The sequence below is a fragment of the Parendozoicomonas sp. 209JJ7-1 genome (assembly GCF_058147085.1).
In genome coordinates, this window is record NZ_JBYVJU010000007.1 from 113,379 (window position 1) to 225,107 (window position 111,729).

Annotated in this window: 94 protein-coding genes (1 of these 94 cut by a window edge); 48 read left to right on the top strand and 46 right to left on the bottom strand. The window is 50.1% G+C overall.

The window, feature by feature from the left end; all coding sequences use genetic code 11:
• Positions 1-527, bottom strand: partial view of a tRNA (guanosine(18)-2'-O)-methyltransferase TrmH gene (trmH, locus tag ACY2RQ_RS08915; protein WP_490112614.1) — the 5' portion only. 151 nt of this gene lie to the left of the window's left edge; 527 of the gene's 678 nt are visible here — the first part of the coding sequence; the start codon lies at positions 525-527; the stop codon falls past the left edge of the window.
• 136 nt (positions 528-663) lie between these two features.
• Between trmH and ACY2RQ_RS08920 the strand changes: the two genes are divergently transcribed.
• On the top strand, positions 664-990 hold the full coding sequence (locus tag ACY2RQ_RS08920; protein ID WP_490112615.1) for a DUF4870 family protein: 327 nt from the start codon (positions 664-666) through the stop codon (positions 988-990).
• 262 nt (positions 991-1,252) lie between these two features.
• Positions 1,253-2,536 (top strand): alpha/beta fold hydrolase, encoded by a 1,284-nt coding sequence (locus ACY2RQ_RS08925; RefSeq protein ID WP_490112616.1) that lies wholly within the window; start codon positions 1,253-1,255, stop codon positions 2,534-2,536.
• Positions 2,537-2,563: 27 nt separating this feature from the next.
• On the opposite strand, the gene ACY2RQ_RS08930 is transcribed toward ACY2RQ_RS08925, so the two are convergent.
• A complete protein-coding gene (locus ACY2RQ_RS08930; protein ID WP_490112617.1) occupies positions 2,564-3,433 on the bottom strand; it encodes a class I SAM-dependent methyltransferase in 870 nt (289 codons plus the stop codon).
• A gap of 93 nt (positions 3,434-3,526) precedes the next feature.
• On the opposite strand from ACY2RQ_RS08930, the gene ACY2RQ_RS08935 reads away from it, so the two are divergent.
• Entirely contained in the window at positions 3,527-4,744 is a 1,218-nt protein-coding gene (locus ACY2RQ_RS08935; protein WP_490112618.1) for a VTT domain-containing protein, read from the top strand.
• 63 nt (positions 4,745-4,807) lie between these two features.
• On the opposite strand, the gene ACY2RQ_RS08940 is transcribed toward ACY2RQ_RS08935, so the two are convergent.
• On the bottom strand, positions 4,808-5,647 hold the full coding sequence (locus ACY2RQ_RS08940) for an SDR family oxidoreductase (protein WP_490112619.1): 840 nt from the start codon (positions 5,645-5,647) through the stop codon (positions 4,808-4,810).
• 68 nt (positions 5,648-5,715) lie between these two features.
• Positions 5,716-6,450, bottom strand: a complete 735-nt coding sequence (locus ACY2RQ_RS08945) for an FAD-binding oxidoreductase (protein WP_490112620.1) — start codon at positions 6,448-6,450, stop codon at positions 5,716-5,718.
• 48 nt (positions 6,451-6,498) lie between these two features.
• Here ACY2RQ_RS08945 and ACY2RQ_RS08950 point away from each other — a divergent pair, with 48 nt between their 5' ends.
• Both ACY2RQ_RS08950 and ACY2RQ_RS08955 read left to right on the top strand, forming a co-directional pair.
• A complete protein-coding gene (locus ACY2RQ_RS08950; protein ID WP_490112621.1) occupies positions 6,499-7,218 on the top strand; it encodes a TVP38/TMEM64 family protein in 720 nt (239 codons plus the stop codon).
• A 126-nt stretch (positions 7,219-7,344) separates the two neighbouring features.
• Positions 7,345-7,782: an acyl-CoA thioesterase gene (locus ACY2RQ_RS08955; RefSeq protein WP_490112622.1), complete on the top strand. Its 438-nt coding sequence runs from the start codon at positions 7,345-7,347 to the stop codon at positions 7,780-7,782.
• Between the two features lie 55 nt (positions 7,783-7,837).
• Here the strand turns inward: ACY2RQ_RS08955 and ACY2RQ_RS08960 are convergent, their stop codons facing one another.
• From ACY2RQ_RS08960 to ACY2RQ_RS08970, 3 genes are all read right to left on the bottom strand, one after another.
• The gene (locus tag ACY2RQ_RS08960; RefSeq protein WP_490112623.1) at positions 7,838-8,188 is read right to left on the bottom strand and encodes a hypothetical protein; all 351 of its coding nucleotides are present in this window, start codon (positions 8,186-8,188) and stop codon (positions 7,838-7,840) included.
• 132 nt (positions 8,189-8,320) lie between these two features.
• The gene (gene hrpB / locus ACY2RQ_RS08965; RefSeq protein ID WP_490112624.1) at positions 8,321-10,843 is read right to left on the bottom strand and encodes an ATP-dependent helicase HrpB; all 2,523 of its coding nucleotides are present in this window, start codon (positions 10,841-10,843) and stop codon (positions 8,321-8,323) included.
• A gap of 195 nt (positions 10,844-11,038) precedes the next feature.
• Positions 11,039-11,623 (bottom strand): hypothetical protein, encoded by a 585-nt coding sequence (locus ACY2RQ_RS08970; protein WP_490112625.1) that lies wholly within the window; start codon positions 11,621-11,623, stop codon positions 11,039-11,041.
• A gap of 117 nt (positions 11,624-11,740) precedes the next feature.
• Here ACY2RQ_RS08970 and ACY2RQ_RS08975 point away from each other — a divergent pair, with 117 nt between their 5' ends.
• Complete coding sequence (locus ACY2RQ_RS08975) at positions 11,741-12,079, top strand: hypothetical protein (protein ID WP_490112626.1); 339 nt, start codon at positions 11,741-11,743, stop codon at positions 12,077-12,079.
• A gap of 268 nt (positions 12,080-12,347) precedes the next feature.
• Here ACY2RQ_RS08975 and ACY2RQ_RS08980 read toward each other — a convergent pair whose 3' ends face one another.
• Positions 12,348-13,694, bottom strand: coding sequence for a hypothetical protein (locus ACY2RQ_RS08980; RefSeq protein WP_490112627.1), 1,347 nt, complete (start codon positions 13,692-13,694; stop codon positions 12,348-12,350).
• 200 nt (positions 13,695-13,894) lie between these two features.
• Between ACY2RQ_RS08980 and ACY2RQ_RS08985 the strand changes: the two genes are divergently transcribed.
• The 3 genes from ACY2RQ_RS08985 (at position 13,895) to ACY2RQ_RS08995 (ending at position 16,238) form a co-directional block, all read left to right on the top strand.
• Positions 13,895-14,872, top strand: a complete 978-nt coding sequence (locus ACY2RQ_RS08985) for a transposase (RefSeq protein WP_490112628.1) — start codon at positions 13,895-13,897, stop codon at positions 14,870-14,872.
• A gap of 352 nt (positions 14,873-15,224) precedes the next feature.
• On the top strand, positions 15,225-15,350 hold the full coding sequence (gene ccoM, locus ACY2RQ_RS08990) for a cytochrome c oxidase subunit CcoM (RefSeq protein ID WP_490112629.1): 126 nt from the start codon (positions 15,225-15,227) through the stop codon (positions 15,348-15,350).
• Between the two features lie 177 nt (positions 15,351-15,527).
• The gene (locus ACY2RQ_RS08995) at positions 15,528-16,238 is read left to right on the top strand and encodes an OmpW/AlkL family protein (RefSeq protein WP_490112630.1); all 711 of its coding nucleotides are present in this window, start codon (positions 15,528-15,530) and stop codon (positions 16,236-16,238) included.
• A 29-nt stretch (positions 16,239-16,267) separates the two neighbouring features.
• On the opposite strand, the gene ACY2RQ_RS09000 is transcribed toward ACY2RQ_RS08995, so the two are convergent.
• Both ACY2RQ_RS09000 and ACY2RQ_RS09005 read right to left on the bottom strand, forming a co-directional pair.
• Positions 16,268-17,167, bottom strand: a complete 900-nt coding sequence (locus ACY2RQ_RS09000; protein WP_490112631.1) for an SDR family oxidoreductase — start codon at positions 17,165-17,167, stop codon at positions 16,268-16,270.
• 249 nt (positions 17,168-17,416) lie between these two features.
• Positions 17,417-17,815, bottom strand: coding sequence for a hypothetical protein (locus ACY2RQ_RS09005; protein ID WP_490112632.1), 399 nt, complete (start codon positions 17,813-17,815; stop codon positions 17,417-17,419).
• Between the two features lie 130 nt (positions 17,816-17,945).
• On the opposite strand from ACY2RQ_RS09005, the gene ACY2RQ_RS09010 reads away from it, so the two are divergent.
• Complete coding sequence (locus tag ACY2RQ_RS09010) at positions 17,946-18,350, top strand: PAS domain-containing protein (protein ID WP_490112633.1); 405 nt, start codon at positions 17,946-17,948, stop codon at positions 18,348-18,350.
• Between the two features lie 51 nt (positions 18,351-18,401).
• Positions 18,402-20,006: an ATP-binding response regulator gene (locus ACY2RQ_RS09015; protein WP_490112634.1), complete on the top strand. Its 1,605-nt coding sequence runs from the start codon at positions 18,402-18,404 to the stop codon at positions 20,004-20,006.
• Between the two features lie 112 nt (positions 20,007-20,118).
• Here the strand turns inward: ACY2RQ_RS09015 and ACY2RQ_RS09020 are convergent, their stop codons facing one another.
• Positions 20,119-22,812 (bottom strand): inositol phosphate phosphatase SopB, encoded by a 2,694-nt coding sequence (locus ACY2RQ_RS09020; protein WP_490112635.1) that lies wholly within the window; start codon positions 22,810-22,812, stop codon positions 20,119-20,121.
• A 309-nt stretch (positions 22,813-23,121) separates the two neighbouring features.
• Here ACY2RQ_RS09020 and ACY2RQ_RS09025 point away from each other — a divergent pair, with 309 nt between their 5' ends.
• From ACY2RQ_RS09025 to ACY2RQ_RS09085, 13 genes are all read left to right on the top strand, one after another.
• Positions 23,122-24,360: a glutamate-5-semialdehyde dehydrogenase gene (locus ACY2RQ_RS09025; protein WP_490112706.1), complete on the top strand. Its 1,239-nt coding sequence runs from the start codon at positions 23,122-23,124 to the stop codon at positions 24,358-24,360.
• 66 nt (positions 24,361-24,426) lie between these two features.
• Positions 24,427-24,786 carry a ribosome silencing factor gene (gene rsfS / locus ACY2RQ_RS09030; RefSeq protein WP_490112636.1) on the top strand — a complete coding sequence of 120 codons (360 nt, stop codon included), beginning with the start codon at positions 24,427-24,429 and terminating at the stop codon, positions 24,784-24,786.
• Positions 24,787-25,254, top strand: a complete 468-nt coding sequence (gene rlmH, locus ACY2RQ_RS09035; protein WP_490112637.1) for a 23S rRNA (pseudouridine(1915)-N(3))-methyltransferase RlmH — start codon at positions 24,787-24,789, stop codon at positions 25,252-25,254.
• 75 nt (positions 25,255-25,329) lie between these two features.
• Positions 25,330-27,165: a penicillin-binding protein 2 gene (gene mrdA / locus ACY2RQ_RS09040; RefSeq protein WP_490112638.1), complete on the top strand. Its 1,836-nt coding sequence runs from the start codon at positions 25,330-25,332 to the stop codon at positions 27,163-27,165.
• Complete coding sequence (rodA, locus tag ACY2RQ_RS09045; protein ID WP_490112639.1) at positions 27,166-28,305, top strand: rod shape-determining protein RodA; 1,140 nt, start codon at positions 27,166-27,168, stop codon at positions 28,303-28,305.
• Between the two features lie 129 nt (positions 28,306-28,434).
• Positions 28,435-29,469 carry a lytic murein transglycosylase B gene (mltB, locus tag ACY2RQ_RS09050; RefSeq protein ID WP_490112640.1) on the top strand — a complete coding sequence of 345 codons (1,035 nt, stop codon included), beginning with the start codon at positions 28,435-28,437 and terminating at the stop codon, positions 29,467-29,469.
• Positions 29,466-30,302, top strand: coding sequence for a septal ring lytic transglycosylase RlpA family protein (locus ACY2RQ_RS09055; protein WP_490112641.1), 837 nt, complete (start codon positions 29,466-29,468; stop codon positions 30,300-30,302). The genes mltB and ACY2RQ_RS09055 overlap by 4 nt, the downstream gene beginning before the upstream one ends.
• Before the next feature lie 214 nt (positions 30,303-30,516).
• Positions 30,517-31,719, top strand: a complete 1,203-nt coding sequence (locus ACY2RQ_RS09060) for a D-alanyl-D-alanine carboxypeptidase family protein (protein ID WP_490112642.1) — start codon at positions 30,517-30,519, stop codon at positions 31,717-31,719.
• 127 nt (positions 31,720-31,846) lie between these two features.
• Positions 31,847-32,794 carry a D-amino acid aminotransferase gene (locus ACY2RQ_RS09065; protein WP_490112643.1) on the top strand — a complete coding sequence of 316 codons (948 nt, stop codon included), beginning with the start codon at positions 31,847-31,849 and terminating at the stop codon, positions 32,792-32,794.
• Entirely contained in the window at positions 32,730-33,020 is a 291-nt protein-coding gene (locus ACY2RQ_RS09070; RefSeq protein ID WP_490112644.1) for an HP0495 family protein, read from the top strand. Before ACY2RQ_RS09065 ends, ACY2RQ_RS09070 begins: the two co-directional genes overlap by 65 nt.
• Before the next feature lie 10 nt (positions 33,021-33,030).
• A complete protein-coding gene (lipB, locus tag ACY2RQ_RS09075) occupies positions 33,031-33,732 on the top strand; it encodes a lipoyl(octanoyl) transferase LipB (RefSeq protein ID WP_490112645.1) in 702 nt (233 codons plus the stop codon).
• The gene (gene lipA, locus ACY2RQ_RS09080) at positions 33,732-34,733 is read left to right on the top strand and encodes a lipoyl synthase (RefSeq protein WP_490112646.1); all 1,002 of its coding nucleotides are present in this window, start codon (positions 33,732-33,734) and stop codon (positions 34,731-34,733) included. Before lipB ends, lipA begins: the two co-directional genes overlap by 1 nt.
• 212 nt (positions 34,734-34,945) lie before the next feature.
• Complete coding sequence (locus ACY2RQ_RS09085; protein ID WP_490112647.1) at positions 34,946-36,196, top strand: aromatic ring-hydroxylating oxygenase subunit alpha; 1,251 nt, start codon at positions 34,946-34,948, stop codon at positions 36,194-36,196.
• Between the two features lie 87 nt (positions 36,197-36,283).
• Here the strand turns inward: ACY2RQ_RS09085 and ACY2RQ_RS09090 are convergent, their stop codons facing one another.
• Positions 36,284-37,297 carry a 2-hydroxyacid dehydrogenase gene (locus ACY2RQ_RS09090; RefSeq protein ID WP_490112648.1) on the bottom strand — a complete coding sequence of 338 codons (1,014 nt, stop codon included), beginning with the start codon at positions 37,295-37,297 and terminating at the stop codon, positions 36,284-36,286.
• Positions 37,298-37,439: 142 nt separating this feature from the next.
• Between ACY2RQ_RS09090 and ACY2RQ_RS09095 the strand changes: the two genes are divergently transcribed.
• From ACY2RQ_RS09095 to ACY2RQ_RS09110, 4 genes are read left to right on the top strand one after another with little or no spacing between them, the layout of a single operon-like run.
• A complete protein-coding gene (locus ACY2RQ_RS09095) occupies positions 37,440-38,540 on the top strand; it encodes an MlaE family ABC transporter permease (RefSeq protein ID WP_490112649.1) in 1,101 nt (366 codons plus the stop codon).
• Between the two features lie 3 nt (positions 38,541-38,543).
• Complete coding sequence (locus ACY2RQ_RS09100; protein ID WP_490112650.1) at positions 38,544-39,323, top strand: ABC transporter ATP-binding protein; 780 nt, start codon at positions 38,544-38,546, stop codon at positions 39,321-39,323.
• A complete protein-coding gene (locus tag ACY2RQ_RS09105) occupies positions 39,320-40,207 on the top strand; it encodes an MlaD family protein (protein WP_490112651.1) in 888 nt (295 codons plus the stop codon). The genes ACY2RQ_RS09100 and ACY2RQ_RS09105 overlap by 4 nt, the downstream gene beginning before the upstream one ends.
• On the top strand, positions 40,204-40,809 hold the full coding sequence (locus tag ACY2RQ_RS09110) for a PqiC family protein (RefSeq protein ID WP_490112652.1): 606 nt from the start codon (positions 40,204-40,206) through the stop codon (positions 40,807-40,809). Before ACY2RQ_RS09105 ends, ACY2RQ_RS09110 begins: the two co-directional genes overlap by 4 nt.
• 19 nt (positions 40,810-40,828) lie before the next feature.
• Here ACY2RQ_RS09110 and ACY2RQ_RS09115 read toward each other — a convergent pair whose 3' ends face one another.
• Complete coding sequence (locus ACY2RQ_RS09115) at positions 40,829-42,199, bottom strand: sodium-dependent transporter (RefSeq protein WP_490112653.1); 1,371 nt, start codon at positions 42,197-42,199, stop codon at positions 40,829-40,831.
• Positions 42,200-42,325: 126 nt separating this feature from the next.
• Positions 42,326-44,725: a TonB-dependent receptor gene (locus ACY2RQ_RS09120; RefSeq protein ID WP_490112654.1), complete on the bottom strand. Its 2,400-nt coding sequence runs from the start codon at positions 44,723-44,725 to the stop codon at positions 42,326-42,328.
• Positions 44,726-45,026: 301 nt separating this feature from the next.
• Here ACY2RQ_RS09120 and ACY2RQ_RS09125 point away from each other — a divergent pair, with 301 nt between their 5' ends.
• The 4 genes from ACY2RQ_RS09125 to ilvD all read left to right on the top strand — a co-directional run bounded on the left by ACY2RQ_RS09125 (position 45,027) and on the right by ilvD (position 50,078).
• Complete coding sequence (locus ACY2RQ_RS09125; protein WP_490112655.1) at positions 45,027-45,683, top strand: hypothetical protein; 657 nt, start codon at positions 45,027-45,029, stop codon at positions 45,681-45,683.
• A 189-nt stretch (positions 45,684-45,872) separates the two neighbouring features.
• On the top strand, positions 45,873-46,274 hold the full coding sequence (locus ACY2RQ_RS09130) for an acyl-CoA thioesterase (protein WP_490112656.1): 402 nt from the start codon (positions 45,873-45,875) through the stop codon (positions 46,272-46,274).
• A gap of 104 nt (positions 46,275-46,378) precedes the next feature.
• A complete protein-coding gene (locus ACY2RQ_RS09135) occupies positions 46,379-48,133 on the top strand; it encodes an NEL-type E3 ubiquitin ligase domain-containing protein (RefSeq protein WP_490112657.1) in 1,755 nt (584 codons plus the stop codon).
• Between the two features lie 103 nt (positions 48,134-48,236).
• On the top strand, positions 48,237-50,078 hold the full coding sequence (ilvD, locus tag ACY2RQ_RS09140) for a dihydroxy-acid dehydratase (RefSeq protein WP_490112658.1): 1,842 nt from the start codon (positions 48,237-48,239) through the stop codon (positions 50,076-50,078).
• Between the two features lie 47 nt (positions 50,079-50,125).
• Here the strand turns inward: ilvD and ACY2RQ_RS09145 are convergent, their stop codons facing one another.
• Entirely contained in the window at positions 50,126-51,454 is a 1,329-nt protein-coding gene (locus ACY2RQ_RS09145; RefSeq protein ID WP_490112659.1) for a protein kinase domain-containing protein, read from the bottom strand.
• 421 nt (positions 51,455-51,875) lie between these two features.
• Between ACY2RQ_RS09145 and ACY2RQ_RS09150 the strand changes: the two genes are divergently transcribed.
• On the top strand, positions 51,876-52,733 hold the full coding sequence (locus ACY2RQ_RS09150; protein WP_490112660.1) for a hypothetical protein: 858 nt from the start codon (positions 51,876-51,878) through the stop codon (positions 52,731-52,733).
• Positions 52,734-52,742: 9 nt separating this feature from the next.
• Here ACY2RQ_RS09150 and arsJ read toward each other — a convergent pair whose 3' ends face one another.
• Genes arsJ through ACY2RQ_RS09165 form a run of 3 tightly spaced genes read right to left on the bottom strand, consistent with a single transcriptional unit; the run spans position 52,743 to position 55,383 of the window.
• Positions 52,743-53,954, bottom strand: coding sequence for an organoarsenical effux MFS transporter ArsJ (gene arsJ, locus ACY2RQ_RS09155; protein ID WP_490112661.1), 1,212 nt, complete (start codon positions 53,952-53,954; stop codon positions 52,743-52,745).
• Positions 53,955-53,956: 2 nt separating this feature from the next.
• Positions 53,957-54,958, bottom strand: a complete 1,002-nt coding sequence (locus tag ACY2RQ_RS09160; protein WP_490112662.1) for an ArsJ-associated glyceraldehyde-3-phosphate dehydrogenase — start codon at positions 54,956-54,958, stop codon at positions 53,957-53,959.
• A 29-nt stretch (positions 54,959-54,987) separates the two neighbouring features.
• Positions 54,988-55,383, bottom strand: coding sequence for a metalloregulator ArsR/SmtB family transcription factor (locus tag ACY2RQ_RS09165; protein ID WP_490112663.1), 396 nt, complete (start codon positions 55,381-55,383; stop codon positions 54,988-54,990).
• Positions 55,384-55,562: 179 nt separating this feature from the next.
• Between ACY2RQ_RS09165 and ACY2RQ_RS09170 the strand changes: the two genes are divergently transcribed.
• Together ACY2RQ_RS09170 and ACY2RQ_RS09175 are read left to right on the top strand one after the other, a co-directional pair.
• The gene (locus tag ACY2RQ_RS09170; RefSeq protein WP_490112664.1) at positions 55,563-56,672 is read left to right on the top strand and encodes a hypothetical protein; all 1,110 of its coding nucleotides are present in this window, start codon (positions 55,563-55,565) and stop codon (positions 56,670-56,672) included.
• A gap of 99 nt (positions 56,673-56,771) precedes the next feature.
• A complete protein-coding gene (locus tag ACY2RQ_RS09175) occupies positions 56,772-57,392 on the top strand; it encodes a LysE family translocator (RefSeq protein WP_490112665.1) in 621 nt (206 codons plus the stop codon).
• Positions 57,393-57,397: 5 nt separating this feature from the next.
• Here ACY2RQ_RS09175 and ACY2RQ_RS09180 read toward each other — a convergent pair whose 3' ends face one another.
• Both ACY2RQ_RS09180 and ACY2RQ_RS09185 read right to left on the bottom strand, forming a co-directional pair.
• Positions 57,398-57,775 carry a hypothetical protein gene (locus ACY2RQ_RS09180; RefSeq protein WP_490112666.1) on the bottom strand — a complete coding sequence of 126 codons (378 nt, stop codon included), beginning with the start codon at positions 57,773-57,775 and terminating at the stop codon, positions 57,398-57,400.
• 43 nt (positions 57,776-57,818) lie between these two features.
• Positions 57,819-57,962, bottom strand: coding sequence for a hypothetical protein (locus ACY2RQ_RS09185; RefSeq protein ID WP_490112667.1), 144 nt, complete (start codon positions 57,960-57,962; stop codon positions 57,819-57,821).
• A 35-nt stretch (positions 57,963-57,997) separates the two neighbouring features.
• Between ACY2RQ_RS09185 and ACY2RQ_RS09190 the strand changes: the two genes are divergently transcribed.
• Complete coding sequence (locus tag ACY2RQ_RS09190) at positions 57,998-58,444, top strand: nucleotide triphosphate diphosphatase NUDT15 (protein WP_490112668.1); 447 nt, start codon at positions 57,998-58,000, stop codon at positions 58,442-58,444.
• Positions 58,445-58,512: 68 nt separating this feature from the next.
• Here ACY2RQ_RS09190 and ACY2RQ_RS09195 read toward each other — a convergent pair whose 3' ends face one another.
• From ACY2RQ_RS09195 to ACY2RQ_RS09210, 4 genes are read right to left on the bottom strand one after another with little or no spacing between them, the layout of a single operon-like run.
• Entirely contained in the window at positions 58,513-59,382 is an 870-nt protein-coding gene (locus ACY2RQ_RS09195; RefSeq protein WP_490112669.1) for a lysophospholipid acyltransferase family protein, read from the bottom strand.
• Positions 59,383-59,419: 37 nt separating this feature from the next.
• Complete coding sequence (locus ACY2RQ_RS09200) at positions 59,420-60,862, bottom strand: AMP-binding protein (RefSeq protein ID WP_490112670.1); 1,443 nt, start codon at positions 60,860-60,862, stop codon at positions 59,420-59,422.
• Position 60,863: 1 nt separating this feature from the next.
• Entirely contained in the window at positions 60,864-61,091 is a 228-nt protein-coding gene (locus ACY2RQ_RS09205; protein ID WP_490112671.1) for an acyl carrier protein, read from the bottom strand.
• A gap of 3 nt (positions 61,092-61,094) precedes the next feature.
• Positions 61,095-61,988 carry a lysophospholipid acyltransferase family protein gene (locus tag ACY2RQ_RS09210; protein WP_490112672.1) on the bottom strand — a complete coding sequence of 298 codons (894 nt, stop codon included), beginning with the start codon at positions 61,986-61,988 and terminating at the stop codon, positions 61,095-61,097.
• Positions 61,989-62,588: 600 nt separating this feature from the next.
• Here ACY2RQ_RS09210 and ACY2RQ_RS09215 point away from each other — a divergent pair.
• Positions 62,589-63,194, top strand: a complete 606-nt coding sequence (locus tag ACY2RQ_RS09215; protein WP_490112673.1) for a putative adhesin — start codon at positions 62,589-62,591, stop codon at positions 63,192-63,194.
• Between the two features lie 77 nt (positions 63,195-63,271).
• Here ACY2RQ_RS09215 and ACY2RQ_RS09220 read toward each other — a convergent pair whose 3' ends face one another.
• From ACY2RQ_RS09220 to ACY2RQ_RS09230, 3 genes are all read right to left on the bottom strand, one after another.
• The gene (locus tag ACY2RQ_RS09220) at positions 63,272-64,375 is read right to left on the bottom strand and encodes a hypothetical protein (RefSeq protein WP_490112674.1); all 1,104 of its coding nucleotides are present in this window, start codon (positions 64,373-64,375) and stop codon (positions 63,272-63,274) included.
• Positions 64,376-64,636: 261 nt separating this feature from the next.
• A complete protein-coding gene (ylqF, locus tag ACY2RQ_RS09225; RefSeq protein ID WP_490112675.1) occupies positions 64,637-65,563 on the bottom strand; it encodes a ribosome biogenesis GTPase YlqF in 927 nt (308 codons plus the stop codon).
• 180 nt (positions 65,564-65,743) lie between these two features.
• A complete protein-coding gene (locus ACY2RQ_RS09230) occupies positions 65,744-66,121 on the bottom strand; it encodes a hypothetical protein (protein WP_490112676.1) in 378 nt (125 codons plus the stop codon).
• Positions 66,122-66,558: 437 nt separating this feature from the next.
• On the opposite strand from ACY2RQ_RS09230, the gene ACY2RQ_RS09235 reads away from it, so the two are divergent.
• Positions 66,559-67,506: an integron integrase gene (locus tag ACY2RQ_RS09235; protein WP_490112677.1), complete on the top strand. Its 948-nt coding sequence runs from the start codon at positions 66,559-66,561 to the stop codon at positions 67,504-67,506.
• 70 nt (positions 67,507-67,576) lie between these two features.
• On the opposite strand, the gene ACY2RQ_RS09240 is transcribed toward ACY2RQ_RS09235, so the two are convergent.
• The 3 genes from ACY2RQ_RS09240 to ACY2RQ_RS09250 form a co-directional block, all read right to left on the bottom strand.
• The gene (locus tag ACY2RQ_RS09240; RefSeq protein WP_490112678.1) at positions 67,577-67,954 is read right to left on the bottom strand and encodes a hypothetical protein; all 378 of its coding nucleotides are present in this window, start codon (positions 67,952-67,954) and stop codon (positions 67,577-67,579) included.
• A 109-nt stretch (positions 67,955-68,063) separates the two neighbouring features.
• Positions 68,064-70,667 (bottom strand): leucine--tRNA ligase, encoded by a 2,604-nt coding sequence (gene leuS, locus ACY2RQ_RS09245; RefSeq protein ID WP_490112707.1) that lies wholly within the window; start codon positions 70,665-70,667, stop codon positions 68,064-68,066.
• Between the two features lie 235 nt (positions 70,668-70,902).
• Positions 70,903-73,449 carry a hypothetical protein gene (locus ACY2RQ_RS09250; RefSeq protein ID WP_490112679.1) on the bottom strand — a complete coding sequence of 849 codons (2,547 nt, stop codon included), beginning with the start codon at positions 73,447-73,449 and terminating at the stop codon, positions 70,903-70,905.
• Between the two features lie 1,043 nt (positions 73,450-74,492).
• Between ACY2RQ_RS09250 and ACY2RQ_RS09255 the strand changes: the two genes are divergently transcribed.
• The 5 genes from ACY2RQ_RS09255 to gcvP all read left to right on the top strand — a co-directional run bounded on the left by ACY2RQ_RS09255 (position 74,493) and on the right by gcvP (position 82,020).
• Positions 74,493-75,527, top strand: a complete 1,035-nt coding sequence (locus tag ACY2RQ_RS09255; protein ID WP_490112680.1) for an extracellular solute-binding protein — start codon at positions 74,493-74,495, stop codon at positions 75,525-75,527.
• Positions 75,527-77,212, top strand: a complete 1,686-nt coding sequence (locus tag ACY2RQ_RS09260) for an ABC transporter permease (protein WP_490112681.1) — start codon at positions 75,527-75,529, stop codon at positions 77,210-77,212. Before ACY2RQ_RS09255 ends, ACY2RQ_RS09260 begins: the two co-directional genes overlap by 1 nt.
• A gap of 237 nt (positions 77,213-77,449) precedes the next feature.
• Positions 77,450-78,535 carry a glycine cleavage system aminomethyltransferase GcvT gene (gcvT, locus tag ACY2RQ_RS09265; protein ID WP_490112682.1) on the top strand — a complete coding sequence of 362 codons (1,086 nt, stop codon included), beginning with the start codon at positions 77,450-77,452 and terminating at the stop codon, positions 78,533-78,535.
• Between the two features lie 125 nt (positions 78,536-78,660).
• The gene (gene gcvH / locus ACY2RQ_RS09270) at positions 78,661-79,053 is read left to right on the top strand and encodes a glycine cleavage system protein GcvH (RefSeq protein WP_490112683.1); all 393 of its coding nucleotides are present in this window, start codon (positions 78,661-78,663) and stop codon (positions 79,051-79,053) included.
• 78 nt (positions 79,054-79,131) lie between these two features.
• A complete protein-coding gene (gene gcvP, locus ACY2RQ_RS09275; protein WP_490112684.1) occupies positions 79,132-82,020 on the top strand; it encodes an aminomethyl-transferring glycine dehydrogenase in 2,889 nt (962 codons plus the stop codon).
• A 139-nt stretch (positions 82,021-82,159) separates the two neighbouring features.
• Here gcvP and ACY2RQ_RS09280 read toward each other — a convergent pair whose 3' ends face one another.
• From ACY2RQ_RS09280 to asnS, 3 genes are all read right to left on the bottom strand, one after another.
• Complete coding sequence (locus tag ACY2RQ_RS09280; protein WP_490112685.1) at positions 82,160-82,774, bottom strand: hypothetical protein; 615 nt, start codon at positions 82,772-82,774, stop codon at positions 82,160-82,162.
• Positions 82,775-82,915: 141 nt separating this feature from the next.
• The gene (locus tag ACY2RQ_RS09285; RefSeq protein WP_490112686.1) at positions 82,916-84,256 is read right to left on the bottom strand and encodes a DUF1329 domain-containing protein; all 1,341 of its coding nucleotides are present in this window, start codon (positions 84,254-84,256) and stop codon (positions 82,916-82,918) included.
• Between the two features lie 861 nt (positions 84,257-85,117).
• A complete protein-coding gene (gene asnS, locus ACY2RQ_RS09290) occupies positions 85,118-86,518 on the bottom strand; it encodes an asparagine--tRNA ligase (protein WP_490112687.1) in 1,401 nt (466 codons plus the stop codon).
• A 293-nt stretch (positions 86,519-86,811) separates the two neighbouring features.
• On the opposite strand from asnS, the gene ACY2RQ_RS09295 reads away from it, so the two are divergent.
• Positions 86,812-87,279 (top strand): hypothetical protein, encoded by a 468-nt coding sequence (locus tag ACY2RQ_RS09295; protein WP_490112688.1) that lies wholly within the window; start codon positions 86,812-86,814, stop codon positions 87,277-87,279.
• Between the two features lie 117 nt (positions 87,280-87,396).
• On the opposite strand, the gene ACY2RQ_RS09300 is transcribed toward ACY2RQ_RS09295, so the two are convergent.
• The 8 genes from ACY2RQ_RS09300 to ACY2RQ_RS09335 all read right to left on the bottom strand — a co-directional run bounded on the left by ACY2RQ_RS09300 (position 87,397) and on the right by ACY2RQ_RS09335 (position 98,507).
• Positions 87,397-89,493, bottom strand: a complete 2,097-nt coding sequence (locus ACY2RQ_RS09300; RefSeq protein WP_490112689.1) for a peptidase domain-containing ABC transporter — start codon at positions 89,491-89,493, stop codon at positions 87,397-87,399.
• A complete protein-coding gene (locus tag ACY2RQ_RS09305; RefSeq protein ID WP_490112690.1) occupies positions 89,493-90,551 on the bottom strand; it encodes an HlyD family secretion protein in 1,059 nt (352 codons plus the stop codon). The genes ACY2RQ_RS09300 and ACY2RQ_RS09305 overlap by 1 nt, the downstream gene beginning before the upstream one ends.
• A 159-nt stretch (positions 90,552-90,710) precedes the next feature.
• The gene (locus tag ACY2RQ_RS09310) at positions 90,711-90,962 is read right to left on the bottom strand and encodes a hypothetical protein (RefSeq protein WP_490112691.1); all 252 of its coding nucleotides are present in this window, start codon (positions 90,960-90,962) and stop codon (positions 90,711-90,713) included.
• A 36-nt stretch (positions 90,963-90,998) separates the two neighbouring features.
• The gene (locus tag ACY2RQ_RS09315; protein ID WP_490112692.1) at positions 90,999-91,238 is read right to left on the bottom strand and encodes a hypothetical protein; all 240 of its coding nucleotides are present in this window, start codon (positions 91,236-91,238) and stop codon (positions 90,999-91,001) included.
• 430 nt (positions 91,239-91,668) lie between these two features.
• Entirely contained in the window at positions 91,669-92,142 is a 474-nt protein-coding gene (locus ACY2RQ_RS09320; RefSeq protein WP_490112693.1) for a hypothetical protein, read from the bottom strand.
• 258 nt (positions 92,143-92,400) lie between these two features.
• Positions 92,401-93,798 carry an L-cystine transporter gene (locus ACY2RQ_RS09325; protein WP_490112694.1) on the bottom strand — a complete coding sequence of 466 codons (1,398 nt, stop codon included), beginning with the start codon at positions 93,796-93,798 and terminating at the stop codon, positions 92,401-92,403.
• Positions 93,799-93,984: 186 nt separating this feature from the next.
• Entirely contained in the window at positions 93,985-95,331 is a 1,347-nt protein-coding gene (locus ACY2RQ_RS09330; RefSeq protein ID WP_490112695.1) for an OprD family outer membrane porin, read from the bottom strand.
• 386 nt (positions 95,332-95,717) lie between these two features.
• The gene (locus ACY2RQ_RS09335) at positions 95,718-98,507 is read right to left on the bottom strand and encodes a M16 family metallopeptidase (protein ID WP_490112696.1); all 2,790 of its coding nucleotides are present in this window, start codon (positions 98,505-98,507) and stop codon (positions 95,718-95,720) included.
• Between the two features lie 822 nt (positions 98,508-99,329).
• Here ACY2RQ_RS09335 and ACY2RQ_RS09340 point away from each other — a divergent pair.
• Both ACY2RQ_RS09340 and ACY2RQ_RS09345 read left to right on the top strand, forming a co-directional pair.
• A complete protein-coding gene (locus ACY2RQ_RS09340) occupies positions 99,330-102,689 on the top strand; it encodes a hypothetical protein (RefSeq protein ID WP_490112697.1) in 3,360 nt (1,119 codons plus the stop codon).
• Positions 102,690-103,336: 647 nt separating this feature from the next.
• On the top strand, positions 103,337-104,371 hold the full coding sequence (locus ACY2RQ_RS09345) for a hypothetical protein (protein ID WP_490112698.1): 1,035 nt from the start codon (positions 103,337-103,339) through the stop codon (positions 104,369-104,371).
• Here the strand turns inward: ACY2RQ_RS09345 and thiH are convergent.
• The 3 genes from thiH to thiS are packed head-to-tail and all read right to left on the bottom strand — an operon-like array spanning position 104,337 to position 106,523.
• Positions 104,337-105,515: a 2-iminoacetate synthase ThiH gene (gene thiH, locus ACY2RQ_RS09350; RefSeq protein WP_490112699.1), complete on the bottom strand. Its 1,179-nt coding sequence runs from the start codon at positions 105,513-105,515 to the stop codon at positions 104,337-104,339. The genes ACY2RQ_RS09345 and thiH overlap by 35 nt on opposite strands.
• The gene (locus tag ACY2RQ_RS09355) at positions 105,512-106,279 is read right to left on the bottom strand and encodes a thiazole synthase (RefSeq protein ID WP_490112700.1); all 768 of its coding nucleotides are present in this window, start codon (positions 106,277-106,279) and stop codon (positions 105,512-105,514) included. The genes thiH and ACY2RQ_RS09355 overlap by 4 nt, the downstream gene beginning before the upstream one ends.
• A gap of 43 nt (positions 106,280-106,322) precedes the next feature.
• Positions 106,323-106,523 carry a sulfur carrier protein ThiS gene (gene thiS / locus ACY2RQ_RS09360; RefSeq protein WP_490112701.1) on the bottom strand — a complete coding sequence of 67 codons (201 nt, stop codon included), beginning with the start codon at positions 106,521-106,523 and terminating at the stop codon, positions 106,323-106,325.
• A 147-nt stretch (positions 106,524-106,670) separates the two neighbouring features.
• Between thiS and ACY2RQ_RS09365 the strand changes: the two genes are divergently transcribed.
• Together ACY2RQ_RS09365 and ACY2RQ_RS09370 are read left to right on the top strand one after the other, a co-directional pair.
• Positions 106,671-106,883 (top strand): hypothetical protein, encoded by a 213-nt coding sequence (locus ACY2RQ_RS09365; protein WP_490112702.1) that lies wholly within the window; start codon positions 106,671-106,673, stop codon positions 106,881-106,883.
• A gap of 187 nt (positions 106,884-107,070) precedes the next feature.
• The gene (locus ACY2RQ_RS09370) at positions 107,071-108,504 is read left to right on the top strand and encodes an L-serine ammonia-lyase (RefSeq protein ID WP_490112703.1); all 1,434 of its coding nucleotides are present in this window, start codon (positions 107,071-107,073) and stop codon (positions 108,502-108,504) included.
• A gap of 99 nt (positions 108,505-108,603) precedes the next feature.
• On the opposite strand, the gene ACY2RQ_RS09375 is transcribed toward ACY2RQ_RS09370, so the two are convergent.
• The gene (locus tag ACY2RQ_RS09375; RefSeq protein ID WP_490112704.1) at positions 108,604-109,170 is read right to left on the bottom strand and encodes a hypothetical protein; all 567 of its coding nucleotides are present in this window, start codon (positions 109,168-109,170) and stop codon (positions 108,604-108,606) included.
• A 139-nt stretch (positions 109,171-109,309) separates the two neighbouring features.
• Positions 109,310-111,729: autotransporter family protein (locus ACY2RQ_RS09380; protein WP_490112705.1), on the bottom strand; the 2,420-nt coding region annotated here is incomplete at its 5' end.

Below are 111,729 nucleotides of genomic sequence, written 5' to 3' on the forward strand. Positions count from 1 at the left end.
ATTTTGTTAGTGTCGTAAAGTCCTGCGGCCTGACGCTGGCGCTGGGCTTCCATCAGGATAATGGCCGCCGCTACAGAAACATTGAACGACTGCACCATACCCTGCATCGGGATGATAACATGTTCATCCGCCAGTTCTGAGCCGGCGGCGCTGACGCCCCGTTTTTCCGAACCTACAAGCAGGGCGCAGGGGCCGGTGTAATCCAGTTCGTGGTAAGGTTTCGCCTGTTCGGAAAAGTGGGCGGCGATAATTTTAAAGCCCCGGACTTTCAGCTCTTCCCCGGCCACAGTTGTGCTGGCATGCTGTTCTACATCCACCCAGCGGTTACTGCCCATGGAACGCCCGCGCAGCTGCCGGTCACGGATATCCAGGTTGCACAGGTGCACTTTGGGAATGCCTACCGCGTCGCATGTCCGCACAATGGCCGCAATGTTATGGGGTTTGTGGACGTCATCGGCCAGAAGGGTCAGGTCGGGTTGCCGGCGGCTCAGGGTTTCACGCAGGTTCTGGAAACGTTCCGGTGTCATTGCTTATATGTTCTGTCAGTCAGTGGCTGATTTTAGAGCCGGGCAGGGTGCGATGACAATGCATGTGCTGACAGTGCAAGTGATGAGAAGCAGGTAGTGGGGGAATGGTTTAAGAAGTGTTATATAAGGATGGTAAATGAATATGAACGGTAATCCGGGTGGGGACAAAACTCCGGCCCATATCAGTTATGCATTAATGGCCATCAGTGTAGTAACAGCGTTTCCCATGCTGATTGCCATCATCATCTCCTGGCTGAACCGGAACAGAACCCCTGATCCGGTCCTTGTGGCCCATTACACCTGGCAGATCCGGACCTTCTGGATCAACCTTGTGTTCGTTATTATCGGCGCGATTCTGACTCTGGTTGTTATTGGCTGGTTTATTCTGGCGCTCAATCAGATATGGCTGATTTACCGGGTGGCCGCAGGCTGGTATTACCTGACCAATGATCAGGCTCCCTGACAGAGTTCTATTCACCGAGGTGCCGGCAGAGGCTGTTTTCTGGCCAATGATAAGATTTCCCGAAGGACGATGATGGGGTAATTGGACTGGTCATGAACGGTGTGTATACATTTCGGAAGGAAGCATTTACCATCCGGGAAGGGTTAACGGATGACCAGATAAAAGAAGAGCCACGTTATATATCACCGAAGGGGTCGGACATTAGGGGCTGGCAGTAAATGGTGATAAATGGCTGAAAGTGGCCGGAACCGGGAACCTGATAATGGAATACGATACCGATTTTTCAGTGCGTAAGCTGGATGATAAACCCGATGTTGTTATGTCTGGGAAATGGCGTATTGAATACCAGTCTTATTCTTACCCTCAAAATATTTCTCAAACCCCTGTCGTTTTTCTGTCCGGAGCTTTCCAGAATTTCCGCAGCTTTCGTTATGAAGTCACCGAAGTTCTGAAGTATTTCCCGGTTATCCTTGTTGACCTCCCTTCCCAGGGAAATAACCTGCAGCTGGCTCCGGAGCTGGAGCTGGCTGATCTTGCCGATCTGTTAAAAGAGTTTCTGGATGCCCAGACCCTGGAAACCATTCATTTGGTGGGGGTTTCCTACGGTTCACTGGTTGCCAGTCTGTTTGCGACCCGGCACCCAGCCCATATGTCCCGTCTGCTTTTGGGGGGAACAACGGGTAAGGGCAGGCCCGCTTTAAGACTGATGCTGGAAGAGTCCTTCCACCTTTGCCGGGAAGGCCGAATAGAAGAGTTTACTCATGGAGCCGTGTCTACCATGATTAACGGTTACCATCTGGACAGAACCAATATGGACGGTGTGCACCGCAGGCTGCTGTTGCGGCAGGTGTCCAGACTAAGCGAAGAAGAGCGTGAGCGCTTTCTGTTAAATACCCGCAGATTGCTGCGTATGGAAGGTGTTGATGAATACCCTTCCTGCCCGACGCTGGTGGCCACAGGCGAGCTGGATCATTTTACCATGCCCCACGAGAATGCCGAGTTCGCCCTGAACTGTGAGCGGGGGCAATTTGCCCTGGTGCGAGACGCGGATCACATGAGTATTTTTGCCCGCCGGGAAGGGAACTGTGCTTTGTACATCACCTTCCTTCGCGAATTGCCATTGGTGACCTGTAGTGATTACCGGGTGTTCTCCCGACAGGAGGCGCAGACTCTTGAACGGCGGATCAGTCCGAGGCTGGTACCGGTAAACAACAGTGCCTGTGTACTTCAAATAGACAACGGCGAGAGTCTGCACTGCTCCATTGAAGATATTAATTATTTTGGTGGCAGGCTGACTCTCAATAAGAATGTTTCAAGTCAACTTCCTGTGCGTAACCTGCAACTGTTTATTGAATCGGTGAGCTTGTTATTACCTATTCATGTGCTGGAGCAGGATGGTTGTTCTATCCGTTGCCAGTTTATCCATATGGATCTGAATAAAGCGGGAATCTTCCGGAATTATCTTCTGGATGAAAGCTATTTTCTCAGTGAAACCTATTCCCCAGCCTGCTTTCCTACCCAGCCAGAACAGCTTGAGGCTGTCTGACCAGCAGGGTGTTCAAGCTTTTAAATTTTAAGCTTCACATTCCACCACCCGAACAGCACTGTCGATGTTCGGGTTTCGTAGTTTTAGGCGTTCATAGTAATTAGCGGGGTTGTGGATAAGTGCTTCGCTGAACCCACAGCCCTCAATCCCTTGTTTCATATCACTATCATTGCGGTAATGCAGAGGGTAATCCCCCCGGGTTAGTGCCGCAACCAGCTTTCTGGCCCTCTGCATCCACGGATAGTGGGGGTGTTCGTGGAGGTCTGGATACACTTCCGTCAGATAGTATCCTGTCGGGAACTGTTTCAGGGCCTGGGCCATGCGACTCCACACTGCACTGATAACCGGCAGTTCAAAGTAATTGACCAGCCCTTCGGTAATAACCAGAACAGGACGACTTTTATCCAGTTCTTCCAGAAGCGTTTCCAGAGAGTGCACCCCTTCAGTTTCCAGAATATTGCAGGTTTTTACCGTGTGATTATCTGAGAGCCGACCAAGATCTTGCAGCAACTTATGCTTCTGGCGGGCCATATCCGGGAGGTCGGCTTCTGTGTAATTCAGGGTTCCGGTTCTGTTTGAGGATATAAACCGGGTACCCCTGGGAGAAAGCCCGCAGGCAATTTCCACTATCTGAATATTTGGGTGACATTTGATTTTTTCTGCGGTCAGATAATCAATGATTTTATGGCGCTCCAGCAGAAAGGTTTCAATATCGGCACCGGCCAGAAGTTTAATGAACCGATTGACTGGCCATAACAGCCAGTAACTGAGACGACCCAGTGGTGAATAAAACTCCGGCAGGGAAAGGCCGTTCCGATACCAGATATGACCGGTATACAGGGCGCTTATACTGATGCGGGATGTGTCCGTACTTGCTCTTTTTCTGGCAATGGGCATAACAGCTCTTTACTTCAGGACTATTGTCATTATTTTTACCGATAATAAGTGTCTAATAAAGAACCGGGGAATGGCCGAGTGGAATTAAGCCCAATGACAGAATGGCTACAAAATCACCAGGACTGGCTGGCGGTGATAATTGGCCTGATAGCCTTTCTGGAATCTGTTGCGGTTATTGGCCTGCTGTTACCGGGGGTGGTGATGCTGTTTACCGCAGCTTCCCTGGCGGGTGGTGGAGCCCTTGATATCTGGACCATGCTGTTTGCCGGGTTTGTGGGGGCTGTGCTGGGTGATGGCATCAGTTTTATTCTTGGGCAGGTGTTCCACCACCGCATTCGGGGATGGTGGCTCTTCCGTTCCCACCCCCAGTGGCTGGACAGTGGTGAAAAATTCTTTCATCAACATGGTGGTATCAGTATTGCCCTTGGGCGCTTTATCGGCCCGATACGGCCTGTGATTCCTGTTGTTGCCGGAATGCTCGGTATGCCGGCCCGGTATTTTTACTTTATTAATATTGTTTCCGCCCTGGCATGGTCCCCGGCCTATCTGTTGCCGGGGTATTTTGTAGGAGCTTCCCTGCACTGGCAGAACCATGTGTCGATGATATTGTTGATTCTCATCGCTTCGGTTTTCGTTGTCTCTCTGTTACTGGCTTTTGGTGGACATTATATTCATCAGAAACTACTAGAGTTTCGGTCCCGGAAGGCTCTTCTGTGGAGTTACCTTGGCATTGTTGTCGTGGTCTTTATGGCTGTGACGCTTCTGGTTAAAACACCTTTTGTACTCCAGCTGAATATGGATTTACATGCCTGGTTACAGCCGTTCCATACACCTTTCATGGACGGGCTGTTCTCTGCAGTCAGCACCCTGGGAAACAGGCCAGTCAGTATTTTGCTTCTGGTGGTTATGGGGTACTGGATATTCAGAGATTGGGGAGTAAAACGCTTTATTCAGTTTGTTTTCCTGTCTGTGCTGCTGGAAGTGTTCTTTATTTCTCTCAGTAATGGTATGGCGGTTCCCCGTCCGGAAGGGGCAGGTTCCAGCAGTTTCTCCTATCCCAGTGGTCATACGACATTTGTTTTTTACACGCTGCTGTTGTTCTGCTGGTATTTCAGTCGCTTTCTGCCTGTGGGTAAACAGCCGTGGTTGTGGACACTGGGGTTAAGCCTTGGTGGACTGGTTGGATTGTCACGGCTGTATCTTGGAAAACACTGGGGAGCGGATGTGGCTGGAGGAACGCTGCTGGGTATCAGTGGTATTTTGATCTGGCTTCTCATTGCTGGCCGGGACAAGCCCAGGAATTCGGGGTGATTTTATTAGCTGGTAAATGGGTCAGCCTGGCTTTGGTGTGCTGGCGGTTGTTTTGTATAACACCTATTTTTGCACTGCGTCCTGCACTGCGTCCTGCACTGCGGTTCGCACGCCGCTGATACGGTGGGCCATATGGCGTTCAAAGAAACCTGGCAGCAGGCGGGCAAAGATCCTGGCCCGCCAGTCTACGTTAGACATAATCAGTAACCTTTTACGTTTCCTCGCGGCCATATAGATTTCATCAGCCACCTCTGCCGGCGTGGTGGCTTTTCCGGTCATTTCCAAAGGGTGACTGGAGACAGAGCCATCGGCCTGTAAAGCGTTGTGGTAAATATCTGTCGCGGTAAAGCCCGGGCAGACCATCATCACATGCACGCCTTTTTCCCGAAGCTCAACCCGTAAACAGTCAAACAGTCCATGTAAGGCATGCTTGCTGGCACAGTAAGCGCTGCGAAACCATAACGGAGCGAATCCTGACATGCTGCTCATGGTAATTATCTGGCCACGGGAGTCTATCAGGGCGGGCAGGGCCGCCCGAGTGCAGTGGAGGGCACCGAAATAGTTGACATTCATAAGGGTTTGGAAAACTGCGGGATCAGTCTCTTCAAAGCGGGAGTGATGGGTGACACCGGCGTTGTTTATCAGCACATCAATGCTGCCGAAGTCTTCGGCAATGCGCAGAAAGCTTTTCTGGACCTGTTCAGCATCGCTGATGTCGCAGAGATAACCATGGACCTGGATATTCCTGCTTTCAAGATGTTCGCTAAAGGCGGCTAATTGTTCCTGATTAATATCTATCAGAGCAATGCGTGCGCCACATTCACCAAAACGCAGGGCAAGGGCGCGTCCGATTCCTCCACAGGCACCGGTTATAACAACGGTCTTATGATGAAATTTGGGCATGCATGGATCCCAGAAAGAGGCGTTTTCTATTTTCTAACACACAGGGTACGGTTTTGACTAACGGGTTTTTACCTTGAGAAAGTGTACTTTTCCCGGCGTATCTGTCGCGGGCCAAACCCTGCCTCACTGAGTATGGTTATACTGTCGTCTATCATGGAGGGGTTGCCGCAGAGGTAGATAAGGTCTTTTCCCGGCATAAGGTCAAGGTGGGGAAAGCGGTTCTGAACATAACCGGGGAATTCACAGGCATTTTGGTCGAGATTTTGCTCCCTGCTCAGGCAGATTTCAAAAGAAGCGTTGTAAGTTTCTTTCGTCAGTTGCAGGAATTCATCCTGGTAAAACAGGTCTGTACGACGGCGGGTGCCCATAATGATATGAACTTTCACGCCCTGCTTTATGGCTGATTCCAGCTGAGGAAGCATGGCCCGGTAGGGCGCTACCCCCGTTCCTGTTCCCACAAGTACCAGCCGCTCCGGCATATCGGAGGGCAGGGTCAGCACGCCGAAGGGACCTGTCATGGTGAACTGGTCACCGGGTTGGGCTTTGGCAAAACATTCACTGGCACAGCCGTTTGGAACAAGGCCGATAGCTATATCCAGAGAACCCATTTCCTGTAAATGTTCAGGGGAGCTGGCAATGCTGTAGCTGCGTTTGTGGCTTTCACCCTTGTACTCAAACCGGATGGATACAAACTGCCCGGCCTCAAAGTTTGGAAAACTGTCAGCCTTAAAGGTCAATCCGATGGTGTTGTCAGCCATGGAGGTGTTGCTGATCAGCTCAATATCATAAGCGGGTCCGGGCATGCGCGCATTCCTCTCCCTGTATTACTTACAGAATGGCATAATTGTTCGATGAACGTTATTCCTTCTTATATTGTCGCTCTGTTCTCAGAGAACCGTCGTCTGGCTTCTGGTCTGGCCTTTTTTTCCGTTATGCCGTTATTATTCAGTTCTGCGCTCGGGGGATGGCTGCTGGGCAATCTTGATGTCGTGGACAGGCTGGCCGTTGAATACGGGCAATGGATGGTGGTTTCCACAGCTATAACAATGGCTCTGGGGCTGACACCCACCACCTTTATCGCTCTTGTGAGCGGCTTTTTTATGGGCATGGAGAGCATTGTCTTTCTGGTTCTTGCTTATAGCCTGGCTTCAGTGTTCGGCTACGGTTTGGGGCGAAAGCTGGATGGGGGCCGTTTTCTTGAAAGTCTGGTGCAGTTTGGAGCGGTAGCTAAGGTCGCTCGAGATCTGGGAATACGGCCCTGTACCATGATGGTTCTGGTCCGGTTATCACCGGCTCTGCCCTTTAGTCTGATGAATCTGGTGCTGGCTGCGTTGCGGGTTAGAATCTCAGTGTTCTTGCTGGCGGGAACAGTGGGCATGCTGCCCCGCACATTGCTGTCACTGTGGATTGGCAGTGAGTCACGGGACTTGCTGGAATTGTTGCAGAACGGTGGCGGGCGTACAGAGGTACTGCTGGTAACAGTGGGAAGCGTTTTAACTGTCGGGCTGATAGTGTGGTTTGTAACCAGGCGGGCAAAAATCTGCCGGTCAGTTAGTCCGGTGAACGAATAATGATCAAATGACTCGATAAGTAAATCCGGCATGTATCCATTTATCCGTTTTTTTATAACGATTATAAAAGCCATGAAGGCTCCGAAGCTCTCTCCAGATGCTACTGGGAAGATTACTTTCCGCTGTATGCCGTGGGATCTTGATCTGTTTATGGAAATGAACAACGGCAGGATTCTGACATTGTACGATCTGGGACGTTTTGATCTGTCCATCCGTTCAGGGTTTGGAGCCGTATTAAAGGCTAAGAAATGGGGGCTGGCGGTTGCGGGCAGTACGGTTCGTTACAGAAAGCGGGTCAGAATCTTCGATGAAGTCACTATGTACACACGATTGGCGGCTGTGGAGGAGCGCTGGGCTTATATGGAACAGTCCATGTGGGTGAATGATCAGCCAGTGTCTTCGGTGCTGCTGCGTACAGCCATAACAGACAAGAGTGGTGTTGTTCCAGTGGATGAAGTTCTCGAAGCTATGGAGCTGCGTGACTGGAATCCGGAGCCGGAAGGGTGGGTGAAATCCTGGATAGAGAGTGAAGAGTTAAGACCCTGGCCACCCCTTGGTGATTAGGTAGAAGCCTTAGGAAGGAATCCGGCAAAGTACATACACTCTGCCGGAAACAGACTTACTTACAGGCAACGGCAGTCAGGTTGCCCCGACCGTCGTTATCAAATACCTGAACAACGCCGGCACCCGCACCGGCACCCGCGCCGCTATCGGTTAAACGGTCCCACACACCGGCCATGCCCATGGCAACCACGAAACTGCGACCATTTACACATACAGACAGAACCTTAATGGTTTCCTGATAAGTGTTGTTGCCGGGAATACTGTTCAGGCTGGACCAGTTTGGTACCAGGGCAGAGGCTTTGCCATAGCGGTTTGAATGGCTTTCCTGGATTTTAATTTCGGCCAGAACCGGAGTGGCAGCCAGAGAAAGAGCCAGTCCCAGTGTTTTCAGTGTCTTTTTCATCATGCCAACAACTCCCTGTTGTGCTGTGTGAGGGTTTCAATCGCAAGTACAGGGAATCATAGCAGTGGAATTGTGCCCGTCCGGGGGCCTCCGGGCTGGATGACAAGTATCCGGCACTGAAGGCATAAATGGTGTTTATCTGGGGCGCACATGGCGGGTGGCAACCGCCGTCATAGGGTCTTCCGGCCAATAATGCTTTGGATAGCGGCCTTTTAAATCCTTTTTGATTTCCAGATAGGTATTGTTCCAGAAGCTGCGAAGGTCGCGGGTTTTCTGCACAGGCCGGCGAGCCGGTGACAGCAGCTCAATAGTCAGAGGGATTTTGCCATAGACCAGTTTTGGAGTTTCAAGCAGGCCGAACAATTCCTGGAGCTTGACCGCCAGGATAGGCTCATCGGGATTGCTGTAGTCAATGGTGATATGGGAACCGCTGGGTACTTTCAACCGTTCCGGTGCTTCTTTGTTCAGCTCCTGAAGCAGTGACCAGTCAAGGGTAGATTGCAGGCACTCCACCAGGTTGAGTTTTTTCAGGTGATTCAGGCGGCTCATACCGGTAATAAACGGCTCCAGCCACTCTTCCAGAGTGTTCAGCAATATCTGATCGGAAAAATCTGGCCAGCTGTTATCCACGTTGTGCAAACACTGGATTCTCTGGCGCAGGCTATTGCTGGCCTTGTTCCAGGGCAGAGCATTCAGCCCGGTTTCTCGAATACCCTCCAGCAGTCCTTTGGCAATAACTTCCGGGCTCAGGTTCTGGATAGGTTTGCTGGTCAGGGTCAGTGCGCCCAAACGTTCTTCCCGGGCCGCCAGTACGGCTTTATCCTGTTTGCTCCACTGAACCTTTTCAATAGTTTGAATCTGGTCAGCAAACAGTTCCTCAATGGTGGGCAGGCTGATTTCACCGGCCAGGAATACGCTGGCTTCCCGCTGGCTGCTATGGCCGCCAACAGCTGGGATCACCAGAAAATCTGCCGCTGACAGAGGCTCCTGATTCCGAAAGGCTACACCCTGGCCGCTGCTCATCAGGTAGCGGCCATTCTGCCCTCGACGACTGGCAATGCGGTCGGGATAAGCGCTGGCCAGGAGAAAGGCAATATCTTCGGTGCTGTAATCATGACGCTGTGGGTTGCCTAAACGTTGCTGCCAGCGACTGGCCAGCTGTCGTATGCGGCCAGATTCCTGTCGGGGTGTTTTCAACCCTGGAATATTCTGGCCTTCCATAAAAGCAAGGCGCAGATTGATATCCACACCGACATCACGGTGGCTGGCCAGAGGGTCCCGCTCACTCATTAAAACGCACAGTTGTCCGGCCAGCCATTCCAGGTCGTGCTCCTTGGCGGTTAACATCATATGGGAAAGGCGGGGATGCAGGCTAAGTCTGGCCATAGACTGGCCATGACGGGTGATCTGACGACGACCGTCGCTATGTCTCTGGACAGCTCCCAGGGTTTCCAGCAGATCAAAAGCCTGATTTATGGTTGATACAGGTGGTGGTGTCAGCCAGTCCAGCTCATTGATATCACTGACACCCCAGGACAAAAGCTCCAGGGCCAGTGGCGTCAGATCAGACTCCAGAATTTCCGGCCTGGAATAGGCGACGAGCTGTTTCTGTTCGCTTTCTGTCCATAGTCGATAGCAGTGTCCGGGAGCGAGGCGTCCTGCACGCCCTGCTCTCTGGGTAGCGCTGGCATCTGACACCCGCAGTGTATCCAGACGGGACATACCCGTGCGAGGATTGAATCCGGGAACACGCATCAGCCCAGCGTCTACAACAATATGCACGCCTTCAATGGTTAAACTGGACTCCGCGATGGCCGTGGCCAGAACCACTTTACGTTCTCCATTGGGTGCCGGTTGGATGGCTCTGTCCTGGGCGTTTTTATCCAAATCTCCGTAGAGGCTGTGGAGTGAGGTGTTATCTGGCAGGGTGCCCTGCAGTGTTTCTGCAAGCTGGCGTATTTCTCCGCTGCCGGGAAGAAACGCTAGCAGGCTGCCGGAATGATTACTGAGTGCCTGGCGGATGGTTGCCGCGCACTGGTTAATCAATTCCCGGCGGTCATCCCGGGGAACTGTTCGCTCCCGGTAGTAACAGCTGACCGGGTAGCTGCGGCCTTCACTGGTAATGACCGGACATTCAAGAAAGTCTTCCAGTTCATCGGTGGCCAGGGTCGCGGACATCACCAGAAGCCTGAGGGGATTATCATCATCCCGATAACCCATCTGGCTTTGCAGGGCGAGGGTCAGACCCAGATCCCCCTGGAGGGATCGTTCGTGGAACTCGTCGAAGATAATAAGTCCGACATCTTCCAGCGCCGGGTCAGACTGCAGTATACGGGTAAGAACACCTTCGGTGACAACTTCGAGGCGTGTCTGTTTGCTGACTTTTGTATCCAGCTGCATCCGCCAGCCGATAGTCTGGCCAACCTTTTCTCCCAGAAGTTCTGCCATGCGTCTAGCCGCAGAACGGGCTGCCAGACGACGGGGTTCCAGCAGAAGGATCTTACCTTTCCCAAGCCATTCTGTTTTCAGCAGCGCCAGGGGGGCAAGTGTAGTCTTGCCCGCTCCGGGTGGGGCCTGCAGTAAAACCCGGCAGTGGTTTGAAAGGGTCTGGCAGAGTTCAGGCAGTATAGAGATAATGGGAAGATCTGATGGAGACATGGAGCGTTCCTGGGTAATCAGGTAAATTTTACCGGCTCTGTCTGTTTTAGAGAAATAGGTGATTTCTGTTTTTTTCGTTATGGGGTCAGGTTCATTTAAAGGGAAAGGTGGCAGAGGAAAATAAACCCGACCGCTTTCCCCCCTTTTCCGCTTTTCCGGGCTTGGCCGAGGGCGGCCGGAGGTTGTTACTGTTGATTAGTCGTGTCCGGACAAGTGTGATGCCTCAACCCGGTACACTATGCTCCGCAGTATGCGGGTATATTCAGGATGAGTGTATTTGAGTATCTCTAGACTGATTTTGGCGTTGTTTCTGAGAGTGGAGATATGCTCCCGGGTTATCCGGGGGCGGTTAATGATCCAGAGGGTGAGCAGCATAATCCTCCGGCCATGTATCAGTGCATTGTATGTGGTCCGTGTATCGCTGGGAATGGAATCAGCCTTGATCAGGCGGTGGTCTATCTCGGTGATGGTCTGCCAGAGGGTGCTGTCAGAGTCCAGAGTGGCCCGGGTAAGAGCCGTCAGAAAATCTGTGGCATTAAAACGGGTCTGCAGATTGCGGATAAACCCTAACACCTTTTCGGGTGAGGCTCGCAGTTGATCGAGAATCCTGGCACGTTTTGTACTGCTCAGGGTACTGAAAAATACCCTTATATCCCTGTCGCCGGATGTTGCGCCCAAATTTTGATTGAGCCGGTACTGATGAGGCAATATTTCATGAAAGGGCAGGCGTCCGGACTCAAGCACCTCATTCAGGCTATGATCCCCAGTGCTGCCGGCCACCGGGTAGGGACCAGAATGGTGCAACAGGCTCAGCAGGGTCTGTTGAGGCAGGGGAAATGGATTCAGTATCAGTAGATGTCGTGGTTCTGCTGTTTTCTCAAACCCCAGATAGTCCTTATGGTTTTTTACCCGCTGCCAGCCGGTTCTCGGGGACCAGTAAGAGACGCCATCGACTTTCAGATTTTGCAGGGTGGCAAGATAAAAAGGACATCCATAAACTGGTGTCCAGTTAATGGATGTCCTTTTTATTTTCCTTTTTATTTTTTATTTTATTTGCCACCGGTTTTGCATCGGCTGGGTATCAACCCGGATGAATGGCTGAAAACCATGCAGCCCCATGGCAACCGGTTTGTGCGAGGAGTGGGTGGGAAAGAAGTGTTACAGGCTTATGCCGAAAAAATAGGCAGACAGTGGCTACATGGGATGAAGGCGAGTCAATGCTTGTTTGCTCAATGAGTAGGGATTTGGGGGGGGGCACAATCAATGGGTGTCCTTTATTTTCTATTTTTTATTTTATTTCCTTTATTCCTCTTTAAGCTGAGTCTCGCACTCGTGAAGGCATTCCTGATCACCCGTAACAAGCACCGATGAGCCAAAAAAAGCACAGTCCAGCGAGCTGGTATGTGGTTTTCATGACTCACCTGCTATTCAGTCGTATCAGGTCAGGCCGCTCTGTGTTTTAACGACTTCCGGTGACAAAAGACAAAAGACGCCCGGACAGAGACTAATGGCAATGTTGCAGCACGTTTTCCTCAGAAGAACACTGTCCGATATTACCAATTATCTTTGTTGGCCCGTGGTTGCCATGTGCTTTTAGAAGAGAACACAACGCCGTACAGTCAGACAGTTTGTCATTGTTGAGAATGTTTAACTTGTTCCTGACTGTTCTTAATGATTCCAACCCCTTGAGAGAAGGCAGTTCATCCATAACATCGATAATAAACGGGCCGTTGACTGTTTCCAGACTGGACAGGCCCTCTATAGATGTGAGGTTGTCGAGAAGCTGCAGAAAAATACCATTGACCTCTTTGAGGTTGTTGAGTCCGTCCAGAGACTGCAGCCCCGTGCTCTCATGCAGAATAAGTTGCCCGCCAATGCGTTGCAGACTGTTCAACCCCTCCAGGTTCTTCAGAGCCAGTGCGCCCACCACCTCTATATTGCCTCCTGTTTTAGCCAGATTATTCAGTCCCTTGAATGACTGAAGCTCGGTGTTATCGTCCTCCACCAGCAACGAACCGCCGATTTCTGTCAGGCACTCAAGACCCGACAGGTCGTGTACGGTGTCCGCCTCTGGTACGTGCTTGCTTTTTATCACCAGATTGCCAGGGAGGTAATGACAGTCGGGGCGGATGGCTGAGAAAACCTGAGCGTCTTCCGCTGTTGCAACTATATAATTCTTATCATCCTGAGTGGTGACATGAGAGAGATCAGGTATAACCACCCCGTAGTAGAGATACATAATCTTGCCATGAGACGGTGTCTTGCCATAAAGCACCTGAGGGTGGGCGTCTACTTCCTTGCCTGCGACCACAGGGTAAAGTTGCCAGGTATAAACACCGTGGGAAAAATCAACTTTGTCGTCGTGTAATGTAACTTTGAAAGAGGGGTTGTGATTATGCGTCAGGTCCACAGGCAGGTTTTTGACTAATGCTGATTTCCCCAGGCGATGCAGGGGCTTGTCTTTGACCACTATATCCAGACTCTGGTTCTGGTGGTTCTGGACTGAGTCGTAACACGCCACCCACTCATCATAACAGTGTGGGCCGCCTACTCCGCATATCGTTTCAATACAACATCCCCCCTCCTTGTATTTCTGACAGAGCGCGGTGAGTTGATTCTCATAGTCAGCAGAAAAGTTCATTGTGAGGGAGTGGTTGTTTTTTTCGGAAATGGTGACAGTATCGTATGTGACTTTACTGAGAACCGTGGCCTTGGGAACATTTTTCTTACCTTGGGGCGGGGGTGGGTAGCCAGTATTCCCTGCCTGAGCCTGGAAAAGCATCAGGACGCACAGGAAAAATAGAAGGGTATTGGTTGATCGTGCTGTTTTTCGTGGTTGGGTAGAAAGCATGTTCATGACCCGTTCATGGAATACTACACGAAGTACAGTAGTCGCTTTTCCTGAAAAGAGCCGTGCGGTGAAAAAATAAAAAGGACATCCATTAACTGGACAGCTCTCGCCGCAGAAACATAAAAAGGACATCCATTAACTGGACAGCTCTCGCCGCTGGTCTACTTTTTCTCTCACTCACATTGAGCAGGAGTAAAACCATGACCAGCCCGCGCCGCGCCTTGATTGATCTGGACAGCACACCTTACTATCACTGCATGGCGCGATGTGTCCGACGGGCTTTTCTGTGCGGGGAAGACTCCCTGACGGGCAACAGTTACGAGCACCGTAAGCCCTGGGTGGTCGATCGTCTGAAAGAGCTGGCGGGTATTTTTTCCATTGAGGTCTGTGCTTATGCGGTCATGTCTAACCATTACCATGTGGTTTTGCATGTAGATACCGAAACGGGCAACAACTGGAATGACCAGGAGGTTCTAAAACGCTGGACGCAACTCTTTGATGGCCCGCTACTGGTACAACGGTTTCTGGCCGGAAGCCTGCAGGATGAAGCCCAGCAAAAACGGGTGGCCGAGTTTGCTGATATCTATCGCCAGCGGCTACTGGATATCAGTTGGTTTATGCGTTGTTTAAACGAACACCTGGCCCGCAGGGCCAACGAAGAAGACCAATGCAAAGGACGATTTTGGGAAGGGCGCTTTAAGAGTCAGGCGCTGCTGGACGAAGCTGCTGTTCTGTCGTGTATGGCCTATGTTGATCTGAATCCTGTACGTGCTGGTCTTGCCAGTCAGCCGGAAACGTCCGATTTTACGTCCATTCAGGAGCGCATAGAGCAATGGCGGGAAGCCAATGCACAGCAGAAATGGCTGAAGCCTATGAAAACAGACAAACGACAAGGTAAAGGTTTTATTTCTTTTGCCCTGTCGGATTATTTTGAGTTGGTAGACTGGACGGGGCGCGCTGTACGGGACGATAAACGAGGAGCCATTGCCGCTCACCTGCCACCGGTTTTGCACCGGTTGGGTATCAACCCGGATGAATGGCTGAAAACCATGCAGCCCCATGGCAACCGGTTTGTGCGAGGAGTGGGCGGGAAAGAAGCGTTACAGGCTTATGCCGAAAAAATAGGCAGACAGTGGCTACATGGGATGAAGGCGAGTCAATGCTTGTTTGCTCAATGAGTAGGGATTTTGGGGGGCACAATCAATGGGTAATGCGGCTTCAACCGCCGTGGTATTCAACGTTATCGCTGCCAGAATCCAGAATGCACCATTAAAAGTAAAAGCTTCATGCTGACATAACGGTATAAAGCCTGTGTTCCTGATGTTCAGAAGCAGGTTGTGGATATGGCCATTAATGGCAGTGGCATTCGGGGTAGATATTTATGCCAAAACACACATCTGACCCACTACCTTAAAAGTGAATCTTTATTGATTTGAATCAATAGGTAATAACCGTATTGGGTATAAGGTTAAAACCAAGACAGGGAAATACAACTCTAATGTTCTGACAAGAATAGAAAAGGAGTGATTTATGCCTTACGAGACTCTGGTTATTGCTGGTATTGCGACTGTAGGGCTGATGATTGCCTTTATGGGAGGGTTTGGACTGTTTATATATAAGGACAGTCATCGTAAGGATAAACGCTCCGACCGCTGAAACATCAGGCGGTCACTAAGATCATGAACAGGCTTTCTAAGACAAGCTCTTTCCAGGAAAGACTTTTTTAAAGAGTTACTGAAAAACACCAGAAGAATCATTGTGAAGTATCCGCCGTGGGGGAACATGGCGGTTATTCAGTGAATAACAACACCAACACACACCAGGACATCAATTATGAATAAAGCAGGAATCAAGCTTTCTGTTCTGTCTGCAGCTGTATCTGCGGCACTGGTTCTTTCCGCGGGGACTGCCCAGGCTTATCAGGCAGGGGATATGATTCTGCGTGCCGGGGCTGCGACTGTTGCGCCTCAGGTTAAAAGTGGCAAGGTGAAAATGAACGGGTCTGTAGTCACTCTTGGTGGCAGCCCTACCAAAGTTGATGTTAACAACAACACTCAGTTCGGCCTGTCTCTGGCATATATGATTACTGATAATGTGGCTGTGGAGCTGTTGGCAGCCACTCCTTTTAGTCACTCTATTAAGACTAAGGGCGGGCTGGGTCCTACGCTTGGTAAGCTGGCTAATGTTAAACACTTACCACCTACCCTGACTGTTCAGTATTACCCCCTGGCTTCTTCTTCAGCATTTCAGCCCTACGTTGGTGCAGGTCTTAATTATACGGTTTTCTTTGATGAAAGCCTGAAAGGAGAGAACAAGTCACGTTTCAGAGATCTGGATCTTGATGATTCTATTGGTATCGCTTTACAGGCAGGATTCGATTATTCCTTTACTGAAAACCTGGGTGTAAATGCTTCAGTTTATTGGATAGATATAGATACTGAAGCTACGTTCAAGGGGAAGGTTTTCTCCCCGGGAAATAAGTTTAAGACGGATGTTAAACTTGATCCCTTCGTTTACCGTGTAGGTCTGAACTACAAGTTCTAACTGGCGGATAGTGAATATACAAGAAGCCATCAATTGATGGCTTTTTTGCTTTCTGTACGTTTTTTATCTTGATAATAATCCCTTACCAGTCGTGCCAAAGCACTACGCCAGGGGCGGGCATGGATACCAAAAGTATCCCGCAGTCGGCTGCTGTCCAGGCAGGCATTGACCTTTTGCTCGTTTTCTTTCTCATCTATCGGTAAAGCATCTTCAGGTGTGTCCTGGTACTGGGACGCTTCTGCCAGGGCAACTTCCGCCAGAGAAAATTCATTAACGGGTTCTGCTGCTGAGTAGTGGTAAGTCCCCCAGACATCAATATTGCAGCTGATCTGCTGGGTAATGGCCAGCAGTACCCGGGCAACATCTTCAGCCACGGTCGGGCAACCTGTGTGGTTCGGGCATGTACCGGCCATTTTTTCAGAGGCCTGCAAGCCATCGAGAATTCGAGTCATCCGATTATGGCCCCGGTGACTGATAATCCAGGACAGGCGCAGGATAATATGGTGCTGGCAGTTCTGGTGAACCTGCTGCTCCCCCTGCCAGAAACTGTTGCCAAGTACCCCTTTAGGGTTCGGGCTGTCCTTTTCCGTGTAGGCTTCTTTCTTGGAACCGTCGAAAACCCTCCAGGAGGATATCTGGACCAGGGCGGCCTCGACCTGGTCACAGGCTTTGGCGAGATTGGACACGCAGTCCCGGTTCATGCTGAAGCAGCGTGAGGGTTCATAGTCTGCATGGCCGGCATCACGGTAGCCGGCGGTATTGATAACGATATCCGGCTTCCAGTTTTTTATCTTTCGGGAGACATCCCGGTGTTTTTCAAGGTCAAACTCATCACGGCCTGGAGCCCGGAACGCTATCTCTGCGTCTTTTAATAACCGGCACAGTTCCAAGCCTATCTGGCCTGCACCTCCAATGACCAGAACTTCCATGGAGTACCTGAATAGCTAGTGAATCAATCGGTTATCATATCAGAACCTGCGCTCGTGAGAGAAAGGTATACCTGAAGAGGTGTTTGGAATGACTCTATGGGCTTTGTTCGGATTATGCTTATTTCTGGTGTAGAGATTCCCGGCACCTTGCAAGACATGTGTCGTAAAATAAGCAAGCGCCAGTCAGACAAGCCTAATCCTTAAGCCTACAGGTCTGTGCTCACTATTCTCAAGATATGGCCACCTGCCTCATAAGCCTTTACAAATAGCGTGTGCTTTGTTTTTCATCGCCGCACATAACTTCGCAGCGACCAGAAATTCAACACCTATGAAGCCCGCTTTTTTCGCCTCCTCTGTCAATGCGACTATATCGTTGCCCAGAGTCTGTTCACAGCCATCGCATCCATGATCAGAAATACAGACTTCAGCCTGTTTATGAAGAACCTGATCTTGATCTTTATCCTGGACTGGGTGCTTAGGATCCTGAAGTGGTGCAAGATACGAAAAACAGGGGCCAAGATCCACATCCCCGGAGACAGAACCGGGTGAGGAGCCATAAGCATGACTGCCCAGGAGAGGGGAAGAAAGCACCACTGCACACAGTGACGACAACGCCCACTGTTTCAAAACTGCATGAAAGCCCATCACAACCTGTCCTCATCTATAAGAAAAGACCAGATTAAAAATAGCCTATTGTAAGACCATTCACTGAAGCCGTTTAAATAAGCCCTGGTGGAATAAAACGATACTTCACCTGTTGGCCCGCCGCTTTTCTGTAATGACCGGGCGCGCGTTCGCGTTATGGGACATTACCGGGCGAATCAGTGATACCGCTCGCTTCAGGGGCTTGCTTGAGTCTGCGGCTGATGTCATGGTGATTGCTGATTCTAGCGGGGGGATCACACTTGTGAATGCCCGTATGGAAGCCCTGTTCGGGTATCAGCGTACGTCGGGTAAAGGCAGCCGGTTTGCTTTTTCCATGCCTTTGAAGCCGGTGGAGTGCGTGAATAGTGAAAAGCAGAAACTGAGAGGGATTGGCAAGAGTACCATCGTCGCTGGGCTTGGCTGTGACAACAAAGTTTCTGAGGCCTGGGTTCATCAAGTGCTGGAACGCTGCGATGAACTGGACCTTGAGGCTCTGGTAAGCCTGATCCGGCAGTTGCAGCCGAAATCCGGGGATTAACTTCTATACTGTCCACCGGGTTACGGAGGCGGTGTTTTTGGGGAAAGTATATTGACGGCCGAAATGCAGTACCATGTGCAAAGTCAGACCACAGCGAATGCTGCATCAGCGGACATCGTGCAGGTTGTTGCTGATGAAAAAATTCTGCTGGTGGATGATAATCCCACCAACCTGCAGGTGTTGTTACAGACCCTGAATGGCCGGGGCTACAAGCTGCTGATTGCCAAAGATGGTGAGAATGCTCTGCGTATAGCCCATAAAGCACGTCCGGCCCTGATCCTGCTGGATATTATGATGCCGGGCATAGATGGTTATGAAGTATGCAGGCGTCTTAAGGCCGATCCGGATGTTTCGGATATTACCGTCATCTTTCTTTCCGCCCTTGATGATACCCAGGACAAGGTCCGTGGCCTGGAAACCGGAGCCGTTGATTATATAGCCAAGCCTTTCCAGGCTGAGGAAGTCATTGCCCGGGTTGATACCCAGCTGAAAATCCACCGTCTGGAGCAGGCTCTCGCGGCCCGTAACCGGCAGCTGGAAGCCACCAACCAGAGATTGCTGGAAGCCATGCGGGAAGGTGTCTTTGAGGTGGATATTGAAGGGCGAGTGTCGTTTGCTAATCCGGCCGCGAGTCGTATGACCGGCTGGGAGCTTGATGAACTGACCGGGCATGACCTGTATGGTATGGTGATGTGCCGAACGCGGGACGGAGAAGTGATTCCCCGTGAAAACACCAGCCTTTATCGCACCCTTACCGAAGGGATTGTGCAGAACATTGAGGACAGGTATTTCTGGACAAGGGGTGGCAGTTGCTTTCCTGTAGACTTTTCCTGTACTCCCATTACCGACAACGGGCAGGTAACAGGGGCAGTGATTGTTTTCCGGGATATTACCGAACGAAAACGCCAGCAGGATATTCTCGACAAGGCTCTGGCTGATGCCCAGGAACAGAAAGACAAGCTGACCCATATGTCCCGGCTCAGCAGCATGGGGGAAATGGCCTCGGGCTTTGCCCATGAAGTGAACCAGCCACTTACCGCTATTAATAATTATGCGCAGGTCTGTCGGCGGATGATTGCCCGTGATCCGGTGGATGTGGCGTTTATTGAAGAAGGCATGAGCAAGATAGCCACCCAGGCTCAGAGGGCTGGCGATATTATCTCCCGCATACGCAGTTTTGTGAAAAAGCCGGATCATTGCCTGGAAGAGGTAGACTGCAACCGGCTGATAAAGGAGATCGTAAAGCTTGCGGAAGTGGATGCCCGTAACAACCAGATTGAAATCCATCTGCGGCTGGCGGAGAATCTGCCGATGGTACGTATCGATCCTCTTCAGATTCAGCAGGTTGCCCTGAACCTGATCCGTAACGCCATGGAAGCCATGAATGACATGTCCACTCGGAACGAAGGTGTGGTGGTGGAAACAACACAAGTGGATCAGCACTTTGTCCGGGTAAGGGTGATAGATCGGGGACAGGGGCTTGCTGATGATGCAGAAGAAAAAATGTTTACGCCTTTTTACACCACCAAGCACGATGGTATGGGGATTGGTCTTTCTGTCTGCCACTCCATTATCCAGACTCACGGCGGTGTTCTGAATTTTGAGCGTAACCCCGAAGGGGGAGCTATTCTCTGGTTTACCATTCCTGTGGCCTAACCCGGATATTTGACTCAGTCGACCGTACACCCCGGTACGGCGCTTCTTCGCCAAACATCTTAGATCAACAAAGCCCGACGCGATCTTCGGGGCAGTTTATGAAATATCCGGGCTAACGTTTTCTTTTTATGGATGCTTTCAGAATTCCTGTGATTCCTTTAACGCTTGTCATGACAAGGCCGGTAAACTGATCCGTCAGGAATCTTTCAGGGTCATCCCAGGTCAGTTGTTCCTCGGGTTGTAATGTCTGTATGGGGGATAACTGGCAGTCACCCGCAAGAGCATAACCACATCCAAGCATTGTGGCAGGGGTTTTAAATCCATGTCGTCCGGTATTGTGGGCCTGGTTTTCCAGTTGTCCGGTATTTAATAGCCCCTGGGCACTGTTAAAGCGGTCGCAGTTGGTAAGAACCCTGTCCAGTGGCAGAAGGCTGGGAACTGGAGTGTGTGCCATAGCCAGTAGTTGACGTTCGCGAATAATATTCTGGACTGTCAGCGTTTCGTCCAGGCGAATAAAGTTTCCGGTACGGTCTTTTCCACTCTTACAGGTGACCAAAATATCAGAGTGAAGCTTACGCTCCAGAAGTGTGATGTTATGGGTCATGATCAGAATATCTGACCATAGCCTTCTGTGAAGCTGATGAGCGAACATATAACGCACCAGATTCACTCTCTCCAAAGTATCCCGGACATAATCAGGGTCTGGATTTTGCCGGGAAAGCAGGTGTTTCCTGATTCGTCCCCCTATGGCATCTTCAGGATTCAGGCTGCCAAACAGTTCTTCCAGGTAAGGTTTGTTCTGCCCATCGGCATTGTTCCAGGTATCTTCTGATGTAACCTTGTTTCCCTGAATGGAGAATCCGTTACAGGGACTGATGAATGTCCTCACTGTGGGTTTCAGTCTGACCCTGTGTTTTTCACCACCGCATGTATAAACATCAAGGTCCATACAGGCAAGGCTGTTAAGTCTTCCGATGTCGGCCCGGATTTCCTCGCACCAGACCTTTTCCGGATCACACCCGGGGGTGTGGAGTTTGTCTGCGGCTGTTATGAAGGTAACAGGGGATAGCAGCGATACATAAAAGACAGATATTGTCAGGGGAGGAGGGTTGCTTTCTTCTCCTCCGCAAGATGGAGCCATGGCTTCAATGTGCGCGAGTAACTTCTGTGTATGGCTGTAGACCAGCATCATGGTAAAAATTTCATGCCATCGTTTTTCGTTGGCCTTCCATCTTTGTTCTGGGGTATCAATTGGGAATACCACGGAAATTCCACTACGAAAAGTTGTGCCAATTATCTGGTCATCCATGGATAAAGTGCGGACCGAAAGATTTATGGCGTGATCAGATTCATCCTTGCAGGATGACGTGTACCTGTTCTGCAGATAATTTATTTTAAAAGGTACTCTCTCATCGACGGGAGTATTGGCGGGTACAAGCCTGAGACAGGATGCGGGAACATCCCGGGAGATGACTTTATAATAAGACTCCCCCTGTTGAACATGCCAGTGATAGGCTTCAGCAGTGGCTTCAGACGTCTTGAGCTGTATTGCAAGTTGTTGCTTGAATTGCTCCGATGAGTTCTGAAGGTTTCTCATATGGTGACGAAGCAGCCCGTGAAACTTCCCTGTCCGGGAGATCATATCTCTTGCAGGGGGCTGACTGAGCCATTCTTCTGCAGTGCGCCGGATCTGTGCCTGAATCTCTTCACAGGTCCTGCCTTCAGACAGAGCAGCCGTGGTAAACAGTGCAGCCTGTTCTGCCTGTTTAATATGTCTTTTGTACTCTCCAGCTCGCCGGAAATCACTGGCAGCGGTTGTTTGTGAAACTTCCACCAGTTTTTTCAGTCTGTTTTTTAACTTGTCGAGATCCTCCCTCAGTGCTCTGTGTACATGTTGTTGTAGAGCAACAGCAGCGCTGTTACCTGCCTGGGGAAGGAGGATAGTTCTGACTGAATCAATATTTCTGAGACTATTTAAGATTCTGTTCTCGTAGCCTGTGTAGTCGAGCGTCGTATATTCCGGCTGCTCATACCAGGGGGTGTCAAGAAGGTTGCAGGCCTCATCCAGCCCATATTCAAATTTGCTGACGGAGCCGGATTTGTGAGAGGCGGAAGAGTCAGGCTCAAGATATGGCCACAAACTGGTTTTGAGTTTAGCCATTGTGCAGGAGGCTGTTTTCAGACCCAGAGTCTGTGCTGTGTTGGGGAGGAGCCCACAAATAAAGTTGTTATAGTTCTGCAGGAATATCCCGGCCAGGTAAGAGCGGGGATTGTCGAGTGCCTCGGGTTTTTCTTCCAGAAGATATTCAGCGGCCTGTTCGGCCATTCTCTCTTTTTCCCGTGGAGGAATCTTTCTATCAGCGCTCTCAAGCCCGCATTCCTGGAGAATTTTGTTCAGTTCGCTGTCAGGATTGTATGGGTCAACAACGGTTCTGACCGGTGATGACAGCTTATCAAGCTTCCACTTTGCAGTGGCAGCGGTGTCTCCAGTCTTTCTGTCGCGATGCCGGCGGGGAACATCTGGTCCCGTGAGTACCCCACCTGCAGCCTTATGCCACTGAGCTTTTGCTGTACGTCGAAGATCTTCAGGGCAGGGAAGAATGGTATCTTTCATACGCTCAAGCAACTTATGGTTGTACTCAGTGGATAATTGCTGGCTTACGGAAACTGTTCTGTCGAAAAGGGGGATTTCGCCAGCTTGTGGGCCTGGTAGCGGTGGCCAGTCAGGGTGAGGGGGCTGGGATTGTCTCCGGGGAGTCGCGCTGTCTACTGACCCCCCATGACGATGAGCCCTCCAGGACCGCATTGTTCCTGTAGAAATAACCTCGCTTGCTCTTTTCCGCGGTGGCGGGCTTCCTACGGGAGATGGACTGGCCATAAGGTATTAACTCTGTTGGTTTGATCACTTTCGTTTGAGTGCACAAATCGGGCAATAACTCCCTCTTGCCTGTCAGTCCTTCTGGCAAAATGGTCAGATAGACTGGCTAGCCGGGTATCTATTCCCTTAGAGCCGGCTTCGGTATAATCGGTGGTTAAATAACCAGATTTCAGGTTTACCCGCATTCGAGGGAGTAGGATTGTGTCAGCTGTTGATACCGGTGATATCCGTACATATATGCAGGCTCTGGGCGAGAAGGCCCGGGCCGCCGCAACTGTTATTGCCCGTGCCGAGGTAAGTGTTAAGAACCAGGCGCTGCTGGCTACTGCCGAGATTCTTGATAAATCCCGACCAGCGCTGACAGAGGCCAACAGCAAAGACCTGGCCAACGGCAAAGCCAATGGCCTGACCGATGCCATGCTGGATCGTCTGGAGCTGACCCCCGAGCGTATTGACACAATGATCGAAGGTCTGCGCCAGGTAGCGGCACTACCTGATCCTGTGGGCGGCATTACCGATATGCGCTATGTCCCCAGCGGCATCCAGATCGGTAAAATGCGTGTGCCCCTGGGGGTTATCGGGATTATTTATGAATCCCGCCCTAATGTGACCGTGGAAGCGGCCAGTCTTTGCCTGAAATCCGGTAATGCCACAATCCTCCGTGGCGGCAGTGAAGCGATTCACTCCAATCAGGCTATCGCCGAATGCCTGCAGAAAGGCATGCAGGAAGCTGGTCTGCCCCTGGAGGCGGTACAGGTTGTGAAAACTACTGACCGTGCCGCGGTTGGCGAACTGATCACCATGCCGGAATATGTGGATGTGATTGTTCCCCGTGGCGGCAAGGGCCTGATTGAGCGTATCAGCCGGGATGCCAGGGTTACGGTTATTAAGCATCTGGACGGCATCTGTCATGTGTACATTGACGACCAGGCGGACCTGACTAAGGCCCGCAATATTGCTGTTAACGCCAAAACCCACCGTTATGGCACATGCAATACCATGGAGACGCTGCTGGTTCATAAGGATGTGGCTCGGGAGATTCTTCCGGTTCTGGCGGAGGCTTATGCTGCAAAGGGTGTTGAGCTGCGCGGTTGCCAGCAGACCTGTACCCTGTTAACCGCAGCTGTGCCTGCCACGGAAGAAGACTGGAGTACCGAATATCTGGCTCCGGTTCTCTCTATTCGGGTGGTCGCGGATATGGATGAGGCGATTACTCATATCAATCGCTATGGTTCTCACCATACTGATGCCATTGTGACCGAAAACTATACCCGCTCCCGTCGCTTTCTGAGGGAAGTGGATTCCAGCTCGGTTATGGTCAATGCTTCTACCCGTTTTGCGGACGGGTTTGAGTATGGTCTGGGTGCTGAAATCGGCATATCCACAGATAAGATCCACGCCCGTGGCCCGGTGGGGCTTGAGGGCCTGACCTCCGAGAAATATGTTGTTCTGGGTGACGGGCATATCCGCACTTGATTCTACCCGTCGGCAGTACAGTTTGTGCTGCCGGCCTTATATTGTGACCAGGTAATACACGACTCAATGCAATCATCTGAACTGAAAAACCTTGTTGTTGGTGCTCTCGAAGAAACTAAGGGAAAGGACATCACCGTTCTGGATGTCCGGGATAAAACAGACGTCACTGATATGATGATTATCGTGTCTGGTACTTCTTCCCGTCACGTAAAGTCCCTGGCCGACAATCTGGTGAAAACCTGTAAGGAAGCCGGTATCGCGCCTATGGGTATGGAAGGTGAAGACCAGGCTGAATGGGTACTGGTTGACCTGGGTGATGTCGTCGTCCATCTGATGATGCCTGCGGCTCGCCAGTTTTACGATCTGGAACGCCTGTGGGAAACAACTGCGGATTCCGACGCGTCGTTTGAAGCAGAAGTTAAATAAATGCGTATCCGTCTGATTGCGGTTGGGCAAAAGATGTCTGGCTGGGTAACAGAAGGGTACAACGAATACGCCCGCCGCCTGCCTGCCGGTTTCTCCCTTGAGCTTTGTGAAATCCCCTTGAACAAACGCGGTAAAAACGCGGATATTCAGCGGTACCGGGCCAAAGAGGGTGAACAGATGCTGGCGGCCATCGGTAAGGGAGACCGGGTGATTGCCCTTGAAGTGAAAGGGCGGGAATGGAGTACCGAACAGCTGGCGGATAAAATCGGCCAGTGGCACGACAATGGCGAGAGTATCAGCCTGTTGGTTGGCGGCCCGGAAGGCATGCTTCCGGAGATTTCCAACCGGGCTGATGTCAAGTGGTCCTTGTCTCCATTAACCCTGCCCTACCCCCTGGTTCGTATTCTTGTCGCGGAACAGTTGTATAGGGCATGGAGTATCCTGAATAATCACCCGTATCACCGTTAAATAGAAAACCGGCTTTAGCTTGTGTAACGGTTTTAGCCAGAGCTATGCGCCGGTTCATAAACAGCATGAGTTTGAATGGCATCTGATACGATCAAGGATCATCCCGGCGAACGCCGGATAGTCAATCTACGGGTTTGGCTGGCTGTTGCGGTTATGATCATCATGACTGGCGTGCTGCTATCCCGTGCTTTTTACCTCCAGGTCATGAAATACAAGGACATGGCCACAAAATCTGAAGAAAACCGCATCCACCTGCGGACTGTTCCTCCGGTCAGAGGGCTTATTTACGACGCCAAAGGTCGGCTGCTGGCGGAAAACCGCCCCAGTTATACCCTGACGATTATCCGTGAACGTGTTGAGAATATGGATCAGACCCTGACTGAACTGGGAAAGCTGATCTATCTCGACCCGGATGACATAGAAGATTTCAAAGAGCGTGTATACAAAACACGTCCGTTTAACAGTGTTCCCCTGAAATATCGTCTCAGTGAAGAAGATATTGCCCGGATTTCTGTCAATCAGCATTGGCTCCCCGGGGTAAATGTTGAAGCCCAATTGATTCGTTATTACCCGGAAAAATCCCTGCTGGCCCATGCCGTGGGTTATGTCGGACGAATCAATGAGCGGGAATTGAAGCGCGTTGACCCTTCTCTTTACAGTGGCACCAATATCATTGGTAAGACTGGCGTTGAAAATTATTACGAAGACATATTGCTGGGCAAACCCGGATATCAGGAAGTGGAATCCAACGCCCGTGGACGTGTACTGAGGGTTCTGAAGCAGGAAGATCCGGTAGCCGGTGAAGACCTGCAACTCTATCTTGATCTTGATCTGCAGAAAGCCGCCGCGAAAGCCCTGGAAGGAAAGCGGGGGGCTGTTGTTGCCATGGATCCGAAGACCGGTGGTATCCTGGCCCTGGCAAGTTCTCCATCTTACGATCCTAACCCTTTTGTAACAGGCATCAGTTATCGTGAGTACAGTGGCCTGCGGGAAGATATTAACCGTCCACTGTATAACCGGGCGACGCTGGGAGAGTATCCACCGGCTTCTACGATAAAGCCGTTTATGTCCCTGGCGGCCCTGGACAGTAACACCATTGATAGCAGTTATCGTATTTTCGATAAGGGCTATTTCCAGCTTCCCGGTGAAGAACGTCGTTACCGGAACTGGAAACGGACCGGTGACGGATGGACAGACCTGGTACGGGCGATTCTGCGTTCCAATGACACCTACTATTACGATATTGCTATCAAGATGGGCATAGACACCATCCATCAATATATGACGTCCTTTGGTTTCGGTGAGCGCAGTGGGCTGGATATTGCCGGTGAGCGCCCTGGTCTGATGCCTTCCCGGACCTGGAAACGTCGTGCCCGTGGAGCGCCCTGGTATCCGGGTGAAACGGTTATTGCTGGTATCGGGCAGGGCTATATGCTGACTACGCCGCTGCAGCTGGCAGTGGCCACATCCATTATTGCCAACCGTGGTCACCCGGTGCAGCCTCGACTGGCAAAGCCGGGTATTGGTGTGGCCCCCGTTCCTCCCCTTGCCCCCATTGAAAAGAACAAGGAAGACTGGGAGGTTGTTATCAAAGGTATGGTCGAGGTTGTGGATAATCCGAGGGGGACGGCCCATTACCGTATGGGCCGGAACCTGCAGTATACCGTGGCCGGCAAAACCGGAACCGCCCAGGTGGTGGGGATTCCCCAGGATATCAAGGAAGAGGAAGCCCGGGTTCTGGAAGAGTTCCAAAAAGACCATGGTCTGTTTATCGCCTTTGCGCCGGTGGAAGATCCACAGATTGCCGTGGCGGTTATCGTAGAGAATGATTCAAAAGCCGCGGTGCCGGTGGCCCGTAAGGTTATGGATGCCTGGCTGCTGCCACGCATGGCTGCAGGGGAGGTGAAATAAATGTCCCAGGATTTTATTCGTCAGCTGGACCCCAGCCATACATTGCGGACAGCGCCGCCCCTCAGCTATCGCATGCATATTGATCCGGTACTGCTGGGCATACTGTTTGTGTTCTGTTCAGCAGGTCTGGTGATTCTTTACAGCGCCAGTAGCCAGAACCTGAGCATGGTGTACCGGCAGGCGGTTTATATGCTGGTGGGGTTTGTGGCCATGTTTGTGGTGGCTCAGATGCCCCCCAGGATGATGCAGCGACTGGCCCCCATTGCTTACATTGGCGGCGCTGCGCTGTTGGTGGCGGTGCTGGTTATGGGTTATGGTGCCAAGGGTGCACAACGATGGATTTCGTTGCCGGGCTTTCGTTTCCAGCCTTCGGAAATTATCAAACTGGTTATGCCGTTAACGGTCGCCGCCTGGCTTTGTCGCAGGTCTTTGCCGCCGAAGTTAAAGGATGTTTTTATTTCCCTTGTCCTGATTGCGGTGCCGGTTGGCCTGATAGCCAAGCAGCCGGACCTGGGAACATCCCTGCTGATTGGCGTGTCCGGTATTTTTGTTCTGCTTCTTGCGGGATTGCGCTGGCGGATTATTGGTTCAGCCTTTTTGCTTGCCCTGCCTGCCCTGTGGGTTCTCTGGACATTCCTGATGCGTGAGTACCAGAAGCAGCGGGTGCTGACATTCCTGAATCCGGAAAGTGACCCCTGGGGTGCGGGCTGGAATATTATCCAGTCAAAAATTGCTATTGGTTCCGGTGGTATTTACGGCAAAGGCTGGTTGCTGGGAACACAGTCCCATCTGGATTTCCTTCCCGAAAGCCATACGGACTTTATTATCGCGGTACTGGCGGAAGAATTCGGGTTGATCGGGATTCTGATATTGCTGGCAGGATATGCACTTATTCTGGGCCGGGGCATTTTTATTACCCTGCACGCCCAGAATATGTTTGCCCGTCTTGTTGCGGGCAGTGTGACCCTGACATTCTTTGTCTACATTTTTGTAAATATCGGTATGGTTAGCGGGCTGCTTCCTGTTGTTGGTGTGCCCCTTCCCCTTGTCAGCCGGGGGGGAACATCGCTGGTAACGTTGATGGCCGGTTTTGGTGTGCTGATGTCTGTCCATACACATCGAAATTTCCTTGGTCGATAAGTGCAAAAAATGATAAGAAGTACCTGGGGCTGTTGAGATTTTTATGATCGGCCCAGTGGCAACCCGGATAGTTTGTGGCCGGGTTGTTTCATTAGCTTGATACCGGCTTTGCCGACGGGGGATTCCCTTATGATTATAAAAAGCCGATTGAAGAACGTTTTTGCCGCACTGACTACGGGCGTTGTGCTGAGTCTGCCGGTTCACGGTGCAGGCTTCAGTGCGAAAGAAGTTTCCGGTTTTATTGATGAACTGGTGCGGGATGAAGGCTTCTCCCGGCCTGCCCTTGAGAAAATGTTCAAGGAAGTGGAATACAAACCCCGTATTCTTGAACTTATGCAGAGACCAGCTGAACGCAGGCTGACCTGGTGGGAATACCGCAATCTCTTTATTAATGATCGGCGGGTTAATCAAGGCGTCGCTTTTTGGAAAGACAATAAAGCTATTCTGGACAAAGCCAGTGAAGCCTATGGGGTTTCCCCCGCCGTTATTATCGGAATTCTGGGGATAGAAACCGGGTTCGGTCGGAACAGCGGAGGATTTCGGGTTGTTGATGCTCTTTCCACTTTAGGGTTTGGCTACCCACGCAGGGCCAGGTTTTTCAAGAAAGAGCTGAAAGAATTTCTGGTGCTATCCCGGGAGCAGGGTTTTAACCCTCTTGATCTGACCGGCTCCTACGCTGGTGCCATGGGAATTCCCCAGTTTATGCCTTCCAGTTACCGGGCCTATGCTATCGATTTTGATAAGAATGGCCAGGCGGATATCTGGAAATCCCCAGCCGATGCTATTGGTTCCATCGCCTCGTATCTGAATCGCCATGGCTGGATTGAAGGAAAGCCTGTGGCTTCCAAAGCCAGCGTAAAGGGCAGCCAGTACGCCTCTATTATTAACGGTAATCCCCGTCCCACGCGGTCTGTTAACGAAGCCCGTAAATTGGGCTGGAGAACCACACAGGTATTACCAGACAGTGCCCGGGTACGTGGGTTGAAGCTGGATGGCAAGAACGGCCCGGAATATTGGCTGACCATGACCAACTTCTACGTGATTACGCGGTATAACAAAAGTGACCTGTACGCTATGGCGGTATGGCAATTAGGACGCCAGGTCGAGAAGAAGATGAAGTCTGCGCCTTCTCCGATACTGGCTGATGTGGAGGTCAAAAATTGAAGAGACACCTGGCCGTGACGGGATGTGTGCTGACTGCTTTGTTTATGGTCGGTTGTGCCGGCCAGAAGACCCAGGAGCAGATTCAGGCTGAGCGTTACCATATCAACAATGACCGCGCCCATGTTGATGTGAATGTACAGTCTTTGCCTGACGCTGTTCCCCGCCCGCCGGAAGGGGGTGTGAAGTTTGCTCCCTACACCCTGAAGGGCAAGACATACATCCCCCATGAAACGGCGGCGGGATATAGAAAGCAGGGTACCGCCTCCTGGTATGGTGCCAAGTTCCATGGTTACAAAACCGCCAATGGCGAAGTTTACGATATGTATGCCATGAGCGCGGCCCATAAAACTCTTCCTTTACCGTCTTATGCCCGGGTTACCAATCTGGCGAATGGCCGCAGTGTGATTGTTCGGGTCAATGACCGGGGGCCTTTTCATGGTGATCGTCTGATAGATCTCTCCTGGGCTGCGGCCAAGAAGCTGGATTACCAGAACAATGGTGTTGCCCAGGTTCAGGTGGAAGGGATTGATACGTCGCCCGAAGGGCTGCTGGCCTTTCAGCAGAGCACTCAAAAACGTATCGTCAGTGGTACCGATGCTGATGACCTGATGTATCTGCAGGTTGCGGCCCTGAGTAATAAATCCAGTGCTTTGAGCCTGAAACAACGATTGCTGGCCATCACTGATGCTGCTGTGCAGATTACCGTTCCAGAAAAAGATGATGAGTTTTTCCGGGTGCGTGTCGGCCCGCTTTCTACGGAAAAAGAGTTGGAACAAGTGCGCCAGAATTTGCAGGAAGCCCAGCTTGGCCGGGGTATTCAGGTTTTTGATTGACCTGATCACCTATTCCCCCGGAAAATGATCCTTGAACTCCCTGGTGGTTATGCCTTATTAATGCACTTACATCTCAATGTTATAATGCTTTGGTTATAACTTGGAGTGCATCCAGCCTCATGCCGTTCAAGGTGGCTGGAAAAACCATGACTCTATTTTTGCCCCTTGTTTTGTTTCGGGGGCCTTGAACCCAACAGGTTTAACGAAAACAGTAATGAATCAGATCACCCAAATAACACGAAAACTGGCCTGCGTTTGTGCCGGGGTGACTATGCTGACTCTGTCCTCAGTCTCCATGGCACTGCCTGCCGGTTTGATCCCATCGCCCCCTAAAATCGCTGCCAGCAGTTATATTCTGGTTGATGCCGTCAGCGGTGAAGTGCTGGCCGAGAATAATGCCGACCAGACCCTTCCCCCCGCCAGCATGACCAAAATGATGACCGCCTACGTGGTGGAAAATGAAATGGCTGCGGGTAATATCAGCCGTGATGACCTGGTGACCGTCAGCGAAAAAGCCTGGCGTATGCGCGGCTCACTGATGTTTATCGAAGTTGGTGAGAAGGTATCCGTTGAAGACCTTCTGAAAGGGGTCATTATCGTATCCGGCAACGATGCCAGCGTGGCCCTGGCGGAATATATTGCCGGCAGTGAAGACGCTTTTGCCCAGGTGATGAACGCCACAGCCAGAGAGATGGGCATGAATAACACCATGTTCCAGAACGCTTCTGGCTGGCCGGCAGAAAACCACTATTCTTCGGCCCGGGATCTGGCAACTCTGGCGGGCCATATTATTTATGATTACCCCGAATACTACACCGTGTATGCAGAGAAAGAGTTCCAGTATGGCGTAGACAAGCGCACGGGCAAGCCCCTGAACCCCCAGCCGAACCGTAACTCTCTGCTGTGGACTAATCCCGGCGTGGATGGCCTGAAAACCGGCCACACCAACGAAGCGGGGTATGGTCTGACAGCTTCTGCCGAGAAAGAAGGCCGTCGCCTGATTGCCGTGGTAATGGGAGCCAGGAGTGAGCGTGCCCGGGCTTCTGAAACCCAGAAGCTTCTGACCTATGGTTTCCGCTTCTTTGAGAATGTGGATGTAAACAACGGTGGTGTCGCCCTTGAACAGGTTCGGGTCTGGGAAGGTGTAGTGAACGAGCTGCCGGTAGGCCTGGAAAAGAACCTTGTGGTGACTGTTCCCCGTGGGAACGGCAAAGATGTTAAGGCTTCCATGGTGATTGATGAGAATCTTGAGGCACCCATTACTGCAGGTCAGCAGGTGGGCAGGGTGATTGTCAGAATGAAGGGTGAAATCATCGAAGAGAAGCCGCTGGTTGCCCTGCAGACCGTTGAAAAAGGTGGTTTCTTCAAGAGTCTGTGGGACAACATCCTGCGTTTCTTCAGCGGACTTTTCAGTTAAGCCACACCGCTTAGCGACCCTGTGTAAGATGAATTGATGATGTACGAAGCCAGGGGATGCCGGGCTTCGAGTTTCAATACCGGTAGTGTCAGGAGAGATACTGCCGGTATACATTGAGGGTGGTGTTATGGGGCTGGTTTATCTGAACGGAAATTTCGTTCCCGTAGAGGACGCAAAGATCTCAGTACTGGATAGGGGGTTTCTGTTTGGTGATGGTGTTTATGAGGTGATTCCGGTGTTTTCCGGACGGGTTCTGCAGGAAAAAGAACATTTGGACCGGCTTTATCGCAGCCTTGGGGCTATTCATCTTCAGATCCCCCAAACCCATGATGACTGGCACCGGTTGTTTGTGGAACTTCTGGCCCATAATCAGGGCGAAGGTGGTAACCAGGCGATTTATCTGCAGGTTACCCGTGGCGCTGGTCCTGATCGTAACCACGCCAACCCAGTGGATGTACCCCCCACAGTTTTTGCCATGACCATGCCTTTCCAGCCCTCCATTCATGTGGAGCAGGACACTCACCCGGCACCGGGTCGGGCGATTACCACCACAGACCAGCGCTGGCAGCGCTGTGATATTAAAAGTGTTTCCCTGCTGGGGAACCTGCTGCCGTACCAGAAAGCAAGAAATGCCGGCATGGCTGAAGCCATTCAGATTGATGGCCAGGGACGGGTAACAGAAGGTTCAGCCTCCAATGTCTTTCTGGTAAAGGGCTGCAGGATTATGACGCCGCCCCTGAGTTCCCGCATTCTTGGCGGCATAACCCGTGCGCTGGTATTGGAGCTGGCCTCGGGTGATGAGCGTTATTCCTGTGAAGAGCGGGAGTTGAGAGCAGAAGATTTAAAGATTGCTGATGAGATCTGGGTGACCAGCTCCAGCAGAGAGATTTTACCGATTATTGAACTGGATGGTATCACTGTCGGCACCGGTGAACCGGGCCCGGCCTGGAAACATATCTCCGGGCTGTACCGCTTGTATCGCGACAGCGTGCCTGAAATTGAGACAAACCATGAGCAAACACAAGCCGTTAAAGCGGCAGGAACAGCAACCCCCGAAAATCGAGTTTCCCTGTGATTACACCATCAGAATTGTAGGTACGGCTGCGGAAGATTATCAGGAGTATGTTCTCGGTGTTGTGAAAAAGCATGACCCGAAACATAACGGAGAATCTTCTCTGCGCCCGAGCCGGAACGGTACCTTTGTATCCGTTGTTGTCACAATCTGGGCAACGGGTGAAGATCAGCTACGGGCTATGTACGCGGAATTAAAAGAAAGTGGTAGAGTGAAAATCGTTCTGTAAAGGCGTAATTGTGAAGAAACAGGATTCATCACCTCTGATTATCCGTCAACTGGGCCTGCAGACCTATACCCCGGTCTGGCAGGCGATGACGGATTTTACCGCCGAGCGTGATAAAGACACACCCGACGAATTCTGGCTGGTGGCGCATAAACCGGTGTTCACCCAGGGGCAGGCGGGTAAGGCCGAGCATGTTCTGGCTGCCGGTGATATTCCCGTGGTGCAGGTGGACAGGGGCGGTCAGGTGACTTATCACGGCCCCGGCCAGCAGGTGCTTTATCTTATGCTGGATGTGCGTCGTCTGGGGGCAAGTGTTCGTGAGCTGGTCACCGCTATGGAAAACGCAGTTATCAAAACCTTGGCTGAATGGGATATTGAATCTTTTGCCAGACCTGATGCTCCCGGGGTTTATGTGGGAGAAGCAAAAATTGCCTCCCTTGGCCTGCGTATCCGCAGGGGCTGTTCATTCCATGGACTGGCCTTGAATGTGGATATGGATCTTGCGCCTTTCCAGCGAATTAATCCCTGCGGATATGCAGGGATGCCGGTGACCCGCATCAGTAATTTTAATAAATCCGTTACCCTGGCAAATGCAGGTCAGGTACTGGTCAGGCATCTGGCTGAACTGACTGGTTATACTGAATTGATATTTACGGACCAGATTCCGGGCTTACTGGAAAGCCGGGAGCAGAGTCCTGGAGAACAGACCGCGTAATGAAATCATCCAGCATCATCCCGACGGTTCAGGTGCATGTGCCCAGCGGCAGCAAGTTCGTTAATGACAAGGGTATCCATGCCATCAAGAACGGCGTGAAGGCCAGCCAGAATAATGATCCACAGACGCCTGTTATGCGCAAACCGCCCTGGCTGCGGATCAAAGCCCGTACCGATGCCCGCTACGCAGATGTAAAGAAAACTGTACATGGTCATAGGCTCAGTACTGTTTGCGAAGAGGCCATGTGTCCGAACATCAATGAATGCTGGAGTTCCGGTACCGCCACCATCATGCTGATGGGAGATGTCTGTACCCGCGCCTGTAAGTTCTGCGCGGTCAATACCGGCAACCCCAAGGGCTGGCTGGATGAGAAAGAGCCGGAAAATACCGCCAACAGTGTAAAACTGATGGGGCTGAAGTATCTGGTGCTGACCTCCGTAAACCGGGATGACTTGGACGATGGTGGTGCCGGGCATTATGCGGCAGTGATCAAGAAAGTTATTGAAGAGAATCCTGATACAGCCGTTGAGGCATTGACTCCGGATTTTCTCGGAAACCTGAAGGATGTGGAAACCGTTGTAGACAGCGGTATTGTGGTCTTTGCCCAGAATGTAGAAACCGTTCGTCGTTTAACCCATCCTGTGCGTGACCCCAGGGCCAGCTACGAGCAGACTCTTGATGTTCTGGCCCATGCCAAGAAGCATAATCCCGATGTTCTGACCAAAACCAGCCTGATGCTGGGCCTGGGAGAAACAGAAGCAGAGATTATTGAAACACTGGATGATCTTCGCGCCATCAATGTGGATATCGTGACCTTTGGCCAGTATCTCCAGCCCACCAAAAACCATCAGCCACTGATTCGTTATGTCACTCCGGAAGAGTTCGAAAAGTACCGTCAGTGGGGGCTGGATCGAGGTTTCCTGGAAGTAGTCTCCGGTGCTCTGGTACGTTCAAGCTACCGTGCCGAACAGGTTCTGGAAAAGAATAATGTCGGCCTTTAAGCTGCGCTGAACATTCAGTATTTGTATAGCTTTCCGGGAATGCCTATCGTGCTGAAAGCCTGCACCTGCACCTGCACCTGCACTTGCACCTGCAACAGATGGTGCCTGGACAAATGTAATTCAATAACCCTTCTTGACATAGGGGAATTAAATCACAAAAATGGAACGCGCATGTTTCATTAATAATAAAAATGTCTGAGGTGGTGATAAGGATGAGCAAATTTCAGATTGGTATTAAGCCAACAGTCGCTGTACAGAAGTTGCCCGTTGAGGCTTATACCTCACAGGAATGGTTTGACCGTGAGCAGGAAGAGCTGTTCAACCGTGTCTGGACTTTTGGCTGTACCATGGATGACGTAAAAAATCCTGGTGATTACAAGACCGTACAGGTTGGCAAATACCCGATGATTGTTGTCCATGGTCATGACGGTGAAGTGCGTGCCTTCCACAATATCTGCCGTCACCGTGGTTCTCAGCTGGTAGAAGATGGTTCCGGTACCATTGAGCGCAATATGACCTGCGCTTATCATCGCTGGTCCTTCAAGACCGACGGTACTCTTCATGCCATTCCCCAGGAGAAAGAGCTGTTCGGTGAAGGCAAAGTCAACAAGTGCGACCTGTCTATTAAGAAAGGCTCCCTGGGTAACTACCGTAACCTGCTGTTTATTCACCCCCGGGAAAACCCTGAAGAGACCTTCAACGATTATCTGGCCAGCCTGCCGGAAAACACCTGGTCCGCAAAAACCGAAAATCTGATGACCGTGGCCCGCTTCAACTGGACCATTAAGTGTAACTGGAAGGTTTTTGTTGAAAACGCTCAGGATGGCTATCACTTGATGCATCTGCACAAAAACACTCTTGGTGGCCCCCGTCCTGACGGTCAGCGCTGGCGTCCCCTGGGCCGTCACTGGAACTGGCAGGGACTGAACCCGATTATGGGTGAAGATGTTGACGCGGCTCTGGCGATGATGCCGGAAGACTGGACCCCCATGGAAGGTGTAGACCTGTCGACTTACGGTGGTGAAGTGTTTGGTTTCTTCCCTACGCTTATGATTCAGCCCCTGATCGATAACATCGGTTTTGCCAAGCTGATTCCGGTTTCTCCCACTGAAACCTACTTTGAAAGCTGGATCATGATGGCTCCCTTCAAAGATGAAGAAGAGCGCAAGGCCCGCCTGGATACTCTGCTGGCATTTGTTCCCATGCCTGGAATTGAATTCGATGAGAACGGCCTGGGTAACGGTGGTGAGCCCATCACTCTGGAAGAGTTCCGTAAGAGTGTTCACCCGATGGAATCCGGTAACTTCCACGCAGAAGATGTGTGGCAGGTGGAGATGGTTCAGAAAGCTATGGAATCCCCCGCGTTTGAAATTGGCCCCCTGAGTAATGGTGAAGGAGAAACAGCCCTGACCTACTTCCAGGATAATGTACTGGATTATGTTCCCCTGAGGAACATCAATTAAGTTGTAGAAGTCAAGAATTTTTCAAAAAAATGATGGGAATATCGGGTTGCCGGTGCTCCCATCATAGTTTTTAACCGCTCAAAAATTTTAACCCTTCATTTTGTCTGCCGGGCCAACCTTGTTCTGGCAATCCCCGGTTGTTTTGTACTCGATAATATTCTGAACAGTTGTCTCCGCAATCACTGTCATGGCTTCTCTGGTAAAAAAAGCCTGGTGGGCGGTGACTATGACATTGGGCAAGGTTATCAGTATCTGGAAAGTCTCGTCCGGAATGCCTTGCCCGGACAGATCCTGGAAAAACAGTTTTTTTTCCTGTTCATAAACATCAATACCAAGAAATCCCAGTTTGCCGGAACGCAGGCTATTGATCAGGGCTTTTGTGTCCGCCAGTTCACCACGACCGCTGTTGATCAGCATAACCCCTGGTTTCATTTCCGAAAGTGAGCAGGCATTGATCATGTAACGGGTTTGGGGAGTCAGTGGGCAGTGCAGGCTGATAATATCGGATTGACGGTAAATCTCCGATAGGTCAACGGGTTTCGCGCCCGTTGAGATCATGATATCCGGGTCAATATAAGGATCATGGGCAAGAACGGATATACCCATACCTGTAAGGATGTTTGCCATCGCCTGGCCAACTCGGCCAAGGCCTATCAGCCCTGCGGTTTTGCCATGGAGCCGGAAGCCCATAAGACCCCGAAGGTTAAAGTTACCTTCTTTCACCCGGTGCCATGCGGAGGGTATTTTTCTGGTAAGAGCCAGTATCAGCGCCAGGGTGTGCTCCGCGACAGATTCCGGAGAATAAACAGGAACCCTGACAACGGTGATATTCAGACGGGCGGTGGCTTCGAGATCAACATTGTTGAATCCGGTACAGCGCAGGGCGACAAGATTGATGCCTTTTTCCGCAAGTCCGGTGAGCACTTCATTATCCAGTATGTCGTTCACAAACACACAGACAGCCTGGAACCCTTCCGCAAGATAGGTCGTTTCCCGTGACAGGTGAGGGCTGCAATATTCAAACGTCAGGTCTTGCTTCTTGTTGGCCTGCTCAAAGAATGGCTTCTCATACTCCTGACAGTTGAATACGAGTATTTTCATGGAAAGCTGTTCCTTGTAACGCAGTCTGGGATTGAGGAACTTTAGTTAAAAAAGCGGAAGAGGGTTTTGTAATTCCTCCGATTTACAATTCCGGGGTATATATTGTTAATATCCCCGATTATTTTTTTGTCTGATAAAAATTATGGCCAGTGCTCGCCTGTTAAGAGATAACAGTGATAAAAAAACGCAGGTGGTAACTCTGGAAGGTTCATGGCTGGAAAAGAAGCTTCCTGCACCCTCGGAAGTGACAGACAACATAAATCCCGGGGTTCAAACTCTTCAGGTCATGATTGGGCCTGGGTGTGAATGGGATACCCGTCTGCCTGCGTTTTTACTGGGCCTTGAGCGACACTGCTCTGCTAAAAACATCAGGCTTGATGTGTCTTCGCTGCCAGAGTCCGTAACCGGGCTGTTTAAACTGGCTACAGCTGTTCCCCGTAATGAAGTCGCTCCCCCTGTTCATAGCAGCTGGCTTGAGGCATTCAGGCACGCATGGAATGAAATTGTCGACACCTTTGTATTTATCGGTGAAATGGTGCTGGCCACAATGCGCCTGCTTACCGGGCGCAGCCATATGCGGGGTGTGGATTTACTGAGTTGCCTGAGCCAGGCCGGCCCACAGGCCCTGGCGATTATTACCCTTATCAGTGTTCTGGTGGGGATGATTCTGGCTTATCTGGGCATGGTGCAATTGAGTCAGTTCGGCGCAGAAGTCTATGTGGCTAATCTCGTCGCTGTTGGCATGGTACGGGAGATGGGGGCCTTAATGACGGCGGTGATTATGGCTGGCCGTACCGGAGCGGCCTGGGCGGCGGAACTCGGCACCATGCAGGTGAATGAAGAAGTGGACGCTCTCACCACCATGGGTATCCGCCCCATGGATTTTCTGGTCATGCCCCGGCTGCTGGCCATGACTGTGGTGATGCCTTTGCTGTGTATCTATAGTTTTACACTGGGCATGTTCGGTGGTGGTCTGATTGTACTGAGCATGGATATGACTCCTCAGATGTACCTGTTTCAACTCCTGTCGTCGTTTACTCCGGTTGATGTAGCGGTGGGTTGTTTCAAGGGGCTGGTGTTTGGTCATCTTATTGCTTTATCCGCCTGTCAGGCGGGTATGAACTGTGGAGGCTCCTCCGCTGCGGTGGGGCAGGCCACCACCCGGGCGGTGGTACAGGCCATTGTGTATTTTGTGGTGGCGGATGCGGGTTTCAATATTCTTTTCTACAAGCTGGGCATTTGATAAATGGACAGGGAAAAGCCTGTGACCACTCCGGCGATAGAAGTGACCGGACTGGCTATGAGTTACGGGACACGGATGATTCAGCATAATCTGGATTTCACTGTTTCCCGTGGCGATATTTTTGTGGTGATGGGGGGCAGCGGCTGTGGAAAGAGCACCTTGCTTAAGCACCTTATCGGTCTGTACCATCCGGCGGCTGGTGATATTCGTTATAACGGCAAGAGTTATACCTTTGGAGAATCTTCAGATAAGCAGGATATGCGTTCCCGGTGGGGAATTACATTTCAGAGTGGTGCTCTGTTCAGCGATATGACCCTGGCTGAGAACGTCGCCCTGCCTATGGCCCATGCGGGTTTTCCAAAACGGGATATACCAGATCTGGTTCGCTACAAGCTGGCGTTGGTTGGTTTGTCAGGGTTTGAAGCGTATTACCCGTCGGAAATCAGTGGCGGTATGTGTAAAAGGGCCGGCCTGGCCCGGGCCATTGCCCTTGATCCGGAAATCCTGTTCTTTGATGAACCTTCGGCGGGTCTTGATCCATTGAGTGCCCGGCGTCTGGATGAACTGATTATCAGTCTGCGGGACACCACCGGAGCAACAGTGGTGATGGTGACCCATGAACTGGCCAGTATTTTTGCCATAGCCAATAACAGCATTTATCTGGATGCTGTCAGTAAAACCTGCCTTGATCAGGGAGACCCTTCCTGGTTGAAAGATAACAGTCGTGAACCTATTGTCCGGTCCTTTCTGGCCCGGGGGGAAAACAGGGGAGTGTTGGAGTGAATACCCGTCAGAAAGCAGCCGGTGTTGGTATTTTCGTCATCACCCTTATCGCCCTGGCTATTGCCATGCTGCTGGTATTGAAGTCTGGCAGTGGTGGCTTTGGCCAGGAAAAAAAACGATATGAGTTAATTTATGATACTTCGGTGAAAGGGCTGGCCGTTGGTGCGCCAGTGACTCTGCGAGGGGTCCAGGTTGGCCAGGTGGACAGTATCAGAACCCGATTTTATAAAGGAGTGAAGTCGCCTTTGAACTCGGTGATTATTGACCTTTATCCCGAAAAAATTGAACTTGAAAAAGGGATTAAGGAAGACCTGAAACAGATCCTGATGGAAAGGGGCATTGGCGCAAAGCTGAAAATGCAGAGCCTTTTAACGGGCCTGCTTTATATTGAAATTGATATTTACGCCAGGACAAAAGCTATTCAGGTGCATACAGAATACCCCCAGATTCCCACGGCTCCCAGTGAACTGGATAAGATTGATTTTGATCAAATTGACCTGATGAGCATGGCCCAGAATATTCAGGGCACGCTGAAAAATATTAACAGCTTTACCAGCTCATCTGAGTTTCAATCCCTTCCCGCTGATTTCAAGCAAACTATGGCGAGGGTGGAAGACGCGATGGATCGTATGGGAGCCAATGCGGACGCCGCCGGTGCCAGTATGAAAAAAACCATGGCCAGTATGGATAAAACCATGGTCAGCATGAAGAAGACCGCTGAAAACATGAATGCCTATCTGGCTCCGGACTCTCCTCTTATGTATGAGCTTGTAAGCAGCCTTAACAGTTTGAGCAAAGCGGCCAGAGCAATGGAACGTCTGGCGGTAACCCTTGAGCAGCAGCCCAGCTCAATTCTTTCAGGCAGGAAGGCACTGGACAGATGAAGAATATCAAGGCATCCGCTCTCTCTGCTTTAGTTGTGCTTGGGCTGGGAACACTGCTCACCGCCTGTACAACTACCAGACCCTACGATTACTACGTCCTGCAGGCGGAAGCACCGGTTTCCGAAGAATCCGTAGCCGATCGTATAGGCTTGGCACCGATAACCATTCCCGGTTGGTTCGACAGTAATTTTATGGCCTGGAATGATGGCAGTGTAAAAGTCTATCGCTCAGACAGCGAGCGTTGGGCAGAAGAGCCCGGTGAGCTGATCAGCCGTGTGGTAAGGGAAAACCTGGAGCGGGTCAATGGTGATGAAATGGTCAGTTCTGGGCCATGGTTGAGAATCGATAAACCGGATCTGGTGGTTAGCCTTGAGGTAATGAATCTGGTTATGCAGAACAACCAGGTGACACTCACGGCTCGCTGGCAAATAACCACTAAAAAACAGAAAAATAATCAGGGCACTGTGCATGAATCCCGCTGGGAGGTGGCCACTGAAGGCCGAACAGCAGGTGAACGGCTGGCCAGAGGACTAAGCAGGGCACTGGTAATGATGAGTGACAGTATCGTCGGTACTCTGGCGCTGGAGTCACGCCCTCAGTGAGGATGAACAGCAGTAAGGATTACAGTTTTAAAAGAATAATCATCCCTATTAAAACCGGACAGACCAGCCGAATATACCAGGGCCATATTTTCCAGAACAGAGAGTGTTCAACCTCAGGCCAGCCCCTGCGAATCTCCTGAAGTTTTTTATTTCTTCCCATTAGCCAGCCTGCGAACAGACAGAACAGCAGGCTGTTAATGGGCTGGGCGTAGCGGGTAGTAAAATTGATCAGCCCGCTGAACAGGGGATCAAAGGCCGACAGCACCAGGGAAACCACCATCAGCACACCAGCACACACAATGATTCCGGCTTTCTTCCGTGAAAGTCCCGCACGTTCTGTCAGGCAGGCAACCGGGACTTCCAGCATGGAAATAGAAGATGTCAGGGCTGCAATGGACATCAGGCAGAAAAAAGCCAGCGCAACCAGTGGGCCAATATCTCCAAGGCTGTTAAACAGGGCGGGCAGAACAGTGAAAACCAGGGTATCACTGTTAGCCAGATGGCCATCTGGCAGGTAGACCGTCACTCCGAGCTCCAGAGCTACAAACAAAGCCGGAATAATCAGCATTCCTGCCAGAAAGGCAATGCCCGTATCAAACAGGCAGACCTGCAGGGCAACGCCCGGAAGGTTGGCGTCACGCTTGAGATAAGAGCCATAAATCATCATCACTCCCACCCCAAGGGACATGGAAAAGAAAGACTGCCCCAGGGCACTGCTGATCAAAACCGGGGTGATTTTGCTGAAATCAGGTACAAGGTAATGGTGGAGGCCAACTGTCGCACCCTCTTTTCCCATAACCATAATGATCAGTCCAACAAGAAGGGCAATAAGCAGGGGCATAAGACGGGCAGACCAGCGCTCAATACCTTCCCGCACGCCAGCATTTACGACCATCAGTGTAAGACCAATAAACAGTACAGCCAGAATAAGGTTTCGTGTTGGGGAGAAGGTTGTTAGCCAATGGGAGGTATTTGTCAGGCCAAAGCTCTCAAAAACAGGTGACAAGGTAAAGCCAGCAAGCCAGCCGCCAACAATGCTGTAGAACGAGAAAATCAGGCAGACAACCAGAACCGCGAATATTCCCGTAAACTGGGTGGCAGGCTTCCAGGATGAATTTTCCGGCAGGCTTTCCATAGCGGAAACCGGATTGTTTTGCCCATAACGACCAATCATCAGTTCAGCCACAAGGGCTGGATAAGCCAGAAGCAGGGAGAGAGTAAGATAAACAAGCACAAAAGCCGCACCACCGTGTTCGGCAACCTGTGTGGGAAAACTCCAGATATTGCCCAGGCCAACGGCGGAACCAGCGGCCGCAAGGACAAACCCCATACGGGTACTGAAACCATGGCGAATGGAAAGCCCGGACTGTTCATCAGCGGGTGATGACATGGAATGGCATCCCTATCTTTTGATTCTTTGGGAGCCAGTGTAGTTCAGGAATGGGAAAGTGGGTTTTAGGAAAGCTTGTAGGAAAGCTCCACAGCAGGGTAAGTCTGCTGTGGAGTTGGATGGAGTTTAGAGTTTGCTGAAGTTGTAGGACATTTCTATACCTACTGCACGGGGGAGATTGCGGCGATAGGTCTTAACATTCATCAGCAGGTCACCATTTGCTCCGGGAGGGGGCAGGGTAGCCAGATGGAAAGCAGACTCTTCTCTATAGGACCTGTTGAGCAGGTTTGTGCTCCAGAGAGAGATGGCCCAGTTACCCTGGCGCGGAGTAAATGAAATACGGGCATTCAGAATATCTGTTTTGCCGGTGTATACATCCTTCTTTTTAAACTTCAGGTTGGCACCATCCAGTTCTTCCGGACGGGTATTTGTCAGGCGCTGAGTGCTGGTATAGCTGTAAGTGGTGTTGAAGCGTAAGTCCCCCTGTTCGAGGGGCATTTTATAATCAACCGATACAGTCGTGGAGAAGTGTGGGGCATTGATCAGGTCCTGCCCTTTTCTGACAGAAGAGCCAATATTCTCTTTATATTTCGCTTCTGAAAGGGCAACACTAAGCCCCAGTGTCAGCCTGTCGGTGGCTTCCCAGGAAATATCTGTCTCAATTCCCTTTACGTAGGCATCTGCATTACGATTTCGGGTTGAACCGGGAATACGGGGATCACCGGTCTGAATCTGAAGACCTTTGTAGTCGTTATAGTACAGAGCCGTTGCTACCCAGAGGCCATGATCATCGAAGTAAGATTTTGTACCGACTTCATAGTTAATATTGGTCTCATCTTTAAAGGGTTCGTTGGCTTCTTCGCCTACTTCAAGAGTGGTATCAAATCCGCCAGGTTTGTAGCCTTGGGAAACACCGCCATAAATATTGGTTTCATCATTGATGTTCCAGTCCAGCACCGCACGGCCGTAGAGGTGATTCCAGGATTTGGAAACTTTGATGCCACCCTTCTGAATGTTGGCGAACTGACTTGGGTTGATTTCTCCCTGTGTTTTCTCATGCCACTTCACTGAGACTTTGTCCCAGGCATAGCGGGCTCCCACATTAAGATTGACGGTGTCTGTAAGAGGAAAAATCGCATCACCAAAGAGAGAAACGCTTTTTTTCTCGGCATCAACATCCTGGCCTGCATCCTCAAATGTTCCTTTTATGCCATTAGACGATCCGTCAGTGCGTAAACCACCTCTGCGTGCAGGTAAGGCCATTTTATTGCGGCCTGTATTGTTAGCGACAAGATAATTGACGCCCGTTGTCCATGTTACGTTATTGGTTATGCCATCCAGGCGGAATTCCTGGGTGGTTTCTTTTCGGCTGATTCTGCTATCCAGAACCGATGTGGAAACCAGAGGTCCTGCTGGGAGAAAGGCACCCTGGAAGTTATTTGCCCGAGTACGGACAAGCACTGTAGAGCCGCTTAATCCTTTGGATTTGGCTTTACGGTGTGACGTTATGGAGGTGAATGTGAGTTGATCACTTAAATCCCAGGTGAATTTGGCTGAAGCGCCACCTATACGATTAGAACCTTCACCAACTTTAAGGAGTTTGGCATTGCCGCTGGCATCATAAATAATATTGGTGTTTTTGAAGCGTGTCTCAGAAATTCGGCCGGTTTGATCGACGATATATTCCAGAGCATCTCCATCAACATAGAAGTCAGCAGGTGTGCCTAAATAGGCATTGCCAGATTTTGCGGCAATTACGATACCAGGGTTGCGACTGCCTTTCATATCACTGGCATCAAAAGCAAAGTCAGCAGTTACGTCTTCATTAATCAGCCAACGCAATTGTGTACGCACAGTTGTGTCATCAGTAGAAGCAAAACGCTTACCGCCAGACTTATTGCCAAAAGCACCGGCATCTTTGGCCCGATAAACACTGGTACGGGTCAGCAAAGTATCTGAGATGGGCACATTCAGAGTAGATTTCACATATCGCAGATTATTGTTACCAATACCGCCTGCCACGTTACCAGATAAAATATCCGTCGGCTTATTGGTGGTCAGCAAAATAGCGCCGGCAGGGGCGCTGCCACCAACACGGGTACCCTGGGGGCCGTTAAGAATCTCAATGCTGGTAAGGTCCTGCACATTACCCAGAACATGGGTGCTTCCGCTTAAACGAACACCATCGACGTATATAGCACTGCTCTGCTCAATGGCGAGACCGAGTATAGAGGTGGTAATACCCCGCTGGGAGATAACACCTTCCGATGAGATAGAAAGCCCTGGCGTGATATCGCCGATTTGCTCAAGGCTGTTAACGCTGTTCTGCTTCAGAAAATCATCGCTGAGCACTTTTACGGAAACCGGGGCATCCTTAAGGGTTTCCTGTCGTTTTCCATCGATAATAACTTCTTCGACTGTGTTGTTCAGTGCGGTGTCTTGTGCGTGGGAAAGGTTTGCGGGAAAGAGTATTACACTGATAGCTGCTGATAAGGGTAACTTCAACCAGTTTGGTTTCACGTCCATTGCTCCTACTCCAAATGTTATTATTATTTGTTTATGATTTCTTTTTATAGAGCTTAATTTTCATTTTGAGACAAAATAGAGTCATTTGGGGTTTATATCAATAATATTTGTCTAAAATGTTGTAATAATGATGAAAATTAATCATTTGAATCTTATTCTTTAGGCGTCGATGGGTGTTCACCCGATCTGGACTGGCAGCTGGGTATGAGATTAAACCTCCCCAGCCATGGCATTCTGGAACCACAGCCCTTGCCAGCCGCTATATTACACTCAAGGGCCAGGCCGATTTGAGGATTGAGCAATGCGTCTGCCGTTACTGCTTATCGTACTGGTACTCATCTGCACCAGTGTATCTGCAACAGTGTTTCGTACAGCCATAAGGAATAACGATTATGGTGAGATCTGGCGGCTGATTCGCGCAGGCAACGATGTAAACCTTCACGATCGGCAGCCTGGATTTTTTGAAAGCTGGGGGCCAAACGCCGTAGATGAAGCCCTTGAATTTGGAGATGTGGAGAGCTTGCTGATTGTCTTACAGTCCGGTGCAGACTTAAGCGGTGCCGTGGGCACCGAGTATTTATCGCGCACCACAGATTTCAGGAAAATCGTTGGATTGCTCACCTGGGGTGCCCGACCCCGTCCGCATATCCATTTTTTAGACGCCGCAACATCTGCCTCAACCAGAGAGGCTGAGAATGCTATAGCAGAAGGCAGATACATTAACTCAATTATTTATAACGCCTGGGAGCAGGCTTGGGCAACCAGAGGAACACGCCCCCCAATGCACCCCAGGGCAGTAGGAGAACTCAATGACATTATAGAGGAAAGCGGACTCCGTCTCCTACAGATACAATGCATGGTCACCATTATTCGGGAGAAACTGCCCATAAAACAACTTCCAAAAAGAATTCAGCAACAAATTAAAAAAAGCAGGCCAAGCCGTTGTACCATAATGTAAATGCCAGACAGATGCCTCTTATGGCAATAACAGTTTCACTACTTTTCAGCACAGGGCTTGTTGCTGTTATTGCTATTTCCTGTTTCATACAGTTGTAGGGATAACTCAGAGACAGGAGTCGCTGAGCAGATTCAATTTATGCCCCAAAGCATGACTCAGAACAGAGACTTGAAAATACAGATATCAACTATGTATAAGCTGACAATCTCTCCCCGATTCTGCGAGACCGATGCCCTCGGCCATATCAACAACACGGTCATACCTGTCTGGTTTGAGATGGGGCGGGAGCCGATATTTCAATTGTTTACGCCGGATATGGATGTGAACAAATGGAAGCTGATTATCGGGCATATCAATGTCGATTTTCTGGCTGAACTGAATTATGGCACCGGGTTGGAGGTGGAAATCCGTACCGGGCTGGTGAAGATTGGTCATTCGTCCATGACTATCCGCCATGAAGCCTGGCAAGATGGCCAGTGTTGTGCCCGGGGAGAGGCTGTACTGATTCATTTCGATTATGCCAGCCGGCAGTCTGTTCGTATTCCTGACGATATCCGGACTGAACTGGAACAGCATCTGCTGGAAATCTGAGGTTTACGTCTTCCCCGAGTCTGTAAAGGCAGCGATACCTATACTTTGGGCAGATCATCTGATGATCAGGTGCTGTCCAATAGCTGCTTTATCAGGGAAGGCAAATGAACCCCAGCGGAAGAGAACCTTCATCTACCGGTCGATATACACCTTCACCGGGAAACCAGGCATCAGAACCTGAAACACGCCCCCTTGAGAAGCGTCAGGTGGGTTATACAGATAGCCAGTTGGCCTCCAATCCGCAGAGAGTCTCTCGATTCAGGCAGTTTTATCTTAAAGTCTTTAAACCCGTCATTCTTTATATGCTGGTTAAAACCCACGATGTTTTTCACAGATCTGGCAAGGTTACCCGGCTAACGGAGAGAGCTATCAGCGTAATCCGGGGTGTAAGTGACAGGCAGAAGTTCTCTTTGGCAGCCTGGGTGAACCAGGCGGATGATATAGAGAAACCCAGGCGTCAGGAAGCAGTCAGGAGAATTGAAAAGTGTATGCAGGAAGGGGCGTATGAATTGAACCTGAATGCCCTGGACCTGACAGAGTTGCCAGAGGTATTAGGAGAACTCAGCTGGCTGAGAGAGTTCTCATGTGAGAAGAATAAACTGGAAAAACTGCCTGACAGCATGTCTCGTTTAAGGAGCCTGAAAGAATTTGCTGGAGGCTGGAATAGATTTACGGATTTTCCTTCCCAATTATTGAAGATGAGTAATATTCAGGTGTTGGATCTTTGCCACAATCAATTATCCACTTTGCCATCGGGAATTGGCAGTTTGAAACACCTTCAGTGCCTGTTTCTTCATTATAATCGTTTTGATGCTGTTCCTGACGAACTTGTACGCCTGAAGCCGTCTTCTCTACCCATAAAGGTATATTTGGGAGGGAATAATATTACCCAGGAGGACGTGGGTAAGTGGAAAAGTAAATGGGGTACCACAGGGCTGGTTATTTCTTGTCATTCTCAGCTTTCCAAAGAAATAATGGCCAAACTGACTTTGGAAAGGAAAATTGAACATTGGTTCGAGCTGGTTAATAAACCCGTCCCTGATGGTTTGCTGGAGGCTTTTAACCAGGAAAGTGTCAGGGCGGCTTTAAATCTTTATATGGATAAGCTTGTTGGCACCAGTGATTATCAGCGATTGAATTCCGCCAGATATGTAGGTCAGACGATGGTTGATATTCTCCAGGCCATGGCTGCTGACCCTGATATTATGGAAGCCTGTTCTGCTGTTGCAATCACCACATGTGAATCCTGTGGAGACAGAGCACAGATTGGCCTGAATGAAATGCAGCTGGCTGTTGAAGTCGCCAGAGTAAAGAAGGATGGTGGTTTAAACGAGCTGGTTGAACTCAAAAAAGCACTTGTTCGCAAGGCAATGGTTGAAGAAATCGCAGACAGGAAATACCAGGATATCTGTGAACATGGTGATCCTGATAAGGTACCTGATCAGATAGAAGTACGGCTGGTTTATCTCCTTGCTTTACAGAAAAAGTTACAGCTCCCGATTATGCCTGGGCAAAGCATGTTATATGCTGGGTATTCTCAGGTGAAACAAGATGATATCGATAAAGCTCTGGCAGAAATTCAGGGAAGGCTGGAAGCATATTCCCCTGAGCAGTATATTGATGATCTGATGGAATGGCCTGAGTTCGTGGAACGATTAGAGCATGAATATCTCAATCAGATTGAAGAGATAAATGAGGAATACGTGAACTTTATTACTAAGGTCTATGATGAAAAACCACACCTTGAGGCAGAAGCCTATTTCCATAATGTACTTGAGCCAGAAAGGATACGAAAAAAGAATAAGTTTTTGCGGGAGGCTGTGAAAAAACTGCTTAACGGAAATCCACTGTCATCATGAAATGTGCCCCGTCAGGCTTTCTGTTATGATTTGCCCACATTGATAATCACAACACCAGAACAGAACACAGCCCATGACTGTGGACAGTTTGCCGAGGTAAACCATGCCTGCTTATCGCTCCAGGACCTCCACCCAGGGTCGCAATATGGCCGGTGCCCGCTCCCTGTGGCGTGCCACCGGTATGACCGATGAAGATTTTCAGAAGCCTATCATTGCGGTCGCCAACTCTTTTACCCAGTTCGTTCCCGGGCATGTTCACCTGAAGGATATGGGCCAGCTGGTCGCCCGTGAGATTGAAAAGGCCGGTGGCGTGGCCAAGGAATTTAATACCATTGCCGTAGACGACGGCATCGCCATGGGCCATGACGGCATGCTCTACTCCCTGCCAAGCCGGGATATTATTGCCGACTCTGTTGAATATATGGTTAACGCCCATACCGCCGATGCTCTGGTATGTATTTCTAACTGTGACAAAATCACCCCGGGAATGCTGATAGCTGCCATGCGCCTGAATATTCCGGTGGTATTCGTGTCCGGTGGCCCCATGGAAGCGGGCAAAACCAAGCTGGCAGAGCATGGCCTGGATCTGGTGGATGCCATGGTAATAGCAGCCTCTGATGCTGATCAGGAAACCGTGGACGAATATGAACGTTCAGCCTGCCCCACCTGTGGTTCCTGCTCCGGTATGTTTACCGCAAACTCCATGAACTGTCTGACCGAAGCTCTGGGTCTGTCCCTGCCGGGCAACGGTTCACTGCTGGCAACCCATGCCGACCGTGAAGAGCTGTTTCTGGAAGCGGGCCGCAAGATTGTGGAGATCACCCGTCGTTATTATGATCAGGATGATGAGAGTGTTCTGCCCCGTTCTATCGCCAGCGTAAAGGCTTTTGAAAATGCCATGAGTCTGGATATCGCCATGGGCGGTTCTACTAATACCATTCTTCATCTGCTGGCTGCGGCCCAGGAAGGTGGTGTGTCTTTTGATATGAACGACATCGACAAGCTTTCCCGCAAAGTGCCCCAGCTGTGTAAAGTTGCCCCGAATATTCAGAAGTACCATATGGAAGATGTGCACCGTGCTGGCGGTGTGATGGGTATTCTTGGTGAGCTGGACCGTGCCGGTCTGCTTCACACCGGTATTCCTACGGTTCACAGCACCTCCGTAAAAGAGGCGCTGGCTAAATGGGATATTATGCAGACAACTGACGACAGTGTTCGCACTTTCTTCAAGGCTGGCCCTGCCGGTATTCGTACGACTCAAGCCTTCAGTCAAAGCACCCGCTGGCCGACCCTGGACGGTGACCGGGAAAACGGTTGCATCCGCTCTCTGGAAAATGCCTACAGCACCGAAGGTGGTCTGGCCGTTCTGTTCGGCAATATCGCCCAGAATGGCTGTGTGGTAAAAACCTCCGGTGTTGATGAGAGTATTCTGGTGTTTGAAGGTTCTGCCCACGTCTGTGAAAGCCAGGAAGACGCTGTCAGCGATGTACTGGAAGACCGGGTGAAGGCCGGTGATGTGGTTGTTATCCGCTATGAAGGTCCCCGTGGCGGTCCGGGCATGCAGGAGATGCTTTACCCGACCAGCTATCTGAAATCTAAAGGCCTGGGTAAAGAGTGTGCTCTGCTGACCGATGGCCGTTTCTCCGGTGGTACATCCGGTCTTTCCATCGGTCATGTTTCCCCTGAAGCCGCTGCCGGTGGCGCTATTGGCCTGGTTGAGCAGGGAGACCGTATTCGCATCGATATTCCCAACCGGACTATTGATGTTGTGGTCAGTGATGAAGAATTGGGCACTCGTCGTAAGGCGATGGACGCCAAAGGCCGTGATGGCTGGAAGCCTGTTGCTGAACGTCCCCGAAAAGTATCTGCCGCGTTGAAGGCCTATGCCAAGATGGTAACCAGCGCTGACCGTGGCGCTGTGCGGGATGTTGACCTGCTGGATTGATATGACTTAAGTCTTGCGGCAGAGTTATGACTCTGCCCGTAACTTTTTCAATTCTTGCTGTTTCGGTTCACGGCAAATATACCCTTGTTAAGTAAGGTATCTGCGGAGGGTCTCTGTTCAGGATTCTTTTCAAGCATACTTTGAACAGTGTTCTTCAACCTGATCGCCTGAGATTCCTCAGCATAACGGGAGGTCAGTTGCAGTCTTATTTCCCCAGTGTCTTTATATTCCCTCAACCATCCTGAGCTGAGAATTCCGGAACTCATCATTAACTCAACCAGAGTTTTTCCGGCAGAGTACATATCGGCGCTGTAGTCATATTCCTGGCCATTCAGAACTTCGGGGGCAGCAAAGCTTTCAGTGCCTGTAGAGTCATCAGGAAAGTCGACAGCACAGTCCCAGGCATTACCGAAGTCAATCATCTTGATGTTGATCTGACCAGGCTGGGAAAGCAGGTTGGCGGGTTTTATATCCCGGTGAAGGAACTCTGTCTTCTGAAGGAAGCCCAGAACGTCACATAGCTGTCGTCCAACAGCGATTATCCCGGGCAGACGTTTTTCCTGGGGCATATTGGCAAAAACCTTATCCAGTGGTGTGCCACCGTCTTCCATGCAGAGCTGGGTTGTTACCTGACTTTTATTATCTGTGCATTTATAACCGTATATCTCAATGATATGTGGGTGCTTGAGATCCTGAAGGATATTGCACTCCTGCTCATCTCCATCAATGGTCAGTTCTGTTTCTTCATCATTTGAGGGCATGGTGCGCGTACGGACAACCCAGCTGGAGTTATCCTCATTTGATGTCCAGCGCACGACCTCCAGCTCGGATAAGGTATCGACATCCTCATCTTCAATATTGATATCGATGCCTGTAGTAGCAATCACTTCTGATTTTGCATTCTCTGTACTTCTAAATTCGCCCCAGCTTTCAATTCCAACAGGTAATTTTTCATTATCATCACTATCGTATTCGCTACCGGAAAACTCGATCACAAGATCATCATCAGTATCATCTCCATAAGCGCCGGGCAGGACGTTGATAACTTCCGCTGTTTTAATACCAGACGTCTGACTTTTCCCGGTTTTATGATTCTCCTCAGCCTGGATTTCAGCTAAAAGATCAGACGCTGCATCATCAGTAAGAGAGAGATCCCTCTTGTACAAAGGAGAAGCGGCCTGGACACTGGTTAATGATACATCAGGAGTATTATCGCTACTGGACAGTGCTTTATCTTTCTCTGCGGCAGATGATTTGACTGAGCGGCTAAATACAACCGGTTTTTCATCCGGGGAGATTGATGGAGAGGGTTCCTGTGAACCGGGCCTGTGGGACGTTGAAGTATTCTGGGGCCTGCCTTGATTTTCTATGCCCATTGTCAGTTTTCCTGTCCGTCAGCATGAGTACTGCTATCAGATTCAGTTTAGCTGAGGCATGCTGCCTGAGTGGCTCAGCTACAGCTGTACTGGCTCTTTGACTGTGTATATGTGATAAAAGTTCCATAACAATCAGAATCATTGTTTTATGGCGCATATCGTACTGGCCTGGGAACTGCCAGAACGCTTTTTTCCGGGCGACAGGTGGAATGCATACAGGCTCCTTTTCTGAATAGGGGGGCTGGAGGCTTAACCTCTGGATTTTCTGCGTCGGTGGCTGTTTATTGACACAGACAGTTACCGGGCTTCTCAGCCTTGTCAGGAAAGACAATCAGATCGGTGAAAATCAGCAGAAATATTTATTCTGAGAGAACTTTCTATCCTGAATCTGTAGGGATTTGCAGGACGGAGAGTATTCAGGATGAAATCTGTATCAAAGGCGATATGCGCTGTTATTTTTGCTGTTTCGGCCTGTTCTGTCGGCAGTTATGGCGATTATGAAGGGTGCTCCAACCGTGTGACCACGCCGGTGAAAGGCCAGGACGACTGGAAAATAGCCGGTATGCTGTTCGGACAGCGTGATGGTGTTGGTGAGAGCACAGCATTCCGCATTGGTGGTGGTTTGCCTTCCAGACCCAAAGAGCATCAGTCTGAGGCAGTATCCCTGGACACTACACGAACAGAAGGCGTAGCAGACAAGATGCGTAATTTGCCGAATGTTCTTGCCGTAAGTTACGGCATTCCTTACACGAATACTAAGCGTGACCATTTTGTCGTACTGGATGTCAAATCCTACTTTGAGCAGTTTGAGCACTCCAGTTCTTATGGTTTTTATTACAGGGATTTCAGGGAAGCCTGCAATATTAAACTGGGAAAACTGAAACCAAAGCAGGAAATGCGTGGTTATATCGTCCGTGTTGAACGTAAAGGCTTAACCCACTTAAGCCGAAGCTGTAATGTTACCGTCCATCGTGGTGGAACAAAGAAGGTTCCCAAAAGGCAGTTTCAGGGATATGAAACCCAGGTGCGTTGTATGTCTTCAGAGGGTCGCACCGCATGTCGCAATGTCCAGGTTCCGATTTATCGGTGGGCTCCTGTTGATGTCCCAAATGTTGAAATACTTGTAACCAATACCGAAGAAGCCTGTGCTTTTGCAGAAGATGCGGGGCGCGCGCAGGTACCGGTGCAGTTTGAGTATTCGGAGCAATACCTGAAAGGTTACAACCCGAACCATACTATTATTCACAGAATGACTGTGCAGGATAAATCTGCACAGTAAACCGAAACTTCAATGGCGCTTGGGCAGTCGTACGGAGATGACTGCCGCAAGGGCGATAAACACCACAGACACCCACAGGCACAATACCAGCCCCGCCATTTGAAACAGCCACCCTGAAAGTACCGTTCCTATCAGCCGTCCCATGGCATTGGCCATATAGTAAAAGCCTACATCCAGCGATACGCCATCTTCCCGGGCATAGGCGACGATAAGGTAGGAATGCAGGGATGAGTTAATGGCAAACACCGCACCAAAAAACATCAACCCAACGACAATAACCGTCTGTGGATGCCAGCCAAGATGAACACCTGTGGCTACACAGGCCGTAATCAGAGCCAACCCGGCAGCCCAGAGCATAGCGGCCCCGCCACCGGGAACTTTGTTTTTACCGGCTCCGGTAATCCGGGGAGCGATAGTCTGAACTACACCGTAGCCGATTACCCACAGGGCAAGAAATCCCCCCACTTCAGCAGAACTCCAGCCAAAGGTCGTACCCAGATAGATTGGCAGCGCGATTACAAACCAGACATCTCTGGCCCCAAACAGAAACATACGGGCGGCGGACAACACATTGATCGGTCCGCTCTTGGAAAACATCTCCGTAAACCTGGCCTTGGTTTTTGCCCGGCCAATATCCTTGTTCAGGGATAGAAGGCTGAAAATAAAGACAACAATCAGGACTACGGCCATAGCCATCATGGCGTACTGGAAGCCAACTGTTCCCAATAGAAAGCCACCCACAAAAAAGCCAAATCCTTTCAGGGCATTTTTTGAACCGGTCAGCAGGGCAATCCATTTATAAAGAGTGCTCTGCCCGCCGTCTTTTACAAGCATTTTAATGGAGCTTTTCGCGCTCATCTTGTTCAGGTCTTTGGCAATGCCCGACAGCGCCTGGGCTGCCATTACCCAGGGAATGGTGAGCATACCGGAGGGAACCGCCAGCATGCACAGAGCTACGATCTGCATCCCCAGACCGATATTCATGGTTCTGTTCAACCCGATACGGGCACCAAGCCAGCCTCCGGTGAGGTTGGTAACAACACCAAAGAACTCGTAGAACAGGAACAGTGCCGCTACTTCCAGCGGAGAGTAACCCAGCTGATAGAAGTACAGCACCACCAGCATGCGCAGGGCACCATCGGTAATGGTGAAGTTCCAGTAATTAAACGTCACCAGAAGATATTGCCGGACGGACCTGTCCAGGGATGCAAGGGCTTTCATAGTCAGCTTTTGCCTGCTTTTACCGCCAGTTCCGCTATACGACAGGCATAACCCATTTCGTTATCGTACCAGGCATAGATTTTCACCATGCGCTTATCCACAACCATTGTGGATAAGGCATCAACGATGGAAGAGCGCTGGTCGCCTTTGTAATCAATGGAAACCAGGGGACGTTCTTCAAAACCGAGAATACCTTTCAGTTCCCCTTCGGCGGCTTCTTTCAGCAGGGCATTGACCTCTTCCACTGTGGTATCCCGGGCAACATCAAAAACCATATCGGTAATGGAAGCGTTGGCCAGGGGGATTCGGATTGCATGGCCATTCAGACGACCGGTCAGTTCCGGGAAAATCTGGGTAATAGCCTTGGCGGAACCGGTAGTGGTAGGAATCAGACTCATACCACAGGCCCGTGCCCGGCGCAGATCCTTATGGGGTGCGTCGAGAATAGTCTGGGTATTGGTGATGTCATGGACGGTGGTCATGGAGCCACGCTCAATACCCAGCTTCTCGTGAATCACTTTCACGACGGGGGCCAGGCAGTTTGTGGTGCAGGAGGCTGCGGTCACAATTGGGTGCTTGTCGGCTTCATACAGGTCATCATTTACGCCCATCACAATATTCAGAACAGAGTCGTCTTTCACTGGTGCGGAAACCACAACATGTTTTACCCCTTGAGCGAGGTATTTATCCAGATGCTCCCGGGTCTTGTGAATACCGGTGCATTCCATCACCAGATCACAGTCGGACCAGTCAACGGCATCAATCTCCTGCTCCTGGGTACAGGCAAGGGTTTTGCCATCAATAATAATGCTGTCGTCTGTGGATCTGACATCATGGGGCCAGGTGCCCTGTACAGAATCAAACTCAAGCAGATGAGCCAGTGTCGGCGCATCACCAGCCACATCGTTAATCCGGACAAACTCCAGCTCCGGCCAGTTAAAGGATGCCCGCAGGGTCAGCCGGCCGATGCGTCCAAAACCATTAATGCCTACTTTGATAGTCATAGTATTGCTCCATCGAATTCCGGCGCTGTTCAGCTGCCGGATACGTCTTTTGTTAAAGAGAGTTCTGTTAAAGAGAGTTCTGTTAAAGGGAGTGTTGCTAAAGAGGAAACGGACGTTGAGAGGCGGTCTGTATCTGACTGATAGGTTTCCTGCAGGCAGTTGGAACGGGCCAGCCCTTCAATAACTTTTCTGGCCCAGCCTGGAATATCGCCGGCAATGCTGTAGTACACCCACTGCCCTTTCCGCTCATCCCTGAATACCCCCAGGTTGCGCAGCAGGGCCAGATGCCGGGAAACCTTGGGCTGGGATTCTTCCAGTGCTTCGGTCAGGTTTCGCACGGTCAGGGAACCCTCTCTGGCAATAAGAAGCAGGCAGCGGAGGCGGGTTTCGTCGGCAAGTAACTTGAAGAACTGGTGGGGTAACATAATTGAATATATCTATATATGGATATGCATATGTTATTCGGAGTATGGAAAAAAGGGAAAGTATATCTTTACCTCAATGCCTGCGTGGTTTCTGTGGGGTTCACTGGTTGAATTGATGTGACTCCCCTGAGTGTCGATATATCAGGTCGATATACCAGGAAGTGTCAGGGAGGATAGTTATGAAGAATTTTTTACCCACAGCTTTTACTGTACTGGTGGCAGTCATCTGCCTGAACAGTTGGGCCGATATGAAGACCCTGGAGCGTGATGGCACCCAGGAAATTATGGCAAAGATCAGGGCAACCATGGAATCCAGCACGGCTCTGGAAGGAACGGCTCTGGAAGGAGGAATTACTCCCTGGGAATTCAGTTATGAGACAGAAGCCGGAACGAAGATTGTCTCTATGGAAAAGCCTGTGCCCCTGACGGTGCGCTCAGACGGGCAGGATATGAACATCAGCCTGTACCGGGTGGAGGTAAACAACGAGCCATCAATCCTGCTGCTGAATCAGCAGGATATGCTGCTTGGTTCCACTATTCACCGGGACGAGCGGCGAATACGGCTGCAGACCAGGCTTACTGGCAATACAGTTGTGCAAACGGAGATGGAGGAAGAAGCTCCGGGGGCAGAGAAAAGCCGGGTTATGGATAAAGAGCTTGTCAGTTCAGCGAAAATAGAATTTCCTGAGCAGAATCTTCCGGAAGAAGGCGATAGTCCCTTACCTCTGACCATTTATGTTTTCAGGCATAACGATGTTAAAGAATCTATCGCGGAACTGATTTACCAGCATTTTGGCTGGTGGGCTGAGCATATGCATATGGTAAATCAGCGCCATTATCAGCGAACAGGAAAACTTCTTTACAGCAAACTGGTAATAGATTTTTTACAGGATGAAGGAATACAGAGCTTTGCTTACCAAGGCAATCCTCCTGAAAAATTAAGAGTGCTGGCTGATACTATTCGGAGTTATCAGCAGGAAAACAATGTTTATGGAAAATCAAGTCATACAAAGTTTCTTCTGCTGACAGAACATATGATGACCTGGAATTATTATGGGTACGCTTATATTAATGGGCAGTATGGTATGTCTTCCGACAATGTCAGCCATGCGCCGGTTCATGAGATTGGTCATATGTTGAATGCCAGGCATGAGCAGGCAGATGTTTTCTTCAATAGATGGTGGTGTGAAAGTATTATGATGGGCACACATGAGATTGTAAGAACCAATTGCAGAAAGTATACGTATAAGAATATAGAGTTGATTGTTAACCACCTGAATGGCGAGTAAATATAGTTCAGGCATCTGTAATACAGGTGCCAGATTTTTAATAGATCGTGTAGACTCCGGAAAAAGTGAATTGTTAATTTATACCTTTCCGGTGTCTGCATGAGTTTTACCGTCCTTACTGTTTTTATTCCTACCTTTATTTTTGTCTCTCTTACACCGGGCATGTGCATGACACTTTCCATGACTCTTGGAATGACAATTGGCGTTCGCAGAACACTGTGGATGATGATCGGGGAATTAATAGCCGTAGGCAGTCAGGTTTCTCTGGTGTTGGTGGGGGGCGCTGCGGTGATGCTGGAGTATCCGGCGTTGTTTACCGCGTTCAAAACCATTGGTGGTATTTATCTGTTCTGGCTGGGCATTCAGCTCTGGCAATCAAAGGGCAAGATGGCCGTTCAGGATTTGAATCAGGAGCCTGGCAGTATCAGCCGAAAGGAGCTGGCCATACAAGGTTTTGTCACAGCTATTGCCAACCCTAAAGGCTGGGCATTCTTTATTTCCCTGTTACCGCCGTTTGTTAATCCTGACAGAGCCATGGCACCACAGATAGTGATTATGCTGTTCATCATTCTCTTTATCGAATTTCTCTCCTTGATCGCTTATGCCAGTGGCGGGAAAACCCTCAGGAGGTTCCTGCAGAAAAGCAACAATGTACGGGTATTGAACAGGGTTGCAGGAACACTGATGATGGGGGTTGGTGCCTGGCTTGCTTTAACCTGAATTATTTACAGGGTCGGCAAAGAACATGGGGCATGCTGCTCCTGGGACGCGGAATATTCTCCTGAACCATCACAGCCTTTTTCGACACAGTAATAATCCCACTCACCGTTATGGGCATCCCAGCGAGTCAGTTGCACAATAACTTTACAGTGAATCTCCATGCAATAGACTCTGGCTGTTGCTTTGGCCTGGTCTCCCGGGTACTTGTGAAGTAGTGTTCGGGACACTTGGCTCATATCGTCCCTGCACTCCTTATTCTGTGCGCACATTTGATCAAGTTTGTGTTCATCTCCAAAAGGTGAACATAAAACAAGCCCATAGGCTGGGCCATAATCCAGAAGAACCACAACCGGAAGTAGAAGGCGTAAGAATTGCTTTATCATGGGAAAACTCCTGACAGGCAGCTATCAAGGGTACAAGCCTAGTTCAAGAAATCACCCGGCCCATGTAAAAATGCTGACGTGCGCAATAGATGCTGCGGGCGAGGTTTACGGGGGCTGTTTGCAGAACCATTATGGATGCGCAGCGGGAGCACAGTGGCGGGCAGGCTTTGGTTTCTGGTTTATTCATAATCTGTCATCTGACAGATGGAGGGTATTATTGGTATGGTAATTGAAAACGCCCGCCCTGCCGTTGGTGTGGGGGTGATCATTGTCCGCGATGGGCTGGTGCTGCTGGGGCGGCGCAAAGGTTCCCACGGTGATGGCTGCTGGCAGTTTCCGGGAGGACACCTGGAATATGGTGAGTCCGTGGTGGAATGCGCACGCCGTGAACTGTTCGAGGAGACCGGGTTGATTCTTGAGCACGCCAGAACCGGGCCGTTTACCAATGATGTGTTTACTGAGACAGGTAAACATTACATCACTCTGTTTGTTATTGGTGAGGCACAGGCGGGTGAACCCATAGTTATGGAACCGGAGAAGTGCTGGGAATGGCAGTGGTTTGCCTGGGATAAGCTGCCTGAGCCGCTGTTCCTGCCGGTGATTAACCTTTTGAAATCCGGCTGCGCCCTTTTTTGGCGTGCCGACCTTGACTATGACGCTGGTATCTAAACTGACCCAGAAAACCGGCGCCCCGGTGGTGATCTTTTTTGCCGACCGCTTACCCAGGGGCAAAGGTTTTACCCCGTATGCCCTCCGGGTTGTTCAGTTTCGCGCGGACACCGTTTGAAGCGATTGTAAATCCAGAACCATTGGTCTGGCCACTGCCGGATCAGCCGTTCCATGTCTGAGACCATGTACCGGGTCAGGTATTCAATTTGCTGGGCTTTTTCCATATCGGAAAAGGCTTCGGCGAAATCGCCGGGTTGGTAAATTTTTTCGATTTTAATGACTTCGCCGGTCGGGGTGTTATGCACGCAGGCCATATAGAGCGGCTTGTTACAGATGATGGCGAGGGACGGAGCTGTGCTCGGTACTGTGGTTTGATAGTTGAGAAACGAGGTGGCCACCCCAGCATCGCGCAGGTCGCTGTGAATAAACACGTTCTCGCCCTGGCCAACGGCCTTAACAAGTTTGAGGAATACGCCGTCCCCTTTGGTGAAATAGGGAATACCAAGGTGGTTTAACAGGCGTACCCCGGCCATGTGCAGGGCGGGTTCCGAGTTGCCTTTGCCGATAATGGTGCGGACTTTCACGCCCTGTTGCTTGAGGGCATAGGCTGGCATGTCAGCTTTGCCCATGTGCACGGAGACGATGATCGCACCCTGGTTCTGGAAAGTTTCCAGCGGTTCGCATAAGTCCAGTTGGCAGGAAGACGAGGCAACGTCGTAAATGTTAAAAATATCCGCCACATTATTTTTGATGGCGGCGCGGGCGAGGCCGGGAAGGGTATCGGACTCGACGCCAGGCAAGGCCACCCGCATTGCTTTGACCACCTGCTCCAGTTTGGCACGAGTCACCAGGGGGGCGATGATGGCCAGCAATAGTTTGCGCACCGGCTTGGGGGTGGTTAACAGGTGCCAAAGAAAGCCGGCTAAAAATTTATCCATACCTATTTGCCTGTGTTGTTGCCCGTATTGCCGATGCTTACAGGTAGGGCTGCATTAAGGTTTTGCTATCAATCTTGTGGTTGGCATTAACCGGCAGCGCCGGCATCACCACGATTTCGCTGGGGATCATGTAGCTCGATACATAGCGTGCCAGAAAGTCCTTGACCGACTCAGCGGTGATCGATTCAGTCGGCGCTTCAACAAAGCTGATCAGCCGGGTGATCCGGCCCTGGCTTTCGATACCGCGGGTCACGTTGTTGTTAACACCGGGAATGCGTTGGATTACGCTGTCGATTTCATCCAGTTCGATCCGGTAGCCCTTGAACTTGACCAGATTATCCACCCGGCCGCTGAAAAACAGCAGGTCGTTTTCCTGGTAACCGATATCGCCGGTGGCGTAGGCGCGCTCGCCTTTTTCGTGCTGCCAAAACACTTCCGGTTTGGCGCCGTTTAAATAACCGGTGGATACGCAACGCCCGGCAATAGCAATTTCGCCGGCCGCATCGCCCCTGTCCGGGGCCTGATCCGACGGGCGGAAAAACAGCGTGTCGGTTGGCCGGCCGATGGGCAGGTTGTCCGGATAGTCGTTAAGCAAGTTTTCGGTGATTTTAACCGCGCAGACCGCGACAGTGGCTTCGGTGGGGCCGTAGGAATTGTAGACCGACAGGTTGGGAAAGCGGCTGTGTAAAAAAGCCACCAGTTTAGCAGGCAGTTTTTCACCGCAGAACAGTAGTTGCCTGAAGCTGGGCAATTGCTCGGCATTAAATCCCCGGTCCAGGAAAAACGGCCACAGGAACGAAGGCGTGGATACCCAGGTGCAACAGCCATATTGGGCATAGCGCTGCCGGAAAACGGCGGTGTTCTCGGTTATTTTTTCGTCCATCAATACCAGGGTGCCGCCGAACGCCAGTGCGCCGACCACGGCAAACAGTGATAGGTCGAAGCTCAATCGGGCCTGGTTCATAAAGCAGTTGTTGGGGCCGACGTCGAAGCTATCCCCCAGCCAGGGGGCGAAGCCGGCCAACGAGCGATAGGAAATTTGCACGCCCTTGGGCACCCCGGTACTGCCGGAAGTGAACAGGATATAGGCAGTGGGTTCTGCCGCATCGGCGGCCAGCGCCGCCGGGCCAAGATTGAAGCGGTCGATGGTGCCGGTGGAGGCATCAATAGACAGGCCCTGCCCCAACTGGGTTTTGATGTTGTCGACGCGGTTTTGCGGTTCGCCGCGATAAACGGGTACGTAAGGCAAGCCGGCGTTGATGCAGGCGAGAATGATCGCGATGGCCGATGCTTCATGGCGGCAATTGACCAGTACGGGCAGATAATCTCCGTCTGCGGCGGAGAGCAACGCGGCTGCATATTCGTTACTGCTGTCGCGGAGTGCAGCCCAGCTCAAGTCCTGGTCGCTGCCGGCGACGGCCAGTTTGTCCGGCTGGTGGTCGAGGTTGAGAAAACCGCGTTCAGTAAAAGAGAATCTCATCTTAGTTCTGGTTATGGCTATCGATCAGCGCGCAGATGGCGGTTAATGAATCCAGTTGTTCGATGTCGAGGTTAGCCGGGTCGATGGCGACCCCGAACTGCGCCTCCAGGCCCAGGATCAGCTCAACCGAACTGACGGAGTCGATCAGGCCCGATGAAATCAGTTTTTCATCGTCGGTGACGTCGCGGCGAATAATTGAGCGGATCAGCTCGCGGACTTGTTCCTTCATGCATTACTTCTCTTTTTTACTTTTGCTGTAAAAGGTTTTGCCATCAGCCTGGTGTTTAAAACGCCGGTGTGTCCACAGGTATTGATCCGGGCGCTTGCGAATAGCCTCCTCAATGAAAGCGTGGTATTGACGCATATCAGCGACATCATCACCGGAGGGGACATCAAGCGGCTTGCCAAAACAGACGACGTATTGCTCATTGTCCTCACGGTAAAAATAACTGGGGATGACGATGGCGTTAGTGCGCTTCGCCATCAGCGACAGGCCCATCACCGTACGGGCGGGTATGTCAAAGAAATCGACTAATTTCGCGCTTTTATCGCCCGAACTCTGGTCGGGCGCATACCATAGCAGGCCGCCCTTGCGCAGACAGCGCAGGTAGCCCCGTAAATTCTTGTGCGTGTAGCTGTTGGTGACCCATTTGCTGCGACCCTTGAGGATAATGTCGTCAAAGGCTTTATTGTTATGGGGCCTGTAGGTAATGTTTAGCGGGTACTCACGGGCGAAGATGATGCCGGCCAGGTCGAGGATGCTGAAATGCGCGCCAAGCAGAATGACGCCCCGCCCGCTGGCGACGGCTTCGTGGACATAGTGAAGGTTTTCGATACGCGCGGTTTGCTGGAGTTTGTCAATAGGGCGGTACCAATAGTGAATGGTTTCCAGATAGCCCAAAATAGTGGAATAGATGGATTCCCTGGCTACCGATAAGGCTTTTTCTTGGGAATATTCAGGGAAGCACCGGGTGAGATTGGTGACGGCAATCTGGTGGCGGCTTTTTAGCAGGGTTTTCCCATGGTTGGCCAAAAAACGCGCTAACTTTTGCTTCCAGCTATAAGGTAGGGAAGCCAGCAGGAAAAGAACCGAGTTAAGCGCCAGTTTGGTGAGAGTATATTTCAATCTCCATTACCTTATGTGTATTGGCTCCATATCAGGAAACGCATGTGGGTAGAGCTTGCGGGGGATCGCTATCTTACCGTCAGGCCATGCGTGAAAACAAGTGGGGAATAGTTTGCTGGTGCACACAGTGCACAGACCCTTGAGTGATTATTTGCCCAGAGCACCGGCATAAATAACTTGGTAGTGGGTCAGATGTGTGTTTTGGCATAAATATCCACCCTGAATTCCACCTTGTTGATCAGTAACCCAATGATGATGTCGTGCATTCTGGCAGCGATAGCGTTGAATACCACGGCGGTTGAAGCCGCATTTCCCAATGTTTGTAATGTTGCAGCTTAAGTAGCATCGTACCAGCGTGTTCCCGCTGTAATCAGGAGAAAGGAAGTAACAACTGCAGCTGACTTCTGTAAGGCATATCATGCGCTATATGATTGGGATGAACGTTTAATTTTCTATCCGTATTAGCCCTGAAACACACATTTGACCCACTACCCTTGCATACTTGATGTCGTGAATCATCAACCACGGATGGGTACTGGAGTCTATGGGCTGAGTAACTATACTGGCGTAGCAAAGTCATGTGTTTATGGAGTAGCTGCCATGGGTAACAAGCTTACCATTGGAGAGCAATTTTATTTGTGGTATTCATGTGAACATTGTGGAGAGCTAACGATTTCAGCTCATGGTTGTAAGGAAAAAGACAAGAGTTTTACTGTTCCTGAATGGGCAAGACTTGTCTTTTATGGGCCGGATGGGTACACATTAATCACAGATGACGATGGTACAGGAGGAGGGTTATTTAATAGAAACCGACTGACTAAACTTACACCATACGAAATTTATGAACCGGGAACCAACTGCCCTGATTATTTTCTTGGCAAATTTCAAGGCTATCACAATAATACCTCATCAATACAAATGCTTCTGAGAATACCCACCAAAACGGCCGAAACCTATGAAACCATTTCTGCTATGGCTGGAGGTGAAAACCGGGACATTGTGACTGTCCGCAATAGATTTTTAATAGAAAATACACCAACATTGGAAGGTTTTTTGAGCGCCATGCATAATCAGGGTCTTTCGGCTGATTACAGTGAGATTCATTGTGGCTTCTGCCGATCTGATGGCAGTGGTCGGGAGCATCGCCCTTATTCAAATTTTGCAACAACTATTCATGGCAATGGTGCGACTTTTCGTGTGTTTTAATGATTACTACGAAGATTACTGCGAAGTTTTGATTTATATCATCTAGTGATCGGTCAGTAAGCTCCGGTGAATGAATGTTACTGTTTATGTGCTGGTGAAACTCTGGTCACCCCAATCAGAAGTTCACCGTTTGGTTGCTTGAATTTATTAAAATCTTCCATATTCACAATGTTCTCTGTGTGCAATAGCTGATGAGATGAAAACGTACTAGCTGCTACTTTGGGTGATGTTATGGAATGAATATTTCTTTTCCCCCTTGGTTTTACTTTGGTATTCATCAAGAAAGCGATAATGTGAAAATCTATAGGGCCTGCTTCAGGCAATGAGACAGCCAGAATCGAACGTACTTTTTTATTTCTTTTTTGAAGGGTGCAGTGGTGCGTAATATGCGTGTTACCAGTGCAAAATGTTCTTGGTCTTCTTTGTGATGGCTGAGAAAAATAACTCCTGTCTAACGCTATTACCTGATGATTGTTATTCGAGCGATATAGCAAGTCAAATAATCTGGTTTTAATATAATCCTGAAAATCACCAGAGCGGTCAGCCAATAGACCTTGAATATCCTGAGGTGGGAAAAGGTCGGTGATGATATCCTCATTCCATGTATATGCTGCTTCAGTAAATCCAGAGCTGACTTCGGAATATTCTTCCTGATTTGATAAGCGTCTTTTTATTTGCCTCCAATAAGTTCTTAGCTTTGAAAGCTTATCTTTATTATTGATGCGGGAAGATAAGAATTCTGTAAATCGGGCAGATAACTCCTTCACATGTTCTTTCAGTTGTTGAGGCAGGTGAGGTGAATAGCCGGTGGTTTCTGATATTACAAGAGGACAGTCGTCTGCTCCCCAGTCTTCTTTTATGGCTTCATCAAAATATTCAGCTATATGTTTTGATAAAGTACTTCTTTTCTTTATAGAGTTATCATCATCACCATCAAATTCCTCTGTATCAGCTATGTATGCAGCTAAGATTTCATCAGGAAAGGTTCCATCTGTATCAGGTTGTGTTCCATCCTTTTTTGCCTGTGCACTCGCATATTCTCGAACAGCCTTGTTGTACCAGTCAAAGAATACAAAAAGAGGAACGACATCAGCGTGCAGATGCAGTGACAGTAACAAGAGTACCGTGAATGAAGATAACTGACCAAATATTCTTTGAGATAAAAGCTTCAGGTCTTTCACGGAGAAGTTCCTTAGCATTTGTATCCCATGAAAGTAGTTGAAATTGTTTATTTTGCCCTGCTCCATCTTTAAGGCTATTTCCTGTTTAAGGCTATTTTCTGACATTTAACGATTGCGAACATGGTGGCAGACCTCTGTGCGGGACCATACATGTTCCGTACAGAGGACAGAGAGAAAGTGGTTAGCACATATAACAAGGTGGGTTAGGTGGGGGGATCATATTCCCGGTAAAGCACCGGGAATATAAAAGCGTTTGTGGAACTATCTTCTGTTTCTTTTCTTTCTGTTGGCGTCCTGTTCCTTCTTGTTGGCTTCCTGTTCGGCTTTAAAGGCCGCAAGTTCGATTTTCTGCTGTTCAATCATGGCAGGAGTTTCCAGGGTAATGCGCCCGAGTGCACCACTGCGGTAATCGTTTAACAGTATCTCTGAGACTTTATGGGTGTCGGCAAAACCGCCTTTACGCATGCAGCCCCTTCGACGACCGATTTCATCAAAAACCTCAATGGACGAACCAGGGATCTCCTTCATCTGGTAACGTTTGAGTAATAATTCCGGATGGGCCTCCATCAGGTATTCCGCCAGGAACATGCCCACATCTTCAAACTCCAGTACCGTATTCTTGATGGCACCGGTCACGGCCAGACGATAGCCGCACTCTTCCGGCTCCAGCTTGGGCCAGAGGAATCCGGGAGTGTCGTACAGAACAATATTATTAGACAGTTTGATGCGCTGCCGGGTTTTGGTCACCGCTGGCTCATTACCGGTTTTGGCAATTATCCGGTTGGCGAGGTTATTGATTGTGGTGGATTTCCCCACATTGGGAATACCCAGAATCAGCGCCCGCAGGGGCGTACCTTCAAAATTACGGTGGGGTAGCAGGGTCGGGCAGATATTCAGCAGTTCACGTACTTTCTGGGATTCATGCTGATCCATGGGAATAGCCATGATGCCCTGTTCTTTTTCCAGGCTTTGCTGCCACTGCCGGGTGAGTACCGGGTCCGCGAGATCGGCCTTGTTCAGGATTTTGATGCAGGGCTTGTCTCCCCGCAGGGAGGGCACCAGGGGATTTTCGCTGCTGAAAGGGATGCGGGCATCCAGTACTTCGATAATAAGATCAACCTGAGGCATTGCCTCCCTGATTTCTTTACGGGCTTTGTGCATGTGCCCGGGATACCAGTTAATCGCCATACCAGGATTTCCCTGAAAAACTCTTATTGTAACGGGATGGACAGCAGCTGTCTGTTCTGGTGCTGTTTAGTGACGGCCGCAGGCGGAGTGGATGAGTCGGCAGTTTTTCAGATAACAGCCATCCTGCCAGAACCCGCATGATGCCGGTTACGGGAAATCTGGCAGCCAGCAGGAATTTATTTACCCAGGATGTTGTTCATCCTGTGCGACATTTCCCTCTGTTATTTCTGTGGCTTCTTTTTCCTGTTCCAGTTTCATTTTTTCTTCTTTTGCCAGTCGGGCCTTTTCACCAAGGCTGATTTGTCCGCTGACACCCGAAGGGATTTCATTAATTACACCACCGGCTTGAATAAACTCATTAATTTGCTCCGAAATGGAGTGGCTTGTTTCTTTCGCCGGTGGGCCTTCCTGCTTAAGGCTGATAGTGTACTCATTCTTTTTAGGCATAGAGGCACCCGTATATTCAAGGTGGGGCAGGAAGTATAGGCCAGCCTGTAAGAACTGCTTACCTCTGTTTGTAACCGCTGTTAATGTTTTGTTTTCATTCTCTTTATTCAATTAGAGGCGGTGGGGCTATGATCTTCGATCCTCTTTGATTACTGAGTACGATGGTTCAATTTTGGAGCCGAAGCTGCTCTGTAATTCCCCCCCGTTCAGTTATATATAATGTTTCTCCTGTTTATAAAAAAATAGACGCAAAAAGTATTCCTGCCCCTGCCCCTGGATGAAAGTTACAGGACAGTGGAATAAACTCTACATTAACTTCTTCCGTGTTCAGGCAGGTCCGCTGAAAATCGACGGGGTTGAGCTGAATTGAAAACGCGTTTCGCTAGGTTTTGTTTATGATCTGCTGCGAAGTGCATCTCCCGTTGTGTTGCAGAGGCCGATCATTCCCTGTTCTCCGGACAGAGCATTTCACTGAATAATTATTTCTGAATCTGGAAAATCCCTTCTCCCAAACTATGTTACCTGTAGCGTAAAAGAAGGCTTTGCCAATGCGTCTTCAAGAGCAGTTCCAGGTTGCCATTCGTACGGCCAATTACTCCTATTCTACCGAGAAAGCCTACTGGCACTGGGTCAGGCAGTTTATTTTTTTCCATAACAAGCGCCACCCTTCGGAAATGGTGGGCAGTGATGTCAGCCGGTTTCTTTCTCATGTGGTTACTAAGCGTCATGTGTCTATCAGTACCCAGAAGCAGGCTTTAAGCGCGCTGGTTTTCCTCTACAAAAATGTCCTCGGGAAGGAAGAATTTGTTGTTGATGACTGGGCACGCTCAAAGCGGCCAAAGAAACTACCGGTGGTTTTTTCAAAGCAGGAAGCCGAGCGGGCATTGAGCCATCTGACGGGGTACTCACTGCTGGTGGCTCTGCTTATGTACGGTTCCGGGCTGCGGCTTATGGAAGCCGTGCGGTTAAGGGTGAAAGATGTGGATTTTGGTCGCAAAGAGCTGACCGTTAGACAGGGTAAAGGCGGTAAAGACAGGGTTACCGTGCTGCCGGAGAAAATTATTTCTTTGATGGAAAACCAGATCGATGAGTCCCGCAAGCTTCATGACGAAGCTCTGGTGCGGGGTATCTGTTTTGTTCATATGCCGGACGCCCTGGCTACAAAATATCCCAATGCCGGAAAAGAACTGGGCTGGCAGTATGTATTTGCCAGTAATCAGGTAACCCGCGATCCCCGCACCGGTGAACTGGGACGGCATCATTTGAATGAACGCAATATCCAGCGGGCGGTCAAGATTGCAATAGGAAAGGCCGGTATCCATAAACAGGCCAGCTGCCATACATTCCGACACAGTTTTGCCACCCATATGCTGGAGAGTGGTTACGATATTCGTACGGTGCAGGAGCTGCTGGGCCATGCCAATGTCAACACAACCATGATTTATACCCATGTTTTAAATCGAGGAAGCCGTGGTGTGAGAAGTCCCCTGGACTAAAAGGCTTTCGACCAGTTATTTCCAGAATTTCAGTTTTTCGGCCCTGTGGGCAGGGAGATCCACAGAACGGTCAAACCAGAATTTCAGAGAGCGGAAGTCTACGGTTATATTCAGGTCCTGGTCGAAAGCAACCCGAAAGCGATTGCTCAAGGCTCCTTTCGCAGTTTCTATCACGCAGGCGGAATCGAAGCATCCTACCTATAGGTACGACATCGGTTACTCCCTGTTTGTGCAGATAGCTTGCGAGACTTTCGGTGATAACATCTTCATCAGCCTTTGGAGGAACAGTGAATTTTTTAAAAGCGTTGTCTGCCCTCTTGAGCAACAGGCGATAGTATTGACTTTTTTTCATAACGGAGCGCAACTCTGGCAGTGTTTGACCATCCTCATTCCAGTTCACATCAATAATGTGGACGTTATTCTCGTCCAGCAGATTCTGAATAGTCATGATTTGTTCGGCGCTGACTTTTTCAAATTCATCCGCAAAGAAGTAAAAGCGGGGGAATAAAACAGTGCCGGCATAGCCAGCACTGTTAGAGCAAGGCAGGAACTAAAGGTTAGTTTGCAACAATGTTGACAAGCTTACCGGGCACAACAATCACCTTGCGAATGGTCTTGCCGTCGGTGAATTTCTGCACATTGACATCGGCCTTGGCAAGCTCTTCCATCTGGTCTTTGGAAGCATCAGCGGGTACATCCAGCTTTGCACGTACCTTACCGTTTACCTGCACAACCAGGGTGATGGCTTCCTTAACCAGTGCGGAACTATCCACTTTCGGCCAGCCTGCATTCATGACAGGATCTGTATGACCCAGCTCTTTCCAGATAACGTGGCCGGTGTGGGGTACAATGGGTGCCAGTAGCAGGGTTGCGGCTTCCAGTGCTTCACGTTCTACCGCACGGCCCTGTTCAGACTCGCTATTTGAAGAACCGCTGAACTTGCTGATGGCGTTGGTCAGTTCCATGATGGCGGCAATAGCGGTGTTAAAGGTCAGGCGCTTATCGCAGTCATCGGAAACCTTGGCGATGGTTTCGTGGGTCTTGCGGCGCAGAGCCTTCTGGCCATCGTTCAAGGCATTGACATCCAGGGCGCTGATTTTAAGAGCAGGCTCACCACCGGCCACATGAGCCGCTACCATCTTCCAGAACCTGCGCAGGAAGCGGTTAGCACCTTCCACACCAGAATCTGACCATTCCAGGGTCTGTGTGGGCGGAGAAGCGAACATGGTGTACAGACGCACTGTGTCAGCACCGTACTGGTCGATCAGCTCCTGGGGATCAATACCGTTGTTCTTGGACTTGGACATCTTGCCCATACCGGCATGAACGACGGGGGTATTGGAGTCTTTCAGGAACCACTCGACCTTGCCATCAACAGCCCGCTTCTCAACATCACCGGGAGCGACATAATGCTTCACATCCTTCTCATCAAGGGTGTAGTTGATTTCAGCCAGAACCATGCCCTGGCACAGCAGGCGCTTGAAGGGCTCGTCGCTGTCTACCAGACCAGCGTCGCGCAGCAGCTTGTGGAAGAAACGGGAGTAAAGCAGGTGCATAACCGCATGCTCAATACCACCGATATACTGGTCTACCGGCAGCCAGTAGTTGGCGGCTTTCGGGTCGAGCATAGCTTCGTCATTACCGGTGCAGCAGTAACGGGCGTAGTACCAGCTGGACTCCATAAAGGTGTCGAAAGTGTCGGTTTCCCGGGTGGCGGGCTGACCGTTATGGGTCACCTGGCACCACTCTTTGTCAGCCTTGATGGGGGACTGAACACCGTCCATTTCCACATCTTCCGGCAGGCGCACCGGCAGGTCTTCCGGGGGAACAGGTACTTCGGTACCGTTTTCAAGGTAGCGCATGGGAATTGGCGCGCCCCAGTAACGCTGACGGGATACGCCCCAGTCACGGAGGCGGTAGTTCACCTGTTTTTCGCCCTTACCGTCGGCCATCAACTTATCGGCGATAGCATTGAAAGCTTTCTGAAAATCAAGCCTGTCAAATTCGCCTGAATTGACCAGAATACCTTTTCCGGTAAAGGCCGCTTCGTTCAGGTCGCAGGCTTCATCACCGGCAGGCTTGATCACCTGTTTGATGTTCAGGCCGTAGGTTTTGGCAAACTCGTAATCCCGCTGGTCGTGGCCGGGAACAGACATAACCGCGCCTGTACCGTAGTCCATCAGTACAAAATTGGCAGCCCAGACAGGGACTTCTTCACCGGTGATCGGATGGATAGCCTTCAGGCCGGTATCCACGCCTTTCTTCTCCATGGTGGCCATATCGGCCTCGGAGGTGGTGTTGCTCTTACACTCATCGATAAAGGCGGCAAGGGCGGCATTGTTCTGGGCCGCTTCTTTACACAGGGGGTGCTCGGCGGCCAGGGCCACATAGGTTACGCCCATAACGGTATCGGGGCGGGTGGTGTAGATTTGGAATTCGTCGTCGGAGCCAGAAACCTTAAAGGTCATCTGCACACCTTCGGAACGGCCGATCCAGTTGCGCTGCATGGCCTTTACCTGATCGGGCCATTCATCAAGTTGGTCCAGGTCAGCCAGCAGTTCGTCAGCGTAGTCGGTGATTTTGATAAACCACTGGGCCAGCTGCTTACGCTCAACGATGGTGTCGCAGCGCCAGCACTTGCCGTCTTCCACCTGCTCGTTGGCCAGTACCGTCTGATCATTGGGGCACCAGTTTACGGCGCTCATCTTTTTGTAGACCAGACCCTTTTCGTACAGTTTGGTAAAGAACCACTGTTCCCATTTGTAGTATTCCGGGGTGCAGGTGGCCAGCTCACGGTTCCAGTCGTAGCCGAAGCCCAGCTTCTTCAGCTGGCCTTTCATGTAGTCGATGTTCTGGTAGGTCCAGGGAGCGGGAGCGGTTTTGTTCTTAATAGCCGCATTTTCTGCCGGCAGGCCAAACGCATCCCAGCCCATGGGCTGCAGAACGTTCTTGCCCTGCATACGCTGGTAGCGGGATACAACGTCGCCGATGGTGTAGTTGCGGACATGACCCATATGGAGCTTGCCGCTGGGGTAGGGGAACATGGACAGGCAGTAGTACTTCTCTTTGCCTTCCTGTTCGGTGACAGCAAAGCTGTCATTTTCTTCCCAGAATTTCTGGGCCTCTTCTTCAATTTTATGAGGGTAGTAATGCTCTTCCATCATTGCTCAGGATGCCTGTGGCCCGACGCGGCGGGCGGGCGGTTGCCGAAAAACCCGATAGCATACAACAGGCCGTCGTATTGGAGTAGGTGAAGCCCCGTTTGTTTCGGAAAAAACGACGCTCAGGATAGAAAGGTCAGCTGCGTCGTAAGAAAAAACTGTGAGCGAAGGTTTGTCAAATACTATCAGACTGCTGCGTATAATCTCGTTATACGCAGGCAGGCTGTTTTCCGTATTAGTTTCTTTTTATTTCTGTTGTCGAGTGAATTCGGGGGGGTAACGGAGGCGGCGAAACTCCGTCGAAGTTGTGTTGATGATTACATTCTTCCTTGCTCATAACGGCTTCGGCAGGCAGGGGAGGCAGGTTAGATAATCTTCTGTGTGCCTGATGCTTCTGCTGTAGCCAAGGGGGAACTGCATCCAGGTCTTCGTAATCAGACAAGGGGCTTTGTGTTGATGTATCTAGAGCCTTATAGAGATTGAACTCTGCTGTACTTGAGGTAGGGGGAGGGGAACTGAATGGACTGGTTTGCCATGTCAGATCCGCAGAATATTGCTCTCTTCCTGTTGTCTTGAACCCCGTCTGGAACTGTTGATGTCTTTGATCTTGATCTTGATCTTGACCTTGAGCTTGTTCGAGCTGTGATTGAAGGTTCAATAGCTGAAGCTGTGCTTCCAGCGCAACTTTCTGTATTTGTGCCTTTTGGGCCTGCAGGGTGGCAACAGTTAATTGTTTATGTAAATTGCTCACTTCATCTTCGTTTGTTGGTGATGTAGATGTGGAGAAATGATGTGTTGAGCTTGAGCGTGACCCTGAGCGGGACGAATGGTGAGAGTGTGGTAACAAGCCTGGAAAGTGGGAGGGGGGGGAATAAGCGTATGGGGTTTTTGAGGAACCCGTTGCCATAAATAAATCTGTTTGTGGTGAATTGTTCGCGAGTATCCTGGGAGATACGGTCAGGCTGTTTCCTGTTGATCCAATACCACTGTCCAGTGGTGATGGATGGTCTTCATGGCTCAACGTTCTGGCCATGGAAAATGTAGACATGGGCATGGATGTAGCTCTATTCCTCTTTTTGGAGGCCGCATCAAATGATGTGCTGGAGTGGCTTCGCGCGCCTTTACCTCCTACAGACACCGGCCCTTGAGAAAAGGAGTTGTTTCTGCTGCTATTAGCACTTTGTTGTCCGCTGGATGATAAGGTGCTGTTTTTTGAAGCTCTTCCATTTGGAGGGTCCGTAAATTCTTCCATGTTTATATAATCAGATTCATCAGTGTTTTGAGTGTCGATGTGCAGCCGTTCGGGAGTTTTACCGTGTTGATCTGGTATATAAGACGGTGAGAACTCATAGTTTTTTATTGCGTCTTTAAATTGTTTGGCTGAGGCGTGTGTTTCTACAGGCGGAGCAGCAGGAACAGAAGGAACAGCAGGAGGGAATAGTGAGAGAGCAGCGGCATGTTGGAAAAACTGTGGTTCCTCAATGATAAATGGAGATGGTTGCTCTTCCTGCTCTGGGGCAATGGTGACATATTCCGATCCAGGGCGTATAGACTTTGGTCTCGTTTGCCTACGGAGGAAAGGGCGAGGCCGTTGGTAATGGGAGGGAATGTCAACGGGGTCCATTCTATCGGGAAGACGTGTCAGGGGGCTGGCTGCGTCAGTTGTCTCACTACTCAATGGTGATGGATAGTATTCCATGGCAGGAGGGCTAAGAGGCCCAAGATCTGATGGAACAATGTCATATGTAATCAACGTTCCATCAGCTTTTATCAGCTGAACATATTTTTTGATTTTCGGGTTGTTAAGGGTGTAATGACCAACCATGAGAGTCAGGGGGGCGGAGATTGGTTTACGCTCCTGCAGATCAAGGGAAGAGTCTATTCTTCTGAGGCCTTTTGAAGTTTCAGGTTCAACCATATCCAGACAGTAGGCTGTGATTATACCGCTGCTTGTTGTATACATCCTTCTACCACTTGTAGCCTTTGGAACGGAATCCTGTTCTTTCTCGGAGGCCTTAATGAACCTCCGTGATTTGTCTGCGAAGAACTGATAAATGGGGTATGGAGTAGAGCATTTGTCGAAGACGGGATGGGATCCATTTGTCTTTAGAGGCTCTATTGGGGCGTGCATATGTCCCGCAACTTGGGTATCCCCCCCCTGGTATTCCCTGAAAAACAGGTCAGGCACTGTTGGAGCCAGTTCAGAGGCCTGACACTGGTGTTCGCTGTGTGTGTGGAAGAACGACCGTTGCATGCCACTGTTTGCCGTATAGGATACAAAAGAATGAAAGCGCCCCTCCTCCAGCATGCGGGCAACACTGCCTTCGGGAAAAGACAGAGCGTCGTAATTCATACGTGGTACGAGAGGATAAAGGGTTATACGGTCGGGTACTGCTGCCAGGGAATCCGGAATATTCTCAGATTTTTCTGTGACTTCTACACACCAAAGGTATTCCGGCTCGAAAAAAACATTGTTGATTCTCTGTTGAGCAAATTCTTGTCCGGATCGTGCTAATGGGGTAAAGAATGATGTTTCTGCACCTTTCTTTGTGGATATTCGCAGGAGCCTGGCTTTAATCGTTGGATTTGTGCTGTTGGAGGCATTTTCCAGAAGTATTTCCCTGCTGGTTTTAAAGACAGGCACGCGCTTCAGGCCTGAGAACTTTTTCCCGGCCTCAACAGTCTGGAGCAATGATATGGAAAGGGTGTCAAAATATTCATCCGTTACAGGTGTTTCAGTGTGATGAAGGTTGAAGTGCTTGGGTTTAATGCGGATTTCCATCTCAATGGAATCCTGTGATGGGGTGATATTTGTCAGTGAATACCTATGGGTCGCATCCATAACGGGATTGCCAGGTTCCAGAGTTAACCGGCAGGTATATTCATCGGCAATCATGTCATTCGGATTTGTGGATGCACTGGTTATATCAAGAGAACCTATGGTCAGTTTGCGGTTATCCAGTTCAGGAATAATAACTCTATGGCCAGTGGCTTTGGGGTTTTCTGAAGGGTTTACAATTTTTTTCAGTACAAGGTCTTCCAACAGTGAAGGGAGATAATAGAGTGGGTTTTTTTCACTTGAGGTATCAATAAACTCGTAATCGGGGACGTCTCCCGCTTCATTATCCACTGTCTGTGGCAGAAGGTGAGAATAATCAGACTCCTTATCATCCTGAGCCTGATCTCCAGGTTTATTGTATTTCCTGAATTTATAATTTACGAAATGAAATATCTTCCCCGTTCTATCTATAAACATCTGGGTTCCCCGTCCCAGAATACCTGTAAATGGAACACTTTCATGGGCCAGAAACAACTGGCTGTATTCCTCTCCTGGAATAAATACCCGTGTGATAGATGGGTTCTGACTATATACGGCAGGATACTGAAAGTTCTGCTCTCGGTTTTTACGTGCTTTTACCTGCAGGCGATCAAATCGCACGCCTGCCTGCAGAGATTCCGGAAAAGTCAGGGTAAAAAAAAATATTAATAGGGCGGGAGCTGCCAGTAATTTCAGAGCATAACAAAAGGATTCAGGTCTCACACTCATAAGCAGTTTCCTATAGTTCAATTCCCTAGCTGGCTTCCTGCAGTTAATAACTCCATGTTATTCAATTAATTTTTTATATGGCTAAAGTCACATAACAAAAGAACAGAATTGCCCCGCCATTCTTTTCTTTGTCAGCAGGGCATGTTGTTTATAGGGGGAATACTAAAAAAAGCAAATTCAATCGGCCTATGTGTAAAGAGAACCCTTCAGTATTGAAAATATAAATGAGAACAATTAACATTTGCAAAATTCTAATACTCTGTACTAGGGGGATGGAGATGCAAGCAAAACTGATAGCCTGGATTGCGGGCATAGTGGTGGCTTCTGCTGCCGCAATCGTTACTGCGGAACAAAAAAACGCTGAAACTCAGGCAGCCCCTAAAGAGCTGGTTGTGTACTCTGCCCGTAAAGAGCACTTGATTAAGCCCCTGTTCGACCTCTACACAGAAAAAACCGGTACTAAAGTACGCTATATCACCGATAAGGCCGGTCCTCTGCTGACCCGCCTGGAAACCGAAGGTGCCAACAGCCCCGCAGACCTGCTGATTACCGTTGATGCCGGTAACCTGTGGCAGGCCAGCAAGAAAGGCGTTCTGCAGCCGGTAGAATCCAAGATTCTGGAACAGAATATTCCTGCCCATCTGCGTTCTGAAAATGGTGACTGGGTTGGTCTCTCTGTACGTGCCCGCACCCTGGTGTATGCCCCTGACCGTATCAAAGAGGGTGAGCTGAAGGGTTATGAAGATCTGGCCAATGAGAACTGGAAAGGCCGTCTCTGCCTGCGTACTTCCAAGAAGGTATACAACCAGTCCCTGGTCGCCACCATGGTTGAGCGCCTGGGTGAAGACAAGACCGAGCAGGTTCTCAAGGGCTGGGTTGATAATCTTGCCGCTCCCGTATTCAGCAACGATACCAAAGCCATGAAAGCGGTTGCTGCCGGTATCTGTGACGTAACTGTAGTGAACACCTACTACTTTGGTCGTTTACAGAAAAAAGATCCGAACATCGACCTGAAACTGTTCTGGGCGAATCAGGACGGTTCCGGTGTACACGTTAACGTTTCCGGCGCTGGCGTTACCAAATACGCGAAAAACAAGGCGGAAGCCGTTGCCTTCCTGGAGTGGATGAGTACTGAAGAAGCCCAGCGCATTATCGCCGACAGTAATATGGAATACCCCGCTAACGATTCTGTGAAGCCTTCCGGCCTGGTGGCTGACTGGGGTGAGTTTGAAGCCGACCAGCTGAATGTTTCCGTAGCCGGAGAGAAGCAGACAGCGGCTATCCAGATTATGGATCGAGTTCACTATAACTGATGTTAACCAGTACGAAATTACGCCCGGCTAATCAGCCGGGCGTTTCTGCTTTCCATGGCCGGCAGGGTTTTCTGAAAGGAAAACTGCCGGCTTTTGTCGCTATGGCGGTGGTGACTGCCCTTGTCGCTTTGGTGCTGCTGCCTATAGGTGCGCTGCTATTGAGCTGGCAGGATATCCAGGTGGATATCTGGCGGCATATGTACGAAACACAGCTGCCACAGCTGCTTTCCAATACCTTTGTTTTACTGTTTGGTGTTGCCGTGGGGGTTGCTGTTCTGGGAACAGCTCTGGCGGCGATTATTTCCCTTTATGAATTCCCCGGGCGTCGCTGGCTGGAATGGGCTTTGATGTTGCCCTTTGCTGTTCCCGCTTATGTTATGGCGTTTGTTTACCTGGGTATTTTTGATTTCAGTGGTCCGCTGCAAAGCTGGCTCCGCAATAATGTCGATGGTTTTACCTGGGTGGATATTCGTTCCCCCATCGGTGTTATCGCAGTTCTGGTACTGGTGTTTTATCCCTACGTTTATATGCTGGCCCGTGTTGCCTTTCAGGGACAGGGACGCTCTCTTTATGAAGCTTCACGGTTGCTGGGTCTGAATGCACGGCAGAGCTTTTTCCGGGTGACTCTGCCGGTGGCGCGCCCTGCCATTATTGGCGGAACAGTACTTGCGGTTATGGAAACCCTGGCGGACTTCGGCACGGTTTCGGTTTTCAATTACGACACTTTTACCACCGCTATTTATAAAGCCTGGTTTGGCTTCTTTAATTTGCAGGCCGCTGCCCAGCTGGCCTCTGTTCTGCTGGTCTTTATTGTGGTGGTCATGGTGCTGGAGCAGGTTTTAAAAGGCCGTGTTCAGGTGGCCCAGAATGAACGACAGCGCCCCATGCCCCGGCAGCAGCTGAAAGGAAAGTCGGCCTGGCTGACATCTGGTTTCTGCACACTGATTTTTGTTCTGGCTTTTCTTCTGCCTGTTATTCAGTTGTTAACCTGGGTTGTTACAGATGCCTGGCAGGATTTTGATGCCCGTTATGGCGCTTTGATTCTCCATACCCTGACTCTGGCTGGCTTTGCCGCCCTGGCTACGGTGGCAGCTGCTATGCTGCTGGTGCTTTCCCGCAGGTTCCAGCCCGGCAGCTTTACCCTGGGGGCTGAGAAAATAGGCAGCCTGGGTTATGCCATGCCCGGCTCGCTGCTGGCTGTGGCGGTGATGATGTTGTTTGCGTTTCTCGACAATAACCTTGTAGCTCCGGTCCAGCAGCGGCTGGGATGGCAGGTTCAGCCTTTGCTGCTGGGCAGTGTGCTGGCGTTGGTGCTGGCTTATCTGATCCGCTTCCTGGCGGTGGCGTTAAAGCCTGTCACTGCGGCATTTGACCGGGTGCGCCCAGCCATGCACGAAGCGGCCCGTACTCTTGGCCATGGGCCTGTGTCCGTCGCCCGCAGGATTTATCTTCCTCTGGTAACCCCCGGCCTGTTGACTGCACTGCTTCTTGTTTTTGTTGATGTTATTAAGGAGATGCCTGCTACTTTGCTGATGCGTCCGTTTGGCTGGGACACCCTGGCTGTGAGGATTCATGAAATGACAGCGGAGGGAGAGTGGGAGAGAGCTGCGCTGCCTGCAATTACTTTAATTGTCGTGGGGTTAATTCCGGTTATTCTTCTTGTTCAGCGATCCCGTATTAAGTAGGTGTATATACTTGTGCCCGGTGCATCAATTCAACTTGTGTTAATTTTGTTTATTTATTCGGAATTGAATTACAGCTTTTGAGCTTTTGTCTGGAATTCTGGTTCATTCCACGATGAAATGCTCTTTGAGTTCACGATTGTGTGCCTTTAAAATGCACCTAGAGACATGAATTAAGTATTTTCCCTGGTTTTAATGCATGATCCCGGTTCGGGAATGTTTGTTTTGGGGTAAGTTTTTATGGGTAACCGTACTTTCCTGTTTGAAGCACACCAGTCAGCCGGCGGAAAAATGGTCGATTTCTGCGGCTGGGATATGCCTTTGCATTATGGCTCTCAGCTGGAAGAACATCACATTGTACGGCAGAAAGCCGGTATGTTTGATGTATCCCACATGACCGTGCTTGATGTTACCGGCGAACAGGCCCGGGAGTATCTCCGTTATCTCCTCGCTAACGATGTAGACCGTCTCACTTTCAATGGCAAGGCCCTGTACAGCGGCATGCTGAATGAAGATGGCGGCGTGATTGATGACCTGATCGTTTACCGCATGTCCTGGGGCTACCGGATTGTGGTGAACTGTGCCACACGGGAAAAGGATCTGGCGTGGATGAATAAGCAGGCCGAAGAGTTTTCTGTCATCCTCACTGAGCGTCCGGAACTGGCCATGATTGCGGTTCAGGGCCCTGAGGCCAGGACAATGGCTGCCCGTGCCGTGCTGCCTGCCCAGGCGGAACTCATTAAAAACCTGAAGATTTTTGAAGGCCAGGAGTGTGAAGGCTGGCTGATCGCCCGTACCGGTTACACAGGTGAAGATGGTCTGGAAATCACTCTTCCCGCAGAAGAGGCCGTCGCTTTCTGGGAGCGCCTGGCAGAAGAAGGTGTCAAACCCTGCGGCCTGGGCTGCCGGGATACCCTGCGTCTTGAAGCCGGTATGAACCTGTACGGCCAGGATATGGATGAAACCATTACGCCTTTGTCTGCCAATATGGGCTGGTGCGTGGCCTGGGATCCGAAAGATCGTAAGTTTATCGGCCGTGAGAAGCTTGCTGCCATTCGTACCGCCAAAGGATGGGACCGACTGGCTGGTCTGGTACTGGAGGAGCGTGGTGTTCTGCGTCATGGACAGAAGGTTGTTGTGGAAGGTGTTGGTGAAGGTGTTATTACCAGTGGTACATTCTCCCCCACCCTTGGACACTCAATCGCCTTGGCCAGAATACCCGCCGGCACCGGGGCCACTGCCCAGGTGGAAATGCGTGGCAAACGCGTTGATGTCCGCGTGATCAAGCCTTCCTTCGTGCGTAATGGCAAGAAGGTTTTTGAGTAAAAAGCTTTACAAAAGACGGGCCTGCCCAGGGTAAAATATTAAAAGATTTATACGACAGTGGCGGTTATTCGGTAATACGACTACCGCTGTATAAACGCAATAGATACGCCGTAGAGGAACAGAACATGAGCAACATTCCAGCAGAGCTGCGTTACATCGATTCCCATGAGTGGATTCGTACAGAAGGTGACGGCACTGTGACCATCGGTATTACCGATCATGCCCAGGAAGCCCTTGGTGATGTAGTATTTGTTGAGTTGCCGGAAGTTGGCGCGGCCATGACCGCTTCTGACGAAGCCGGTGTTGTTGAGTCTGTTAAAGCGGCCTCGGATATTTTTGCGCCTGTTTCTGGCGAAATCATCGCTATTAATGAAGCTCTGGTGGAAAATCCCGAGCTGGCCAACGAAGACCCCTACGGTGCAGGCTGGTTCTTCAAGGTCAAGCTGGCTGACGCCGCAGAGCTGGATGATGCGATGAACGCTGAAGCCTATGCGGCATTCTGTGAAGCTGAAGAGTAAGGGGTGACAGCTTCCGGCCTGAAGGCTGAAAGCCCCGCCTGTCGGGGCTTTTTCATCTTAAAAACGGTATAACCATCTATGACAAAACCATCGTCTCTTGCTCAGTTGGAAAATACTGAAGCCTTTGTCCGCAGGCATATTGGTCCCGGAGATGCCGAAGTCAGCGCAATGCTGAATGTTTTGGGGGAAGAATCACTGGAATCACTGCTGGCCAGCACTGTGCCCGGCAGTATTCTGCAGGATAAGCCGCCCATGTCTTGGCCCGCCAGTCGAGAGCAGGACACCCTGGTTTACCTGAAGTCTCTTCTGGAAAAAAACAAACCCGCCCGCAGCTTTATCGGGATGGGTTATTACAACACTGTCGTACCCCCCGTGATTCAGCGTAATGTTCTGGAAAATCCCGGATGGTATACCGCTTACACTCCTTATCAGCCGGAAATTGCCCAGGGACGGCTGGAAGCTCTGCTGAACTTCCAGCAGATGATCCTGGATCTGACTGGCCTGGATCTGGCCAGTGCCTCCCTCCTGGATGAAGGCACTGCTGCCGGCGAGGCAATGTCTTTAGCCCGTCGTGTATCAAGAAACAAAAAGTCTCAGCTGTTCTTTATTGATGAAGACTGTCATCCCCAGACCATTGATGTGGTGAAAACCCGCGCCGAAGGTTTTGATATTGAGGTGATTGTCGGCCCGGCCAGCGAAGCGGAAAACCATGATATTTTCGGTGCCCTGATTGCTTACACCGGCACCTGGGGTGATGTTCGTGATATTCGCGAACTGACTGTCAACCTGCGGGCGAAAAAAACTATTGTCTCTGTTGTTGCCGATATCATGAGCCTGGTGCTGCTGGAAGCCCCCGGCAAGCTGGGTGCCGATGTGGTGCTGGGTAACAGTCAGCGCTTTGGTGTGCCTATGGGCTATGGTGGCCCCCATGCGGCTTTCTTCGCCACCAGTGACAGTTACAAACGTTCCATGCCGGGCCGGATTATCGGTGTTTCTGTAGACTCCAGCGGCAATAAAGCCCTGCGTATGGCCATGCAGACCCGCGAGCAGCATATCCGCCGTGAGAAGGCCACCAGTAATATCTGTACCGCTCAGGTGCTGCTGGCCAATATGGCCTCTTTTTATGCGGTATACCACGGGCCGGAAGGCCTGCGTCGTATAGCTGAACGCATCCACAGATTGACAGATATTCTGGCCCTGGGTTTGAAGACCAGTTCTGTTGAAGTCGTAAACGACACATGGTTCGACACCATTACTATCCGTGTCAGCGATCCTGATGCGGTTATCAAGCGCACCCGTGACGCGGGTATCTGCCTGCGGGAAACCGGCTCCAGACTGATTGGTATCTCCCTGGATGAAGCTACTAACCGGGACGATATCGTTCTGCTGTGGGATGTAATTCTTGGCAAAGGCCATAACCTGACGGTGGAGGCTTTTGATATTGATCTGCAGTCCGGTTCTTCTGAATCGCTGCCCAAAGAACTGCTGCGTCGTGACGCGATTCTGACCCATCCAGTGTTCAGCAGGTATCACTCCGAAACAGAGATGATGCGCTATCTGAAGCGGTTGGAAAACCGTGACCTGGCCCTGAATCACTCTATGATTCCCTTGGGTTCCTGCACCATGAAGCTGAACGCTGCCAGCGAAATGATGCCTGTATCCTGGCCGGAAATCGGCAATCTGCACCCATTCACGCCGGTAGAACTGACCGAAGGTATTCGGGAGATGATCACCGAGCTGGATGAGTACCTGAAATCTGTAACCGGCTTTGATGCCATATGCATGCAGCCTAACTCCGGTGCTCAAGGGGAATACGCTGGTCTGATGGCGATTCGCAAGTTCCATGAAAGCCGTGGTGAAGGTGACCGGAATATCTGCCTGATTCCGTCTTCTGCCCACGGTACCAACCCAGCGTCGGCCATGCTGGCGGGCATGAAGGTTGTGGTTACTGGCTGCGATGATTGCGGTAACGTGGATGTGGCGGAACTGAAAGCCCGTGCCGAAGAGATTGGTGAACAGCTGGCCTGCCTGATGATTACCTATCCCTCTACCCATGGTGTGTACGAGGAAGAGATCCGGGAAATATGCGATATCGTCCATACCAGCGGTGGCCAGGTTTATATGGATGGTGCCAATATGAACGCCCAGGTCGGTATCAGTCAGCCCGGTGAAATTGGTGCAGATGTGTCCCACCTGAATCTGCACAAGACTTTCAGTATTCCCCATGGCGGTGGTGGCCCGGGTATGGGGCCGATTGGCATCAAGAGCCATCTGGTTCCCTTTGTGGCTAACCACAGCGTAATCAAGTTGAGTGGTCCGAACCCCGGTAATACCGCCATCAGCGCTGCGCCCTGGGGCTCTGTATCCATTCTGCCCATCTCCTGGACCTACCTGCGCAATATGGGGGGCGAAGGCCTGAGAAAAGCGACGGCTGTCGCGATTCTGAATGCCAACTATATGGCGACCCGGTTAAAGGATCATTTCCCAGTTCTCTATACCGGCCGTAACGACCGTGTGGCCCATGAATGTATTCTGGATATTCGCCCGATCAAGGCCAGCTCTGGTATTTCTGAGGAAGATATCGCCAAGCGTTTGATGGATTATGGCTTCCATGCGCCCACCATGAGCTTCCCTGTTGCCGGTACCCTGATGGTTGAACCCACAGAGAGTGAAAGTCAGGTTGAGCTGGATCGCTTTATCGATGCCATGATCTCTATTCGCATGGAAATCGATAAGGTCGAAAAAGGTGAATGGCCGGCGGATAACAACCCACTGGTAAATGCGCCCCATACCCAGGGAGATATTCTGGGTGAGTGGGAACGACCTTATACACGACAGGAAGCTGTTTACCCGGTTGAGTTTGGCGGAGGCGAGAAGTTCTGGCCCACCGTTAACCGGATAAACAATGTTTATGGTGACAGAAATCTGTTCTGTTCCTGTATTCCAGTGGAAGACTACAAGGATTGAGTGGCAAGGAAAGTAGCAGTATTGGAAAAGGGAGAACAGGTGTTCTCCCTTTTTTATGCAGTGTTTATGCAGTGGAACTGGTAGGCCGATGATGTAAGTTTATCTGGATGATTTAAATTTATCTGATAGCGGAGAGTATCTACCTGTTAAGCAGTATATGTTTGTCCGTTATTTCATCCAGCTCCAGCGCATAATCTTTCCAGGCTTCCAGATCTTCCTGAAGCCTGTGGTTCTCCTCAAAGAGTTGTTCACGTGTTTTGGTTATACCTTCATTGTCGTACCAGAGCTCTTCCTGAAGAGGTATGTTTTCTTGGAGTTCTTCGGCCATTTCATAAATCGCAACTGTCTTGCTCAGAAATTGAAGTTCCTTCTCACGGGTGGTTATAACCCCTTTCAGGCGATTGCTTTCATTCGCTGATTCTTTTTTTTCAGAGATGAGATTTTGCTCTGCGGCACTTAACTGTTGGCGAGCCTGTTCAAGTTTTTCCCGGGTCGTTGTCAGTTGGCTCTGAAGCCTTTTGAGCTTCCTGTGATTTTCTGTCCCAGTGGAACACTGTGTGGCTATGGATGTGACGGCACACTGGCGGCTGGACAGTTTTGTAGGGATAAGTCCGCAGGTAAGTTCACAGACGATCTGACGAAGACTGTTCAGGGTTTGCATAACAGATCGTCCAAACGCCTTAAGGTGCTGGACAGGCTGTTTGGCAAAACGGGCAAGGGCTGATGCTGATGGTATACAGCGCATGATATCCATAATCCTTCCCCCCCTGAATATGTAATCACTGTAAATAACTACGGGAAGAATAAAGCAGTCAGTTGAAGAACGGCATTAGACTTAAGGCGGGTAATGGACCGGTCAGGCCCGGTCCATATTATGGATATTATTAAGAGGATATTAGCGGCGGCCTTCCCGGCGCAGGGCGCTGGAGGTAAAGCCACGCTTCTTCAGGTTGGTACTGAAGTTGTACTCATCTTCCTGGTTGTTCAGTCCATCAACAAAGTAACGACCGCCTTTGAAATCGTAGATGATCTCTACGGTGCTTATAACAACGGGCACTTCGTAATAGTTAACCGGATGGGCTTCCTGATATTGAATCAGTTCACCGTCTTCGTTGTAAATATCTACCATTACTACCTGCCAACTGTCTTCATCCAGATAAAAGCGGCGTTTGGCATAGGGGTGTTTCAGGCCAGTCCGTAGTGTTGCTTCAACCACCCATACCCGGTGCAACTCAAAACGCAGGAGATCCGGGTTAAGGGTGCCAGGCTGGATAATCTGTTCGTAGGTTATGTCACCGGAGTGCAGTTTGTAACTGTTGTAGGGAATATAGAATTCCTTGCGTCCTTTCAGTTCCCAGTCATACCGGTCCAGCGCACCATTAAACATATCGGCGCTGTCGGCGGTCAGCATACCGGCTGTATCCGGCATAATATCGTAATAAGCCAGTTTGGGCAGACGGCGAACCCTGCGTTGTCCGGGGGTGTACTTCCAGGCTTTGCGGGGGGCATTGATCTGGTCAATGGTTTCCCTGATAAGTAAGGCTGTACCGGCGCTGCGGGGAGGGGCTATGACCTTGTGTTTGTAATAGAACAAGGTGTTGTCCAGATCCCTTTCACTCAGCCCTTCGCGACCGTAGTTAAAAAAGGCGGCCCGATCAAGCTTGAAAAGGTTGTAACTGCCGTTCGGTTGAACAGCGGTTCGGGAGCCAACATATTTTACGCTCTCTCCCCGGTAGCGCATAGTATGGTTCCAGATGGCCTCCTGGCCATTTTTCGGAACAGGAAAAGGAATACCCGCTGTAACCCCTGATACGCCATTACCACGGTAACTCAATTTTGCATTAACAGCATTCTCACGGGTACTGGCATAAATATGCTCGGGCAAAGACGCTGAACGGCGGGTGGGATAGATATTGAGCTTATAGTTTGGCTTACTGTTCAGCAGGGCAATGCTGCCCTCACTGAGTTTGTCCTTATAACGGGACATATTCTCTTTGGTAATTGTGGTCAGGATCTTGTCATTGGCAAAAGGGTCCGGGTGGTGATCTCCGGGTTCATATCCTTCAGGCGGAGTAGTAATACCACCTGTCCAGCGGGGAATGGTTCCTTCGCTATTGCCATTGAGTATGGCCCCAACAGGGGTCAGGTTATCACCAATGGGGTTGGCAGGGACTGGTTCCGCCTGGGAAATGCTGGATGCCAGTATTCCGATGAGTCCGTATAACAGAGTTTTCATACGACAGTCTCTGAATAATTATTATTGGTTTAGACTGAATGATAAGAGCAAACTTTATCAGTGGCTCAGTATATCTACGACAGTCCTCCCATAAAGCTCAAATATAACTTTATGTCTTGCGAGATACTACGCAATTTTGTAAGGCAATTTTGTAAGAGTTACATGCTTTATCTGCATTTTCTATGGCTGTCCAGACATTTCCGAGACATTTCCGAAAAATCTGGCCAGCCATAGTGTGTATGTGATCGGTTGAACTGATTTGGTTCAAGACTCTTTATCGATGCTTGGGCTCCATGAGTAAACCACTGGCTGTGACTCTGTCCGTTTCTCTTCTGATACATGTGACTGCTGGCTTTTTCCCTGCGCCGGCCCAGATTGATTACATAACCTTATGGTGAGCGACAGTAGTTTTGTAGTGATTCCGGAGTGATTCTTGACACTTTTCATGATGATAACTAAACAAGACCTACACTAACTGTTAGGGCTGCTGAGTATGAAGAAGTTGTCTTTTGGCTTGTTTTTTGTGATTTCCATCGTTTGTACCTCTGTGTTTGGTGAATGTTTCCCGGACGGTTGTCTGTGTGATGAATCTGGGGATACTCCGGAAGGGTGTCGTCGTTTATGCTGCAGCAAGACATGGTTCGTCAATAATTACGATGGCTATAGCTGCGGAAAAAGTCAGCCGGACCACGTTGTATATTGTCCATAAACGCTGCTGATTGTTTAACCGGCGAGAGCGAGGGAAGAACACGTCTCCTCCCTGAGGTATGACCTCAGTATTATCGGAAAGTTAAACAGTGAGCCATAGGGGGCATGGCTGCCCCCTGGCTTTTTATTGGTTTTCGTCAGTGTCTGTCGTGGCTAGAAAGACGCGTTCCGGGGGGTTCGGGGGAAGGGAATCAGCTCACGAATATTCTGCACACCGGTCAGGTAGCCCAGCAGTCGTTCAAAACCCAGACCGAAACCTGCGTGGGGAACTGTGCCATAACGGCGCAGGTCACGGTACCAGCCATAATCTTCTACATCCAGACCCATAGACTTGATGCGAGTGTCCAGAACATCCAGACGTTCCTCACGCTGGCTGCCACCGATAATTTCGCCAATGCCGGGTGCCAGAACGTCCATGGCGGCTACGGTCTTGCCGTCTTCGTTTATGCGCATGTAGAACGGCTTGATGCAGGCCGGGTAGTCTGTCACGACAATGGGGCCTTTCACATACTCTTCCGCCAGGAAGCGTTCGTGCTCGGACTGCATGTCGATACCCCACTTAACCGGGAACTCGAACTTCTTGCCGGACTTCAGCAGTACATCAATACACTCGGTGTAGGTCATACGGGTGAAGCTGGATTCAGACAGAGCCTTCACACGCTCAATGCAGCCTTTATCAACACGCTGGTTGAAGAAGGCCATATCATCAGCGCGCTTTTCCAGAATCTCGCTGCATACACTTTTCAGCAGGTTTTCAGCCAGGTTGGCTACATCGTTCAGGTCAGCAAAGGCCACTTCCGGTTCCACCATCCAGAACTCGGCCAGGTGACGGCTGGTGTTCGAGTTTTCTGCACGGAAGGTCGGGCCGAAGGTGTACACCTTGCTCAAGGCGCAGGCCAGGGCTTCAGCGTTAAGCTGACCGGATACGGTCAGGAATGCCTGCTTGCCAAAGAAATCTTCATTAAAATCAACTTCGCCCTTGTCGTTACGGGGCAGGTTGTTGAAATCCAGGGTGGAGACACGGAACAGCTCACCGGCACCTTCACAGTCGGAGGCGGTAATCAGGGGGGTGCTGGCCCAGATATAACCTTCACGGTCAAAGAAGTTGTGGATACTGTTGGCCGCTGTGTGACGTATCCGGTTGACCGCGCCAATAATATTGGTGCGCGGACGCAGATGGGCATGTTCACGCAGGTGTTCCATTGAGTGACGCTTGGGCTGCATGGCGTAGGTTTCCGGGTCCTCAACCCAGCCTGCGACTTCTACGGAGGTCGCTTTGACTTCCCAGTCCTGGCCTTTGGCGGGGGAGGCTACGATAACTCCTTTCACTTTTACGCTGCAGCTGGCAGTCAGTTTTTGCACTTCCGTTTCATAATTGTCCAGGTTGCTTTCCGCGATCACCTGAATAGGGTCAAAGCAGCTGCCATCGTGTACGGCCAGGAAGGACATGCCTGCCTTGGAGTCTCGGCGGGTGCGAATCCAGCCGCACAGTTCAACTTCGCTGTTCTCGGGCTTGTGGCCGGCCAGCAGGTCGGCGATAGGGGTATGGCTCATTGGCAGCAGTCGTTACTTGATTCGTTAATGGTTGATTATAAATTGGACGGCGAATGTGGCATAGCCGTCTGTAATATAACTGAGTCCTTCAGTGTTTCATTTAGTGTTTCAGGGTTGAGGGAAATAACAATCAGAAATATCCGCAGCCTTGGGATGTCGTTGCTATTCTTGCTTGAATCCAGCTTTACTTCCCTCAAGTTATCAGCAACACAAACCACTGCGTCAACAGAGAATGCTCAAAGATGAAAACTCTATACGCCCGACTCAGTCGTAAATCTGCACTCAGCAGACTGATGGGTCTGTTATTGCTCACAGGATCGGGGGCAGCCCTCCAGGCCGAAGAAACCGACTGGCAAGCTCTTATGAATCAGGGCAGGAGCATATCATTCGCAACTTACCAGTTTAACGACTTATGGTGGTTCGACATTTATTCCGGCCCTGGCTCAGATGATCACACACGGTTTTTGGGAGGACAAGCTGAAACAATCAACCTGCAGTCTGAAAGGATTACGGTCCTCGGAGGCGCAAGAAGGGAGTTCATAACCCACACCTCGTATGACCAGATGGTCATGTGTGTGTACCGTCAGTCTGACATTCATCCTGAAGCCACTGAACTGAAGATCGTCCGTGTTGCAACATATCCACCCGGTGATACCCGGACAGAACACGAGAGGCAGCCGGTATGCGGATACTTCAAGCTAGAACAATACAAAAATCATTTTACCAAGTATCTGGGTGATCTGGTTCATGAGAAATCCTGATATCACAGCTATACCGGAGAAGAGCAGCCAGGTCTGTGGAAAGGAGACCGTAAAAGGCCAGGGCTGAACTGCCTCTAATAGCCGGAGCTACATAAAGCTCCGGTTTTCTATGTAATCTCAGTTTAACTCAATAATATTATCCGCCAGTGTGAGAGTACTTTTACGGTGTGTAATGAGTACCAGGCTGATATCCATAGCTTTCAGATTGTTGAGAACTGCCCACTCGGTTTCTTCATCCAGATGGCTGGTGGCTTCATCGAGAAAAAGTATTTTTGGTTGGTGATAAAGTGCACGGGCCATCAGTATCCGTTGCTGCTGTCCCCCGGAAAGGGAAGAACCCAGTTCCCCGACCAGTGTCTGGTAATGCATGGGCATTTGCATTATGTCCTGATCAATGGCCGCTGCTATGGCAGAGGCTTTTACCCGTCCCATATCCGGGGACTGGGTAAAGAAGCTGATATTTTCCAGCAGAGTGCCACTGAGCAGGGAGTCATTCTGCATAACAGCGGCGGAGAGTTTTCGAAAGCTCTCAATACCAATCTGGTCCATGGAGAGTTTTCCCAGGGAGAGAGAGCCGGAATCCGCCGGTAATAAAGACATCATGGTTTTCAGCAGGGTTGTTTTCCCACACCCGGAAGGGCCGCTGATAGCGATAATCTTTCCGGGAGGGAGAATAAGTGACAGTGGCCCGAAGTGCAGGTCGGAGCCGGGATAGGTAAAACAGAGGTCTGTGACAGTCAGGGTTGTATCCTGAATGTCTGCGGGCGCAAGCCATGCATGGGTGACTTCCCGGTCTTCCGCGATAATGTCGAACAGCCTGTCCAGCATAACGCTGATCATCTTGTAATCGATCAGTTTGTCCAGAAGGCTCTGGGCTGTGGTAACAAACTGGCTGCGGTAGGCCAGATAAGCGATCAGCATACCGGCGCTGAATTCCAGAGCAAGAATAGCTTTGGCTGCCAGTAACAGCACAAGGGTATTCTCCAGTGCGGAAACAATCATGCCGCTGGAACTGAACAGTAACTGGTAACGGCCCAGGCGTATTGTCGAGTTCAGCCTGTCGGCGTAAAGGGCCTGCCAGAGCCACTGCCTGTCCTGTTCCCGGGCAAACACTTTCAGTGGCAGAATAGACTGGATGGTTTCTATCAGGCAGGAGTTTTCCCGGGCCATTGTCACCTGTTGTTTCTCTGTTTCCCGTTTGACCGCCATATAAAACCCGAAGTGAATGGCTGTCTGCAGGGCCATGGAGCAACAGACAATTAACGACAGCTTTACGCTGTAAAGAAACATCAGCACAAGGCTGATAATCACCATAAAACCATCCACAAGCCCTTCCACAAAGTCGGTGGTGATTTTCTGCTGTATCTGATCAATGGTGCGGAAACGGGACAGAATATCCCCGGTGGAACGCTTCTCGAAATAGCTCAGGGGCAGCCGCAGCAGATGGGTGAAAATATTGCTGGCTATCTGAATATTCAGGGTATTCATCAGATAGAGCACAGTGAAAGAACGGGTGTACTGTGCCAGGGCGGTTAGCAGGGAGAGGCTGCAAAAGCCGATAACCAAAAGATACAGCAGCTGAACATCATGGCCGGGAATCACCTCATCAAGAATAAACTGCATGGCCAGCGGGGTGATCACAGAGAACAGCTCAATGGCGAACGACACCAGCAGAATAATGGTCATTTGGGGCACAAGGCCGGTGATAAATGCCGCCATATCCCGCAGGGTTAACTGTTCCTTGTTTTTCACCGCCTGGAAATCCGTTCCGGGGGAAACTTCCATGGCAACACCGGTAAAGTGTTTGGACGCCTGCTCAATGGACATGGTGACCCGCCCTCTGGCGGGGTCATGGATAATCAGTTTTCCACGCCTGATTTTTTTCAGAACAACAAAGTGATTAAGGTTCCAGTGGAGAATGGCAGGGGTTCTCAGTTCATTGAGCTCCTCCAGCTCCAGCCTGACCGGACGACAGACAAGGTTTAACCCTGTCGCGATAGAGACAAGATCTGCCAGTGTTACTCCGCGAACAGATGTCGGGAATCGTCTGCGCAGGGTGGTCAGGTTGGTCTGGTAGCCCCAGTAACAGGCAATCATGGCAACACAGGCATGGCCGCACTCAGCGATTTCCGTCTGCATCTGTACCGGTAAAGAACGACCCAGTCGAAAATTAAGAGAGCGCAGAATGCCGGGAGACTTCTTCTGGTCGGCCATTACAACAGGCTCCCCCTAAGGCTCAGCAGGGGAGCCAGTACCCATTCCCAGAGATAGCGGGTTTCGCCAACAATCATGGCATCCATCAGCATGCCGGAGGTCAGCTGAATCCGACGGCCATAAGCAAGAACATAGTCATGGTTGGGAACAACAGTGATGCGGTAAAAAGGTTCGTTAGGAATATTGGGCAGTACCAGCTCTTTTGGGAGCAGGATGGTCTGGTCTATAGCGCTGATACTTGCCGGATACAGGCCAAACTTCTCGTAAGGAAAAGCCTGGTACTTAAGCATGACCCGGTCGCCGGGATGGATAAATCCTGTGCTTCTGGCAGGAGCAAACAGGTAGCCGATCAGTTCGCCACCATCGGGGGTGATAATGGCCAGGGTTTCATTAGGATTTACATACTGGCCATCCTTGGAGATTACCGAGGCAACGGTTCCGGTAACCGGAGCCCGAATGGCGTAACTGCGCTGGCTTTCTACATTGACAAGTTTCTTCTGTAACTCCGCAAGAATCATTTCCTGCTGGAGGATGTCCCTGCGTTTCTGTTCAAACTCGTAACGGGACAGATAATTTTGCCGAACCAGTCTGTCCAGTTCTTTAAGCTCATGCTGGTCGAGGTTGAGTATATCCTGCTGGCGCTGGATTTCCTGTTTCAGGTGCCGGGTCTGCTCACGGATAAAACTGTCGGACTTATTGGCAAACTCTTCCGTATCAATGCGATAAAGAACATCGCCACGATTGACATGGTCGCCCTGGATAACGGGCTGTTCACTGATAATACCAGGCGACAGTGGCTGAATCTTTACGCTGCCCTTCCTGGGGAGGATAACGCCGGTTACGCCGGTTTTTTGGGCATACTGGCCCCAGGCAAGAAAAGCTCCGAGAACCAGGGCAATAATGAAAAAAACAAGACACCAGCTGCTTGTCTGGAAGGGGCTGATGCAGAGCACTTCCCCCATGTTTTTCCGATAGTGCTGTGGTACCACTTCAGGCCGGAAGAGGGGCTGGTTGTCAGAAGGGGGTTCCGGTGTTTGCTCAGGCGTTTGTTTGGACACTGTACCAGGCCCTGAAGAAGTGGCCTGAGTAATATAGTCGGGAGAGATAGTCGGGAGAGGTTTATATCAGACAAGAAAAAACCGGAAGATAAGTTTTCTCTTCCGGCTTTCAGGCTTGATAGCCTGTTAAGTCAACTGCTCGCATAATTATTGATATTCTTAATTTACCTGACCCGACTTCGGATTTGTTACTGCGTCGATAACAAGTTTCCCTGCTGTAGAAACTATAGCGCCAAGTCCGTTGAGGATATCACTGGCACCATTGGGGTATTTTTTCTGGGAAAAGTCCGTGTAGGCCATATGGACGTCATGGACAAGGGACTCGCCCCCTTCTGTCAAATCTTTTGTGAAGGCTACCAGGTCGAATCCACCTGTTACCATTTCCTGTTCGCAGATATTGAGAGTTTTCATGATGGTATACCTTGGTGTGCAATTGCACACAGTTGATTATTGACCGGGTTTACTGCCGATGTCGTGGAACAGCTTTTTGGCTGTGCAGTAAAGTGTGCCAGCTTCTATCTGTAGATCATGGGCAAAAGCTTTATAGTGGTGTTTTTTCAGATCTCTCCCGGCAACCTTCATTTCATTTTTTAAAGCCTTTTCTCCGGCATTGAGGTCTTTTTTGAAGGCTGCGCAATTAAAACCACCGGCAACGAATTGAACGTCTGTTTGATTAAGTACTTTCATTTGTGAAAAGCCTTACCTGTTGTTCCTGCTAATCGGTTTTGATCATTTGCTGACGTTTGTGCTCCCTCGACAGCTGATCGTTCAGCCCGGCATAAGATATAAATAATTTGTCGAGCTGCTGTCAGGATAAACGTGATCTGGAGAGATTCCTGCCTCTGGAGACAGGTCTTATACGGTTTCTTTTGCCAAGGTATGAAAGCTATTCCCGGATATTTAGGTGGGTTGGGAATATTTCTGTGGCAGACGGGCCTGGGTGGGATAAAAGGGGAATAATATAGAAGGGAAAAATAAGTAATTCTTGAAACAAGCTGGAGAAATCAGCCTGTTCTTTGCAATCGTCTCTAAGAGCCTGTGCATGATCTTTCGCTTTCCACGAAATATCATGAACAGGCTCTTAGAGTGAATTTATGGGCGCAGCTTCCCCATGCTTTTACGTCTGACAATCAATATCATTCAGGTCACCTTCATAATAACACTGGTTACATGAGGGCATGCCCGATAGTGTGGGCTTGGCGCCGCACAAACCAGTAGCTTCTATGGTGTAGTTTCCTGCCGGCATGGTTATTCTGCATGTTCTTTTAAGAGCAGCACTACCGGCCCCTTCGTCACATGAAACATCCATACATTTAGGGCATATATACACCGTTGTTCCTACAGGGATCTTGTATTGGGACGTAAAGAAAAGTGACGTTGTGCTGCCAGTGTATTGCCCATCTTCGCAGACGATCTTCACCCCCAGAACAAAAGCTCCCATGTTTATTGTGTTCAGCTCATATCGCTTCTGGGAGGGATTCTCTTTATCCCAGTCATCCGTCCAGCAGGCAGCACCCTTAGCATCTTTGCCATAACTGGTCTGAAATGTAATGGCGCACAGGAATGTTACGAATAATGTTACAAAGCGCATGACGAATTGCCTCTTGCGTAAAGTTCGTAAAGTTCGTAAAGAAAGTTCGTAAAGATTAGTGGGTGACTGGGTTTTATCAGCGGGCAGCTGTCGTGATTTTGGCTCTTGGCTGTGTCTGATCCAAGTGGCTGTGCATGTAAGTCAGGTGTTCTTCAGCATAGAAAGTGATCTCATTAATGCCAGTTTATGAATGGCTGCCAGGAGTATTTACAGGGATGCGTCCCGGGCTACCCGCCGCCTCAGACGTCAGTTTAGCCATTAAGAGAGGGCTTCCATATCCAGTTCAAAGGTGTCGTTGGCGTTGAAAGTGTCCATGTCTACTTCGCCCATGGCACGTCCACCAACAAAACCAGTAGCGATAGCGCCGCTGACGTTAATCGCGGTACGCCCCATATCGATCAGGGGTTCAATGGAAATCAGCAGACCGGCCAGTTCAACGGGCATACCCAGGGCAGACAGTACGATCAAAGCAGCAAAAGTAGCACCGCCACCGACACCGGCAACACCAAAGGAACCGATAACAACGGTCACGATCAGGGTGCCGATAAAGCTCATACTGGTGGGATCAACACCAATAGTGGGAGCGATCATCACTGCCAGCATGGCAGGGTAGATACCGGCACAGCCGTTCTGGCCAATGGTGGTGCCGAAGGACGCGGCGAAGTTGGCAACACCTTCAGAGACACCCAGACGCCTGGTCATGGTCTGAATAGTCAGGGGCATGGTGCCGACGCTGCTGCGGGAAGAGAATGCGAAGCTCAATACCGGGATAACTTTTTTCAGGAACTGCACAGGGCTGGCACCAACCATGGTGACCATAATCAGGTGTACAATAAATACTGCGGCCAGTGCAGCGTAAGAGGCCATCACAAACTGAAGGAGCTGCATGATGTCAACAACGTTGCTGTCAGCGACAACCATGGTCATCAAAGCCAGGATACCGTAGGGAGTCAGGCGCAGAACAACAGTTACCATACGCATAACCAGAGTGTGTATAACATCAACACTGCCTTCGATCCTGGCGTAAGTTTCAGGCTTCCTGGACTTCAGGCCCAAAGCGGAAATACCGATAAACACAGAGAAAATCACCACACCGATAATGGAAGTGCTGCGGGCACCGGTCATATCCAGGAAGGGGTTGGACGGAATCAGGCTGAGCAGCATGCTGGGAATGGATATTGTCGCAACAGTGGCGGTACGGGCCAGCAGTTGTTCCCCACGGGCGATTTCGCGGGTACCGGCAGTGATGGATTCTGCGGCCAGGCCAAACCCCAATGCTGAGAACACGCCGATCAGGCCGGCGATGGATACAGTGATCATCAACAGACTAAGAATCCAGCCACTGATACGGCCCAGAGAGCCTGCGTCCTTCAATTTCAGGATGGCGGAGGTCACAGACACCATCACCAGGGGTACGGTAATCATTTTCAGCAGGCCCACATAGCCATTGCCGACAATGTTAAACCAGTGCAGGGATTCGTTAACGGTGTGGGAGTCACAGCCGTAGATCAGCTGCAGGGCAGTACCGAAAGCGACACCCATTCCCAGCGCAATAAATACACGACGAGTGAAGGGCATGTGTTGCTTCTGACAGTAATAAAGAATAGCTGTCAGGCCAGCCATAATGGCTATGTTGGCAATAATGGCAACAGACATTCGGTAAAATCCTTTACAGCCTTTACAGGAAGCGCACAGAGGTCTGTGCTATGGGCTTAAAGCCGAAGCGGCTGTACAGGGTGTTAGATTTTAGCCAGTGTGTCAGTTGAGGCGAACAAAAAAACACCAGCAAAGTGGGGGAGTCCTTTGCTGGTGTCTGGAGCTGAGTTATTAATTGCGACTTAATTAAAAGATCGCACGGCTGTAGGTCAGGTACAGACGGTTGGAGCGATCTTCGGCCAGCTTCTTCTGGTCGCTCTTGGCGTTGTAGTTAACATGCAGCCACTTCAGTTGCAGGCCTTTCAGCTCACCATCAAAGCTGTAGCTGAGGATGGTGCCGATTTCGTTACGTTTGAAGCCGGTCTGATTGACATTGACCTTGTTTTCTTCTATCTCGAAATCATCCGCGCCACGGCCATTGGCATACCAGAGAGTTGCCTCCAGGCCGGGCAGGCCCTGATCCGTAAATGTGTGGTTGGCTTCTACAACGAAAGCTTTTTCGCCTTTTTTGCTGTAGTCCGCCCACTGGGAGAGAGTAGAGTTGAAGGTGCCTGCGTTACCCTCATTACCGTTTCCGTCGGCCCAGTCAGCGTTTTTGGTGTGGTTGTAGCCAACCAGAACAGAAGAGTTACCGAACATAACTTTGGCATTCAGGTTGTAGTAAGAAGACTTGTCGAAGTCACCGGCCAGTTTGCCGTTACCCTTAGCTATACCGTAGCGGCCATCCAGTTCCAGATCAGTACCTTCAACGAGAGGGAAAGTGTACGTGGCCTGGACGAAGTTTTTCTTCAGGTAGTCTTTGGAACGCAGGTGCTCGGCTTTCAGATTTACACCAGCGAGGGAGTATGTTGCACCAAAAATGCTGATATTATCCAGCTTCAGATTCTTTTTACCGACAGTCAGTTTTTTAGCGAAGGCTGAAGCGTTACGGTCACTGGCACCGTTGATATAGGTGGTGTACAGGCCCAGACCCAATTCTTTAAAGTCAGCGGACAGGTCTGCACCACGGGAGCTGGCGGCCAGCAGACGGGAACCGGAGTTACCATACAGTGCAGTGTTACGTTTTTTTACACCCAGGGTGGCTTTCAGTCCAACGCTGCCAAAATCCAGTTTGCCTTTCAGGTAAGCCTGCTGGAGACCGGCAATGCCATTGGCTTTGCCATCATGGCCTTCTGCTACGTTACTTGTGTGAATCTGTTTTTTGTCTGTTTCATATTCGCCAGCTGTAAAGATGGTTTTATCTTTTGCTGCTTTTATCGGGGTTGCAAAACCAGCGGTGACAACGGCGCCCAGCATGTCATTGAAAAAATATCCGGTATCAAAGTCGGCTACAATACCCTGAACCCATTCGTCTCTGTAGTACTTGGGCAGACCATCTGCTTTACGGGTGTTGTCTTTCTGCTTCCAGAAGTAGTTCTTGTAAGTCAGGTTCAGACTGGGATCGAATTTGATCAGATCAGAGGCCTGGGCGGAAGTTGAAGCTACGGCGGCTGCGACTGCAGCACTTAATACGCCAGTTGCTAAAAGTTTCATATTATATTTGTACGTCCACGTTTGTGTTTTTGGTGCGATGAGGAGGAGTTATTGTTTTTACCTCAGCGGACAATTATTCAGGCGGGCAGTATTTGTGCTTATAGAGAATTTGAATGGTCTTATAGAAAAAACGTATGAAATGCGGTTTTCGGGGTTTTGTCATGCGTTCTTCGCATACCGCCATGCGCATTTTTAAGGTGTTTTTGTGGTTTGAAAGTCTACAGGGTATTCCACTGGTTTTTGTAAACATTTTTAGTGGGGCTGGCCCTGCTTAATCCCTGGGCCGAAAATAGCATCATTAAAATCGTAGAATAGCTTATGGATAAACCTGTAAAAACGCAGCAGGCGTAGTGCTTACCTGCTGCGTTGAGGGAAGGCGTTGCCAGTTATTTCACCGGCTTACCATCACGATCCAGCACGATAATTTCCCCCAGCTTCAGTTTTTCAATCTGGGGTCTGATCTTTTTCAGGTCTCCGGCAATAATCCAGGTAAAGTCATCGGGTGACAGAAACTCCCGGGCAACTTTCCGCACTGCGGGCAGCTCAACGGCTTCAACCTTTTTGGCATAGTTGTAAAGGTCGCTGTCTGGCAGGCCGTACTCCACCAGAGTACTGATGGAACCCAGCAGGGCGCTGTTGGTTTCGTAGCTGCCAGGCAGCTGACGTATACGGTTGCGCTTGACCAGTTTTAGTTCATCTTCTGTGGCCGGCTTACCATCAATAAATGCCTGGTATTCCTTGAGGATCTGTTCTACCGCAGGGCCGGTTTTATCGGCCTGTACAGAAGAGCTGGCAAGATAGGGGCGCTGCCCGCGGGCGCTCTTGGCGTAGCTGTTAGCGCCGTAAGCCCAGCCTTTGTCTTCCCGAAGGTTCATATTGAGGCGTGATGTGAATTCCCCGCCTATCACGTCGTTCATCACATTAAAGGTGAGGGTGCTCTTGTCGTTGCTGGGCATAACCAGCTGGCTGGCGACAATGACTGACTGTCCCGCCGCAGGGTAATCCACCAGGAACACACTTGGCTTTTTCTGGGGTTTCACATGGGCGATGGTCTTCTTCGGCAGGGGCGTATTCGGCGCTTTCCAGTTACCCAGGGTTTTGTTGAGTTTGGGCAGCAGCTGGGCCATGGTGATATCGCCGGTAACAATCAGGGTGGCGTTATCCGGACGCAGCCAGGTTTTCCAGAAGTTCACCAGGTCCCTGCGCTGCAGGGATTCGACGCTGGCTATGGTTCCCGTTCCGCTCCAGGGTGTATCATAGCTGTGGCCTTTGCCATACAGCCGTTCAGGCAGTACACGTCCGATAATACTGGTGGGAGCCGCTTTTTCCTGGCGGATGCCGTCTGTAACATTGCTGCGAATCCGGGTAAAGTCATCCTCTTCAAAGGTCGGGTGTTCCAGAATATCCGCAAGGATATCAAGGGATGGGTCAAGGCTGACGGTCAGCGTATCCAGGAATACGCTGGAGGTATCCAGGTCATTGCCAACACTCAGGCCGGTACCAAGGTTCTCCAGGGTTTCAGAGATTTCCTGGCTGTTCCGTGAAGTTGTGCCTTCATCCAGCATGGTCAGGGTAATGGCTGGCAGGCCGGGTTTACCCATGCGGGCTGAGAAGCCGGCGTTAAACTGCAGCTCCATTTCAACAACAGGGGTTTGGGGTCTGGTGGCGAGAATAATCTTCATGCCATTGGCCAGTGTCGTGCGTTCCAGAGATGGCAGGGAGAGGTTGACCTTTTCCCCGGGGCTGGGCACTTTGCTTCTGTCCGCGCCGGTTTTGGCATAGGTGTATTTGGGGAATGGCGTGATTTCCAGAACATAGGCCCCGTCGGACAACCAGGTGCGGGCACTGTTACGCAGGTCTTTCGGGGTAGCCGCTTTCATTATTTTGTAGCTGGTTTTGTAGAAGCCGGGATCGCCGAACATCACTTCACCACTGGCGAGGATGTCGGATTTACCTCCAAAACCACCTACACGTTCAGTGCCCCGGACAAATGCCGCGGCCTGACTGAACCTGGTACGCTGCAGTTCATCTTTGGTTGGGCCGTCTTTAATAAAGCGGGCCAGCTCTTCATCGATCACTTTTTCAATTCTGGGCAGCTCCACGCCGGGGCGGGCATCGGCGAAGACCATCACCTGCCCGGCCAGCAGGCGGTCATACAGGAATACGCTTACCCCTGTAGCCAATTGGTCTTTCACCACCAGTCGGCGATACAGGCGACTGGTTTTACCGCCCCCAAGGATATCGGTCGCCAGGGAGAGGTATTCGGCATCTTTGGTGCCGGCAGGTGCCACGTTCCAGACTTTGATCAGGCGGGCCTGGGGTACCCGGTCCTGCATGCTGTCACGTTTTTCCAGGGTACGTTTGGCAATCCAGGTTTCCAGTTTATTCAGGGGACCGCCGGGGGGAATATCGCCAAAGTACTTCTCAACTTTCCTGCGGGCCGTTTCGGTATCAATATCACCGGAAAGCACCAGTACGGCATTGGATGGATCATAGTAACTCTTGAACCAGGTTTTCACCTGTTCAAGGCTGGCGTTGTTCAGGTCTTTCATGTAACCGATGGTGGGCCAGGAGTAGGGGTGGCCCTCGGGGAAGGTTTCCTCGGCTATGCGAGTCCAGGCTTTTCCATAGGGTCGGTTTTCTTTCTGGCGCTTCTCGTTTTTAACAACATCCCGCTGTTCATCAAGGGTGGCCTGGCTGATGGCACCTTCAAAATGTCCCATGCGGTCGGATTCCATCCACAAAGCCATATCGAGGGCAGGAGTGGGCACTGTTTGAAAGTAATTGGTGCGGTCGGTACTGGTGGTGCCGTTCTGGTCGGTGGCACCGGCCTCTTTGAAGGGTACGAAAAAATCATTCCTGTAGTTTTCCGAACCTTGGAACATCAGGTGCTCAAACAGGTGAGCAAAACCCCGGGACCCTGCGGTTTCATTCTTGGAACCTACCTTGTACCAGATATTAACGGCAACGACCGGGGCTTTACGGTCTTCATTCACAATGACAGTCAGGCCGTTATCAAGGGTGAACCTGTCGTAGGGAATAGTCACTTCCGGTAGCGGGGCAGCGGACGAACTGGTTGAATAAGGTGCCGAATTGAAACCGGCGCAGCCGGTCAGCATCGCGAAAGCCAGGGTAACAGTCGGCAGGCCGCGGGTGATACGGGATTTTACTGTCATGATGATGTCTGGGGAATCCTTGGAGTTTTGTTTGAGCTTAACATAGCCGCAGATAACATAGTGGCGAATAACATAGTCGTAGACTGGAAATTCAGCAAAAGGGTCCCGAGGAACTGTCGTTTAAAGGTGATATTCGGGGAATTACGACCAGGTACTCATAAAACCTCAACAGGCCCTGACAGCGAAAAATTGTTTTCATAATGCTCAACTCTGTAATACACGGGGATAGCTGCCTGATGGATGTTGTGATTTTCTGGGCTGCAGATGACGAATAAAAGTTCCTGTTTCTTCGGTTTTCCTCGCTGCATAACCCCACTAATGCACCGTGAATAATCCATGATTTTTATTTTTCAGGATAATGTGCCAAATCTGCTTTAAATGAAAAACCTGCTGTGTGAAAAATAAACACTTGTCATGAGGTCAGGCAAAGCAGTAAAAATTCTAATCTTCCATAAGTAACACACAGGGTTATCCACAGATTTTGTGGATAAATGTGTTACGTGGTTTCCGCGGCTTATTCGGGTGTTTCCCAGGAACCTCCTCGCCGTTTGCCCCGCTCATTACGTTACCTTGTTGTTATTAAACAGGTTTTCCTGCTTTTCACCCTGAAGGAGGGTGATAGTCCCTATAAATAGTCCCTATAAACTGTGGCGATTACACCTGAATTGTCTACTTTATAAATCCGAAAAATTCACAAATATAAACAGGGGCAGGGGCAGGGTGCAGTTGCAGTTAAGGATCCAGTTAAACGGGGCAGGTTCTCAATACAGAAAATTTCTGGCTGTTTTTCTTCTGGTTTTAATGGGGGCTGGGGCCGTTCCTGTGTCCGGATTTCAGGCTGAGGAGAATCAGCAGGCTGATCTTTATCAGGACTATCAAAGCTACACAGGTTATCAACAAAGCCACGATGGTTATCAAGGTTACAAGGATTATCAGAGGCATAAAGAAGGGCAGGCAGGTGGCAGCCAGGGTGAAGTGCTTTCTGTAAGAGATTCCCAAAAACTTTTACTGGACCGTTTGCCATTCTGGAAACGGGAGACTTTCCTGAAGCGCCCCTACAACAGTCGGGACTGGTTTCTGGATACAGCGAAAAGCGAAGCGGTTCTGGCAACCTCTTCCCTGACGTTGATGGGAGCCGCGACATTTGCCACTGCCGCTCTTCAGCCCTGGACCGGTGCTCTGTTCGGCCAATATGGAACACTCGCCTCTGACTTTGCTGTGGACTCAGTGACCTCTGGCAGCTGGCAGGAACTGGGTTTTCGTACCGGAATGAACGTGCTTGGCTGGGCTATTTCGGATCATATCGCTTATATTCCCTGGCTTCTGCGATATATCGTTTCCCACGGAGCCCTTGTCCAGAATACCTGGTCTGATATCTGGAAAACCTTCCTGCCTAATATGCAGGGCCAGAAAATATTCTCATGCACCCGTCCTGGTCTCTGCAGTGCCATAGAGCTGACGTACCATTTACCGGACCGGGATTTTACCCCGGATACCGGTCAACCCTGGCTCTCCATACGCTTCCCTTACGACACTCCGGAACTGGTTCCAGAAAGCCCACTGGAAGAACGCCTGGTGGTATTGCGCAACTGGGCCAGACAGAACTCTGCCGACGCTGTCCATCTGTATCCGGATAATGAGGACGGACACCTGATGCTGTGGACAAGGGCCTGGTTCCACGGAGTGCCTGGCAAGCTGTACAAGGTTCCCGGGCGTTTTGGTATTGGTGCCGGATCCTGTTGGTGGACAACCGTTATGTCCGATCGTTACCCGGAGGCGGAGTTGAATAAACGGCGTCTGGTTAACCCGCTGGATGAGACAATTCTGGAAGTTTTACCAGAGATTCTGGAAGAAGAGTCTGTTTCTCCGCTTCAGCTCCGAGGCAGGGAGCAGGTTGTTGGTAGCAGTTACGGTCTGTTGGGTATTCCGTCAGGGGACAAAGGTTTTCTTTTGTTTGACAGGCACCTGAGCGGTCATTATGAACTGCCTGAAATATGGCTGGAGTCGATGCTCGCCCTGGATAATGTGATGGGGCAGGCGATTCGCAACCTGGATATGCGTCGTTTACCCGCTCCCTTACGTGGCAGGGATAAATTGGTGGTGGAAGTATTGCGTTCATTCTTATACAAGGCAGCGCTGGAGTGGGGAATTAACAGACTCAGTACCCAATCTGAACGTACCAGCCCTGGCAGTAACAGCAACAAACCCAGTAACAGCAATAAATCAGAGACTGGTGAGAATAAACACAATCGTCCCAGGGAAACTCTGGAGGATACAAATGATGGCGAGACTCTGCGAGAGTCTGTTATGACCTCACAGAATGAAGCTGGAGAGTATGTTATCTGGTCGGATCACGCTTACGAAGAGGATTTAAAGGAGACAGTTTTAACCTCTGCAGATAAGAGTATAAAAGAAGCCGCCCCTGCTAAAGGGAAGCGGGATGGGGGCAGAAGCAAACCAGGGCGTAAGCGTCCACGGCCTAAAAAGCAAACTACAAAATCAATAAAAGCTGGCAAGGGAGACAAGCCAAAGATCTCTGATCCTATTACCCTGAATGTCATTAACAGGGCAGCGGCTTATCAGGAAGAGCTGAAGAAAGCCGTTGACGCGATTAACGCCCAGAGTGAAAAAGCCGCAAAGGGTAGAGAGACACATCTCGAACGCAGGGAAAGGCTTCAAAAGAATGCTCCTGTGGCTAAGGCGGCTTTCCCTGCTGAACCCGAAAAGAAAGGTCTGAAGGACCTGGTAAAGAAAAAGAATCGCCAGCTGGTAGACCCCATAAAGAAAGTTGTTTCCAAAGGTAAAAAGGTTTCCATTAATAGCAGGAAAGAAATTCTGAGCAGAGGGAGAGGGCTTGTCTACAGATCTTCCCTGGAAGGAACACCTCTACCAGCCGTTGAACGGGAGAAAAAGCAGAGTTTTGCCAGAGAGAGGGTGAAGGTTCTGCAAGAAGCGGAAAAAAAAGCTTTAAAAGAAGGGAAGGTCAATGCTGCCAACAAAGCCGAACGGGTAAAGCAGGGAAAGATCAAGCAGAACAATTTATTACCTGAACCATCGGAAGCTCGGCTGGTAACCCGTAGCCAGTCCAGGGTTTCTGCCCAACCATCCCAGGTTGTAGTCCAGGAACACCAGATGCCACAGAAGGAAGCAGAAGTGGAGAAGAGGCAACCCGCAGCGGAACTTTTGCTGGCGGAACTTCCGGCAGAGAAAAACTTCTGGCGGGTGCTGTTTATCGGGCAGCCACAGTCTGGAAAGACCCAAGCGATGAGACAGGTGATTGATGGATCAGAAAACCTGACACTGGAATCGGGCAGAAAAGGCAAAACTGTTAAATTTTACCAGCCGGTTGTGTTGAATGGAAAGAAGGTGGGTATTGGTGAAGTTTCGGTTCATGCAGGCCATGACGGGATAGACGACGCCTTCTCTGTAACTAAGGATGAAGCAAAACTGAAGGCCCTGATAGACAAGGTTGATAAAATTATCTGGTGTGGAGACACACGTCTTCACGTCTCTCCGAATACAGATCGGCAGGATGAAGAGACAGTCTTCAAGGCGATTGCCACAATGGCTCAGAACAAGAATAAAGAACTCTATCTGGCCCTGACTTATGCCAATAATGGGGTCCAGAAAATTGCAGATGACCCGGCCCTTAAAAGAAGGATCCCAGGGTTTGAGTTCAGTTCCGAAGGTGGCTTGCACATGGCTCAGAAAATATACAATCAGGCTAAAGCCTTTTATCAGAAGCTGGGTAAGGTAAATATGGTGGAGAGGGGGGAGAAAATAACGGTTGAATGGCTACCTTCGACTTTTGTCGGACTGCTGGGCAAAGGAGATGGTAATGACCCTGATCTGTATTACCAGAAGCTGATGAAAAGTGAAGGTCATCCTGTTTCCAGCTGGAGAGCCTATCTTGCCAGCTGGTTGGTCAGGGATCCAGCCGTGGAAAGAGTGCGTATCCAGAATGAGCTGGCGCTCAGAAGAGCACAGCTTATTGGCCCGGGAAGTGGGGATAAAAGCGGGCTGGTGGATGGCAAACCATCTCCTTCAACGGTACTGGATACCCATACCCGAAGTTCTTCTGCAACATTGCCCTTGAACAGAATGTCAAAAGGCGGCTACTACAGCCGACCTTCCCATTCTGGTGACGGTGGTGGCATGCGCCAGATGAAGCACCCCGGCTAGACTTGCACAGGATCGAGTCAGCAGGCCATATCCATGGCTACTATTCCTGGCGATAGCCATTTCCAGGCTAATAACCCGGTCCGTTTCCTCTCCCATGGCGGTCAAGGTATTGTCCAAGAAGGTCCTGGAACTCTGAACATAATCCTGGGGCATAGTACATCAGGCCAATCTCTGGTTTGATATCCGTATCTTTCACCTTTGCTTCTCTTATTAATTTACCACCCACGCCCAGTTCAAGAATCTGGAAATTTCTTTACAGGGAAGAAAGATGAGAACTGATCATCAAAATGTGACATTGGCCATACCCTAACTACAAAACTACACAAGACTACCCTGCCTTAAAGCTGGTTTTCTCCAGCATAGTTAAGCGCATATTGAATTCAGGCAATAAAAACAACTTGGGAAGTATGAAACAGAGCCAAACAGTATGTACTTTTCACCAGAACTAATGTCTATCAATAAATATCCTGTTAGGCATTACTTATATATTTTGTTTCGGTATTTTGGTCGTTGAACCCTGTCTCCCCCCTCAGTAAACTGATTGTGAACAGTGATCGTTCATCTAATAATCACAAGGTTGTCCGATGTTAAAATGCAGAAGTCGTTCATTTGTTTTTTCCGCTTTTTTATTGCTTTCCGCACCCTTATTGGCAGGGTCCGTCGAAGAGCAGCAGAAGCTGGAAAGGCTGAAAACCGAGTATGAACAATATCTGGCTGGTATTGAGAAAGTAAAAACAGATGTCATCCTGCTGGAATTAAAACACAGTGAAGCTGTCGCAAACCTGGAAGCAAGTCTGGAGAAACATGAACAGGCCCTGGAGCTTTATAACCAGGATACAGCGAAGCTGAATAAAGACAGTACTTCGACATCCTATCTAAGGGCCGCAAGACGTTCCGAACTGGCTCTGAAAATGGCCAGGCGTGAACTCTCCACCCGAAACAACAGCGAAAAAAGAATTTCTGACAGGCTGGATAATTATTATCAACAGCTGGATCAATCTTATGCCCAGATAAAGGAATATAACAAAAGTATTGCTGAACAAAGGACGCTGTTAAAAAATACCCGGCGCAGTGAAGAGCGTAAGCGTCAGCAGACTCTGGCTGAGAAAAAGCAGGCGCAAAAGCAAGTACAAAAACAGCGGGAAGTCGCCAAAATGCTTGCCCGGCAAAAGGACGAAGAGAAGCGACAGACTGAAAAGTCAAGGCAGGAGCAACTGGTCAGAGTCCGAGAGGTGCAAAAACAGGACGCACAGAAAAAAGCCGCAGAAGGAGTTGCACGTTCTACCCTGGCAGAGTCAGTTAAGCAGGCAGAAGCTCCCATAATCCAACAACTTTCCGCTGTAGACGAGGAATCCAAAGCCTACGCAATAAAAGAGCTGGAACGCCTGGAGCAGAGACTTTCATCAGGGCGCGGGGGTAAGCCTTTGTTTAAACGACTGTCCCTGGTTGTTGATGGTAAAGATCCTCTGCTCTTTGAGTTTATTGGTAAAAAATACTATCGGCTGGATGCTGTTGTACAGTCTGGCAGTCATGTGTTCCGTATTAACAAATCCAAGTTCCGCAGAACCATCCCCCAGGCGGATGATGGCCAGGAGTACGTGTTTCTGTTTGATGCCAAATACGCCTCCCGGCCACGGTTGGTGCTGTTTAAGAAATCCCTTGTGACAGACCGCTTGAAGTAAGTTCCTTATCACGCCAGACGGCTTCAAGACCCTGGCTCTTCAGCATGGACGCAATCTCCTGGGGAGAGCGGCCATCATCTATGCTGAACTGCTCCAGGGCATCGGCTCTTTTCTTCTTTTCAGAAGCAACCTCAGGTTCCGGATCAGCATAACCTCCGGGGCGTGTGCTGGATGCTGCGCTCATACTGGTAATACCCAGTCGGGCAACATTGTTTCGGAATATTTCCGATTCCCGGGTGGACAGTGACAGTTCCACTTCCGGGAACACCAGACGCCAGGCACATATCAGCTGGACCAGCTGGCGGTCGCTGATGGGGGATCTGGGCTGGAAATCACCTTCACAGGGACGAATGCGGGGGAAAGAGATGGAGTAGCGTGTACGCCAGTAAGTTTTCTGCAGATAGTCGAGATGGCAGGCGGTGTAAAAACTGTCGGTACGCCAGTCTTCAAGGCCCAGCAAAGCGCCAATGCCCATCTTTCTGATACCGGCCCGGCCAAGGCGGTCGGTGGTGTTCAGACGATAGTCAAAATCCTGCTTGTTGCCCCGCTTGTGGTATTCAGCGTAGGTGTGACGGTTGTAGGTTTCCTGGTACACCAGCACAGCGTCAAGGCCGAGGTTAATCAGCTCGGCATATTCGTCCTGCTCCAGGGGCTGCACTTCCATGCTCAGGTGGGCGAAGTGCTTTTTGATGTAGGGCACCACTTCCCGAAAGTACTTCATCCCAACCGTACCTGGCGCTTCACCAGTCACCAGCAGGATATGTTCAAAGCCCATGGCTTTTATTGCGGCAATTTCCCTGTCCAGCTGTTCCATGGACAGGGTTTCCCGGCGAATAGGGTTATCCAGGCTGAAACCACAGTAGGTGCAGATGTTATGGCACTTATTGGAGAGGTACAGGGGTACATACAGCTGTACGGTATTGCCAAAGCGTTTGCGGGTCATCTGCAGGCTGGTAGCGGCCATTTTCTCCAGAAACGGTTCCGCAGCGGGTGAAATCAGCACCTGAAAATCATCCAGCGTGCGCTGGGAACGACTAAGCGCCCGTTGAACGTCATTGGATGTATAACTGCCCAGGCGCAGCTTGCTGTCATCCCAGTGCAGACGTTTGTAATGGTCTGTGTAGTTTATGGCATGCTCGGTCATGGTGTATCCAGAAACGCCGTTAACGGGCTGCTGGCTTCAGCAGTCAGCTGTCGCCCACCAAGGCCCGCTTCATAGGCCTGTCGGCCGGCAATTACAGCCATACGGAATGCGTCTGCCATGGCCGCAGGTTCACCGGCAACGGCGATGGCGGTGTTAACCAGCACTGCATCCGCGCCCATTTCCATGGCCAGAGCCGCGTCGGAAGGGCTGCCGATACCGGCATCCACAATTACCGGAATGCTGCTGCCTTCAATAATAATCTGCAGGAAGTCTTTGGTACGCAGGCCAAGGTTGCTGCCAATCGGTGCACCCAGGGGCATAACGGCGGCGCAGCCAGCTTCTTCCAGGCGGCGGCAGATTACCGGGTCCGCATGAATATAGGGCAGAATATGGAAGCCATCCTTTGCCAGAATTTCTGCCGCTTTCAGGGTTTCCACCGGATCGGGCATTAAATAGCGGGGGTCCGGGTGAATCTCAAGTTTCAGCCAGGAAGTGCCCAGAGCTTCCCGGGCCAGGCGGGCAGCGAATACTGCTTCTTCCGCAGTACGGGCACCGGAGGTATTGGGCAGCAGGTTTACCCCGCAGCTTTGCAGGGGAGCGAGAATATCGTCTTTCTGGTCTTCGGTATCGACACGTTTCAGCGCCATAGTTACCAGATCTGTTTCCGAGGCTTTAACCGCGTCGGTCAGGGCCTGACGGCTGCTGAACTTGCCGGTGCCCAGCAGCAGGCGGGAGGAAAAGTTTTGGTTCGCGAGGGTGAGCATTGAACGGGAAAATCCTGTTTCAGTATTCTGTTTATAGACGCTGTCAGCCGCCGGCGGTGGCACGGATAACCATGACCTGGTCTGCTTCTGCCAGGGTGGTTTCCGGCCAGAGGGAGCGGGGAATAACATTCTGGTTAACCGCGATGGCACTTCCTGTGGCGGGAATACCCATCTCTTCCAGCAGCTGTTCCAGGGTGACGGAGGTACACACGTCCCGGGATTGATCATTAACGGTGATCAGCATTCATTATGTTCCACTACATTATCCGGTGATTGTAGGGGGGACTTTTGTGCTTTGGAAGAGCATAGCCCAGGAAGGTGGGACTCATTACCGGGGAGGTCACGATAGGAAGGCTCATTAAGCTTCTAAAATCAGGTTCTCTATATTGTTTTGAGATTCTCCTATGGGTTGCTGGTTACAGAGCGTCCTGCTTTCTATCAGTCTGGTCTGGTCAATGTCTGGTTATACAAACTGGGAGGACGCAGTTTTCAGGTGGCCAGGCGTGTACCAGCTATGGGCAAGTACGCTTCCTCCATGAACATCTTCACTGTGGTAATAGGTACAATCACTATTACCGGTATCATCACTTCCCAGCTGCTGTAATCCAGATACTGAGTATTACGATTTTGCGGGGAAGCCTGCGCTTCCCCACACTGGTTTCCGGAGCAGGCACACGGCACAATCTGTACTTGTTTCCGGAGGCTGCTTTTCCCTCTTTTTTATCTGTCTGACCAGATCCACTTTTTCCGGATCTCACGACAAACGCTATATATTCAGAGATTCATCGAACATGGCACTAAGCATTTTCGACATTTTCAAGATTGGTATCGGTCCTTCCAGCTCTCATACAGTTGGACCCATGTGGGCTGGCCATCGATTCCTGAATGATTTGCGTGAGAAAGGAATTCTCGACAGCATTACCTCTGTGCGTGTTGGCCTGTATGGCTCTCTGGCCCTTACAGGTAAAGGTCATAGTACAGACAAGGCCGCCATCCTCGGCCTGGCGGGCTATCGTCCTGATGATGTTGATCCTGATCTGGCTGACCAGACCTTTAAAAACATCGTAAAAAACGGCGTAATGAAACTGGCGGGTGAGCGTGAAATCAAGTTCGATTACGGCACCCAGATGGTTTTCCACTACGGTGAAGAACTGGAACATCCCAACGGCATGCGTATCTACGCCGCCGACAAGAATGGCATTGTCGTTTATTATAATACCTACCTGTCCATTGGCGGTGGCTTTGTTATCTGCGCTGACGATGTTAATAACAAGAGCAACAACAAGAGCAACAACAAGAGTAAGCTGAGTGGTACTGGTGCTCCTGTCGTCGCTGAACCGGTTGTGCCTTACCCCTTTAAGAGCGCAGAAGAACTTCTGCACCTGTGTGAACAGCATAACCTGACCATTGCCGAACTGGTCCTGATGAACGAGAAAACGCTTACTGGCGGCGATATGGATAAGGTCCATGCCGGGATTGATGCGATCTGGGATGTTATGGGGGCCTGTATCGTCCGAGGCATGCGTATGGAAGGCAATCTTCCAGTCAGCAACATGAAGCGCCGTGCGTCCTCTATACAGAAGCAGCTGATGGCGAATCCGGAAGCCATGCTTAAGGATCACTTCTTCATCATGGACTGGGTAACCTTATTCGCCATGGCGGTGAATGAAGAAAACGCGTGTGGCGGACGTGTTGTAACCGCACCCACCAATGGCGCTGCCGGTGTTATTCCTGCCGTTCTGTCTTATTACACGCGTTTTATAGACAATGCCGATCGTGACGGCATCCGTAACTTCATCGCAACTGCTGCCGCTATCGGCATGCTGTACAAGATGAACGCAACCATTTCCGGTGCGGAAGCTGGCTGCCAGGCAGAAGTGGGTTCTGCCTGTTCCATGGCGGCGGGTGCTCTGGCTGCAGTGCTGGGGGCAAATATTCATCAGGTTGAAAATGCTGCGGAAATCGGTATGGAGCACAATCTGGGTATGACCTGCGATCCCATTGGTGGTCTGGTACAGATTCCCTGCATTGAGCGTAACGGCATGGCGGCGATCAAGGCGATTACCGCGGCCCGTATGGCTCTCCGTGGTGACGGTAACCACGAAGTGTCCCTGGATTCCTGCATTGAGACCATGTACCGCACAGGTCTGGATCTGCAGAGCAAGTATCGTGAAACCTCACAGGGTGGATTGGCCGTATTCGCCAAACCTCAGTGTGTTGCCTGATCGGTATAGCCATACCGAAAAAGCTATAAAGAAAATAACCTGAAAAAACGCCCGTTTTCCCTGGAAAGCAGGGCGTTTTTATATCTGTCGTGTATCCGGTCAGATCTGGTCTGTTATTGGGAAATTGCAGGTATATATTGTGCGGAGGTGATGGCCTTTTCCTTTGGTGGAAACAGAGCAGCAACGAGCGGCACCAATGGCGTTTGGGGATCTCATACAGTTGTTGTAATCCAGTAGCAGTAAAGATGCTCCGCGTATTTGGCTGTTGGGGTCATTGGGTGAAAGGTTGGCGATGATTTGTTCCTGCTGGTTATTGGCAAACAGGGAAAAAATATAAGACTGGCTGCCTGCTTCCAGAAAAATATCAGCCCTCGCATACTGGGGGTGGCCGTTAAACCCTCCGACATAGGTACAGCTGCCTCTGGGAATATAAATGGGGTACAGGAAGTTGGGCGGCAGTTTATAGCGGGTCTGGTTCTGGCTTGTCACCATTCCAGCGCCAAAGGTAGCGCTCATATCTACAGAGCTGCCGTTTTCCAGGTAAATCCGGGTGATAACCTTCTGTTCGCTCCAGGCTGGTGCGGAGGCCGTCGCAGATGCAAGAGCAAACAGCGCAGCCAGAGCAGCTTTGTGGATGGTTTGTTTAGAGATAGCTTGGGATTTCATGGGGCGGCCTGTTTTCAAAGATGTACTCAAGGCCGTGAGGATAGTTGTGGCTGGGCTGTTTTGCCGCCGGCATCTGATAATCAACAGTTTTTATACAAAAATGGCTCTCACTTGAGAGCCATTTGAAGGAGGCTTTCAATCAGAAGTCGTAGCGCAACTTGGCTTGAACAGAATCGGCATTAAAGCCATGTTTCCAGGTATGGTCATATTTGAACGACAAGCTAAAGTTATTATCCATCCAGTAACTTATCCCTACACCAGCTTGATAACGTGACTGTTCAGGCTCTATACCAGCAGTACGAAATGTAAGTGGTAGATTAAAGGCTTCAGCTGTTACGTTTTGTGTGACTTTATCACCCTTAAAATCGTGGAAAGCAAAAAGAGAAAACTCTGGCAGTAGCAGACCTCTGGTGATTTCGACCAGCTGGCTCAAGCGTATACCCGCACCAAGCTCCAACACTTCCTGATTGCCCGGGCTTAATTTCACAATATTACCCGTGTTGGACTTTTCTTTATAAGAGTTGGTATCTAGCAGACTGTAATTCAGAGACAGCTGCGGCTCAATAAGAGTGTCCTTGTTGTTAAACCAGAACTGGTAACCACTGGTTATGTTCAGGCCATATTGTTTACTGTTGTAGTCAGAGTCATAACGAGATGCGCCGGCATAACGTTTAGAGTTCACGTCGTTATAGCCGAAGTTCACAATACCGTTGGCAAACCAGTTATTACTCTGCCAGTCACCGTAGAGACTGAGCTGATAACTATCAATAGTTGTACGGTTGGCGGACTCTTTCACGTTTACAGAAACATCCGCAACGCTGAAAGCAGAACCCAGAGTCCACTCAGGAGTCAGTTCAATATCTCCTCCCAGGGTAAAACCCTTACTTCGGGCTTTATAGCCGTTGTAGATCAAAGCCCCGTCACGTTGTTTGCCCTGGTCTGCTTCTATATGAAGAACTTTTACCCAAATACCACCGCTGTATGGGAGATCGCCGGTGTTGACACCGGAGCTGGTACCGCGAAGATCGGCAAGGTGACTCAGAATATTGTTAAAGGCTCCATCCTGAACTGCATTGGCGGCAGCTAAAAGGGCAGACTGGGTTTCGTTATCAAGGCCGGGAATGGTTTTTTTGATAACTTCTGTAAACTCTTCAGAAGTTTGAATTTGATTAAGTTGTTTTAGGGCGTCTGTTAGAGCGTTACCGCTCAGAGTGTTAAGAGTAGCCTGGATAATTCCGGCCAGGTTGGCAATATTGCTGTTACCCGTGTCAGTCAGCAGATTTTGCGCCATATCCGCCTGGGTAATGCGAGCTTCTAACGTATTTCCCGATTGAACCTGTGTAACATTAAAAACAATCGGGCTGTTTAATTTGAAAATATTTTCAGCGGTATTCAGTCCCTTTGAAGCAGAGATAACAGGGTAGGAACCCTCTGTTAAAGTATTTGAGAGGATATTAATAACAGCTCCTGATTCAATATTGGCGGTGCCATCTATTTGAATATAAGGCTCTGTCGTTGAACTGGGGTAGATATTTACGATGCCCTGTTGTATGTAGTCGGCCTCTATGGAAACAGGGGATGGTAAAGTCAGTTCTCCTGTCGGCTGAATAGTAAAGGTGTGCCTGGAATCAGCGAATTCAGGCATGATTTTAACAGGAGGAAACGGAAGAATTATAGAGGGAGTGAAAGAATACCCTCTATATGGGCTTTGTTTTTGTTTAGTGCTTCCTTCCCAGGTTGTTTTACCGTCTATATTAATATTTTCAATATTGTATAAACCACCTTTTATCATACCTCCTCTGAGAGTGAGTTGATCATGAACCTTCGTTGAGCCGTAGATATCACCTGCAATAATTCCTTTATTATGGTTTAGGTCGAGGGACTCTGAGAAAATAGCATTAATAGTAGTGGGGCCTTGAATATTACCATTGTTTTCGATTCTGACGACGCTTCCAGCATCTAACTGGATGGCTGTTCCTGTGACAGTTGCTATAGAGCCGTTATTGATAAAACCACCCTCTATTGTGCTTGCGATACGCACAGTTTTTGATTCTGGATGCCTTTGGAAAAAACCATCATCATTCTCTAGTGCACCTGTAATGATTTCTCCATCTTCTAATTGGTAAACAAAATAGTTGTCATGTATAGGCTGACCTAAAGATATTCTTGTAAACTCTAGAAAACTATTAGGTGCTGTTTCTGACTTTATTATTATAAATCCCGTCCCTTTACCATTTTGAAACCCTGGGAATTTTACTGCATACAGATTGGTTCCAGTTTTATGGTACAACGGGAACTCGGGTAAGAAATCAGAGATTAAATTAGAAAAAGTAATATCGTTAATTTTTTCGTAGGATGTGATATCAGGATCAATACCATTGATGTCGAAGAGGTCTACAGGTTCGGCGGTGGTTACCAGAGTGCCATTATTTATAAAGCTACCAGTAACGTCTTGTTCTAAATGTACCGCAGATGCACCGTACCCACTGACTGAAATAGAACCATTATTGACAATGTTGCCAATAGTTTTCTCTTCATCTGAAAAGTTTAAGATTTCTA

Coding starts and splice junctions, on each gene's coding strand:
- ACY2RQ_RS08920 (WP_490112615.1), top strand. CDS start 664: ATGAATATGAACGGTAATCCGGGTGGGGACAAAACTCCGGCCCATATC.
- ACY2RQ_RS08925 (WP_490112616.1), top strand. CDS start 1,253: ATGGAATACGATACCGATTTTTCAGTGCGTAAGCTGGATGATAAACCC.
- ACY2RQ_RS08930 (WP_490112617.1), bottom strand. CDS start 3,433: ATGCCCATTGCCAGAAAAAGAGCAAGTACGGACACATCCCGCATCAGT.
- ACY2RQ_RS08935 (WP_490112618.1), top strand. CDS start 3,527: ATGACAGAATGGCTACAAAATCACCAGGACTGGCTGGCGGTGATAATT.
- ACY2RQ_RS08940 (WP_490112619.1), bottom strand. CDS start 5,647: ATGCCCAAATTTCATCATAAGACCGTTGTTATAACCGGTGCCTGTGGA.
- ACY2RQ_RS08945 (WP_490112620.1), bottom strand. CDS start 6,450: ATGCCCGGACCCGCTTATGATATTGAGCTGATCAGCAACACCTCCATG.
- ACY2RQ_RS08950 (WP_490112621.1), top strand. CDS start 6,499: ATGAACGTTATTCCTTCTTATATTGTCGCTCTGTTCTCAGAGAACCGT.
- ACY2RQ_RS08955 (WP_490112622.1), top strand. CDS start 7,345: ATGCCGTGGGATCTTGATCTGTTTATGGAAATGAACAACGGCAGGATT.
- ACY2RQ_RS08960 (WP_490112623.1), bottom strand. CDS start 8,188: ATGATGAAAAAGACACTGAAAACACTGGGACTGGCTCTTTCTCTGGCT.
- hrpB (WP_490112624.1), bottom strand. CDS start 10,843: ATGTCTCCATCAGATCTTCCCATTATCTCTATACTGCCTGAACTCTGC.
- ACY2RQ_RS08975 (WP_490112626.1), top strand. CDS start 11,741: ATGGTTTTTTACCCGCTGCCAGCCGGTTCTCGGGGACCAGTAAGAGAC.
- ACY2RQ_RS08980 (WP_490112627.1), bottom strand. CDS start 13,694: ATGCTTTCTACCCAACCACGAAAAACAGCACGATCAACCAATACCCTT.
- ACY2RQ_RS08985 (WP_490112628.1), top strand. CDS start 13,895: ATGACCAGCCCGCGCCGCGCCTTGATTGATCTGGACAGCACACCTTAC.
- ccoM (WP_490112629.1), top strand. CDS start 15,225: ATGCCTTACGAGACTCTGGTTATTGCTGGTATTGCGACTGTAGGGCTG.
- ACY2RQ_RS08995 (WP_490112630.1), top strand. CDS start 15,528: ATGAATAAAGCAGGAATCAAGCTTTCTGTTCTGTCTGCAGCTGTATCT.
- ACY2RQ_RS09000 (WP_490112631.1), bottom strand. CDS start 17,167: ATGGAAGTTCTGGTCATTGGAGGTGCAGGCCAGATAGGCTTGGAACTG.
- ACY2RQ_RS09010 (WP_490112633.1), top strand. CDS start 17,946: ATGACCGGGCGCGCGTTCGCGTTATGGGACATTACCGGGCGAATCAGT.
- ACY2RQ_RS09020 (WP_490112635.1), bottom strand. CDS start 22,812: ATGCGGTCCTGGAGGGCTCATCGTCATGGGGGGTCAGTAGACAGCGCG.
- ACY2RQ_RS09025 (WP_490112706.1), top strand. CDS start 23,122: ATGCAGGCTCTGGGCGAGAAGGCCCGGGCCGCCGCAACTGTTATTGCC.
- rsfS (WP_490112636.1), top strand. CDS start 24,427: ATGCAATCATCTGAACTGAAAAACCTTGTTGTTGGTGCTCTCGAAGAA.
- rlmH (WP_490112637.1), top strand. CDS start 24,787: ATGCGTATCCGTCTGATTGCGGTTGGGCAAAAGATGTCTGGCTGGGTA.
- mrdA (WP_490112638.1), top strand. CDS start 25,330: ATGGCATCTGATACGATCAAGGATCATCCCGGCGAACGCCGGATAGTC.
- rodA (WP_490112639.1), top strand. CDS start 27,166: ATGTCCCAGGATTTTATTCGTCAGCTGGACCCCAGCCATACATTGCGG.
- mltB (WP_490112640.1), top strand. CDS start 28,435: ATGATTATAAAAAGCCGATTGAAGAACGTTTTTGCCGCACTGACTACG.
- ACY2RQ_RS09060 (WP_490112642.1), top strand. CDS start 30,517: ATGAATCAGATCACCCAAATAACACGAAAACTGGCCTGCGTTTGTGCC.
- ACY2RQ_RS09065 (WP_490112643.1), top strand. CDS start 31,847: ATGGGGCTGGTTTATCTGAACGGAAATTTCGTTCCCGTAGAGGACGCA.
- ACY2RQ_RS09070 (WP_490112644.1), top strand. CDS start 32,730: ATGAGCAAACACAAGCCGTTAAAGCGGCAGGAACAGCAACCCCCGAAA.
- lipA (WP_490112646.1), top strand. CDS start 33,732: ATGAAATCATCCAGCATCATCCCGACGGTTCAGGTGCATGTGCCCAGC.
- ACY2RQ_RS09085 (WP_490112647.1), top strand. CDS start 34,946: ATGAGCAAATTTCAGATTGGTATTAAGCCAACAGTCGCTGTACAGAAG.
- ACY2RQ_RS09090 (WP_490112648.1), bottom strand. CDS start 37,297: ATGAAAATACTCGTATTCAACTGTCAGGAGTATGAGAAGCCATTCTTT.
- ACY2RQ_RS09095 (WP_490112649.1), top strand. CDS start 37,440: ATGGCCAGTGCTCGCCTGTTAAGAGATAACAGTGATAAAAAAACGCAG.
- ACY2RQ_RS09100 (WP_490112650.1), top strand. CDS start 38,544: ATGGACAGGGAAAAGCCTGTGACCACTCCGGCGATAGAAGTGACCGGA.
- ACY2RQ_RS09110 (WP_490112652.1), top strand. CDS start 40,204: ATGAAGAATATCAAGGCATCCGCTCTCTCTGCTTTAGTTGTGCTTGGG.
- ACY2RQ_RS09115 (WP_490112653.1), bottom strand. CDS start 42,199: ATGTCATCACCCGCTGATGAACAGTCCGGGCTTTCCATTCGCCATGGT.
- ACY2RQ_RS09120 (WP_490112654.1), bottom strand. CDS start 44,725: ATGGACGTGAAACCAAACTGGTTGAAGTTACCCTTATCAGCAGCTATC.
- ACY2RQ_RS09125 (WP_490112655.1), top strand. CDS start 45,027: ATGCGTCTGCCGTTACTGCTTATCGTACTGGTACTCATCTGCACCAGT.
- ACY2RQ_RS09130 (WP_490112656.1), top strand. CDS start 45,873: ATGTATAAGCTGACAATCTCTCCCCGATTCTGCGAGACCGATGCCCTC.
- ACY2RQ_RS09135 (WP_490112657.1), top strand. CDS start 46,379: ATGAACCCCAGCGGAAGAGAACCTTCATCTACCGGTCGATATACACCT.
- ilvD (WP_490112658.1), top strand. CDS start 48,237: ATGCCTGCTTATCGCTCCAGGACCTCCACCCAGGGTCGCAATATGGCC.
- ACY2RQ_RS09145 (WP_490112659.1), bottom strand. CDS start 51,454: ATGGGCATAGAAAATCAAGGCAGGCCCCAGAATACTTCAACGTCCCAC.
- ACY2RQ_RS09150 (WP_490112660.1), top strand. CDS start 51,876: ATGAAATCTGTATCAAAGGCGATATGCGCTGTTATTTTTGCTGTTTCG.
- arsJ (WP_490112661.1), bottom strand. CDS start 53,954: ATGAAAGCCCTTGCATCCCTGGACAGGTCCGTCCGGCAATATCTTCTG.
- ACY2RQ_RS09160 (WP_490112662.1), bottom strand. CDS start 54,958: ATGACTATCAAAGTAGGCATTAATGGTTTTGGACGCATCGGCCGGCTG.
- ACY2RQ_RS09165 (WP_490112663.1), bottom strand. CDS start 55,383: ATGTTACCCCACCAGTTCTTCAAGTTACTTGCCGACGAAACCCGCCTC.
- ACY2RQ_RS09170 (WP_490112664.1), top strand. CDS start 55,563: ATGAAGAATTTTTTACCCACAGCTTTTACTGTACTGGTGGCAGTCATC.
- ACY2RQ_RS09175 (WP_490112665.1), top strand. CDS start 56,772: ATGAGTTTTACCGTCCTTACTGTTTTTATTCCTACCTTTATTTTTGTC.
- ACY2RQ_RS09180 (WP_490112666.1), bottom strand. CDS start 57,775: ATGATAAAGCAATTCTTACGCCTTCTACTTCCGGTTGTGGTTCTTCTG.
- ACY2RQ_RS09185 (WP_490112667.1), bottom strand. CDS start 57,962: ATGAATAAACCAGAAACCAAAGCCTGCCCGCCACTGTGCTCCCGCTGC.
- ACY2RQ_RS09190 (WP_490112668.1), top strand. CDS start 57,998: ATGGTAATTGAAAACGCCCGCCCTGCCGTTGGTGTGGGGGTGATCATT.
- ACY2RQ_RS09195 (WP_490112669.1), bottom strand. CDS start 59,382: ATGGATAAATTTTTAGCCGGCTTTCTTTGGCACCTGTTAACCACCCCC.
- ACY2RQ_RS09200 (WP_490112670.1), bottom strand. CDS start 60,862: ATGAGATTCTCTTTTACTGAACGCGGTTTTCTCAACCTCGACCACCAG.
- ACY2RQ_RS09205 (WP_490112671.1), bottom strand. CDS start 61,091: ATGAAGGAACAAGTCCGCGAGCTGATCCGCTCAATTATTCGCCGCGAC.
- ACY2RQ_RS09215 (WP_490112673.1), top strand. CDS start 62,589: ATGGGTAACAAGCTTACCATTGGAGAGCAATTTTATTTGTGGTATTCA.
- ylqF (WP_490112675.1), bottom strand. CDS start 65,563: ATGGCGATTAACTGGTATCCCGGGCACATGCACAAAGCCCGTAAAGAA.
- ACY2RQ_RS09235 (WP_490112677.1), top strand. CDS start 66,559: ATGCGTCTTCAAGAGCAGTTCCAGGTTGCCATTCGTACGGCCAATTAC.
- ACY2RQ_RS09240 (WP_490112678.1), bottom strand. CDS start 67,954: ATGACTATTCAGAATCTGCTGGACGAGAATAACGTCCACATTATTGAT.
- leuS (WP_490112707.1), bottom strand. CDS start 70,667: ATGGAAGAGCATTACTACCCTCATAAAATTGAAGAAGAGGCCCAGAAA.
- ACY2RQ_RS09250 (WP_490112679.1), bottom strand. CDS start 73,449: ATGGAAATCCGCATTAAACCCAAGCACTTCAACCTTCATCACACTGAA.
- ACY2RQ_RS09255 (WP_490112680.1), top strand. CDS start 74,493: ATGCAAGCAAAACTGATAGCCTGGATTGCGGGCATAGTGGTGGCTTCT.
- ACY2RQ_RS09260 (WP_490112681.1), top strand. CDS start 75,527: ATGTTAACCAGTACGAAATTACGCCCGGCTAATCAGCCGGGCGTTTCT.
- gcvT (WP_490112682.1), top strand. CDS start 77,450: ATGGGTAACCGTACTTTCCTGTTTGAAGCACACCAGTCAGCCGGCGGA.
- gcvH (WP_490112683.1), top strand. CDS start 78,661: ATGAGCAACATTCCAGCAGAGCTGCGTTACATCGATTCCCATGAGTGG.
- gcvP (WP_490112684.1), top strand. CDS start 79,132: ATGACAAAACCATCGTCTCTTGCTCAGTTGGAAAATACTGAAGCCTTT.
- ACY2RQ_RS09280 (WP_490112685.1), bottom strand. CDS start 82,774: ATGGATATCATGCGCTGTATACCATCAGCATCAGCCCTTGCCCGTTTT.
- ACY2RQ_RS09285 (WP_490112686.1), bottom strand. CDS start 84,256: ATGAAAACTCTGTTATACGGACTCATCGGAATACTGGCATCCAGCATT.
- asnS (WP_490112687.1), bottom strand. CDS start 86,518: ATGAGCCATACCCCTATCGCCGACCTGCTGGCCGGCCACAAGCCCGAG.
- ACY2RQ_RS09295 (WP_490112688.1), top strand. CDS start 86,812: ATGGGTCTGTTATTGCTCACAGGATCGGGGGCAGCCCTCCAGGCCGAA.
- ACY2RQ_RS09300 (WP_490112689.1), bottom strand. CDS start 89,493: ATGGCCGACCAGAAGAAGTCTCCCGGCATTCTGCGCTCTCTTAATTTT.
- ACY2RQ_RS09310 (WP_490112691.1), bottom strand. CDS start 90,962: ATGAAAACTCTCAATATCTGCGAACAGGAAATGGTAACAGGTGGATTC.
- ACY2RQ_RS09315 (WP_490112692.1), bottom strand. CDS start 91,238: ATGAAAGTACTTAATCAAACAGACGTTCAATTCGTTGCCGGTGGTTTT.
- ACY2RQ_RS09320 (WP_490112693.1), bottom strand. CDS start 92,142: ATGCGCTTTGTAACATTATTCGTAACATTCCTGTGCGCCATTACATTT.
- ACY2RQ_RS09325 (WP_490112694.1), bottom strand. CDS start 93,798: ATGTCTGTTGCCATTATTGCCAACATAGCCATTATGGCTGGCCTGACA.
- ACY2RQ_RS09330 (WP_490112695.1), bottom strand. CDS start 95,331: ATGAAACTTTTAGCAACTGGCGTATTAAGTGCTGCAGTCGCAGCCGCC.
- ACY2RQ_RS09335 (WP_490112696.1), bottom strand. CDS start 98,507: ATGACAGTAAAATCCCGTATCACCCGCGGCCTGCCGACTGTTACCCTG.
- thiH (WP_490112699.1), bottom strand. CDS start 105,515: ATGACCGAGCATGCCATAAACTACACAGACCATTACAAACGTCTGCAC.
- ACY2RQ_RS09355 (WP_490112700.1), bottom strand. CDS start 106,279: ATGCTCACCCTCGCGAACCAAAACTTTTCCTCCCGCCTGCTGCTGGGC.
- thiS (WP_490112701.1), bottom strand. CDS start 106,523: ATGCTGATCACCGTTAATGATCAATCCCGGGACGTGTGTACCTCCGTC.
- ACY2RQ_RS09370 (WP_490112703.1), top strand. CDS start 107,071: ATGGCACTAAGCATTTTCGACATTTTCAAGATTGGTATCGGTCCTTCC.
- ACY2RQ_RS09375 (WP_490112704.1), bottom strand. CDS start 109,170: ATGAAATCCCAAGCTATCTCTAAACAAACCATCCACAAAGCTGCTCTG.